This is a genomic window from Streptomyces sp. NPDC047515, from assembly GCF_040643055.1.
Lineage (GTDB): Bacteria > Actinomycetota > Actinomycetes > Streptomycetales > Streptomycetaceae > Streptomyces.
Genome location: NZ_JBEYTM010000003.1, coordinates 1 through 112,916 on the forward strand (window position 1 = coordinate 1; position 112,916 = coordinate 112,916).

Genomic DNA, 112,916 nt, shown 5'->3' on the forward strand with positions numbered 1-112,916 from the left:
ACATCGCGCCCCTCCAGGCGAGTTGAACGTGCCGGCCTCGGCGGTGGTGTCGTACGCGCGCATCCACGTTATACAGACCTGCCGCCCGCGAGCTGTCCGGCATTGCACCGGACCAGGCGGTGGCCGGACCTCTCATCAGCGTCTCCGACGGCACCTTCCGGGCCCGGTGACACCACCCCCCAGGTCATCCGTTCGACAGGGGGCAACAGTCATGCCGGGCCCGGAGGCCAGCGGCCCTCTTGCAGGACCGCGAAAAACATAACGGGGGTGGCCGCGGTGGTCATGGCGGGTGCCGTCCTGTGCTCGGTGACGCGGGGGCTGTTCGCCTCAGTTCACAAGCGTCGGCGGACGGTGTCCGGCAGGTTCGCGACGTCAACGCCGCCGGCCAGGGGTGATGTCGCGTTTCTGCTGGAAGAGGCGACGGGAAGGGGCGGCTGGGAGAGGCAACGGGAACGGCGACCGGAAACGGCGAAGGGCCGTCGCTCCCGAGCGGGGGAGTGACGGCCCTTCGCCGTGCGCCTGTGCGGCGCTTGTGAATCCGAGAACTCGACGGGGCGAACCCCGAGAGATCAGAAATCAGAGAACGCGGACCGCGCCCGACGGCGGGTCGTAGGACAGCGGACGCTGCACCACACCGGTGCTGGAGTTCTGCGCACCGACGAACTGGCCGCCGCCCACGTACACCCCGACGTGGTACGCGCTGCCCGCGCCGCCCCAGTACAGGATGTCGCCCGGCTGCAGGTTGCTCAGGGAGACCTGGGTGCCCGCGGTGGACTGGGCCTGCGAGACGCGCGGCAGGTCGACGCCGACCGAACGGAACGCGGCCTGGACGAGGCCGGAGCAGTCCCACGAGTTGGGGCCGGTGCCGCCGGACACGTACGCGTCGCCGACCTGGGCCTTCACGAAGGCGATGACGGACGCGGCGGAGCCGGTGGCGCTCGACGAGGAGGAGGAAGCGGTCGACGTCGAGGCCACGGCGGTGGAGCCGGAGGTCGCGCTGAGGGTCGTACGGACGGCGGAGCGGGAAGCGCGCTGGGCGGCGGCCTCCGCCTCGGCCTCTGCCTTGGCCTTGGCGGCGGCCTCCGCCTTCTTCTTGGCCTCTGCCTTGCGGACCGCCTCGGCTTTGGCCTTCTTGGCGGTCTTGGCCGCGGTGGCGGCTGCGGCGTCCTCCTGGGCCTGCGTCTGCAGGTCCTGGGCGACCTGCTGCGTGGCCTGGGCGGACGCGGCGACGGCGGTGGAGAGCCCAGCGGTGATGGTGGGCATCTCGATGGTCTGGGTCACCGGCTCGGCCTGGGCCGGACCGGCAGCGCCTGCGACCGCGATGGTGCTGAGGACGCCACCGGCAACTCCGGCCCGCAGCGCCGTCTTCGGCGCGTTTCGGCGGGGCTTCCGGTGGCTGGGTATGTGAGCGGTGTGGGACATGAGTACTAGCGCTATCAGGGCTCCGGGGCTCCCATCAAGAAACGTGTGTTGCGACACAGTTACGTCCGGAATCTGTGAATCCGCTTCCTGGCGGCCCTTATTGACGCCGTAACGGGCAAACCGGGCATGTTGGATCAGTGCTGTGATCACGGGCTTTCGGCAATACGCCCGAATTGCCCGCCGCTTACCATCCGCTCACACCGATGGCCAAGCCCGCTTTTATCGACGCCCGACGCGAGTGATGCAGGTCACTGGGTGACCGTGGCGTGGGGGTGCGTGTGCGCTCCGGGTTCGAGGGGCCGTCGGATTTCGGCCGTGGCCATTCATCCGGAAGATCGTGAATGCGTGCACACGTCCACTTCACTCCCCCGGAGCCCCTCGCCCGAGTGAGGCCAGAGTGGGGCAGACCCCCTTATCACTCCCGGGTGGTCCATTGCGAATTTGCCTCCACGGGTATCTGATTGTTAGTGCAACACCGCCTTGACCAGCACTAACAGCATTAGATGTCACGTCTCGTGACTGCTCGGCCGCTTTGCGTACGAAGATCACCGCTCAGGTGGCTTCGTGAGCCTTCGCCGGGTGGTGGAGATCACAAACTCGTTGTCGTACCCCGTGTCGCAGATCACAGGATGGCGGGCATAGGATGCGGGGCAGTCGGGCTTGTGAACTGCCTCACATGTGCACGATCTTGGTGGGGTGGCGAGCCGAATCGCCCGATGCGGTCCAACGGTCAAGGACGACTGGAAGGAGCGAGGAGCGTGAATGCCTACGCGCCCATCCTCGTGCTCGGCGCCCTCGGGGCAGGGTTTGCGATCTTCTCCGTGGTCATGGCCACGCTTATCGGCCCGAAGCGGTACAACCGAGCAAAGCTCGAAGCGTACGAGTGCGGTATCGAACCCACCCCCACTCCAGCCGGAGGCGGCCGCTTCCCCATCAAGTACTACCTGACGGCGATGCTCTTCATCGTCTTCGACATCGAGATCGTCTTCCTCTATCCCTGGGCGGTCACCTTCGACGCCCTGGGGATCTTCGGGCTCGTGGAGATGCTGCTCTTCGTGCTCACCGTCTTCGTCGCCTACGCGTATGTATGGCGTCGCGGCGGCCTGGAATGGGACTGAGGGGCTGAGGGGCACACCATGGGACTCGAAGAGAAGCTGCCCAGCGGCTTCGTGCTGACCACTGTCGAGCAGGCCGCCGGCTGGGTACGGAAGTCGTCCGTCTTCCCCGCCACCTTCGGCCTCGCCTGCTGCGCCATCGAGATGATGACGACCGGGGCCGGGCGCTACGACCTGGCCCGTTTCGGTATGGAGGTCTTCCGCGGATCGCCGCGGCAGGCGGATCTGATGATCGTGGCAGGACGGGTCAGCCAGAAGATGGCGCCCGTCCTGCGGCAGGTCTACGACCAGATGCCCAACCCCAAGTGGGTGATCTCCATGGGGGTTTGCGCATCATCGGGCGGGATGTTCAACAATTACGCCATTGTTCAGGGTGTTGATCACATTGTTCCTGTTGACATCTATTTGCCGGGCTGCCCGCCGCGGCCCGAGATGCTGCTGGACGCGATCCTCAAGCTCCACCAGAAGATCCAGACCTCCAAGCTCGGGGTCAACGCGGAGGAGGCCGCCCGCGAGGCGGAGGACGCGGCCCTCAAGGCACTGCCCCTGATCGAGATGAAGGGGTTGCTGCGGTGAGCGAGAACCGTCATCACGACGAGCAGAACAACAACGGTGTGCCCGTACCGCGGGACGAGACCGGTGAGGTCATCGGCGTACGCAAGGGCATGTTCGGCGCCAACAACGGCGGCGACACCTCCGGCTACGGCGGCCTCGTCCGCACGGTGACCCTGCCGGGCGCCACGTCCCGTCCGTACGGCGGCTGGTTCGACGAGGTCGCCGACGAGCTCGAAGGGGCCCTGGAGGAGCAGGACCTGCTACCTGCCAACGCCATCGAGAAGACCGTCGTCGACCGCGGCGAGGTCACCTTCCACATCGCCCGCGAGCACCTGGTCCGGGTCGCCCGCACCCTGCGCGACGACCCGGCGCTGCGCTTCGAGCTCTGTACGGGGGTGAGCGGCGTCCACTTCCTCGGCGACACGGGCCGCGAGCTGCACGCCGTCTACCACCTGCGCTCGATCACGCACGGCCGGCTGATCCGCCTGGAGGTGTCGGCCCCGGACAGCGATCCGCACATCCCGTCGCTCGTCGAGGTCTACCCGACCAACGACTGGCACGAGCGCGAGGCCTACGACTTCTTCGGGCTCGTCTTCGACGGGCATCCCGCCCTCACCCGGATCATGATGCCGGACGACTGGCAGGGCTTCCCGCAGCGCAAGGACTATCCGCTCGGCGGCATCGCCGTCGAGTACAAGGGCGCCCAGATCCCGGCTCCGGACCAGCGGAGGTCGTACTCCTGATGTCTACTTCCCATGCCCACCCCTCACCGGGTCCCTCCGGGACGCCCCTTTCGGATGCCCGCGACACGACCGAGGGGACCGTATACACCGTCACCGGCGGCGACTGGGACGAGGTCGTCGAGTCCGCGGTCAAGTCCGACGACGAGCGCATCATCGTCAACATGGGCCCCCAGCACCCGTCCACGCACGGGGTGCTGCGGCTGATCCTGGAGATCGACGGCGAGACCGTCACCGAGGCCCGCTGCGGCATCGGCTATCTCCACACCGGCATCGAGAAGAACCTCGAATTCCGGAACTGGACGCAGGGCACCACCTTCGTCACGCGCATGGACTACCTGACGCCGTTCTTCAACGAGGCGGCGTACTGCCTGGGCGTCGAGAAGCTGCTCGGCATCGAGGACCAGATCCCGGACCGGGCCACCGTCCTGCGCGTGCTCCTGATGGAGCTCAACCGGATCTCCTCGCACCTGGTGTGCATCGCCACCGGCGGCATGGAGCTCGGCGCCACCACGATCATGATCTACGGCTTCCGTGATCGTGAACTCGTCCTCGATCTCTTCGAGCTGATCACCGGGCTGCGGATGAACCACGCGTTCATCCGGCCCGGCGGACTCGCCCAGGACCTGCCGCCCGGCGCGGTCGACCAGCTCCGCGAGTTCGTGAAGACCATGAAGAAGAACCTGCCGGAGTACGACAAGCTCGCCACCGGCAATCCGATCTTCAAGGCGCGTATGCAGGACGTCGGCTATCTCGACCTGACCGGCTGCATGGCACTCGGTGCCACCGGCCCGATCCTGCGCGCCGCCGGACTCCCGCACGATCTGCGCAAGACGGACCCCTACTGCGGATACGAGAACTACGAGTTCGACGTCCCCACCGCCGACAGCTGCGACGCATACGGCCGCTTCCTCATCCGGCTGGAGGAGATGCGCCAGTCGCTGCGGATCATCGAGCAGTGCATCGACCGGCTCGCGCCCGGACCGGTGATGGTCGCCGACAAGAAGATCGCCTGGCCCGCGCAGCTCGCGCTCGGTCCGGACGGGCTCGGCAACTCGCTCGACCACATCAAGAAGATCATGGGCACCTCCATGGAGGCCCTGATCCACCACTTCAAGCTGGTGACCGAGGGCTTCCGGGTCCCGGCCGGACAGACGTACACCGCGGTCGAGTCGCCCAAGGGCGAGCTGGGCGTCCATGTCGTCTCGGACGGCGGCACCCGCCCCTACCGGGTCCACTTCCGCGATCCGTCCTTCACCAATCTGCAGGCCATGGCGGCGATGTGCGAGGGCGGCCAGGTCGCCGACGTCATCGTCGCCGTCGCGTCCATCGACCCCGTGATGGGAGGCGTCGACCGGTGACCGAAGCACGTCAGGAAGTCAGTCTGGGGATGCCGCAGCTCCCCGCCCCCGCCTACCCGGCCGAGGTGCGCGCCAGGCTCGAAGCGGACGCGAAGGAGGTGATCGCCCGCTACCCCGGCAGCCGCTCCGCCCTGCTGCCGCTGCTGCACCTGGTGCAGGCCGAGGAGGGCTATGTCTCCCGCACGGGCATGGCGTTCTGCGCCGAGCTGCTCGGCCTCACCACCGCCGAGGTCACCGCGGTCGCCACCTTCTACACGATGTACCGGCGCAAGCCGAGCGGCGAGTACCAGGTCGGTGTCTGCACCAACACCCTGTGCGCGGTGATGGGCGGCGACGCCATCTTCGACCGGCTCAAGGAGCACCTCGGCGTCGGCAACGACGAGACAACCGAGGACGGCAAGGTCACCCTCGAACACATCGAGTGCAACGCGGCCTGTGATTTCGCTCCCGTAGTGATGGTCAACTGGGAGTTCTTCGACAACCAGACGCCCGAGAGCGCGACACGCCTGGTCGACGACCTGATCGCCGGGCGCACCGTCGAACCCACCCGCGGCGCGCCCCTGTGCTCGTACAAGGACACGTCCCGGATCCTGGCCGGCTTCCCCGACGAGCGCCCCGGCGCCGTCGAGGCGTCCGGCGGCGCGGGCCCCGCCTCGCTGATCGGCCTCCGCCTCGCCAGGGGCGAGGAACCGCACCCGAGGGTCGTCGCCCCGCGGGGCGAGAGCCCGAGCGGCGACCAGACCCACGATCCGTCGCCGTCCGAGCACCTCAGCTCGCATGACGCACCGCAGCAGACCTCGGCCTCCGACCCGGAGCACCCGTCCGGCCCGACAGGCGAGGAGGGAGAGTGATGACGTTGGCGACCGAAATCAACGACAACGGGAACGGCAGCGGGGACAGCCCCGAGAAGCTGCTCGCCCCCGTCCTCTCCGCCTTCTGGGACGAACCGGAATCCTGGACCCTGGACACCTACCGGCGCCACGAGGGATACGAGGGGCTGCGCAAGGCCCTCGCCATGTCGCCGGACGACCTCATCGCGTACGTCAAGGACTCCGGTCTGCGCGGCCGCGGCGGCGCGGGCTTCCCCACCGGGATGAAGTGGCAGTTCATCCCGCAGGGCGACGGCAAACCGCACTACCTGGTCGTCAACGCCGACGAGTCGGAGCCCGGGACCTGCAAGGACATCCCGCTCCTCTTCGCCAACCCGCACTCCCTCATCGAGGGCATCGTGATCGCCTGCTACGCGATCCGTTCCTCGCACGCCTTCATCTATCTGCGCGGTGAAGTCGTCCCCGTGCTGCGGAGGTTGCACGAGGCCGTGCGCGAGGCGTACGAGGCGGGCTTCCTCGGGACGAACATCCTGGGCTCGGGGCTCGACCTGGAACTCACCGTGCACGCGGGCGCGGGCGCGTACATCTGTGGTGAGGAGACCGCACTCCTCGACTCGCTCGAAGGGCGACGCGGCCAGCCCCGGCTGCGGCCTCCCTTCCCCGCCGTCGCCGGTCTGTACGCCTGCCCCACCGTGGTGAACAACGTCGAATCCATCGCCTCGGTTCCCGCGATCCTGAACCGGGGCAAGGAGTGGTTCAAGTCGATGGGCAGCGAGAAGTCCCCGGGCTTCACGCTGTATTCGCTCAGCGGGCACGTCGCGAGCCCCGGCCAGTACGAGGCCCCGCTCGGCATCACGCTGCGCCAACTGCTCGACATGAGCGGCGGCATGCGCCCCGGCCACCGGCTGAAGTTCTGGACCCCGGGCGGCTCCTCGACCCCGATGTTCACCGACGAGCACCTCGACGTGCCGCTCGACTACGAGGGCGTCGGCGCCGCCGGTTCCATGCTCGGCACCAAGGCGCTCCAGTGCTTCGACGAGACGACCTGCGTCGTGCGGGCCGTCACCCGCTGGACCGAGTTCTACGCCCACGAGTCCTGCGGCAAGTGCACGCCGTGCCGCGAAGGCACGTACTGGCTGGTCCAGCTGCTCCGCGACATCGAGGCCGGCAAGGGGCAGATGGCCGACCTCGACAAGCTGAACGACATCGCCGACAACATCAACGGCAAGTCCTTCTGCGCCCTCGGCGACGGCGCCGCCTCGCCGATCTTCTCCTCGCTGAAGTACTTCCGCGAGGAGTACGAGCAGCACATCACGGGCCGGGGCTGCCCCTTCGATCCCGCCAGGTCGACCGCCTGGGCCGACGACAAGAACGCTCACCAGGGGGTGAACGCATGACAGTCACCACGAGTGCGCCCTCCGGGGGCGGCGAGGCGGCCGTTCCGCCCGAGGACCTCGTCACGCTGACGATCGACGGCATCGAGATCAGCGTGCCCAAGGGCACCCTGGTCATCCGGGCCGCCGAACTCCTCGGCATCGAGATCCCGCGCTTCTGCGACCACCCGCTCCTCGACCCGGTCGGCGCCTGCCGCCAGTGCATCGTCGAGGTCGAGGGCCAGCGCAAGCCGATGGCGTCCTGCACCATCACCTGCACCGACGGCATGGTGGTGCGGTCGCAGCTCACCTCGCCGGTCGCCGAGAAGGCGCAGAAGGGTGTGATGGAGCTGCTGCTCATCAACCACCCGCTGGACTGCCCGGTCTGCGACAAGGGCGGCGAGTGCCCGCTGCAGAACCAGGCGATGTCGCACGGCGGCGCCGACTCCCGCTTCGACGGCAAGAAGCGCACGTTCGAGAAGCCCGTCCCGCTCTCCACCCAGGTGCTCCTGGACCGTGAGCGGTGCGTGCTCTGCGCGCGCTGCACCCGGTTCTCCAACCAGGTGGCCGGTGACCCGATGATCGAGCTGCTGGAACGCGGCGCGCTCCAGCAGGTGGGTACGGGCGAGGGCGACCCGTTCGAGTCGTACTTCTCCGGGAACACCATCCAGATCTGCCCGGTCGGGGCGCTGACCTCGGCGGCGTACCGGTTCCGTGCCCGGCCCTTCGACCTGGTGTCGTCGCCGTCGGTGTGCGAGCACTGCGCGGGCGGCTGCGCGACCCGTACCGACCACCGGCGCGGCAAGGTCATGCGGCGGCTCGCCGCCAACGACCCCGAGGTCAACGAGGAGTGGGTCTGCGACAAGGGCCGCTTCGGCTTCCGCTACGCGCAGCAACGGGACCGGCTCACCACCCCGCTGGTACGCAACGCGGACGGTGTCCTGGAACCGGCGAGCTGGACCGAGGCGCTGGCCGCCGCGGCTGCCGGGCTCACCGCCGCACGCGGCAGGACGGGTGTCCTCACCGGCGGCCGGCTGACCGTCGAGGACGCGTACGCGTACAGCAAGTTCGCCCGGGTCGCGCTCGACACGAACGACGTCGACTTCCGGGCGCGGGCGCACAGCAGCGAGGAGGCCGACTTCCTGGCCGCCCGCGTGGCCGGACGGGGCCGGGACCTGGACGGCTCGGGTGTCACGTACACCTCGCTGGAGAAGGCCCCGACGGTGCTGCTGGTCGGGTTCGAGTCGGAGGAGGAGGCGCCCGGCGTCTTCCTGCGGCTGCGCAAGGCGAACCGCAAGCACGGACAGCGCACGTTCGCCGTCGCCTCGCACGCCACCCGAGGGCTGGTGAAGGCGGGCGGCACGCTGCTCCCCGCCGCCCCCGGTACCGAGACCGAGTGGCTGGACGCGATCGCGGGCGGCGTCGGACTCGACGGCGAGGGAGCCGTCGCGGCCGAGGCGCTGCGCGGCGAGGGCGCGGTGATCGTGGTCGGCGAGCGGCTGGCCGAGGTGCCGGGCGGGCTGACCGCCGCGGTGCGGACCGCCACCGCGACCGGGGCCGCGCTGGTGTGGATCCCGCGGCGGGCCGGTGAGCGCGGCGCGGTGGAGGCGGGCGCGCTTCCGTCGCTGCTGCCCGGCGGCCGGCCGGCGACCGACCCGCGGGCCAGGGACGAGGTGGCGGCCGTCTGGAACGTCGCCGAACTCCCGTCCCGCTTCGGCCGTGACACCGGCCAGATCGTGGAGGCCGCGGCCACCGGCGAACTGGGCGCGCTGCTCGTCGCCGGGGTCGAGCCCGTGGACCTGCCGAACCCGGCGCGGGCCCTGGCGGCCCTGGACCAGGTCGGTTTCCTGGTCTCGCTGGAGCTGCGGCCCAGCGAGGTGACGGAGCGGGCCGATGTGGTCCTCCCGGTCGCCGCGGTGGCCGAGAAGCCGGGCACCTTCCTCAACTGGGAGGGCAGGGCGCGGATGTTCGAGGCGGCGCTGAAGCCCGAGCAGATGACGCGGACGCTCGCGCCGGCCGATGCCCGGGTGCTGCACATGCTGGCCGACGCCATGGACATCCATTTCGCGCTGCCGGACCTGAAGTCCGTACGCCGTGAGCTGGACCGGCTCGGCGGCTGGGCCGGGGCGCACGTCACCGACCCGAACGAGTCGGCGCGACCGCTGCCCAGGCCCGGCGACGGGGAGGCGATCCTCGCGGGCCACCGGATGCTGCTCGACCTGGGCCGGCTCCAGGAGGGCGACGACGCGCTGGCCGGTACCCGGCACGCCTCGGTCGCCAGGCTCTCCGCCGTCACCGCGGCCGAGACGGGCGTGAAGGACGGCGATCTGCTGGCCGTCACCGGCCCGGCGGGCAGCGTCGAACTCCCGTTGAAGGTCACCGACATGCCGGACCGGGTGGTCTGGGTGCCGCTGAACTCCGTCGGGCGGGGCATCCCGGCCGACACCGGTGCCCGGCCCGGCGGCCTGGTCCGGATCGGCCCCGCCGCACCGGGCACTCCCGACGTCACACCGGAGGTGGGAGCGTGACTGCCTTCGCTCAACTGGCCGCGGCACCGCACCATGCCGTACTCGCCGCCGAGGATCTGTCGATGTTCGGCACCGACCCGTGGTGGCTCGTCGTCATCAAGGCGGTGTTCTGCTTCGCGTTCCTGATGGTGACCGTGCTCTTCTCCATCGTGTGGGAGCGCAAGGTCGTCGCCTGGATGCAGCTGCGCATCGGCCCCAACCGGCACGGCCCCTGGGGCATGCTCCAGTCGCTCGCCGACGGCATCAAGCTGATGCTGAAGGAAGACGTCGTCGTCAAGCGGGCCGACAAGGTCGTGTACGTGCTGGCGCCGATCGTCGCCGCCATTCCGGCGTTCATGGCGATCGCGGTGATCCCGTTCGGGCCGTCCGACGAGGTCTCGATCTTCGGGCACCGTACGGCGATGCAGCTCACCGACCTGCCCATCGCGATGCTCTACATCCTCGCGGTCGCCTCGGTCGGGATCTACGGCATCGTGCTGGCGGGCTGGTCGTCCGGATCGACGTACCCGCTCCTCGGCGGTCTGCGCTCCTGCGCCCAGATGATCAGTTACGAGATCGCGATGGGCGCCGCGTTCGCCTCGGTCTTCCTCTACTCCGGGTCGATGTCGACCTCGAAGATCGTGGAGGCGCAGCAGGACCGCTGGTTCATCCTGCTGCTGCCGGTCTCCTTCATCATCTACATCGTCACGATGGTCGGCGAGACCAACCGGGCCCCGTTCGACATGCCGGAGTCCGAGGGCGACCTGGTCGGCGGCTTCAACACCGAGTACTCGTCGATCAAGTTCGCGATGTTCATGCTCGCCGAGTACGTCAACATGGTCACCGTCTCCGCGGTCTCCGCGACCCTGTTCCTGGGCGGCTGGCGGGCCCCGTGGCCGATCAGCACCTTCTGGGAGGGCGCGAACCACGGCTGGTGGCCGATGCTCTGGTTCGTCATCAAGGTCCAGCTGCTGCTGTTCTTCTTCATCTGGCTGCGCGGCACGCTGCCCCGGGTCCGCTACGACCAGCTGATGAAGCTCGGCTGGAAGGTCCTGATCCCGGTCTCGCTGCTCTGGCTGATGCTGGTCGCGACGGTGCGGGCGCTGCGCAACGAGGGCTACGACTTCTCGAAGATCGTGCTGTACGTGGCCGGGGCCGTGATCGCGATCCTGCTGATCTCCTTCGTCGCCGACATGTTCCGCGACAAGAAGGGCCGGGCCGAGGCGGCGGACGCCGGACCGGAGCCGGCGTTCGACCCGATGGCGGGCGGATTCCCGGTGCCGCCACTGCCCGGACAGACCCTGCCGCCGGTGCCGCGCCGCAGACCGCGCGGCGAGCGGGAGCTCGTTGTCAGTGGCGGGTCGGATACTGAGAGTGACGGAAATTCGAGTGACGGAAAGGAGGCTGACGGTGTCTGAGTCATCAGAACCCTCGGAGGAGAAGTTCCAGAACCCCGTCGCCGGCTTCGGCGTGACCTTCAAGGCCATGTTCAAGAAGCGGTTGACCGAGCAGTATCCGGAAACGCAGAAGGTGACGGCGCCGCGCTTCCACGGCCGGCATCAGCTCAACCGTCACCCGGACGGTCTGGAGAAGTGCATCGGCTGTGAGCTGTGCGCCTGGGCCTGTCCGGCGGACGCGATCTACGTGGAGGGCGCGGACAACACCGACGAGGAGCGCTACTCCCCGGGTGAGCGCTACGGCCGCGTCTACCAGATCAACTACGCGCGCTGCATTCTCTGCGGGCTGTGCATCGAGGCGTGCCCGACCCGGGCGCTGACGATGACCAATGAGTTCGAGCTCGCCAACACCACCCGCGAGAGCCTGATCTACACCAAGGACGAGCTGCTCGCGGGCCTGGAGGAGGGCATGGTCGACACCCCGCACGCGATCTACCCCGGGATGGACGAGCAGGACTACTACCGGGGCCTGGTCACCGAGGCCGCCCCCGGTACGGAGCGTCAGACCGCGGTCTCCAAGGGCGAGAAGCCGTCGGACGGCGACCACGAGAGCAACGGCTCGGCGCAGGGGGTGGACGCATGACCGGCCTGGCCGCGGCGGCCTCCCAGACCTCGACCGGCGAGGCCGTCCAGTTCTGGGTGCTGGGCATCGTCGCCGTGCTCGGCGCGCTGTCCACCGTACTGATGAAAAAAGCCGTGCACAGCGCGCTGAGCCTCGCCGGGACCATGATCGTCCTGGCGGTGTTCTATCTGGCCAACGGCGCCTATTTCCTGGGCGTCGTCCAGATCGTCGTCTACACCGGCGCGATCATGATGCTGTTCCTCTTCGTGGTCATGCTCGTCGGCGTCACGGCGGCCGACTCCCTGAAGGAGACCCTCAAGGGTCAGCGCTGGCTGGCCGCGGGCTGCGGGATCGGCTTCGGTGTCCTGCTGATCGCGGGCATCGGCAACGCCTCGCTGAACAGCTTCAACGGGCTCGGCACCGCCAACGCCGAGCACGGCGGGAACATCGAGGGGCTGGCCAGCCTCATCTTCACCAAGTACGTCTTCGCCTTCGAGATCACCGGCGCCCTGCTGATCACGGCGACGGTCGGCGCGATGGTGCTCACCCACCGGGAGCGCACCGAACGGGCAAAGACCCAGCGGGAGATGTCCGAGGCGCGCGTACGCGGCAAGCAGCTGCCGCCCCTGCCCGCTCCCGGTGTCTACGCCCGGCACAACGCCGTGGACATCCCGGGTCTGCTCCCGGACGGCACGCCGGCCGGGCTCACGGTCATGCAGACACTGCGCAGCCGCGGGCAGATCCGCGACGTGTCGAAGGAGTCGCTGGACCAGCTCAAGGCGCTGGAGCAGCGCTCGGAGAAGCGGCTCGGCCGTGACAACGAAGACGAGGGGGCCGCCAAGTGAATCCGGTCAACTACCTCTATCTCGCCGCCCTGTTGTTCACCATCGGTGCGGCCGGGGTGCTGATCAGGCGGAACGCGATCGTGGTGTTCATGTGCGTGGAGCTGATGCTCAACGCCTGCAACCTCGCGTTCGTCACCTTTTCCCGGATGCACGGCAATCTCGACGGCCAGATCATCGCGTTCTTCACGATGGTCGTCGCCGCTGCCGAGGTCGTGGTCGGGCTCGCGATCATCGTGTCGGTGTTCCGTTCCCGCCACTCGGCCTCGGTCGACGACGCCAGCCTGATGAAGCTGTAAGGGGACGTTGAATCGTGGAGAACCTGATTGCGCTGCTCATCGCGGCGCCTCTGCTCGGAGCTGCGGTCCTGCTCTGCGGCGGCCGACGGCTGGACCGCGCCGGACACTGGGTCGGCACCCTGCTCGCCGCCGTGTCCTTCGTCATCGGTGTCGTGCTCTTCCTCGACATGCTGGGGAAGGGCGCGGAGGACCGGGCGCTGCACCAGAAGCTGTTCAGCTGGATCCCGGTCGAGGGCTTCCGGGCCGACGTGGCCTTCCAGCTCGACCAGTTGTCGATGACGTTCGTGCTGCTGATCACCGGTGTGGGCACCCTGATCCACATCTACTCGATCGGCTATATGGCGCACGACGAGCGCCGGCGCCGCTTCTTCGGCTATCTGAACCTGTTCCTCGCGGCGATGCTGATCCTGGTCATCGCGGACAACTACCTGCTGCTGTACGTCGGGTGGGAGGGCGTCGGCCTGGCGTCGTACCTGCTGATCGGCTTCTGGCAGCACAAGCCCAGCGCGGCCACGGCCGCCAAGAAGGCATTCCTGGTCAACCGGGTCGGCGACATGGGTCTGTCGATCGCGATCATGCTGATGTTCACCACCTTCGGCACGTTCGCCTTCGGTCCCGTCCTGGGGGCGACCGGTCAGACGAGCGAGGGCAAGCTGACGGCGATCGGCCTGCTGCTGCTGCTCGCGGCCTGCGGCAAGTCGGCCCAGGTGCCGCTGCAGTCCTGGCTCGGTGACGCGATGGAGGGCCCGACCCCGGTCTCGGCCCTCATCCACGCCGCGACCATGGTGACGGCGGGCGTCTACCTCATCGTCCGCTCCGGTGCGATCTTCAACGCGGCGCCGGACGCGCAGCTGGCCGTCGTGGTCGTCGGTGCGGTCACGCTGCTCTTCGGTGCGATCGTCGGTTGCGCGAAGGACGACATCAAGAAGGCCCTGGCCGGGTCGACGATGTCGCAGATCGGGTACATGATCCTGGCCGCCGGGCTCGGTCCGATCGGCTATGTCTTCGCGATCATGCACCTGGTGACGCACGGCTTCTTCAAGGCCGGGCTCTTCCTCGGCGCCGGTTCGGTCATGCACGGCATGAACGACGAGGTCGACATGCGGAAGTTCGGCGGCCTGCGGAAGTACATGCCGGTCACCTTCGTCACCTTCGGCCTCGGCTATCTGGCGATCATCGGCTTCCCCGGTCTGTCCGGCTTCTTCTCCAAGGACAAGATCATCGAGGCGGCCTTCGCCAAGGGCGGCACCGAGGGCTGGATCCTCGGCTCGGTGGCCCTGCTGGGCGCCGCGATCACCGCGTTCTACATGACGCGCGTGATGCTGCTGACGTTCTTCGGAGAGAAGCGCTGGCAGCCGGACGAGCAGGGGAACGAGCCGCATCCGCACGAGTCCCCGAAGTCGATGACCATCCCCATGATCATCCTGGCCTTCGGGTCCGTCTTCGCCGGAGGCCTCTTCTCCATCGGCGACCGCTTCCTGAAGTGGCTGGAGCCGGTCACCGGACACAGCCACGGACACGCCCCGGTCAGCGCAACGACCGTCACGGCCGCCACGATGGTGGTGCTCGTCGCCGGTGTCGCCATCGCCTGGGCGATGTACGGACGCAAGCCGGTTCCGGTGGTCGCCCCGCGCGGCTCGCTGCTCACCCGGGCGGCCCGTCGCGATCTCCTCCAGGACGACTTCAACCACGTGGTCCTGGTCCGCGGCGGCGAGCACCTCACCCGCTCCCTGGTGTATGTCGACCACACCCTGGTCGACGGCGTCGTCAACGGCACGGCCGCCTCGATGGGCGGGCTCTCCGGCCGGCTGCGCAAGCTGCAGAACGGCTACGCCCGCTCCTACGCGGTCTCGATGTTCGGCGGTACGGCGGTCCTCATCGCCGCGACCCTGCTGATGAGGGCGGTCTGATCACCATGTCCTTTCCTCTCCTGACGGCGACGGCGGCCCTCCCGGCGATCGGTGCGATCGCCACCGCCGCCGTCCCCGCCGCCCGGCGCACCGCGGCCAAATGGCTGGCACTGCTGTTCTCGCTGGCCACGCTCGTGCTGGCGGGCATCGCGCTCGCCAGGTTCGAGCCCGGCGGCGCCCGCTACCAGCTCACCGAATCGCACGCCTGGATCAAGGACTTCGGCGTCCGGTACGAACTGGGCGTGGACGGCATCGGGGTGGCGCTCATGGCGCTCACCGCCCTGCTGATCCCCTTTGTCATCCTGGCCGGCTGGCACGACGCCGACCCCCTGGAGACCGAGTCCTCGCGCTGGCGGCCGACCCAGGGCTTCTTCGCCCTGATCCTGATGGTCGAGGCGATGGTGATCCTCTCCTTCGAGGCCACCGACGTCTTCCTCTTCTACATCCTCTTCGAAGCCATGCTCATCCCGATGTACTTCCTCATCGGCGGCTTCGGGGACCGGGCCCACACCGGCAGCGACGAGAACGCGGCGGCCCAACGTTCGTACGCCGCCGTCAAGTTCCTCCTCTACAACCTGGTCGGCGGGCTCATCATGCTGGCCGCCGTGATCGGGCTGTACGTGGTCGCGGGGACGTTCTCGCTCTCCGAGATCGCCGAGGCACGGGCCAACGGCTCGCTCTCCATGGCGACCGGTACCGAGCGGTGGCTCTTCCTCGGGTTCTTCTTCGCCTTCGCGGTGAAGGCCCCGCTGTGGCCGCTGCACACCTGGCTGCCCAACGCCATGGGCGAGGCGACCTCTCCGGTCGCCGTGCTGATCACCGCGGTCGTCGACAAGGTCGGTACCTTCGCGATGCTCCGCTTCTGCCTCCAGCTCTTCCCGGAGGCCAGCAAGTGGGCGACGCCGGTGATCGTCGTCCTGGCGCTGATCAGCATCGTGTACGGGGCGCTGCTCGCCGTCGGCCAGCGCGACATCAAGCGACTGATCGCCTACGCCTCGATCTCGCACTTCGGCTTCATCATCCTCGGCATCTTCGCGATGACGAGCCAGGGCCAGTCGGGCGCCACGCTCTACATGGTCAACCACGGGATCTCGACCGCCGCGCTGATGCTGGTGGCGGGCTTCCTGATCACCCGGCGCGGTTCGCGGCTCATCGCCGACTACGGCGGGGTGCAGAAGGTGGCGCCCGTCCTGGCCGGCACCTTCCTGATCGGTGGTCTGGCCACCCTGTCGCTGCCCGGACTCGCCCCGTTCGTCAGTGAGTTCCTGGTCCTGGTCGGCGCGTTCAGCAGGTACCCGGCGGCGGGCATCGTCGCCACGACCGGCATCGTGCTCGCCGCGCTGTACGTCCTCGTCCTCTACCAGCGGACGATGACGGGCCCGGTGAAGGCCGAGGTCCAGGGCATGGCGGACCTCAAGGTCCGGGAGCTGGTGGTGGTTCTCCCGCTGATCGCGTTGCTGCTCTTCCTGGGTGTCTATCCGAAGCCGCTGACGGAGATCGTGAATCCGGCGGTGCAGCACACCATGTCGGACGTCCAGAAGAAGGACCCCCAGCCTGAGGTGGAGGCCGCCAAGTGAGCGCAACAGCTGTCCACAGCCTGTGGACGATGGTGGGCGGGGTGACATCGGCCGCCCCGGCCGAGAAGTTCAAGGCACCGGTCATCGAGTACGCCCAGCTGACCCCGGTGCTCATCGTGATCGGTGTCGCCGTCGTGGGCGTGCTCGTCGAGGCCTTCGTGCCGCGCCGCTCCCGCTACTACACGCAGGTCTTCCTGACGGTCGTCGCCCTCGCCGCCGCGTTCGCCGCGGTGGTCGGCCTGGCGGCCGGGGGGTACGGCACGACGAAGGCGCACATCGCCGCGATGGGCGCCCTCGCGATCGACGGCCCGACGCTGTTCCTGCAGGGCACCATCCTGCTGACCTCGCTGGTCGCCGTCTTCACCTTCGCCGAGCGGCGGCTCGACCCCGCCGCTCACGGCAACCGCGTCGACTCCTTCGCCGCACAGGCCGCATCGGTCCCCGGGAGCGACAGCGAGAAGGCAGCGGTCAAGGCCGGCTTCACCACCACCGAGGTCTTCCCGCTGGTCCTCTTCTCCGTGGCCGGCATGCTGGTCTTCCCGGCGGCCAACGACCTGCTGACGCTCTTCGTGGCCCTGGAGGTCTTCTCCCTCCCGCTCTACCTCCTGTGCGCCGTCGCCCGCCGCAAGCGGCTGATGTCGCAGGAGGCCGCGGTGAAGTACTTCCTGCTCGGTGCCTTCTCGTCGGCGTTCCTGCTCTTCGGGATCGCCCTGCTGTACGGCTACGCGGGCTCCGTCTCGTACGCCACCATCGCGAACGTGGTCGACGGCTCGGTCACCCGGATCGATCCGGCGCTCGCCGACACCATGGGCAATGACGTGCTGCTCCTGATCGGTGGCGCGATGATCCTGACCGGTCTGCTCTTCAAGGTCGGCGCCGTCCCGTTCCACATGTGGACCCCGGACGTCTACCAGGGCGCCCCGACCCCGGTCACCGGCTTCATGGCCGCGGCCACCAAGGTCGCCGCGTTCGGTGCGCTGCTGCGACTGCTGTACGTGGTGCTGCCGGGCCTCGCCTGGGACTGGCGCCCGGTCATGTGGGCCGTCGCCATCGTCACCATGCTGGGCGGTGCGATCGTCGCCATCACCCAGACCGACATCAAGCGGCTGCTCGCCTACTCCTCGATCGCCCATGCCGGCTTCATCCTCGCCGGTGTCATCGCGACCACCCCGGAGGGCATCTCGTCGGTCCTCTTCTACCTGGGTGCGTACTCCTTCGTGACGGTCGGCGCGTTCGCCGTCGTCACCCTGGTGCGCGACGCGGGCGGCGAGGCGACGCACCTGTCGAAGTGGGCCGGGCTCGGCCGGCGCTCGCCGCTGGTCGCCGCGGTCTTCGCGGTGTTCCTGCTGGCCTTCGCCGGCATCCCGCTCACCTCCGGGTTCTCGGGGAAGTTCGCCGTCTTCAAGGCGGCGGCGGACGGCGGCGCGGGCGGCCTGGTCGTGGTCGGTGTGATCTCCTCGGCGATCGCCGCGTTCTTCTACATCCGCGTCATCGTGCTGATGTTCTTCAGCGAGCCGAAGGCGGACGGCCCGACGGTCGCCGTCCCGTCCCCGCTCACGATGACGACGATCGCGGTCGGTGTCGCGGTCACGCTGGTGCTGGGCCTCGCCCCGCAGTACTTCCTGGACCTGGCCGGCCAGGCGGGAGTGTTCGTGAGGTAGCGCACACGCGCCCAGCCGGTACACCGCCACGACAACGCCGGACGGCCTTGAGAAGTCAAGCCCGTCCGGCGTTGTCGTAGGCGGCGCCTATCGTGGCAGGGGACGGTGGCAGACGGAACGGGACGGGACGCCCCGGGATCTCGGGGGACAGAGCGATGAGCGTGACGGGCGGGACCATGGATGTGACTGAGAGCGACGCGCGGCGGACGCTGCACCGGGTGTTCGGGTACGAGGCCTTCCGCGGCGAGCAGGAAGCGATCGTCGACCATGTGGTCGCGGGCGGCGACGCCGTCGTGCTCATGCCGACCGGTGGCGGAAAGTCCCTCTGCTACCAGATCCCGTCCCTGGTCAGAGGCGGTACGGGCATCGTCATCTCGCCCCTGATCGCCCTCATGCAGGATCAGGTGGACGCGTTGCGGGCGCTCGGTGTGCGGGCCGGCTTCATCAACTCCACGCAGGACTTCGACGAGCGCCGCTCGATGGAGGCCCAGTTCGTCGCCGGCGAGCTCGACCTCCTCTACCTCGCCCCGGAACGGCTCCGCCTGGACTCCACCCTCGGCCTGCTCTCCCGCGGCGAGATCTCCGTCTTCGCCATCGACGAGGCGCACTGCGTGGCCCAGTGGGGCCACGACTTCCGGCCGGACTATCTGGCGCTCTCCGTCCTCGGCGAGCGCTGGCCCGACGTACCGCGCATCGCCCTGACGGCCACCGCGACCAACGCCACGCACCAGGAGATCACCCAGCGTCTGGGCATGCCCGACGCGAAGCACTTCGTCGCCAGCTTCGACCGGCCCAACATCCAGTACCGGGTCGTGCCGAAGGCCGACCCGAAGAAGCAGCTGCTCTCCTTCCTCAAGGACGAGCACGCCGGGGACGCGGGCATCGTCTACTGCCTGTCGCGCAACTCGACGGAGAAGACCGCCGAATATCTCTGCCGCAACGGCATCGAGGCCGTCCCGTACCACGCCGGTCTGGACGCGGGCACGCGCGCCGCCCACCAGTCCCGCTTCCTGCGCGAGGAGGGCCTGGTCGTCGTCGCGACCATCGCGTTCGGCATGGGCATCGACAAGCCGGACGTACGCTTCGTCGCCCACCTGGACCTGCCGAAGTCGGTCGAGGGCTACTACCAGGAGACCGGCCGCGCCGGGCGTGACGGACTGCCGTCCACGGCCTGGATGGCGTACGGACTCCAGGACGTCGTCCAGCAGCGCAAGCTCATCCAGGGCGGCGAAGGCGACGAGGCGTTCCGCCGCCGCGCCGCCTCCCACCTCGACTCGATGCTGGCGCTGTGCGAGACGGTCCGGTGCCGCCGCGCCCAGCTCCTGACGTACTTCGGCCAGGAGCCCGGGGCGGCGGCCTGCGGCAACTGCGACACCTGCCTCACCCCGCCCGAGTCCTGGGACGGCACGGTGGTCGCGCAGAAGCTGCTGTCGACCGTGGTCCGGCTGAAGCGGGAGCGGGGGCAGAAGTTCGGTGCGGGCCAGATCATCGACATCCTGCTCGGCCGCAAGACGGCCAAGGTCATCCAGTTCGACCACGACCAGCTCTCGGTCTTCGGCATCGGTGAGGAGCTGTCCGAGGCCGAATGGCGCGGAGTGGTCAGGCAGTTGCTCGCCCAGGGGCTGATCGCGGTCGAGGGCGAGTACGGCACGCTGGTGCTGACCCAGGAGAGCGGCTCCGTCCTCGGCCGGGAGCGCGAGGTGCTGCTGCGCAAGGAGGCACCGAAGCCCGCGTCGCGCTCCACGAAGGGCGAACGCAAGGCGAAGTCCTCGGCGGCCGCCGCCGAGCTGGCGCCCGAGGCCGTCCCGGTCTTCGAAGCGCTGCGGGCCTGGCGCGGTGCGCAGGCGAAGGAGCAGGGCGTCCCGGCGTACGTCATCTTCCACGATGCGACGCTGCGCGAGATCGCCGCGGTGCGGCCGGACTCGGTGTCCACGCTGGGCGGCATCAGCGGCCTGGGCGAGAAGAAGCTGGCGACGTACGGGGAGGGGGTGCTGGAGGTGCTCGCGTCGTTCGGCGAGCCGACCCCTGCGGAACCGGCCCCCGCGGCCCCGGCGGCGCAGGCGCCCGCCCCGCGCCCGGCCGCACCGGTGACGGTCCCCGACCCGGACCCGGAGTTCGGCTGGGACGAGGAACCGCCCGAGTACGAGTAAGTGTCGGGGCCGGGCGGTGGCGGCGCCGGAGCTACTCCGGAGCCGCTGCCCGGCGGCGCGCGGTGATCGCGGTGAGGTCGAGATCGACCGGGAAGGGAATGGAGACCTTCATCCGCTCGTGGAAGATACCGGTGGAGGTGTAGGCACCGGTGGCCGGTTCCAGCTCGAAGACGTAGACCACCACTCGGCCGTCCTGGTTCTCCACCCGCCAGTAGTGGGGGATCCGCGCCCGCGCGTACTTCACGGGCTTGGTCTCGCGGTCCCGGGTCAGGGACTCGTCGGACACGACCTCGACCGCCAGCAGCACCGCCTCGGCGGGGAACCGTGTTTGCCGCAAACCCTCGACCGCGTCCGCCCGCACGACGACCACGTCGGGTTCGGGCCGGTTCTGCCAGTCGACATCGATGGTGAATTCGCGAAAGACTTCGAAGTCGAGCGGCGCGAGCGATTGCAGCTGCCACTTGAGATAGTCGATCGCGCGCTCGTGGAACACGGTCTGCGGACTCACGAAAACAAGGCTCCCGTCGATCAGCTCCGTGTGCGGAGGCAGATTCGGGAGTGTGTCCAGGTCATCGGCGGTCCAGCCGCCCACGGGGGGAACCGCCCACCGCGGCTCGGAGGCCTCGGGTTCGATGCTCATCAGTGCTCCCATGACGCAGAGTCTCGCGGGAGATTCCAGCGTATCCGCCGGGAACGGGGTGCGGCTCCCCCAAACGTGTGAACGACCCGCGCACTGCTGACCGTCGGGCGCCCCGGCCGGCGTCTGCCCTGGTCAGTTGACCACCGCCGGCCTCTGCCCCCCGCGTCCGCCGCCCTGGTCAGTCGTCCCCGCCTCCGCCGCCCCCCGCGCTTCCGCCGCTCCGGCCGGCCTTGTCCTGGCGTACGTTCCGGAGCACCGCACGGGCGGTCCACTCGTCGCGTACCAGATCGCGCATCGCCCAACGGCTCCGCAGGCCGCCCTGTGCCACCTCGTGCGAGAGACCGGTCGCCGAGACCAGCGCGGCCAGCGTGCGGCTGCGCCGGTCCGGGAAACCGGCCGCCTCGGCGGCCGCGAACCGTTCCCGGACCGCGGCCGACAGGGCCGGGTCCGCCGCCGGGTGGCGGTGGTAGGGGAGCAGACCGAGGAGCCGGTGGGTCTCCCTGCGCAGGACCGCGCGGCCCACCAGGTGCTCCAGGCACAGCTCCTCGACGTATCGGCCCGTCCGCCGGATCCACCCCTTCGCGCTGACGCCGCCCGCGAGCACGCCCCCGTCCGGGGCCGGCAGGCTCCCCAGGACCTGCGCGAGGAGCGGGTCCTGGGGAGCCTGCGGGCTGATCACCCGTATCCGGCCGAGCTGTTCGGCGATCCGGCCGTGGAGCTCCAGCTCCGCGAGGACCGCGCCCGCCACCCCGTACTCCAGGAAACGGTTTCGGCAGTACGGCTTGCCGCGCCGCGGGTCCAGGGCGAGCAGGAGCAGTTCCTCGGGGAGAGCAGGGTTCACGACGCGGGCACGATCCGTCCCGTGACCTCGCCGAGGCCGACCCGCGTGCCGTCCGGGCCCGGCGCCCAGGCCGTCATCGTCACCGTGTCGCCGTCCTCCAGGAACGTCCGCTTGCCGTCCGGGAGGTCCAGCGGGTCGCGGCCGTTCCAGGTCAGCTCCAGGAGGGAGCCGCGCTGTCCGGGCTCGGCGCCGCTGACCGTGCCCGAGCCGTACAGGTCGCCGGTGCGCAGCGACGCCCCGTTCACCGTCATCTGGGCCAGCATCTGGGCCGCCGTCCAGTACATGGTGGCGAACGGCGGCTCGGCGACCGGCTGTCCGTTGATGGCGACGGAGATCCGCAGGTCGAGCCCGCCGGCCTCCTCCTCGCCCGCGTCCTCCAGATAGGGGAGCAGCGGGAAGTCGCGGGCCACAGGCGCGATCCGGGCCGCCTCCAGGGCTTCGAGCGGTGTCACCCAGGCCGATACGGACGTGGCGAAGGACTTGCCGAGGAACGGGCCGAGCGGGACGTACTCCCAGGCCTGGATGTCCCGCGCCGACCAGTCGTTGAGCAGGCAGAGCCCGAAGACGTGCTCGCGGAAGTCGCCGAGCGGGACCGGACGGCCTTGTTCGGAGCCGACTCCGACGACGAAGCCGACCTCGGCCTCGATGTCGAGCTTGACGGACGGGCCGAAGACCGGGGCCGCGTCGGACGGTGCCTTGCGCTGGCCGCAGGGGCGCACCACGTCCGTGCCGGAGACGACGATGGTGCCGGACCTGCCGTGGTAGCCGATCGGGAGGTGCTTCCAGTTGGGCGTCAGCGCGTCACCGTTCGGCCGGAAGATCTTTCCGACGTTGGTGGCGTGGTGCTCGCTCGCGTAGAAGTCGACGTAGTCCGCGACCTTGTACGGCAGATGGAGCGTCACGGACTCGACCGGGTGCAGCAGCGGTTCGATGTCCGCGCGGTGTGCCGGGACCGTCACCCAGGCGGTCAGGGCCCGCCGGACGTCCCGCCAGGCGGTGCGGCCGGCGGCCAGCAGCGCGGTCAGGTCCGGCTGGGCGAGGAGCTGCGCGTAGGGCGAGCCGAGTGCGTGGGCCGCGGCTCCGGCGTCCAGTACGTGGTTGCCGATGCGGACGCCGACCCGGCGGTCCTCGGGGTGGTCGGGGGTGGAGAACACACCGTAGGGAAGGTTGTGCGGACCGTAGGGGTCGCCCTCGGCCAGATCGAGCGGGCTGCTCTGCTCGGGCATGTGTTGCTGCCTCGCTTTCCAGGTCGCTTGGGGGACACGTTACGTCGGTGTCGCCGCCCCGCGGGAGTGTCCCAACTGCTCCTGATGCCCGTAAAGTTCCGCCGTGCCCCCGGTGCGCGGGGGCACGGCGGTGGTTCATCCGGCCGTGCGCGGGATCCGCTTCTCCCAGGTCCGGTGGAAGACGACCTCGCCGCCGTCCTTGCACACCACCTCGTCGGACGTGATGAAGTCGGTGTCGTCCGCGCTGATCTCGGACCGGGTCTCGATCCGTACGTCCCACGCCATCTCCGGCCGGTGCAGCCGGATCGCCCAGTCGGAGCGGGTACGGGCGGAGAGCGGGTCGTTCTCCTGGATCGTGTAGGTCTCCAGGGCGTCCTCGGTGAATTCGAGGCCGTTGGGATAGACGCGGGTGCCGCCGTAGCGGGGGTCGACCTCCAGCCGCCATTCGCCCCTGGCGACATCGCGGACGACCAGGCGTTCGGGGCGCTGTGCGTCGAGCGTCACGGGGTGGACGACACCGAGCGGCTCCGACTGTTCCGGTTCCTCGAAACGGATCGCCGGGTCCTCGGTGTGCCGGCGGACCGGCAGTTCGAGGGAGCTGCCGTCGGCGTCCAGGGTGAAGCCGACCGAGCCCGCCTGCGGCCAGATCCACGGCCAGTACGAGGACGAGATCGCGAGCCTGATCCGGTGGCCGGGCGGGAAGGTGTGCCCGATGCCGTTGAGCTCGAAGGTCACGTCCTCGGTCGCGCCCACCAGCCAGTCGTCCGCGCGGTCGCGGCCGTGCCGGGCGGAGAGGTTGAGCGCCCCGCGGGTGACCAGTGTGGAGGAGCCGTCCGGTGCGACATCGCAGAGCCGGGCGATGGCCTGGCCACGTGCCACGTCCATCCGGATGCGCAGCTTCACCCGGGGGCGGCCCAGGATCTCGATCGGGGCGTCCTCGACCGGGAACTCGAACGAGACCGACTTGGCGTCCTCGTCGCGTTGGTCGGGCGGCAGGTCGGCGTCGTTGCCGAACGGGAAGAAGCGCCCGGCGTCCAGCCCGGTCTGCTGCGGCGAGTCGACGATCTGCGGACCGCCCTGGAGGGCGTACACGACGGGTGTGACGTTCGGGGACGGCCAGGCGGTGTCGCCGACCCAGCGTCCCGGCATCGTCTCGTAGAGCGTGGCGGGGCGGTGCGACTCGCTGATCCAGGACCGGAGCAGCGGCTCGGCCATGATGCCGGTGTCCTCGTCCTTCAGGTGCTGGTCCCACCAACGCAGCGTCTCCTGGAGGAAGCCGATCGCCGGACCGGGCGGCAGACCGCGGTCGGGGTACTGGTGCGACCAGGGGCCGATCAGCCCGCGGACCTTGTCCGGGGCGAGGTGCTCGACGAGCCGCAGGACCGTGTCGCGGTACGGGTCGTGCCAGCCGCCCACCGCGAGGACGTGTGCCTGGATCGCGGAGTAGTCCTCGCAGACACTGCCGTGCTTCCAGTAGTCGTCGCGGGTCTGATGCGCCAGCCAGGTGTGGATGAACGGTTCGACCGTCTCCAGCCGCTTCAGCCACATGTCCTTCCAGCCCTCGCCGACCTGCGCCGGGTCCGGCGGCCGGGAGACGAAGGCCAGCATGGTGGCCGCCCAGGCGTGCATGTCGACGCCGAGGACCGAGCCGCCCATGTAGTGGACGTCGTTGTCGTAGCGGTCGTCGGCCGAGCAGACGGTGACGATCGCCTTCAGCGGTTCGGGGGCCAGCGCCGCGATCTGGAGCGAGTTGAAGCCGCCCCAGGAGATGCCGAACATGCCGACGCGCCCGGAGCACCACTCCTGCTGGGCCAGCCAGTGGATGACGGCGACCCCGTCGGCCAGTTCCGTCGCGTCGTACTCGTCGCCCGGCAGGCCCTCGCTGTTGCCGTGTCCGCGTACGTCCACCCGGACGGAGGCGTAGCCGTGGCCCGCGTACCAGGGGTGGCGCTGCCAGTCGCGTGGCGCCGTCCAGTCGCTCAGCCGGTACGGCAGGTATTCGAGAAGCGCGGGGACGGGTTCGTCGGTGACGGGCCGCCAGATCCGGGCGTACAGCCGGGTGCCGTCCGGCAGCGGAATATAGACGTCCTCATGGGTGGTGTCATACGGAAACGTGGTGCGGATGTGCATGGCGGTACCTCAGTGGACGGGGTGCATGGTGCGTTTGAGCCAGGGGGCCGCGGCGATGACAGCCACACCGGCCACCACCGCGATCGCGCCATTGACACCGAAGTAGGCGGGGTTGGACACCTCGCCGTACAGCTTCACGACTTGGGCCTGGATGCCGTTGGCGAGAGCCAGCGACAGGAACCAGAGCGCCATCGTCTGGCTGGCGAACGCCTTGGGCGCGAGCTTGGTGGTCGCGGACATGCCGGAGGTCTCCAGCAGGATGTCGCCGAGACCGAGCAGCAGGTACGAGCCGACGATCCACCAGGCGGCCATCTTGAAGGTGTCGCCGGTGTGCCCGGAGGTCGGCAGCACCATCAGCAGGAAGGACAGTCCGCCGAGGATCACCCCGATCGCGATCTTGTTGGAGGCGTGCGGCTGACGCGGGCCCATCCGGGCCCAGACGGCGGCGACCACCGGGGCGAGCGCGACCTCGAAGGCGCCGAGCGCCGAGGCGTACCAGCTCGCCGGGAAGTGGAAGCCGAAGACCTCGGTACGGGCGTTGGTCGACGCGAGCAGCATCATCGTCGAGTACGCCTGGAAGAGGATGAAGTTGAAGACGACGGAGGCCAGGAACAGCACCACGTACGGGCGCAGCCTGCCGCGCTCCTCGCCGGTGACCCGCGGACTGCGGAACATCACCGCGAAGTACACGACCGGTGCGATCACCGACACCAGGGTGAGCAGGTCGACGAAGCGGCCCATGGTCAGCCAGCCTGCCAGCGCCAGCGCGGTGGCGACGGCGGCGACCACGACGGCGCCGATCACGATCAGCCGTACGGCACGGCGCATCGGGGCCGGTTCCAGCGCGAATTCGGCGCTGTGCTTTCGGCCGGCCAGGTGACGCCGGCCCAGTACGTACTGGATCAGGCCGAGGGTCATACCGAAGGCGGCGGCGGAGAAGCCCCAGTGCCAGCTCGCGTGGTCCCCGAGCCAGCCGGTGACGAGCGGGCCGAGGAACGCGCCGATGTTGATGCCCATGTAATAGAGCGCGAAGCCGGCGTCGCGGCGTTCGTCGGTGGTGCGGTAGAGCTTGCCGACCATGGTCGCCACATTGGGCTTGAGCAGACCGGTGCCGGCGCTGATCAGACCGAGGCCGGTCCATGTCATGGCGTCGCTGGGCACCGCCATGGCGTAATGCCCGCAGGCGATGAGAATTCCGCCGTACAGGACGGCGCGGTACGAGCCGAGGATCCGGTCGGCCAGCCAGCCGCCGGCCACGGAGACCAGGTAGACGAGGGTGCCGTAGGCGGCCGAGACGGACGCCGCGGTGCCCGGTTCCATGCCCATCCCGCCGCGGGCGACGGTGTCGGCGAAGTAGAGGACCAGGATCGCCTGCATGCCGAGGAACGAGAACCGTTCCCAGACCTCCAGGCCGGACAGGGTCATCAGGCCCCGTGGCTGGCCGAAAAAGGCATGGTCGTCGCTGGGCGGCTGAGTCGGTTCGGTGTCGGTGGCCGTGTGGGACAAAGGGAGAACTCCAGATCGTATGAGCTGATCCCGAACATACCGGCGGTGGCGGGAAGGCGCCCACGTTGATCCAAAGGGGACCGGATACGCTGACTTGAGTGATGACAGCGACACATCGACATTCCGTGTGATCGTCAGTAGACAGGAGATCCCCTCGTGACCGTCGTCGGGCCGTTCGGACTGAGCGTGCGGGACCACGCTCTTGAGGCCGATGTCCAGGCCGGTTTGGCTGCTGTCGAGTCGGGGCTGCTCGACGCCACCAAGAGCGGCGTGCCCTTCATCACGGAGGCCGCGCAGCATCTCGTACGCGCCGGGGGCAAGCGTTTCCGGCCGCTGCTGGCCATACTGGCCGCACAGTTCGGCGACCCGGACGCGCCGGGCGTCGTGCCCGCCGCCGTCGTGGTCGAGCTGACGCATCTCGCGACGCTCTACCACGACGACGTGATGGACGAGGCGGACGTGCGCCGTGGCGTCGACAGCGCCAACACCCGCTGGGGCAACTCGGTGGCCGTCCTGACCGGCGACTTCCTCTTCGCCCGCGCCTCGCACATACTGGCCGACCTCGGTCCGGAGGCCGTACGCATCCAGGCGGAGGCGTTCGAACGGCTGGTCACCGGCCAGATCCTGGAGACCGCGGGCCCGGGCGACGGGCGCGACCCGGTGGAGCACTACCTCGAAGTGATGCGCGGCAAGACCGGCTCGCTGGTCGCCGTGGCCTGCCGGTTCGGCGCGATGACGGCCGGCGCGGACGAGTCGGTCGTCGACATCCTCACCCAGTACGGGGAGCGGCTCGGCGTAGCCTTCCAGCTCGCCGACGACGTACTCGACATCGCCTCCGACTCCCACGAGTCCGGCAAGACCCCCGGCACCGACCTGCGCGAAGGCATCCCGACGCTCCCCGTGCTCCATCTGCGGGCCCAGGCCGCGGCCGACGGGAAGCCGGACGACCTGGAACTCGTCGAGCTGCTGGACGGCGACCTGAGCGACGATGCCCGGCACGCCGAGGCGCTGCGCAGGCTGCGCGCCCACCCGGCGCTGGAGCAGGCCCGACGGGACGCCGTCCGGTACGCGCAGGAGGCGCGCGCCACGCTGACGCCGCTGCCCGAGGGCTACGCGAAGGCCGCGCTGGAGGAGCTGTGCGACGCGGTGGTGCACCGCGCCGGCTGAGAGCCTGTCGGGTGGCCTCCGATCGGGCGGCCACGCCCCGGCATGCACTCCCCCAAGGCATTAAGGGGCAGGAGGGACCCCCTCCCGCGTTGCCGAAATGCCCTGGTGGCTCCATCCCCGAGCTCTCGGCTTCGTTCGAGCAGGGGAGACCCCGTCCGAGGACATCCCGGCGCCTTGGAATCGCACGCACCAGACCGCGTCCGCGTCCGCTGTCCGATCGAAGGCCACCCGACAGGCTCCGAGACCGTACGCGCGGTACCCCTACGGGACGGGGCAGGCCCGCCGCGGGGAGTGTCATACCGAAGAGGTAGGCGGAGTTGCTTCCCGGGGGTGACGCTTTCGCATCGCCGGTTTGGTCAGATGGAGGACATCCACTCCTGAGCAAATCGGGTGAGAATGGCGGCGCGGAGTGGACGAGTGCATCCGGACGGAAGCCGCCGACCACGGAGGTAGGGCACACATGGCACCGAACGACAGCGTTGAGACGAACGGCGGGACCAGGGGCACCGCCGTCGGCCGCCGGAAGGCGGCGCGCTACATCGTCCCGGTCGCGGTGGCGGGGGTGGCGGCCGCGACGATCGGGCTCGTCCCGGCGCTCGCGAGCACCGGTGACCCCGATCTGCCGGAGATCACCGCGCAGCAGCTCATCGAGAAGATCGCCGCTTCGGACACCCAGCAGTTCTCCGGCACGGTGAAGATCAGCACGGACCTCGGCATCCCGTCGCTCGGCGGTCTGGCCGGCTCCTTCGCCCAGGGCGGCAGCGGCGGCGACAAGGGCGATTCCGGTGCCGACCCGCAGAAGAAGATGACGGAGCTGGCGTCCGGCACGCACACCCTGCGGGTGGCCGCCGACGGCCCCGACAAGCAGCGGGTGTCGATCCTGGACAACGCGGCGGAGTACAGCCTGATCCGCAACGGCGACCAGGTCTGGGCGTACGACAGCAGCTCCAACGAGGCATACCACGCCACGGAGGACGGGAGCGGGACGAAGGCCGAGCACTCGGCCCCGGCCCCCGAGTCCGTGCCCACCACGCCGAAGGCCCTCGCCGAGCAGGTCCTGAAGGCCGCGGGCCCCACCACCTCGGTGACGGTCGACGGGACGGCGCGGGTCGCCGGACGTGACGCGTACAAGCTGCTCATCAAGCCCAGGCAGAGCGGCTCCACGATCGGCTCGGTCACGGTCGCGGTCGACGCGAAGAACGGTGTGCCGCTGAAGTTCACACTGCTTCCGAGCAGCGGTGGCAAGGCCGTCGTCGACGCCGGGTTCACCAAGGTCGACTTCGGGAAGCCGGCCGCCTCCTCGTTCACGTTCACCCCGCCCAAGGGCACCAAGGTGACCGAGGCCGACGACGCGCAGGCACAGCGGAAGACCGACGGGGGCAAAGGTCCGGGCATGTTCCCGGGCGCCGAGGGACTGGGTGCCGGGGGACTGGGCGCCGGGGACAAGGGCGGCAAGGACACGAAGGTCATCGGCGAGGGCTGGAACGCGATCGCCGAGATCAGGACCCCGGGCGGCACCGGTCTCCCCTCGAAGGCGTCGGGTGACGTACCGGCCGAGGCGCAGCAGTTCCTGGACGCGCTGGGCAACAAGGTCAGCGGCAAGTTCGGCTCCGGCACGGTCTTCAAGACCCGCCTGGTCAACGCGCTGATGACGGATGACGGCAAGGTGTACGTGGGCGCGGTCACGCCGGACACGCTGGTCAAGGCGGCGAACAACGCCGCCTGACTCAGGGGCGCACGACGTTTCCCGTCACTGTTCACCCGCCCCGCCGTACTCTCCGTACGGCGGGGCGGTCCGCGCTGAGCCGTGCTGACCGGCCCCGACTCGCCGGACCGGCCCTACTCGACCCTTGGGGAGTACGCATGACAGAGCCTGGGACCGCGATCGGGCCGAGGGCGGTGACCGAGTCCGTCGGGGCCGTTGTCGAGACGCGGGGCCTGACCAAGCGGTACCGCGGCGGCCAGCTCGCCGTGGACGGCCTGGACCTCGACGTTCCCGGCGGCAGCGTCTTCGGGTTCCTCGGGCCCAACGGCTCCGGGAAGACCACCACGATCCGGATGCTGATGGGCCTGATCGACCCCACGTCCGGCACCGCGCGGGTACTCGGCCACCCCATGCCGGGCGCGGCCCGCACCGTACTCCCGCAGGTGGGGGCGTTGATCGAGGGGCCCGCGCTGTACGGCTTCCTGAGCGGCCGGGACAATCTGCTGCGTTACGACTCGGCCGATCCGACGGCCGACCCGCGCACCCGCCGGGTCCGGGTCGCACAGGCCCTGGACCGGGTCGGGCTGGCCGCTGCGGCCGGCAAGAAGGCCAAGGCGTACTCGCTCGGAATGAAGCAGCGTCTCGGTCTCGCCGCCGCCCTGCTCCAGCCGCGCCACCTGCTCGTCCTGGACGAGCCGACCAACGGCCTGGACCCGCAGGGCATGCGCGAGATCCGCACGCTGGTGAGGGAGCTGGCGGCGGAGGGCACCACCGTCTTCCTCTCCTCCCACCTCCTCGACGAGATCGAGCAGGTCTGCACCCATGTCGCGGTGATGGCCAGGGGCCGACTGGTCACCCAGGGGCCGGTCGCGGATCTGGCGGCGGGTGCCCGCGGCCGGCTGGCCGTCACCACCCCGGACCCGGGCGATGCCGCCCGCGTCCTCAAGGAACGAGGCCTCACCGGCGTCACGGTCGACGGCGACCGGGTGAGCGCCGAGGCCCCGCCGGGCGATGTCGAACTCGCGGACCTCAGCTCGGCGCTGGTGCACGCCGGCGTACGCCTGAGGTCCTTCGGCATCGAACGGGCCTCGTTGGAGGACGCTTTCGTCGCACTCACCGGAGAGGGATTCGATGTCGCAGGCTGAAGTCTCACCCGTGGCGACGGACAGGACGCGCAATCCGCTGTGGACCTTCGGAATCCTTCGCTCCGAACTGACCACCACACTCCGCCGCTGGCGCACCCTCGCGCTGCTCGGGGTGCTGGCCGGCGTTCCCGTGCTCATCGGGATCGCGGTGAAGGTCGAGACGAACCACGGCTCCTCACCCGGACCGGGCGGCGGCGGGGGAGGCCCCGCGTTCCTCTCCCAGGTCACCAACAACGGTCTCTTCCTGGTCTTCGCGGCCCTCGCCGTGACGCTCCCGGTCTTCCTCCCGATGGCCGTCGGGGTCGTGGCGGGCGACTCGATCGCGGGCGAGGCCAACGCCGGAACCCTGCGTTATCTGCTGGTCGCGCCGGCCGGCCGGACCCGGCTGCTGCTGACGAAGTACGCCTCCGTCCTCGCGTTCTGCCTGGTCGCGACCCTGGTCGTGGCCCTCTCGGCGCTTGCCGTGGGGGCACTGCTCTTCCCCGTAGGCGAGGTCACCACCATCTCCGGGACCCGGATCGGCTTCGGTGAAGGGCTGCTGCGGGCCGGCCTGATCGCGGTGGTGGTCGCGGCGTCACTGGTCGGATTCGCGGCGATCGGCCTGTTCATCTCGACCCTCACCAGCAGCGGGATCGCGGCGATGGCCGCCACCGTCGGAATGCTGATCACCGTGCAGATCGTGGACACGATCCCGCAGCTGAGCGGCATCCACCCGTATCTCTTCCCGCACTACTGGATGTCCTACGCGGACCTGCTGCGCGACCCCGTCCACTGGGACGAGGTGGTCAAGAACCTGGGACTTCAGGGCTTGTACGCGGCGGTGTTCGGCTCGGCGGCCTGGGCCCGCTTCACGGTGAAGGACATCACCGCCTGACATCCGGCGGCATCGCCCTCGCGCCGTCGGCCGGGCGAGCCGTCCCCCGATCGGCTCGTCGCGGCACGAACGGCACGAACGGTGCGAACAGCAGGAACGATACGACACGGCACGTTCCGTTTCCGCCTCAGTATTGTTCGATTTCTGACGACGGACTGTCAACAAGGATTGCCTCAAACGCACCTATGCTCACCGAATGATCACATCGCCGAGTTCACTGCGCCGCAGCGAGAGATCACGAAGGGCGACCCTGGAAGCCGCCCTCGCGCTGTGCACGGAGAAGGGGTACGGCCGCGTCACCATCGAGGCCATCGCGGCCAGGGCGGGTGTCAGCAAGAAGACGATCTACCGCTGGTGGCCGTCGAAGAGTGCGGTGATGCTGGAGGCGTTCACCGACGCGCTGGTCGGCACGACGCCGTTCGTGGACACCGGCGACATCGCCGCCGACCTGCGGGCCAATGTGATGGGTGCGGTGAAGCTCCTCTCCACGCCGCCCTACGGCCCCGCGTACGCGGGGATCCTCTCGGAGGTCCACCATGACGACGCACTGGCGGAAATCGTTCGGACGAAGCTGATCGACCCCCGCTTCGAGGAGGCGGTCGACCGTCTGCGACGGGCCCAGGAGCAAGGCCGGATCCCGCCGGACGCCGACCTCCCGCTGGCGGTGGAGATGCTGTACGGCCCGGTGTACTACCGCCATGTGCTGCGCAAGCCGGTGCAGGACGAGGAGACGATCAGAGCGCTGGTCGATCATGTGCTGCGGGCGCTGGGGGCGTCACCGGAACCATGAGATCCGGCCAGACGGCATGGCAATGTCGGACGGGCGTGCGAGCATGCGCGGATGGGATCCTTCTACGACTACTTCAGCGCGCTTGATGACCTCACGGCCCTGACGGCGTTCGCGCCAGGCGTCGAAGCGGCCGGGTTTCCGATGGTCCCGGTCAAGGGGATCGAGCCGTATGTGCAGTTGGGCCAGGCCGAGAGCCTGCTGACCGGCATGCCGTACGCGGATGTCACCGCGCTCCCGCGTTTCAACCAGCTGCTCAGCTCTCCCGAGGACGAATCCAGCTGGCTGGTCACCCTCACGGACGAACTGCGCGACGCCCTCGCGTCCGCGAGGCCCGGACAGCTGGAAGCGGCGGCCGAACGCTGGTCGCGCATCGAGGAGTTCGGCGACGACTGCGAGCCGGGTCCACTGGCCGACTTCCTCAAGGAGCTGGCGACCCTGGCCGCGGAGGCCGGAGCCCGGCGCGAACCGCACCGGCTCTACTGCCTGATGTCCCTCTGACACCCGGCCGAACGCGTGCTCCCGGAGCGCGCCGGGTCCGGCCGGGGCGGCTTCCGGCTCGGTGAGGTCTGCCGCTCGGCGAGGCCCGCTCTCGGCGAGGCCTGCCGTTCAGCGGAAGACCCGCTCCAGCACCTCGGCGACCCCGTCGGCCTCGTTCGACGACGTCACCTCGTCCGCCGCGGCCCGGAGGTCCGGATGGGCGTCGGCCATCGCGACGCCGTGCCCGGCCGCGCGGAACATCGGCAGGTCGTTGGGCATGTCCCCGAAGGCGATCGCGCCGCGCGCGTCCACGCCCAGGAAATCGGCGGCCAGCGCGAGCCCGCTGCCCTTGTCGACGCCCAACGGCTGCAGCTCGACGGTCCCGGGGCCGGAGAGCGTGACGGAGGCGAGATCGCCGACCGCCGTACGGGCCGCCTCGGCCAGCGCGTCGTCGTCCAGCTCGGGGTGCCGGATGAGCACCTTGACGACGGGCGCGGACCACAACTCGTGCCGATGACGCGTCCGTTGGGCGGGCAGCGTGGGGTGGGGCATCAGATATCCCGGCTCGATCAGCGTCCGGCCCTCGACGCCGTCCTGGTCCACGGCCGCGAAAACGGGTCCCACCTGCGCCTCGATCTTGCCGAGCGCGCTGTCGGCCGCCTCCCGGTCGAGGGTGATCGCGTGCACCAGGCGCCCGGTCCCGGCGTCGTACAGCTGGGTGCCCTGCCCGCAGATCGCGGGCCCCCGGTAGCCCAGCCCGGCGAGGAGTTCCCGTATGCCGGGCACGGGCCGTCCGGTGACCACGAGGTGCCGCGCCCCGGCTCGGGCGACCAGGGCGAGCGCGGCGCGGGTGCGAGGGCTCACTGTGTCGTCGCGGCGCAGCAGGGTGCCGTCCAGGTCCGTGGCGACGAGGGCGTACGCGGGCGGTATGGGCATGGATCAAGCCTAAGGTCGGCCCGGTGCGCACACGTCCGCGTTGACAGGCGACGGCCGACTGCGCGTAATGAAAACGGTGTCGCGTGACGCCGGCCAAAGAGCAGTGGGCCGGCCGGTGATCGGGCGAACACTCTTCATCCAAGGGGTCCGTGATGAGTTCCAGCTCCGCACCCTGCATCTGACGCAGCGACAGTACGGCTGCCGCACGTCGTCGTCGGCCGTCATGTCCTCCCGCGCTGCGCACCCTCACACGTGCTGTCCGCCGCGTGCCGTCCGCCGCGCGCCCCGCGCCGTCCGCAACCGGCGCGCGGACGCGCACCACGATCACCCGTTCCCGCAGATCACCGCGGCTCCGGCCGCACCTGCGAACCATGGAGACACAGACCTGTATGCCCACATCCTTCAATCAATCGGTCATCGAGGAGTTCCGCGCCAACGGAGGAAAGGTCGGTGGCCCCTTCGAAGGCGGCGACCTCCTCCTGCTGACGACCACGGGCGCGAGGTCGGGGAAGGAGGCCACCACCCCTCTCGGCTACGTCCGGCACGGCGGTTCACTGCTGATCGTCGGCTCCAACCTCGGTGCCCCGCCCCACCCCGACTGGTACCACAACCTGCTCGCCCACCCCGTGGTACGGGTGGAGCTCGGCACCCGTACCTTCCAGGCCCTCGCGGTCCCCGCGGAGGGGGCCCGGCGCGAGGAACTGTTCGCGCACGCGGTGAGGGCGGCGCCCGGATACGGCGACTACCAGGCCCGGACCGCCCGGCCCCTGCCGGTCGTGGTCCTGGAACGCGCCGAGCCCGACGGCTGGGAGGGCCCGCGTGAGGTCAACTCTCTTGCCGACAAGGTCATGGAGGTCCACACCTGGCTGCGGGGCCAGTTGCGTCAGGTGAAGGCGGACGCCGACGCCCGCTTCCGTGCGCGCGCGGCCCACCGGGGCCCCGGCGAACCACCGCCCCCGAGCCTGGGTCTCCAGATCCGGCAGCGCTGCCTGGCCTTCTGCCAGGCCCTGGAGTTCCACCACGCCAGCGAGGACGCGCACCTGTTCCCCGGAATCGCTCGCTACCACCCCCACTTGACCGACACCTTCGCCCGGCTCGCCGACGAACACCGCACGGTCGCTCGCATCCAGGGCGAGTTGGTGGCGTTGCTGGCGGACATCGGCATCAAGGATTCCGAGCGCTTCCACGCGGAGCTGGACAGGATGTCCACGGAGCTGAACGCGCATCTGGATTACGAGGAGGAGCAGATCGTCCCCCTGTTGGCGGAGGTCCCATGGCCTCCGGGCCCTCCGGTTCCTCCGGGTGCACCAGCTCCTGACGCTTCTTGAACCGAACCGAATCTGAATGGCTGAAAGGTTGTGCCGTGCGAGTGAGAGTCAAGGATTTCGATCACCTGGTGCTCAATGTGCGGGATGTCGAGCGCTCCCTGGAGTTCTACTGCGGCCCGCTCGGCCTGGAGTCGATCAGGGTCGACGAGTGGCGGGCCGGTGAGTTCCCGTTCCCGTCGGTGCGGGTCAGCCCGAGCATGATCATCGATTTGCTGGGCCGGCCGCGCTCCGAATCGAACGTCGATCACATCTGCCTGGTCGTCGAACCGTTGGACTGGCAGCAGGTCATCGACTCGGGCATCTTCACCGTGCTGGAGGGCCCGGTCAGCCGCTCCGGCGCCCGGGGCGAGGCGCAGTCGCTGTACGTCCGGGACCCGGACGGCAACACCGTGGAGCTGCGCTGGTATCCCCAGGACGTGGTGGAGGACTGACCCGGCCGGTCCGGGTCCGGGAGGGGTCCTGCCGCTCACCTCGGAGGTGGGCGGCAGGACCCCGGCGGACACGCGCGCCACCGCGCGGCCCTGTTGGAGCGGTCATGGGCCAGGGCTCGCCGCGGCGGCCGACGCACCCGGACGCGCCGGGGAATTCCGCGGCGTCAGCGCCGTCCGACGCTATTGCACACAGAACTCGTTGCCCTCGGGATCGGCGAGCACCGTCCACGTACCCCCGGGCTGATCGACCTCGTGGAGCGCCGTCGCGCCCAGTGCCTCCAGCCGTTTCACCTCGGCCTCGCGCCGCCCCGGGCCCGCGTGCACATCCAGGTGGAGACGGTTCTTCGTGGTCTTGGCCTCCGGTACGCGCTGGAACAGCAGCCGCCGTCCGAGGCCCACCCCGCTCTCCTCCTCGTACGGGTCGCCCGGGTGCCGCACCGCCAGGAGATCGCGCCAGGCCCGGCGGCCGTCGACCAGGACGGTCGCCTCTTCCGGCGCCGCCCCGAGGCCGAGCACCCGCTCGATCAGTGTGCTGTTGTCCTCGACCAGGTAGCCGAGGGCCTCGGCCCAGAAGGCGGCCTGGGCGTGCGGGTCGGACGCGTCGATGACGAGCTTCCAGTGCAGAGTCATGGAAACCGTTTATAGTGGTTACATGACCGAGTCGGCAATGGGCACGCCGGGACTGATCCTCCGTACCCGGGAGGGCCGCCCCTATCGCTTCGATCCCGGCGCGCTGTGCCTGGAGTTGCTGCCCACCGGCGGGTACGCGTCGGACGCGGCGGACGAGGTGGTGCGCACTCGGTACGCCGCGTACGAGGTGCTGCACACCCCCGCCGACCTGGTGCGATGGGCGGGCGAGAGCCGGCTGCCGGACGGCCTGTCCGTCTCGGTGAGTACGGCGGAGCTGCGCCGCGCGCACGAGCTGCGCGGCGCCCTCTGGAATCTGGCCGCCGCCCGCGCGCACGGCCGCCCGCTCGCGCCGGCCGACCTCGCCACGGTGAACGCCGTGGCGGCCGAGCCCCCGCTCGTTCCCCGTATCGCTTCCGATTCCGGCACCTTCGCCTGGGCCCCGGATGCCACGGGGACGGCCCTGCTGTCGACCGTCGCCCGCGATGCGGTGGAGCTCTTCACTGGCCCCTACGCCAACCGTATCCGCGAATGCGGCTCTGACAGCTGCAAGTTGCTCTTTGTCGACACCTCACGACCGGGCAGGCGGCGGTGGTGCGCGATGGAGCGTTGCGGAAATCTCCACAAGGTGCGGGCCCACCGTGCCCGGCACACCCCGACCGACCGAACCGAGGAGCCATGATGCCGGCGGAGTCGACAGGGCTGAGCTAGGACGTGGGACGGACGATCGGTGTCTTCCGGACGCATCCCTAACCGTCGCAGGCCAACGGCGAGACGCGACGGCTCCCGCCGCGCGTGCGGCGTCGATGCCACGTCGCCCGCTGTTGCCGGGCCGTCGGGTGCGTCCGCTGGACGGTTCGGCGGGAAATTCACGTTCTTATACACAATAAATATATTTAATTCCCCGCCTCTCGGTAAAATTCTCGAAGATTTTTTGCTTGCCACCCCGAATTGGGATCTGTATTTTGATCTTCATCGGGCCTTTGATCGAAACTTGTCCAAGGCGCTCGCTTTCTGGATTTTTTCGTGAGGAGAACTCTGTGAATCGGGCACTTCGATCTGCTGTAGTCGTCGCTACGGCACTGGCGTCACTCGGCATGGGTACTGCTGCGTGGGCAGGAACTACTTCGACGAGTCTCAGCAATGGCACGCTCTCATTCGAATCGACCAATGGCCGCAGCGTCAGTGGGAACTCCAGCCTCTTCTATTCTTACGTCAGTTTCAAGAAGACTGGCGGCAGTGCTATTTCCGCTAAGTTCCTTGTGGATGTCGGCAGTAAGGAGTATGTGTCCCCCGTGTACTCCGTATCGTCCGGTCGGACGAAGTCGCACAACTTCGGGGGGAACCCGGTGCCCAGTTCCTGCCGTTCCGTCGGTGGAATGGATGTTGCAGGACAGGGATACTTCTGGACCCCGGCGCTCAACCCTTGTTGATAGGTGAGTGAATGCGCTCGGGGTGGATTTTTCTGCCCCGAGCGCATTGTTATTTGTCACTTGTGCGACAGCAGAGAAGGCATCAATGATTGAAGCGTCGATCGGCGCCCTTGACGGACTCATTCCGATATTTGTCCTGGTGGCGATTGTCTTCACGATTCCGGTACTGCTGTGGGCCAAGGCGAAGAAGCTTCCCATGGTTCCTTCAGTACTGTGGTCCATTTCCCTGGCCGGGGCGTTGGTTGTGACCCTGACGCCGGGGGGAGGTGGCTTCGTGGAGAACCATCCGGTTTGCTATATCGGGCCCTCTGCGCAGGGAGTTCTCTCCACAGTGCCGGGGCAGCTCAACGTCGCCCTTTTCGTTCCTGTCAGCCTCTTCGCGGTCGTGGCCTTCCGGAAGCCGATACTTGCTCTGGCCGGTGGCGCCATCCTGACCTGCGGCGTAGAGCTCTTGCAGGCAGTCCTTCCGCTGGGAAGGTCGTGCAGCTACAGCGACATCGCAGCCAATGCGATGGGTGTGGTGGCGGGAGTCCTTCTCGGCACGGGCTGGGTCTGGTGGCGGAGTCGTCGACCGCCCATCACGCGACGGGATTCCTGGCAAGCCGCCGGCCTTCTGGGAATCGGGGGATCGGCGATGGGGGCGATGTTCCTCTTCGTCGTCACCCCGGCATACGGAGGGCAGGAAGCAGTCGGCGCGACGGCTGCGCAAGGTGCATGGGCCCGGCAGGTTGCCGCAGAGATATACGGTGACTCCGTCGACGTGATCCAGGTGCAGGCCCGCGAGGCGATTCCAGGCTTTCCCGGAAGAGTGGATGTGACGACCGCCAAGGGCAGCCTGACACTCCTGTGGCCCGACAAGAAAATTCAAACGATGTTTGCGAACGACAACAAGGACGATGGTGGATCCTTGACTCGATCGCAGGTTGAAGCCACCGGTCTGAGGTTTGCCCAGAAATGGTTTCCCGGGGAGGTCAAGGGCAGCGACTCGACCCTTGAGCGTCTGGGGGGCGGAGAGGGTCCGTACATCCTGAGCTATCGGCGATACGCCAACGGCGTCATGATGCCGATGCGGCTGGACATCACCGTTTCGTCGGCCGGCCGTGTCATGGCGATCAACGCTCGCTCGGTCCCCGATCCTCATCTGCCCGAGCCGAAGCTCGACAAGTCCGCAGCCAAGCGGCGAGCCGAAGAGCTTTCTGGTATCAAGGCGAGCGACGACGCATTCGTCATCGCGCAGGAACTCTCCGGCACGTGGGTGCCGGTCTGGATCGTGAACCTTATTCGTGATGGTGAAACCGAACCTTCGGGTGCGGTTGTGTACTTGGACGCTGTCACGGGCATGGAAGTACAGCGACAGGAATAACTCAGCTCTGCGGTGTTCGGTCGTCGGGTTCGATGAAGTGGTCGAACTCGCCGGCCTGGACGCCCTTGGTGAAGGCGTCCCATTTGGTCTGGGTGGTCGTGACGATGTTGGCGGGGTCGCCGGTCTCGCGGAGGTAGACGAGTTCGTCCGGTCCGAAGGCGATCTCGATCCAGGGGCCGGGGCCCTCCTCACCCTCGGGGGCGGCGCGGACCCAGGTGAGGTCGGTGGGGATGTCAGCCATGGAGAGTGTCCTTCTTGACGGCGTGGAGGAGCGCGGCCAGGGCGGCGGTGCGGGTATGAAGTATCGCGCCGTTGGGGTCGCCGGATTCGATGAGCGCTATTGCTCCGGTCCGTGCGGCGGCTATGTGCACGCAGGCTTCGCCCTGCGCGCAGTAGGACGACTTCTGCCAGGCGTAGGCGGACATCTCGGTTCCCTTCACAGGCTCTTGGCGATCTCGTGGATGAGTTCTCGGGATTTTTCGATACCCAGTGCCGCATTGTCGAGTCGTGCGAGTAGCAGACGGTACTGCGCCAACTGGGCCTCGGCGTCGATGAACACGGGCCCGTGCGACTGGTCGAGCTGCGCGGTATCGAGGGCGGGCACCGGGCCGCGCACGTAGTACACCGACTGCCCCGAGCCCGGGTAGTGCGTGACCTCGAAGGGGATCACGCGGATGGTCGCGTGGGAATGTTCGCTCATATTGAGCAAGTGCCGGAGCTGGCCTCGGGCGGTGTCCGGACCGCCGAACCTCATCCGCAGAGCGGCCTCGTGGATGACGGCCTCGTACGGGACCGGGTCCGTCCGGTAGAGCACTTCCTGCCGCTTGACGCGATAGGAGACGCGGTGCTCGATCTCCGGTGGGGACATCTCGGGAACGGCCTGCCGGTAGATCTCCCGGGCGTGATCAATGGTCTGGAGCAGACCGGGGATATGGATGCTGTGTGCCGCGTGCAGACCGGTGCCATGGTGCTCGATCTCGGCCAGGTCCAGCAGTCCGGGCGGCAGGATTTCCCGGTACTCCTCCCACCAGCCCCGATTGCGGTCACCTGTCATGGCGGCCAGAGCATCGATCAGTGCCTGATCGGTGCAGGAGTACGTGCGGGCCGCCGCCCGTACCCGATCTGCGCTCACGCCGAAACGTGCCACCTCCATGTTGCTCAGCTGGCCCGGACTCGTGCCCAGGAGGCCCGCTGCCTGAGTGGTGGTCATTCCGGCACGTTCCCGCAGTTTGCGCAGTTCGGCGCCGAGCCGGATGCGGCGCGCGGTAGGGGCGGCTCTGCCTGCCATCTCGAAGTCTCCCCTGAAATCGGCTGAGTTGGACTGTCACTCACACGAGTGGGTTGGTGCCAGGATTCCGGTCGAATGATGAAAGTAATCCTTGCGGCAGCTTAATCTCTCGCTCAGGCCACCCGCCCGGAAGTACCCCGTTCGACGGAGCGGTCTCGTCACTGGGCAACCCGATGCGTACCCTCCAACTCTCCTCCGTGATCGGAGACTTCCATGGTCAGTGCCACGGTATCGCCGCCCTGGGCGTACACCCTTCAACTTCCGCAGGATCCCCGTGCACCCGGTGTGGCCCGTACGACCCTTCGCACCATCCTGCGCGTGCACGGCATGCGCGAACTCACCGAGATCACCGAGCTGTTGGCGAGTGAGCGGGTCGCCAACGCGTATCTGCACTCTTCGGGGGCGTACTGCCTGCGGCTGCGCGATGTCGGGCGCAGCCGTATCCGGCTGAGCGTCTGGGACACCAATCCGCACATCCCCGCCCCGTTCCGGTGGAGTGCCGAGGCCTCGGCGGAGCTGGCCGAGCGGGGGCGGGGGTTGTACCTCGTGACCCTCTATGCGGAGAGCTGGGGTGCGTACCCCATGCGTGGCGGGCTGCCGGAGCAGGGCGGGAAGCTGCTCTGGGTGGAGTGCGCGGCAAAGGGGGAGGGGTAGGCGTTTAGAGGGCGAGCGACCCGTCGGATCGCTCGCCCTGGGCGATCACGCCGGGGACTCCGGCTCGGTCAGGAGGCCGTGGACCACGGGCCGGGGAAGCGCTGCTGCGGGTACGCCTCAACGACGTGGACGGGTCGCAGGGAGGTGGGGCCGGACGGGTGGGCCCGGTCCGCGCCGACGTCCGCGTGGCCCGTGGGCGAGGCGCCGAAGACCAGGAACGACAGCGTGGACAGGGCGGCGGTGGCGGTGCGCAGGAGCACGCGGGAGTTCCCGCACGCGCGCGTGAATCGGCTCATAGCATGTCAGGAAAATATGAGCGCACGACAGTTGCGGGATTGCCCGGCGCGACGCGCTCAGAGCCGCCTGAATGGCGTACCGCTCAGGTGGTCCATGTAGGTGCCGACAGCCCGGCTGTCCGCCGCCGGTGAGATCAGGGCCACGTGATTGTCCGGGCGGACCAGGACGAGGATGTCGGTACCCGGCTCGATGCCGTACGCCGTACGGGCGTGGCCCGCCTCGTCGGCCAGATCGGCGGGGCCGCCCGCGCCCACCTCGTACGCCCGCACCGCGTCGCCGTACGCCGCTTCCGTCGCCCGCAGCGCGTCCGCCGTGCCCTGGCCGAAGCCCAGCAGGGTGAAATGCGGTCCGGCGAACGCTTCGAAGAGGCGGGTCGGTGCGCCCGTTACGGCGTCGCGGCAGGGGGCGTCCGGGGCGCGGTCGCCCGCTCGCAGACGGGGGGTGGAGCCCGTGGGGGAGAGCGAGCTCCAGCGGTAGCCACGCGTCAGGCCCGTGGTCTCGGCGGTGCCCCCCGCGTCCAGGCCGCCGCCCGGCTGCTTGATCGCTTCGAGGGTGGCCCGCAGCCGCTCGGAGGTGATGTTCAGCGTCCAGGAGGCCACGGGCAGTCGCTCCTCCTCGTACGTGTCCAGCAGCCCCGGATCCGACTGGCCGGTGACGACCCGGGCGAGCTTCCAGCCCAGGTTGAACGCGTCCTGGATCCCGGTGTTCATGCCCAGTCCGCCCGCGACGGAGTGCACATGCGCGGCGTCCCCGGCCAGCAGGACGCGGCCCACCCGGTAGCGGTCGGCCATGCGCTCGTTGACCCGGTACGTGGACAGCAGGTCGGCCCGCGTCAGATGGCTGCCCGGCAGTCCGGTGTGCCGGGCGAAGAGCCGGCGGAAGCTCTCCAGCGAGGGCGGTACGGGGGCTCCCGCCCGGTCCCGCTCCGGCCCGGCCTGGAACCACCAGCCCGACCGCGTACCCGGGATCGGGCACAGCAGCACGGCACCGTCCTCGTCGAACCACTGGTGCCAGTAGTCGCGGTCGAGGCCGTCCGCCTCCACGTCCCCGCAGACCATCATCTGCTCCTCGGTCGTCTTCCCCTCGAACGGGATGCCGAGCAGCTTGCGTACCGGGCTGTGACCGCCGTCGCACCCCACCACGTACCGTGCCGCGAGGCTCCGGCCGTCGGCGAGCGTGACGGTCACCGAGTCGGGTCCTGCCGCCAACCCGGTTGCTTCCGCGTCGAGTTCCACGTGTACGCCGTACTCCGCCAGGCGGTCCCGCAGGATCTCCTCCAGCCGCCACTGGGCGATCAGCCACCCCCGGTCGTACGGGGCGTCCGGCGTCGGGTGCGACGCCTCGAACGGGTCGGTGTCGGTGATCGGCAGCCCGTTGCGGTACTTCCGCATGGGCAGCGGCGCCGAGCCCGCCGCCAGAACTCTGTCCACGATCCCGAGGTCCTCCAGGACCTCCAGGGAACGGGGATTGGGGCCCTTGGCCCGCGAGCTGCGCGGAAACTCGGGGGACTTGTCGATGATCCGTACGGCGACGGAACGCCGGGCCAGATCGCAGGCCAGGGTCAGGCCGGTGGGGCCCGAGCCGACGATCAGCGCGTCGGTGATGGGCGCGGGGGCAGGGGTGGGCATGCGGGCTCCTCGGTCGTGGTCCGTGGACGCCCAGAGAATCGTAACTGAGTTAAAAAAGCAACCTGGTAACTAAAGTTGCCGCGTCCGCGGCCTCGCGGATGTCGTACGGGACGCGCGCCTTCGCGTGCGCTGCTGATCTTCGCTGGTCACCGCGCTGGGGTTGTGGCCGACGAGGACGAAGCGGCGCCCCCGGCCGACGGCGCCGACGGCGCCGACGGCGCCGGCTGCGCCGCAAGGGCCTGCGCCTGCGCCCTCGTCCGCCGCACCGTCCGGAACGCGTCCCAGGTCAGCAGGGTGAGCGCCAGCCACACCAGGGCGAACCCGGCCCACCGCTCCGGCGGCATCTCCTCGTGGAAGTACAGGATGCCGAGGACGAACTGGAAGACCGGTGCCAGGTACTGCAGCAGCCCCAGCGTGGAGAGCGGTACCCGGATCGCCGCCTGCCCGAACAGGACGAGCGGCGTGGCCGTGACGACCCCCGTCGCGGCCAGCAGCGCCGCGTGGCCGAGGCCCTCGGAGCCGAACGTCGAATCGCCCTGGGCGCCCAGCCACAGCAGATAGCCGAGCGCGGGCACGAACAGCACGGCGGTCTCGGCGGTGAGCGACTCCAGGCCGCCCATGTTGACCTTCTTCTTCACCAGGCCGTACGTCGCGAAGGAGAACGCCAGGGTCAGCGAGATCCACGGCGGCTGTCCGTAACCGATGGCCAGCACGAGCACCGCCGCGACGCCGGTGCCGACCGCCACCCACTGCGCGGGGCGCAGCCGTTCACCGAGGAGCAGGACGCCCATCGCGATGGTGACCAGCGGATTGATGAAGTAGCCGAGTGAGGCCTCGACGACGTGCCCGTTGTTCACGGACCAGATGTACAGACCCCAGTTGACCGTGATCACGGCCGCCGCGACCGATATCAGGCCGAGCTTCCTCGGTTGCCGTATCAGCTCGCCGATCCAGGACCAGCGGCGCAGCGCCAGCAGCGCGATGCCGACGACCCCGAGGGACCAGACCATGCGGTGGGCAAGGATCTCGATCGCGCCGGCGGGCTTCAGCAGCGGCCAGAACAGGGGGACGATGCCCCACAGGCCGTATGCGCCGATACCGGACAGCAGTCCGGCCCGTTGGTCGGTCGTCCCCTTCACGGACCCTCCCGGCATGTCTGTGTCAGCTGCTCCGCGTCGACCGATCCGTCGACTGCACGACGGTAGCGCCGGAAGGGTCTCATGTCATAGTCGTATCGTCATACGGTCATGACATGAGACCCCTGGGGTGCGGGAGGGGGGAGAGGCGGAGTTACGCCGTGGCCGCCGTCCCGGCCACCGCCGCGGCCACCGTCTCGGCGAGCGGTGTCGTCGGGCGGCCGATCAGCCGGGCCAGGTCGCCGCTCGTCCCGGCGAGCAGCCCGCGCTCGATCGCCGCGTCCACATCGACGAGGATCGCCGCGAAACCCTCGGGCACGCCGGCGCCGACCAGGATCTCCTGGTGGACGGCGGCCGGGACGTTCTTGTGGACGATCTCCTTGCCGGTGGCCCGGGCGACCTCCGCCGCGTACTCGGCGAACGACCAGGCGACATCGCCGCTCAGCTCGTAGACCGCGCCGATGTGGCCCTCGCCGGTCAGTACGGCGGCCGCCGCAGCGGCGTAGTCGGCGCGGGTGGCGGAGGCGACCCGGCCGTCGCCCGCGTTGGCGACGACGGCGCCGTGCGCCAGGACGGGGGCGAGGTTGGCGGTGTAGTTCTCGGTGTACCAGCCGTTGCGCAGGAAGGTGTGCGGCAGTCCGGAGTCCAGGATCAGCTGCTCGGTGACCTTGTGCTCGGCGGCCAGCTGGAAGTCGGCGTCGGGGCCGCCCAGTATGCCGGTGTACGCGAGCTGGGCGACGCCCGCCGCCTTGGCCGCGTCGATGACGGCGGTGTGCTGCGGCACGCGCCGGCCGACCTCGCTGCCGGAGATGAGCAGGACGCGGTCACCGGCCCGGAAGACGTCCTTGAGGGACTCCGGACGGTCGTAGTCGGCAACGCGGAGCTCGACGCCGCGGGCTGAGAGCGGGGCGGCCTTCTCCTCGTCGCGGACGGCGGCGGCGATCTCGTTCGCGGGCACGGTGGTGAGCAACTGGTCGACGACGAGACGGCCGAGCTCTCCGGTGGCTCCGGTGACAACGATGCTCATGGGGGGTTTCTCCTCTTTGGCGGCACTGGTCCTTGTTCAGGCCGATGTCACTCACTCTACGGAGTGCACTTTCCAATCGAAAGTACCCACTTTGAAGTAAGGTACTGGCATGAGCGTGAGCGACTTGAACGGGAAGCCCGATGTGAACCAGCGGATGTGCCCCTCCCGGCTGGTGCTCGAACATGTCACCAGCCGCTGGGGCGTCCTGGTCCTCGCCGCCCTGCTGGAACGCTCGTACCGCTTCAGCGAGCTGCGCCGCGAGGTCGGCGGTGTCAGCGAGAAGATGCTGGCCCAGACCCTCCAGACGCTGGAGCGCGACGGCTTCGTGCACCGGGACGCGAAACCGGTGATCCCGCCGCGGGTGGACTACTCGCTCACCGAGCTCGGCCGGGAGGCCGCCGAGCAGGTGTGGGCGCTGGCCCGCTGGACGGAGCGCCGCCTGGACGCCGTGCATGCGGCGCGCGAGACGTACGACGCGCGGAAGGCGCACGACGTGTAGGGCCACCCGGAAGCAGCGGGGAGGCAGCGGTCAGTCCGGCTGAGGCGCTCGCCCCTCCTCCAGCGCCCGCAGCGCCCGCGAGACGTCGAACGGCAGGATCGTCACCGCCACGTGCGGCAGCGGCGCCAGCGTCTTCGCCATCTGCTCGCCCGTGCCCCGGTGCAGCAGCTTCCCGAGCACGTTGCGGTACGTACGCCGGGGGACCAGCACCGTCAGCCAGGTGTTCCCGTCCTCCGTGGTGCGGACCGCCAGCTGCCGCATCGCCTTGCGCAGCCGCCGGTCCGGGCACGCCACCAGCTCCAGGGACACGGTCGTGGCGGCCGTCGACTCCCACCGCGCGGCCAGCCGTCTGCCGTACGCCTCGTCGATCGCGAAGTGCACCGCCCGGATCTCGTCCGGACGCAGCTCATGGGCGTACCGCAGGGCCTTCAGCGTCGCCAGGTCGAGCGACTCGACGAGCACGAAGACCAGATGGCGGCGGGCCCGGGCACGGTCGGCGCCCGGAGCATGGATGCTCTGCAGCGCGGCCGCCTCGCGCCGGTACTCGCGGTTGATCCGCGTCAGTGCCCAGACCCCGAGCGGGAAGACCACCACGACCAGCCAGGCACCCTCGGTGAACTTGGTGACCGCGAAGATCAGCACGATGGCGGCCGAGATGAACGCGGTGAGCCCGTTGACCGCGATCTTCAGCCGACGGTGCGGCTCCCGGCGCCGCAGGTGGTACGCGGTGAGACCGGCCCCGGCCATGGTGAACGCGGTGAACACGCCGATCGCGTACAGCGCCACCAGCCTGTCCACGCTGGCGCCGGTCGCCAGGAGCAGCGCCAGCGAGACGACGGTCAGCGAGATGATGCCGTTGGAGAACGCCAGCCGGTGCCCGCGCCGGGTCAGCACGCGCGGCAGGAACCGGTCCTCGGCGACGAAACTGGCGAGGTACGGGAAGCCGGTGAACGGGGTGTTGGCGCCGGTGTAGAGGATCAGCGCGGTCGCCAGCTGTACGAAGACGAGCCCGGCCGTACCGGCCGGCCCGCTGCCGAACGCGAGGTGGGCCTCCTGCGCGATCACGGTGGGGGTGCCGTCCTCGTACGGCACCGCGTGGGTGAAGTGCGCCAGCGTGGACACGCCCAGCACGAGGGTGCCGAGCACCGCGCTCATGGCGATGAGGGTGCGGCGGGCATTGCGGCCCTGGGGTTCACGCAACGTGGAGATGCCGTTGGAGATCGCTTCGAGCCCGGTGAGGGACGAGCCGCCGTTGGCGAACGAGCGCAGCACGATGAAGAGCGAGGCGCCGTAGAGCCAGCCGTTGCCCGGGGTGCCGAGCGGCACGACCCCGGCGGCGTGCAGATCGGCGTGCGGCAGCTCGCCGAAGATCCCGCGCAGCGCGGCGACGAGGAGGACGAGGCCGATGGCGGCCATGAAGAGGTAGGCGGGCAGCGCGAAGGCCCGGCCCGCCTCGCGGACCCCGCGCAGATTCCCGTACGCGAGCAGCACGATGACGGCTACGGAGACCGGTAGCTGGAGATGGTCCAGGCCGGTGAAGCTGTTGCCGATCAGATGGGCGAGCGAGATCAGCGCGTTGGTGCCGGCCGAGACCTGCACGGCGACGGTGACGATGTAGTCGACCAGCAGCGCCACGGCGGCGATCTGCGCGATGTTCGGCCCGAAGTTCTCCCGGGCGACGACGTACGAACCGCCGGCCCGGGTGTAGATCATCACGACATCGCTGTAGCAGAGCGTCACGAGCAGCAGCACCAGCAGGATCGCACCGGTCACCGGCAGGAGCAGCGTGAAGGCGGCGACACCGACGACGGGTACCAGGACCCGGAGCATCTCCTCGGAGCCGTACGCGGTCGAACTGATGCAGTCGGAGGCGAGCACCCCGAGCGCCGTCCGGTTGTTGAGCTTCTCCTGGCTGATGCGCTCGGTGGTGAGCGCTCTGCCGAGCAGACGCCGCTTGATGCGGTACGCGGGGCGGTCCAGGGTCATGGCCACATGGTGCGCGGTGGCCGGTCGCACCCCTGGTCGCAAACGCCGGACGGGCCGAAATTCAGCCCGTCCGGCGAGGCGGCGCACCCCTGCGGGGGCCCGTCAGCCGACGACCGTCCAGTTGTCGTTGCCCGCGAGCAGTGCGGCCAGGTCGCCCTTGCCGTTCTGTTCGACGGCGGTGTCGAGCTGTTCGGCCATCTGTGCGTCGTAGACCGGCCGGTCGATGCTGCGCAGCACCCCGATGGGGGTCTGGTGCAGGGTGTCGGGATCGGCGAGCCGGGACAGCGCGAAGGCCGTGGTGGGGCTGGCGGCGTGGGCGTCGTGGACGAGGACCTGCGACCGGTTCTCCTCGGTGACCGTGACGACCTTGAGGTCCCCGGTGGCCGGGTCGCGGACCACGCCCTTGGTGTCGTCCGTGCCGAACAGGATCGGCCGGCCGTGCTCCAGTCGGATGACGGCGTTCTGTGCCTGGTCCTTGTCCTTGAGGATCTCGAAGGCGCCGTCGTTGAAGATGTTGCAGTTCTGGTAGATCTCCACCAGCGCCGTGCCCGGGTGGTCGGCCGCCGCGCGCAGCACGCTCGTGAGGTGCTTGCGGTCGGAGTCGATGGTGCGGGCGACGAAGGACGCCTCCGCGCCGATGGCCAGGGACACCGGGTTGAAAGGGGCGTCGAGCGAGCCCATCGGCGTCGACTTGGTGATCTTGCCGATCTCGGAGGTGGGGGAGTACTGGCCCTTGGTGAGTCCGTAGATCCGGTTGTTGAAGAGCAGGATCTTGAGGTTCACGTTGCGGCGCAGCGCGTGGATGAGGTGGTTGCCGCCGATGGACAGCGCGTCGCCGTCGCCCGTGACGACCCAGACCGACAGGTCGCGGCGGGAGGAGGCGAGGCCGGTGGCGATGGCCGGGGCGCGGCCATGGATCGAGTGCATCCCGTAGGTGTTCATGTAGTACGGGAAGCGGGAGCTGCAGCCGATGCCGGAGACGAAGACGATGTTCTCCTTCGCCAGTCCGAGCTCGGGCATGAAGCCCTGTACGGCGGCGAGGACCGCGTAGTCACCGCAGCCGGGGCACCAGCGCACCTCCTGGTCGGACTTGAAGTCCTTCATGGACTGCTTGGCCTCGGCCTTGGGCACCAGTTGGAGAAGTTCGTTGGTGTCAGGCATCGATGGCCTCCTTGAGAGCCGTCGCAAGCTGTTCGGCCTTGAACGGCATACCGTTGACCTGGTTGTAACTGTGCGCGTCGACGAGGTACTTGGCCCGGACGAGCGTGGCGAGCTGGCCCAGGTTCATCTCCGGCACGACCACCTTGTCGTAACGCTTCAGCACCTCGCCGAGATTCCTCGGGAAGGGGTTGAGGTTGCGCAGGTGGGCCTGGGCGATGGGGTGTCCGGCGGCGCGCAGCCGGCGCACGGCGGCGGTGATGGGGCCGTAGGTCGAGCCCCAGCCCAGCACGAGCGTCCGCGCGTCGGCCGGGTCGTCGACGTCGAGGTCGGGGACCTCGATGCGGTCGATCTTGGCCTGGCGGGTGCGGACCATGAAGTCGTGGTTGGCGGGGTCGTAGGAGATGTTGCCGCTGCCGTCCTGCTTCTCGATGCCGCCGATGCGGTGTTCGAGGCCGGGGGTGCCGGGGATCGCCCACGGGCGGGCCAGGGTCTGCGGGTCGCGCTTGTACGGCCAGAACACCTCGGTGCCGTCGGCCAGTTCGTGGTTCGGGCCGGTGGCGAACCGGACGCGCAGGTCGGGGAGTTCGTCGATCTCGGGGATCTTCCACGGCTCGGAGCCGTTGGCGAGGTAGCCGTCGGAGAGCAGGAAGACCGGGGTGCGGTAGGTCAGCGCGATCCGGGCGGCGTCGAGCGCGGCGTCGAAGCAGTCCGCCGGGGTCTTCGGGGCGACGATCGGGACCGGGGCCTCGCCGTTGCGCCCGTACATCGCCTGGAGCAGGTCGGCCTGCTCGGTCTTGGTGGGCAGGCCGGTGGACGGGCCGCCGCGCTGGATGTCGATGACGATCAGCGGCAGTTCGAGGGAGACGGCGAGCCCGATGGTCTCCGACTTCAGGGCCACACCCGGCCCGGAGGTCGTCGTCACCGCGAGGGACCCGCCGAACGCGGCGCCCAGCGCGGCACCGATGCCCGCGATCTCGTCCTCGGCCTGGAAGGTGCGTACACCGAAGTTCTTGTGCTTGCTGAGCTCGTGCAGGATGTCGGAGGCCGGGGTGATCGGGTACGAGCCCAGGTAGAGCGGCAGATCCGCCTGCCGGCCTGCGGCGATCAGACCGTAGGACAGCGCCAGGTTCCCGGAGATGTTGCGGTACGTGCCGGTCGGGAAGGCCTGCGAGGCCGGCGCCACCTCGTAGCTGACCGCGAAGTCCTCGGTCGTCTCCCCGAAGTTCCACCCGGCCCGGAACGCGGCCACGTTCGCCTCGGCGATCTGCGGCTTCTTCGCGAACTTGGCGCGAAGAAACGCCTCGGTTCCCTCGGTCGGCCGGTGGTACATCCAGGAGAGCAGCCCGAGCGCGAACATGTTCTTCGAGCGCTCGGCCTCCTTGCGGGAGAGCCCGAACTCCTTCAGCGCCTCGATCGTCAGCGTGGTCAGCGGCACCGGATGGACGTTGTACGCCTCCAGCGAGCCGTCCTCCAGCGGGCTGGTCTCGTAGCCGACCTTCGCCATCGGACGCTTGGTGAACTCATCGGTGTTGACGATGATTTCGGCGCCGCGCGGCACGTCGCCGAGGTTCGCCCTGAGGGCGGCCGGGTTCATTGCGACCAGGACGTTCGGGGCGTCGCCCGGCGTCAGGATGTCGTGATCGGCGAAATGCAGCTGGAACGAGGAAACCCCCGGCAGGGTGCCTGCTGGGGCGCGGATCTCGGCGGGGAAGTTCGGCAGCGTGGAAAGATCGTTCCCGAAGGAAGCGGTCTCCGAGGTGAAACGGTCACCCGTGAGCTGCATACCGTCTCCGGAGTCACCCGCGAAACGGATGATCACCCGGTCCAGACGGCGGATCTCCTTCTCGCCGGCGCCCGCGTGACCGGGGCGGGGGGCACGCTGTCCCCCGACGAGCGCCTCGCTGGCCTCATCGGCCTGTTCGGCTGGGCTACTGACCTGGCTGGTCACTGAACTGGACCTCCCTCGGGGCGGCGGCTCGGGACCCGCCGGCCCGCCGGCGGTCCCAAGGCCCACCCTACGTCGGTAAGGGTCGCCTTCCCTGGACCGATCATATGGTGGACGTCGTTTTGAGACGCGATTTGATGGTGATTTGTCATGTTTCGCAAGCCCCCCGGCCGTTCGACGAAGACGCTGTGCACTCATTCTTTGGTTCTAGGACCCCCGGGCCGCTCTCCGAATCCGGGGCCCAGGTCACCGCGGCGGCCGACGCCGGCCCCCGCGGTGACCTCGGTGATTCGCGCGCCCCTCAGTAGGTATCTGACAGGGTGTCAGCTCTTCAGGAGTTCAGGTAGGTCAACACCGCCAGCACCCGGCGGTGATCCCCGTCACTGGGCGACAGGCCCAGCTTCAGGAAGATATTGCTGACGTGCTTCTCCACGGCGCCGTCGCTCACCACCAGCTGCCTGGCCACCGCGGAGTTCGTCCGCCCCTCCGCCATCAGGCCGAGCACCTCGCGCTCGCGCGGTGTCAGCCCGGCCAGGACGTCCTGCTTACGGCTCCGGCCCAGCAGCTGCGCCACCACCTCCGGGTCCAGCGCCGTGCCGCCCTGCGCCACCCGGACCACGGCGTCCACGAACTCCCGGACCTCGGCGACCCGGTCCTTCAGCAGATACCCCACCCCCCGGGTGGATCCGGCCAGCAGCTCGGTCGCGTACTGCTCCTCGACGTACTGCGAAAGGACCAGCACCCCGATCCCCGGATAGTCCTTGCGCAGCCGCACGGCCGCCCGCACGCCCTCGTCGGTGTGGGTCGGCGGCATCCGCACGTCGGCGACCACCACATCGGGCAGCGCGTCCTGTCCGGCGAGATCGCGCACCGTCTTGATCAGTGCCTCGGCGTCTCCCACCCCGGCGACGACGTCATGCCCGAGATCGGTCAGCAGTCGGGTGAGCCCCTCCCGGAGCAGTACCGAATCCTCGGCGATGACTACCCGCACCCTGTCCTCCACCATGACGCTGTTTCCCCCACTGTTCGTTGGTTCTGCCCGTACGGCTTCCAGCATCCCAGTATCGGCAGTGCCGTGTCCCCGGCCGCCGTACGAGCTCGGAATCGAGCCGGTGGGCGGCCGGGGACCGGGGGTGGTGAAAGGGGTCGTGACCTGGGGGTTTCCCGTCACGGCGCCATGGGTGTGCGCTCAGCCGCGCCACGGCAACTCGGCCGTGATCCGCGTCGGGCCGCCCGGCGGCGAATCCACGACGAGGACGCCGTCCACCGCTTCCAGCCGCTCGGTCAGCCCGGCCAGTCCGCTCCCGGACGACACATCGGCGCCGCCGCGCCCGTTGTCGACGACCTGGACCAGCAGCCGGTCCGTGGTCCGCCACACATCGACCGACGCATGGGTCGCGTGGGCGTGCTTGCTCACGTTCTGCAGCAGCTCCGAGACCGTGAAGTACGCGATGCCCTCGATGGCCTGGGCGGGCCGGGAGGCCAGGTCCACCTCGACCGTCACGGGGACGGTGCAGCGGGAGGCGATGGCGGAGAGCGCGGCGTCGAGTCCTCGGTCGGTGAGGACGGCGGGGTGGATGCCGCGGGCGAGGTCGCGGAGTTCCTGGAGGGCGACCTTGACCTCGCCGTGGGCCTCGTCGACCATGCGGGCGGCGGCCTCGGGGTCGTCGGTCAGTTTCTCCTTCGCCAGGCCCAGGTCCATGGCGAGGGCGACGAGGCGGGCCTGTGCGCCGTCGTGCAGGTCGCGCTCGATGCGGCGCAGGTCGGCGGCGGCCGTGTCGACGACCACCCCGCGGTCCGACTCCAGCTCCGAGACGCGCGTCGCCAGCCGGGACGGCCCGAGCAGCCCGGCCACCATCAGCCGGTCCACGCCCGCCAGACCACGGATGATCCACGGAGTGACGAGGACGAGTACCAGGCCGCAGACACTGGTCGCGACCAGATCGAAGGAGGAGTCCAGGTAGACCTGATGGGTGCTGTCGCCGTACAGCTGGATGCCGTCGATCCCCACGTACGACGGGAAGACCCACTGCCACAGCGGGTAGGTGAGAGTGGCCCACCCGCACGTCCAGAGCGTCAGCGAGACGGTGAAGGCGAAGACCGCCCACGGGAAGTGCAGCAGCGTGTAGAGCAGGTGTCGCCAGGAGGCCCCGCTCCCCAGAACCGCGCCCACCCAGGACATCAGGCCGCTGGTCTTGCCGCGCACCGGCGCCGGGGCCGCCACGTCCAGCTTCAGCAGCCCACGCGCCCGTGCCCGCTCCAGTGCGCCGAACCCCCGACACATGACCAGCGTGCCGGCCAGGATCGGGATGCCGAGAAAGGTGATCAGCATCCCGGTGCCCAGGGCGGTCAGGGTGATCGAGAGGCAGAACAGCACCGAGCTGATCGGCAGGCTCAGCAGGAGATAGCCGAACTCGCGCCACGTCCTGCCCTCGAAAGGAGCGCGCAGCGCGGCCGGGAAGAAGTGCTTCTCCGGGGGATGGTCCCCGAAACCGGCTCCGGACCGCTGGTGGTCCCGAGTGTCCGGTCCATATGCCGTCGCCATGGGTGCTGTCCGTTTCTTCTCGGCGGTCCGCGATGCGGTCGGGGGTTTGGGCTTCGGGTTCCCCGGGGCCCGGAATCCGGCACTCCGGGGTCCGGAATTCCGGGGCGGCGGCCGACGCCCCGGTGATTCGGGGCTCCGGCCGCTCCATCAAGGATGCTGGGCCGCGGGCCGGCGCACCATGAGGGCGGTATCCCTCTTCGACCGGGGGTTTTCCCCACCTGCCGAGGTCGGCCGGGGAGCACCCGCCCCGGAGAGCTTGCCGGATCGGGCGGGATCGTGCCGGGCCGGGTCGGGTCCGGGGCGGGAACGTGCCGGTCGGTCCGGGGCGGGATTCGGCCGGTCCGCACGGGATCGGCTCGGCCCGAGGCGGGGTGGGGTGGGCCGAGGCGGGCTCGGCCCGAGGCGGGGTGGCCCGAGGCGGGGTCGGCCCGAGGCGGGGCCGGGTCGGAGCGGGGGCCGGGTCGGGCCTTACGAGCGCTTGGCCGCCCGGGTGCGGTTCGGCTCCTTCTCCGCCTCCCGGTCCCGCCAGGGCAGTTCCGCGGTGACCGTAGTGGGCCCGCCGACCGGCGAGTCGAGGACGAACAGCCCGTCGACGGCACCCAGTCGTTCGGCCAGCCCGGCCATGCCCGTACCGCCGTCCATCCGGGCCCCGCCCCGCCCGTCGTCGGTGGCCTGGATCAGCAGCCGGTCGGCCGACCGCCACACCTCGACGGACGCCGAGCGGGCGGCGCTGTGCTTGCTCACGTTCTGCAGCAGCTCCGAGACCGTGAAGTACGCGATGCCCTCGATGGCCTGGGCGGGCCGGGAGACCAGATCCACCCCCACCGTCACGGGGACGGTGCAGCGGGAGGCGATGGCGGAGAGCGCGGCGTCTAGTCCTCGGTCGGTGAGGACGGCGGGATGGATGCCGCGGGCGAGGTCGCGGAGTTCCTGGAGGGCGACCTTGACCTCGCCGTGGGCCTCGTCGACCATGCGGGCGGCGGCCTCGGGGTCGTCGGTCAGTTTCTCCTTCGCCAGGCCCAGGCCCATGGCGAGGGCGACGAGGCGGGCCTGTGCGCCGTCGTGCAGGTCGCGCTCGATGCGGCGCAGGTCGGCGGCGGCCGTGTCGACGACCACCCCGCGGTCCGACTCCAGCTCGGCGATCCTGCGCTCCAGCTCGTCGGAGGGCGACAGCAGCCCGCGCGCCATCGCCCGGTCGGCATTGGCGAGGAACCGCGCGACAAAGGGGAGCACCGGCCACAGCAGGAAGAGGCTCACCAGCCCCACGACGAACGTGAGTACGCCCCAGGGCAGCCGGATGAAGGAGTACAGCACCGCCCGCCAGCCCACCGGGTCCATCAGGCTCGACCACAGCCAGGGAAAGAAGCCCTGCTCGCGGCGGGACAGAACCGTCGGGCTCGGCTCGTCGATCCACACCCCGAGCATCGCCCGCGCCCGGCCCCGCTCGGCCCGGCCGATCAGCCGGGCTCCCTGCAGTCCGGCGGCGAGCAGAGGGAGACCGATCACCGTGACCGCAAGCCCCACCCCGACGGCGATCACGAACGCTGTGTAAACAAACCCGGCCACGGCCATGGGGAGGTTGGCCAGGAGATAGCCGATCTCCTTCCATGTCCACCGATCGAGGGCGAAGCGGGCGGGCGGTGGCCGGTCGTTGTCGGGCACCGGGGGGCTCATGGTCATGGGCCCCAGCCTGCCCGGCGACGCCCGCGCGTGCCATGGGGCTCGTGGGTGGCGTGAAGTAGGGATAACCCCACCTGTTGTCCGATGCGGCTGCTTACCCTCCCTTTAACAGGGCCTAGACTCCCGTGCGTACAGATCGTCGAACAGGTTTGAGGGAGCGAGGGGCGGACGTGGCGGACCTGCCGGAATCGACCGTTCTCGCGTCGGACTACTTCCACGGCTATTCAGTGGTCGGACTGCTCGCCGTGATCGGCGTGTTGTTCGTCGCGGTGGCCTTCGGGGCCGGCCGACTGCTGCGCCCCGTGGTTCCCACGCCGGAGAAACTCCTGACGTACGAGTGCGGCGTGGACCCGGTGGGTGAAGGATGGGCACATACCCAGGTCCGTTATTACGTCTATGCCTTCCTGTACGTGATCTTCGCCGTCGACTCGATCTTCCTGTTTCCGTGGGCGACCGTATTCGCCGCGCCCGGATACGGGGCGACGACTCTGGTGGAAATGTTCATCTTCCTCGGTTTCCTGGCCGTAGGACTGCTCTACGCATGGAAGAAGGGCGTCCTCGAATGGACGTGACGAGCCCGCCGCCCCCCGAGCACCGCCCCGCAACGCGATCGGGGACGGAGCCGGCGCCCGGGGCGAGGCCCGAACCGCAGCCCGCGACGGCGCCCGAACCGCAGCCCGCTCCGACGTTCCTGCCGGAGCCCAAGCGGCTCGGCGTCCTGTCGCGCCTGGCCCCCGAGCCGATGAAGGTGGTCCTGAACTGGGGCCGCCGCTACAGCCTGTGGGTCTTCAACTTCGGGCTCGCCTGCTGCGCCATCGAATTCATCGCCGCCTCCATGGCCCGGCACGACTTCATCCGGCTCGGTGTGATCCCCTTCGCGCCCGGTCCGCGCCAGGCCGACCTCATGATCGTTTCCGGCACGGTGACGGACAAGATGGCCCCGGCCGTGAAGCGGCTGTACGAGCAGATGCCCGAGCCCAAGTACGTCATCTCCTTCGGCGCCTGCTCCAACTGCGGCGGCCCGTACTGGGACTCGTACTCCGTGACGAAGGGCGTCGACCAGATCATTCCGGTCGATGTCTACGTACCCGGCTGCCCGCCCCGGCCCGAGGCGCTCCTCCAGGGCATCCTCAAGCTTCAGGAGAAGATCGCCCGCGAGTCGCTGGGCGAGCGGTACACGACCGGCGGCGGCCGTCCCTCCACCGCCGCACTGCGCAGCGGACTGGTGGCCGCCCCGCCGACACCGGGGGAGGACCGCACATGACCGACGCCCCTGCCGTCGACGCCTACGACCGTCTCCCGGATGCCGCAGCCGAGCTCTTCGGCGAAGAGGCGACGGCCGAGTACGCGTACGACCTGCTGACCGTCGACGTACCGGCCGCCTCCTGGATCGCCGCCCTCGAAACGGCCCGCGACGCGCTGGGCTGCACCTACTTCGACTGGCTGAGCGCGGTCGACGAGCCGGGCACGGGCTTCCGCGTCTGCGCGCACGTCGCCGCCCTGGCCGAGGGCAGGGTCCGCCGGCTCCTGATCCGTACGACCGTCGCTCACGACGCGGCGGTCCTTCCCACCGCCATCGACGTCTACGCCGGCGCCGCCTGGCACGAGCGCGAGACACACGAGATGTTCGGCATCGGCTTCGAGGGCCACCCGCATCTGGTGCCGCTGCTGCTGCCGGAGGGGTTCGAGGGCCACCCGCTGCGCAAGGACTTCGTGCTGGCGGCACGCGTCGCGAAGGCCTGGCCGGGCGCGAAGGAGCCGGGCGAGTCCGAGCACGGCGGCCCGAAGCGGCGCACGATGCTGCCGCCCGGCGTCCCGGACCCGAACGAATGGGGCCCCCTGAAGGGCCAGCTCCCGCCCGCCCCGTCCCGCCCGGCCCGTACCCCGCGCGCGGCGGGTGACCGCCCGGTGCGCCGCGCCCGCAGCGTGAGCGAGGGCTCGGCGAGCCGGCAGCCGGAGCCGACAGCGCCGACGGCCGGGGCCACGCCTCCCGCGACTCCGCGTCGCACCCGGAGCGCGTCCCAGGGCTCGGCGAGCCAGCAGCGCGATCCGGCGAAGCCGGCCACGACCGCACCGGCCACAACTGCATCGGCCACGGCTGCACCGGCAGCATCCGCACCGGCCGCATCCGCACCGGCCACGGCTGCACCGGCAGCATCCGCACCGGCCGCATCCGCACCGGCCACGACTGCCCCGGCAGCATCCGCACCGGCCGCATCCGGGACGACACCGACGGGATCGACCTCGGGCAGCACAGCCCAGGCCCAGGACCAGGCGGCCCAGGACCAGGCAGGTCCGGGCGGGTCGGCCCAGGAGCCGTCGCGGAAGAAACCGGCGCCGAGACCAGGAAACAGCGACGCCCCCTGGCACCACGCCCGCCCGGCCTACGCCGCCACCCCCGAGCCCGAACCGTCCCCCACCGACGGATCCGAGCCCGAACCGTCCCCCACCGACGCCCCTGAACCCGAACCGTCCTCCACGGGTGCCCGCGACGAGGCGGCCCCCGACCAGCCCACCATCCCGGCCCCGGATCCAGCGTCCGAGCTGAACCCCGACCGTCCTGCCGGAGGCGATGACGCGTGAACGACGTACTCGACGTCGCCCTCCGGCTCGTCATCGTCTTTGCCGTGTTCATGGTCCTCCCGCTCGTCGTGGGGCAGACCGAGCACAAGGTGATGGCCCATATGCAGGGCCGTCTGGGACCCATGTACGCGGGCGGCTTCCACGGCTGGGCCCAGCTCGTCGCGGACGGCGTGAAGTTCGCGCAGAAGGAAGACATCGTCCCGGCCGAGGCCGACCGCCGCATCTTCCAGCTCGCACCGGCCGTCGCCCTGCTTCCGTACCTCCTCGTGCTCGTCGCCATCCCGATCGGCCCCGGCGAGGGCGCGGTCGGACAGGTCGTCGACGCGGGCATCTTCTTCGTGCTCGCCGTGATGGGCGTCGGAGTGCTGGGCTCGCTGATGGCGGGCTGGGCCTCGGCCAACAAGTTCTCCCTCCTCGGGGGCCTCCGTACCGCCGCCCAACTGCTCGCCTACGAACTGCCGATGCTGCTCGCCGCCGCGTCCGTGGCCATGGCCGCCGGCACCGTCTCCCTCCCAGGCATCCTCAACGCGTTCCAGTGGTGGTGGCTGCCCTGGCAGATCGTCGGCGCCCTGGTCTTCTTCGTGGCCGGGCTCGCCGAGCTGCAGCGCCCGCCGTTCGACATGCCGGTCGCCGACTCGGAGATCATCTTCGGTGCGTACACCGAGTACACCGGCCTGCGCTTCGCGCTGTTCCTGCTGGCCGAGTATGCGGGCATCGTCGTCCTGAGCGGACTGACCGCCGTCCTCTTCCTCGGCGGCTGGCACGGCCCGTTCGGCGCCGACGGCCTCGGCTGGGTCTGGACGCTCCTCAAGACCGCGGTCCTCGCCTTCGTCGTCATCTGGCTGCGCGTGAGCTATCCCCGGCTCCGTGAGGACCAGCTGCAGAAGCTCGCCTGGACCACGCTCATCCCGCTCGCTCTCGCGCAGATCGCGCTCACCGGCATCGTGAAGGTGGCGATCAACTGATGGCTGAGCCGCTTCCGACCTCCCGGCCTCGCATCCCCGGCTCCGGCCTGGCCAAGGGCCTGGCCGTCACTCTGCGGACGATGACGAGGAAATCGGTCACCGCGCAGTACCCGGACGTCCAGCCCGAGCTCCCGCCCCGCTCCCGCGGAGTCATCGCCCTGTTCGAGGAGAACTGCACGGTCTGCATGCTCTGCGCCCGTGAATGCCCGGACTGGTGCATCTACATCGACTCCCACAAGGAGACGGTGCCCGCCGCCACTCCGGGCGGCCGTGAGCGCAGCCGCAACGTCCTCGACCGTTTCGCGATCGACTTCTCGCTCTGCATGTACTGCGGTATCTGTATCGAGGTGTGTCCCTTCGACGCACTGTTCTGGTCGCCGGAGTTCGAGTACGCGGAGACGGACATCCTCGAACTCACCCATGAGCGCGACAAGCTCCGCGAGTGGATGTGGACGGTGCCGGAACCGCCCGCGCTCGACCCGGGCGCCGAGGAACCGAAGGAGATCGCCGCTGCCCGCAAGACGGCGGAGAAGCTCGAAGCCCAGCGGCTCAAGGAAGCCGAACAGGCACAGCAGGCGCAGGAAGCCCAGCAGTGCCAGCAGGTCCCGACGGAAGAAGAGGGGGAGGAGTGACACTCGCAGCCGCCGCGGCCGAATCCGCCCACTCCGGCTTCCTCTCACCGACCGGCATCGAGATCGCTTTCGTCCTCGTCGGCATCGCCACCCTCGGCGCGGCCCTCGTCACCGTCACGACCAGGCAGCTGGTGCACGCCGCCCTCTGGCTGGTCGTGGCGCTCGGTGGTCTCGCCGTCGAGTACCTCCTGCTCACCGCGGAGTTCATCGCCTGGGTGCAGGTACTGATCTATGTCGGTTCCGTGGTCGTCCTCCTGCTCTTCGGACTGATGCTCACCAGGGCCCCCATCGGCCGCTCCCCGGACGCCGACTCGGGCAACCGCTGGGCGGCCCTCGGCGTGGCGGCGGCCGCAGCCGGCACGCTCGTCTGGGTCGTCGTCGATGCCTTCCGCACCACCTGGATCGACCTGGACGGACCGGCCCAGGGCTCGACCGAGGCAACCGGCTCCTTCCTCTTCCGGCACTGGGTGCTGCCGTTCGAAGCACTCTCCGTGCTGCTGCTCGCCGCCCTCGTCGGCGCGATCGTCCTGTCCCGCAAGCGCGGTAAGGAGCAGAGCTGATGCACCTCGCCTATCCCGCCGTGCTCGCCGCCCTCCTCTTCTGCACCGGGCTGTACGGAGTGCTCGCCCGCCGCAACGCGATCCTGGTCCTGATGTCCGTCGAGCTGATGCTCAACGCCGTCAACCTCAACCTGGTCGCCTTCGACGTCTGGCTCCGCGACACCCTCCACTCCGGCCAGGCCCTCACGCTGTTCACCATCGCCATCGCGGCGGCGGAGACCGGCATCGGCCTGGCGATCGTTCTCGCCGTTTACCGCAACCGCGGCAGCTCCGACGTCGACCGCCTCCGCGACACCGCCGAGACCGACGCCGCCGAATCCCTCCCCGGCGACGAGACCATCGGCACCGAAGACCAGGCCACTGCTGCGGCAGGGAAGGCAAAGAAGGCAGAGGCCACCGCGTGACCACCACGACCCTCGCCGTCCTCGTCCCCCTCCTTCCGTTCCTGGGCGCCGCGGCCGGTCTCCTTCTCGGACGCCGCGCGCCCGGCTATGTACGCCCGCTGGCCGTACTGCCCACGCTCACCGCCTTCGTGCTCACTGCCGTCATCGCCTCCCGCCAGGGCGGCGGACCGGCCATCGACGCGGCCACCCGGCTCACCCCCACCGGCTCGGTCCCCATCGACCTCGCCCTGCACCTCGACGGCTTCGCCGTTCTCGTCGCCGTCCTGGTGGGGCTCGTCGCGACCTGCGTGCAGATCTACTCGACCGCCTATCTGCGCGACGATCCCCGCTACCCCTCGTACGCGGCCCTCGTCTCCCTCTTCACCTCCGCGATGCTGCTCGTCGTCTACTCCGGCGACCTGATGGTGCTGCTGGTCGGCTGGGAGATCATGGGCATCTGCTCGTACTTCCTCGTCGGCCACTACTGGGAGACGGCCGAAGCCCGCGCGGCCTCCCTGAAGGCCTTCCTGGTCACCAAGCTCGGCGACGTCCCCTTCCTGATCGGTCTGTTCGCGCTCGCCGCCGACGCCGGCTCGTTCCGCATCACGCGCATCCTGGGCGCCGTCGCCAACGGCGGCCTGGACCACCCCACGCTCATCGCCCTGCTGCTCCTCGCGGGCGTCGCCGGCAAGTCCGCCCAGTTCCCCCTGCACACCTGGCTGCCCGACGCGATGGCCGGCCCCACCCCCGTCTCCGCGCTGATCCACGCCGCGACGATGGTCGCCGCCGGTATCTACTTCGTGGCCCGGCTCCTGCCCGTCTTCGCCCAGTCCGGCGCGGCCCTCGTCGTCCTCGCCGTGATGGCGGCGATCACGATGATCGGCTCGGGACTCGCCGCCCTCGCCCAGGACGACATCAAGCGCGTCCTCGCGTACTCGACGATCGGCCAGCTCGGCTACATGTCCGGCGCGCTGGCCGTCGGCGACCGCGGCGCCGCCGTCTTCCACCTCCTGTCCCACGGTGCGTTCAAGGCCGTCCTCTTCCTTGCTGCGGGCGTCGTCATCCACGCCGCCGGGACGAACTCGCTGGCCGCCATGTCCCGCATGGGCGGCCTGGCGAAGCGCATCCCGGACGCCTGCTGGACGATGACCGTCGCCCTGCTCGCGCTCGCCGCCATCCCGCCGTTCGCCGGCTTCTTCTCCAAGGAAGCCGTCCTCGTCGCCGCCGAGCACACCGCGCTCGGGGACCGGCACGTCGCCCCGGCCGCCGCCGGCTGGACCGTTCTCGCCGCCGGACTGCTCGCCGCCGTCCTCACCGCCGCCTACGCCACCCGTCTCTGGCTCCTCGCCTTCCGGGGCCGCGGCGCCGAAGCCCCCGACCACGGCAGGCAGCCCGTTGCGATGACCGCCGTCCTCTGGGTCCTCGCCGTCCCCACCATCGCCTTCGGGCTGACCGTCGGAGCGATCACCCACTGGTTCGACGGGCACAGCCTCAGCCCGTCCCTGACCACCGCCGTCCTCTCCACGGGCGTCGGACTCGTCGGCGGCCTCGTCACGTACGGCGCCTGGCGCCACACCTCGGCGCTCGCCGCCCGCACCGCGGCGGGCATGGTCGTCGCTCACCCCGAAGCCGAACCCGCCCTCGTCGAAGCCCAGGCGATGACCGCCCACACAGCCGCCTACGGCGCGGACGGGGAGGTCCCCGACCCGGCCGACCCCGGCCGCCTGCTGCTCGGTCCGCTGCACCGTCACGCCGCCGCCGGCTTCCACCTCGACGCCTTGTACACGACGCTGTTCGTCCGCCCCGTCGAAGCCGCGGCGAGTCTCGTCAGCTTCCTGGACCGCGAGGTCATCGACACCTACGTACGCGGCTCCGGCACCGGCGCACGCTGGCTCGGCACCGCCGTCCGCCGCGCCCAGACCGGCAATGTGCAGACCTATCTCAGCGCACTCCTCGCCGGTTCCCTGGTCCTGGCGGTCGCCGCCGTCGTCTTCGCCACCATCAACGCCGGGTCGTGAGCCGTGATCGATATCAGCGCATCCGTGATGCAGTTCCTTCTCGCGTTCATCGTGGTCGTCCCCCTCATCGGCGCCGTGGCCGCGCTCCTGCCGGCCCCGCCCGGACTGAAGGGATCCAGCCCCGACCAGGCCGTGCTCCGGCACGGCGTGACCGTCACCGGCGCGATCCTCCTCGCCGTGATCGTGCTGGCCGCCGGCTTCGACCACGACCATCCGTCGAAGATGCAGGCCACCACCGACATCAGCTGGATCCCGGCGCTCGACGTCCGCATCCATCTCGGCATCGACGGCATCTCGCTCCCCCTTCTCGTACTGACCGCGCTGCTGACCTTCCTCTGCGCGCTCTACAGCTACTTCAAGATGCCCGCGGGCCCCTCCCCGAAGGCCTTCGTCGCACTCGTCCTCGTCCTGGAGTCCGGCACCCTCGCGACCTTCGCCGTCCTCGATCTGCTGCTGTTCTTCCTGGCGTTCGAGATGGTGCTCATCCCCATGTACTTCCTCATCGCCCGCTGGGGCGGCGCTGCGAGGCAGGCCGCCGCCTGGAAGTTCATCCTCTACACACTGCTCGGCTCGGTGATCATGCTGCTGGGCCTGCTCCTCATCGGACTGAAGAGCGGCACCTTCGACATGGTGGCACTCGCCACTGACAACGGCCGGGGGCTCACCTCGTCCGTGCAGGTCATCGCCGTTCTGGCGATCGGTGTCGGGCTCGCCGTGAAGACCCCGATGTGGCCGCTGCACAGCTGGCTCCCGGACGCCCACACCGCCGCTCCGACCGTCGGCTCGGTCCTGCTGGCGGGCGTCCTGCTGAAGATGGGTACATACGGATTCGTCCGCATTCTGCTGCCCATCGCCCCGGACGGGATGCACACCTTCGCGCCCTACCTCGCCGCCTTCGCGGTCGTCGGCATCGTCTACGGATCGCTCGCCTGCCTCGCACTGGTCCGGCCGGGCTCCAAGGGCGATCTCAAGCGCCTGATCGCTTACTCCTCCGTCGGACACATGGGCTTCGTGCTCCTCGGCATCGCGAGCATGACCCCCACCGGAGTCAACGGCGCGCTCTTCGCCAACATCGCCCACGGCCTCATCACCGGCCTGCTGTTCTTCCTGGTGGGCGCGGTCAAGGACCGGTACGGCACCGCCGACCTCGACACCCTCTCCGGTGCCACCGGGGCCGCGCTCTACGGCCGCGCGCCCCGCCTCGGCGGCCTCCTCGCCTTCGCCGCCGTCGCCTCCCTGGGCCTGCCCGGCCTCGCCGGATTCTGGGGCGAGATGCTCGCCCTGTTCGGCTCGTTCGACCCGGCCGAGGGGCTCAGCCGCCCCGCCTTCCTCACCTTCATGTCGATCGCCGCGTTCGGCACCCTGCTGACCGCCGCGTACATGCTCCTGGTCGTGCGCCGGGTCTGCATGGGCGAGAAGCGCGAGGAAACGCACCGGATCGCCGACATCCAGAGCTACGAATTCGCCGCCTGGAGCCCGCTCGTCGCCCTCACCGTCCTCGCCGGCCTGTGGCCCGCCGTCCTCCTCGGCCTCACCGACCCCGCCGTGCAGAAGCTCCTCGCAGGAGGCAAGTCGTGACCACAGCCGTCGTCCCCCCGGGCGTCGTCACCGCAGCGGCCGAGAACACCACCAGCCTCGTCCAGTCCGTCGACTGGCTCGCCATCGCGCCCCCGGTCGTGGTCGCCGCTGCCGCCCTGATCGTCCTGGTCGCCGACCTCTTCCTGCCCGAGGAGCGCAAGCCGCTCCTCGGCTGGGTCACCATGGCCGGACTCGTCGCCGCACTCGCCTTCCTCGTCCCGCTGCGCGACGGAGACCACTCCACCTTCTGCCTGACCGCCGCGACCACCGGCACCGGTGGCGCCGGGGCCTGCAGCTACACCGCCGACCACTTCGCCCTCGTCATCCAGGCCCTGGTGCTCGGCGGCGCCCTGCTGACCGCCCTGCTCTCCCTCGGCGACACACGCAGGCTCCCCGCGGGCGAGTTCTGGTTCCTCCTGCTGTCCTCGGCGTCGGGCGCGGCGCTCCTGCCCGCCGCCCGCGACCTCGCCACCCTCGTCGTGGCCCTCGAAGTCGCCTCGCTGCCCGCCTTCGCCCTGGTCGGCATCAAGCGCGGCGACCGGCGGTCCTCCGAAGCCGCACTGAAGTTCTTCCTCTCCTCCGTCGTCGCGACCGCCGTCATGCTGCTCGGCGTCAGCTTCGTGTACGCGACCACCGGCACACTGCACCTCACGGAGCTCGCGACCCGGCTCGATGACGTGCCGGGGCAGCTCGACACGCTCGCCCAGGCGGGCGTCGTGCTCACCCTGGTCGGCTTCGCCTTCAAGACGGCCGCCGCGCCCTTCCACTTCTGGGTGCCCGACACCTACGTCGGCGCCCCCCTGCCGGTCGCCGCCTACCTCTCGGTCGTCGGGAAGGCGGTCGGCTTCTCCGGCCTCATCCTCGTCACCGTGATCGCGTTCCCGGCATACGCCGACGTCTGGGGACCGGCCCTCGCCGTCCTCGCCGCGCTCACCATGACGATCGGCAACGCGGCCGCCCTGCGTCAGAACGCCACCCGCGTCCGCAGCGCCGTACGCCTGCTCGCCTGGTCGTCCGTCGCCCAGGCCGGCTACCTCTTGGTGCCGATCGCCGCCGCCGCGTACTCCAGTGACGAACACATCGGCTCCACCGTCGCGTACGCGCTCATGTACGCCGTCGTGAACCTCGGCGCCTTCGCCGTCGCCGCGCTCGTCGCCCGTACGAGCCCGGGGAACCGGCTCTCCGACTACCGCGGCCTGTACGCCACCCGCCCCCTCGCCGCTCTCGCGATGGCCTTCTTCCTGCTCTGCCTGGCCGGCCTGCCGCCCGGCATCGTCGGCCTCTTCGCCAAGGTCACGGTCTTCTCCGCGGCCGTCGACGCGGGACTCGGCTGGCTCGCCGTCGTCATGGCCGTCAACGTCGTGATCGCGCTCTACTACTACCTGCAGTGGACCGCCGCGCTCTTCCGTTCCCCGGAGGAGGTCCCGGAGAAGGGGGCCGTACCTGTGGCGGAAGGCGGACCGGCGGGCACCACCGTCCGCGCCGGACACCATGTCCCGGCCCACCTCACCGCCGCGATCGCCCTCACCGCCGTCGTCGGTGTGCTGCTCTCCGGCGCCCCGCAGACGGTCCTCAGGTTCGCCGCCGTCAATCTTTTCTGACGTTCTCAAGATCGGTTTGCCCGGGACTGCCCGCACAGGGCAAGGTCATGCCCGCACATCCCCACACGCACCCATTTCCAGAGGAGCAAGAGCAGTGCTGAACGGGTTCAAGGACTTCATCCTGCGCGGAAACGTCATCTCCATGGCCATCGGGCTGGCCGTCGGAGCCGCGTTCACCGCAGTCGTCACCGGATTCAGCACCGCCTTCATCACCCCGCTGATCGGGCTCGCCACCGGTTCCGTCGGCGACTTCAGCTCGGCGGAGTTCTCGGTCGAGGGCGCCATCTTCCCGTACGGGAAGTTCCTGGCCGCCGCCATCGCCTTTCTGATCACTGCGGCGGTGCTCTACTTCGGCGTCGTCGTTCCCATGACGAAGGTCCAGAACCGCTTCTCCAAGGCGGACGAGAAGGTCGACATCAAGGCCGCCCTGCGCGACTGCCCCCGCTGCTTCACGGAGATCCCGGCCATCGCCTCGCGCTGCGCCCACTGCACCAGTGAGATCAAGCCGGACCCCGAGGCCCTCGCACTCGCCGGCCTCCCCGCCCAGCGCTGAACCACCGGGCACGGACCGTCACGCGCACGGCCCCTCCACCCGTACGGCCCAGAGCCTGATCCGGCCACACATGCCGGACAGGCCCTGTCCCACGGCAGCACGCACAAGGGAACTAGCTCTCCTCGCCTGGCGTTGACCTGTACGGGAGGCTCCACTGGGGGAGTGGAGACCACCAAGCAAAGGGTCCCCCTGCCGCACCACTTGGAGGGCGTACCGTGCACCGCCGGCACAACGGGCTGAAAACCGCCGTACTCCTCGGGGGACTGTCCGCACTCATCATCGTCATCGGAAGCTTCTTCGGACGTACGGGCCTGATCGTCGCGCTCCTTGTAGCCATCGGCACCAACGCCTACGCGTACTGGAACAGCGACAAGCTGGCGCTCAGGGCCATGCGGTCCCGCCCCGTCAGCGAATTCGAGGCGCCACAGCTCTATCGCATGGTCCGCGAGCTCTCGACAGCGGCCCGCCAGCCCATGCCCCGGCTCTACATCTCCCCGACGCAGGCCCCCAACGCCTTCGCCACCGGCCGCAACCCGCGCAACGCGGCGGTGTGCTGTACCGAGGGCATCCTGCAGATCCTGGACGAGCGGGAGCTGCGCGGAGTCATCGGGCACGAGCTGAGTCATGTCTACAACCGCGACATCCTGATCTCGTCCGTCGCCGGAGCGCTCGCCTCCGTCGTCATGTTCCTGGTCAACTTCGCCTGGCTGATCCCGGTGGGCCGGTCCAACGACGACGAGGGTCCCGGCATCCTGGGCATGCTGCTGATCATGATCCTCGGACCACTGGCCGCGTCCGTCATCCAGTTGGCCGTGAGCCGCTCCCGCGAATACGAGGCGGACGCCTCCGGAGCCCAGCTGACCGGTGACCCACTGGCTCTCGCCAGCGCCCTGCGGAAGCTCGACGCCGGCACGAAACAGCTCCCGCTGCCCCCGGAGCCGAGGATCGAGACCGCGAGCCACATGATGATTGCGAACCCCTTCCGCCCCGGCCAGGGCATGTCCAAGATGTTCTCGACACACCCGCCGATGGCGGAGCGCATCGCCCGACTGGAACAGATGGCAGGTCATCGCCCGTGAAGACAATCCTGAACGTCATATGGCTGGTCCTGTGCGGCTTCTGGATGTTCCTCGGCTACATGGCCGCGGGCCTTCTGCTGTGCATCACGATCATCGGCATCCCGTTCGGCCTCGCGGCCTTCCGCATCGGCATCTACGCCCTGTGGCCCTTCGGCTACACCGTCGTCGACCGCCGGGACGCGGGCGCGCCCTCCTGCGTGGGCAATGTCCTGTGGCTGATCCTCGCCGGCTGGTGGCTCGTCCTCGGCCACATCACCACCGGCATCGCACTGTGCATCACGATCATCGGCATCCCGCTCGGCATCGCCAACTTCAAGATGATTCCCGTCTCCCTGATGCCCTTCGGCAAGGAGATCGTCCGGACGGACCAGCAATTCGCCGGCTGGTAGGACGCCGGTGTCCGTCGACGGGGGCGGGAGGCACCGACGGGAGAACGGCCAGGACGGACCCCGCGCCGGTACGGACGCCGCGAGCGCCGTCGGGAACCGCCGGCGCGCCGCCCGGAGCCGCACGCACCGGCGGCCCCGGCCGATTGTCAGTGCCGTCGTCCACCATGAACCCATGACCGACACCGAGCAGTTGCCGGCGGCCGCGGAGAAGACCGCGCGCACCACCCCGCGCTGGGAGAAGTATCCCCTTCCGGCGCCCCTGTCCACCGAGGCCGTCACGTGTGCCGAAGCCGCCCTGGGGTTCACACTGCCGCCTCTGCTCACCGCGCTGTACACCCGGATCGCCAACGGGGGCTTCGGGCCGGAGTACGGTCTGATGCCGCTGATCGGCGACCGGGCCCCGGACGGGGAGGAGTCCGCCGTCGCGCAGTACCTCGCCCGCCGCCGAGCCGCGGCCGAGGGGGACGGCTGGCCGTGGCCGGAGGGCGTCCTGCCGATATGCAGCCTGGGATGCGGGATGTATTCCTGCGTGGACTGCCGCAGCGAACGCACCACGGTGCTGCTCTTCGAGCCGAACGCCGACGAGCCGGAGCACGCCTGGTACGTGGATCAGCCCGATCTCGCCCAGTGGCTGCGCGGCTGGCTGGACGGCACCGCGTGGTACTGCGAGGAGTCCGAGGACGAAGGGGCGGAGATGGCGCCCTGGCCGGATTTCAGCGCCCGCGTATGACCTGCGGGCGAGCGGGGCACGTTTCGGCCGCCGACCGCGACCGCCCGTTCGCAACCGTCCGACCGGCAGGAACGTCTTGGATTCCAAAACCGAGTGACGGGTAGGTTCGCACGCATGAGCATTATTGGTTGGATCATTCTCGGACTGCTTGCCGGCGCCATCGCCAAGGTCCTGCTCCCGGGCCGCGACCCGGGCGGCCTGGTCGGCACCACCCTCATCGGGATCATCGGTGCCTTCCTCGGCGGCTGGATATCCTCGCGCTTCCTCGACCGCCCCATCTCCAACGACTTCTACGACACGGCCACCTGGGTCGCGGCCGTCGGCGGTTCGCTGGTCCTGCTGATCCTCTACCGGCTGCTCTTCGGGAACTCCCGCGAACGCCGCTGACCTCCGTCAGCGCCCGGGAGCAGTCAACCCGGTCTGGCGCAGGGTCAGATTGAGCCGGCCGCGACTCAACCCCGTCGCCGGATCGGCCGTCCCGGGGCAGACCTTCGGCACACCGTGGAACGCGAAGCGTGAAGGTCCACCGAAGACGAACAGGTCGCCGGAGGCCAACTCCACGTCCGTGTAGGGCCTTCCGCGGTTCTCGGTGTTCCCGAAGCGGAAGACGCACGTGTCGCCGACGCTGAGCGACACCACCGGAGCGCCGGACCGCTCCTCCTTGTCCTGGTGCATGCCCATCCGTGCCGCGCCGTCATAGAAGTTGATGAGGGCGGTGTCCGGCGCGTACGTCCGCGCCGGGCCTTCGTCCCCGTACGCCTCCCGCAGGGCCTCCCGCCCCAACTCCGCGAGCCACTCGGGCAGTGCGGCGACCCGCGCCCCGTTCACATCGTCAGCCGTACGTGAATACCGGTACGGCTGCCAGTGCCACCCCAGACAGACCGTCTGTACGGACATCACCCCGCCACCCGGCAGCACGGTGTGCCGCAGCGGCACGGGCCCCCGCGCCCACTCCCGGCAGGCCGCCACCAACTCCCTCTGGCGCGCCGGCGACAGCCACTCGGGCACATGCACGGCCCCCGGCGCGACGACGGCCCGCGGCCTCGGAAACAGCCCGGACATGTCAGCGCACCGCCAGGGCGCCTTCCAGCCCAAGAAGCTGTTCCTTGCGCTCCACGCCACCCGCGTAACCCCGCAAGGTCCCGTCCGCGCCGATCACCCGATGGCACGGCCGTACGACCAGCAGCGGATTGCGCCCGATCGCCGTCCCCACAGCACGTACGCCCGCCCCCGGCGTACCGATCCGTTCGGCGATCTGTCCGTACGACACGGTCTCCCCGTACGGGACGGTGTCCAGGGCAGCCCAGACACGTCGCTGGAAATCGGTGCCGACGCCGTCCGCGCAGACGATGTCGAAACGGGTCAGCCGCCCCTCGAAGTACTCCCGGAGCTGTGCGGCGATCCCGGCGAAGGCCTCCGGCGCGTGAACCCATCCGTCCTGGACGACCGCGGCGCTTTTCTGGCCGGGCAGCGAGAGCGAGGCGAGGGCGACCCCTCCGGCCGCGCCAGGGGCTTCCTCGCCGACCAGCAGCAGTTCACCCAACGGGCTGTCGACCGTTGCGTACATGGTCATGACTCGTCCCTCTCCTTGCCCGTCATGGCCGGAAATCGACAGGATCGTCGTCCGGTACGGACAAGTCTGCGTCCCCCGCTCCGACGCGACCGGCGGTATTCGGACATCGCGTCCGAGTGCGGGGCGGAGCGGCGCATCCCGCTTCGCGCCACCCCGCGCCCGAAAGACGCGCGAGCTGCCGAAGACCTACCGGTAGTTCACGAACTGCACGGCGAAGTCGAAGTCCTTGCCCTTCAGCAGCGCCTGCACGGCCTGCAGGTCGTCCCGGCTCTTCGAGCTGACCCGGAGCTCGTCGCCCTGGACCTGCGCCTTGACGCCCTTCGGTCCCTCGTCGCGGATGGTCTTCGCCACCTTCTTGGCGTTCTCCTGGGAGATGCCTTCCTCGATCGTGGCGAAGATCTTGTACTCCTTGCCGGACAGCTGCGGCTCGCCCGCGTCCAGCGACTTCAGCGAGATGCCGCGCTTGATCAGCTTGGACTGGAAGATGTCGAGGATCGCCTTGACCCGCTCCTCGCCGTTGGCCTCCATGAGGATCTTCTCGCCGGACCAGGAGATCGAGGCGCCGGTGCCCTTGAAGTCGTAACGCTGCGAGATCTCCTTGGCGGCCTGGTTGAGGGCGTTGTCGACCTCCTGCCGCTCGACCTTCGAGACGATGTCGAAACTGGAGTCGGCCATGACGTGTGGCTCCTTGTATCGGGGGTGCTGGGAACGGGGTGCATACGGGCGGCGGCGGGCCTGCCGGCCCCGCCGATCAAAGCCTAAGGGCTGTCCCATGATCCCCGGCGGGTGCGCGACGGCAGCCGCGACAGCTCGTCGCGTCGCCGTGGCGCCCGAATGCGCCCGGTACGAGGGCGCCTCTGCGCCGTGCGATCCACGCCGCCGACGCCGCGCGCAGGTCCACCAGGGAATACCGGACACTCCCCGGTCACCCGCGCCCGATCGGGCCGCTGATCAATCCAGTGGCGGAGCACCCCTGGGCATCGGGTATCGTTTACGTCGTTGCCAAGGAGCACCGCCGAAAAGTGGTTCTCATGGCAGCAATCCCTGGCGGTGTGCCCGAGTGGCCAAAGGGAGCAGACTGTAAATCTGCCGGCTCAGCCTACCCAGGTTCGAACCCTGGCGCCGCCACATGGTAAGGCCCCTGTCCTCGGACAGGGGCCTTCTTTGTTTCTGCCGCAAGGGTCGTTTCTGCTGCGAGGGTCGTGAACATGGAACCTGTGCTGGTCAGCGCCTGTCTGCACGGCGTGCCCTGTCGCTTCGACGGCCGTGCCAAGGCCTCTGCCGCCGTGGCCGACGCCCTCGGGGACCGGCACCCCGTCGTCTTCTGCCCGGAGGTCGCCGCCGGACTGCCCACCCCTCGTCGCCCCGCCGAGATCGTCGGCGGCGACGGCCACGACGTCCTCGACGGGCGCGCCCGCGTCATCGACGACGCCGGGCACGACGTCACGGAGGAGTTCGTGGACGGCGCCGGACGCGCGCTGGAGGCCGCCCGGCGGGCCGGCTGCACCGAGGCGCTGCTGATGGCCCGCAGCCCGTCCTGCGGGCGCGGCAAGGTCCATGACGGCACGTTCACGGGCGAGCTCCGCGAGGGCGACGGCGTCACCGCCGCTCTGCTGGAGCGCCACGGCATCACGGTCCGCCCGGCGCCGGGCGGCTGAACCGGAGGAACGGGCCGCCGGCCGGGACCGGGCATCCGGCCGTCGGACAGCCGGATCGGCGGCTCAGTTCCCCGCCACGTCCTTCACCGCGACCGCCACCGGCACACTCCCCGAGATGAGCTCCAGCGTGAGGCCCGCCGTCGCCGGGGTCTCCAGCAGTTCCACCAGCGCCGCCGCCACGTCGTCGCGCGGCACCGGCCCGCGGCCCGCCGAGGCGGTCAGGAGGACCATGCCCGTGCCCGCGTCGTTCGTCAGCATCCCGGGGCGCAGGATCGTCCAGTCGAGTGCGGTCCTGGAGCGCACGTACGCGTCCGCGGCGCCCTTCGCCCGCAGGTACGCGTCGAAGACCTCGTCCCCGGGGTGGTCGGGATCGGCGCCCATCGACGAGACCACGACGTAGCGCCGTACGCCCGCCCGTTCCGCCGCGTCCGCGAACAGCACGGCCGCGCCGCGATCCACCGTCTCCTTGCGCGCCGAGCCGCTGTTCGGGCCCGCACCGGCCGCGAAGACCGCCGCGTAGGCGCCGCGCAGCACCTCCGCCACCTCCTCGACGGAAGCGGATTCGAGATCCAGGACGACCGGTTCGGCGCCCGCCGCCCGGACGTCCCCGCTCTGTTCCGGATTACGGATGACACCGACGGCCTCGTAGCCGCCCGCAGCGAGCAGCCGCTCCAGCCGAAGCGCGATCTGACCATGTCCACCTGCGATGACAATGCGCATGCTCCCGACCGTACGCCGCCACGGGCCGCCGTGCTCAGGGCCCGCCGCAGGGACCGGAATCCGGCCGGCCCTGGCGCGGCAGGCCGAGGGCGACGACGGTCTCCGAGTCGCAGTACTCGCGCACCGCGCTCGTCCGCGCCACCACCCGGCCGCGGTGCACCACGACCCGGCTGTAGGCGAGCGACAGCGCCCCCGAGAGCTGCTCCCCGCGCACGGCGAGGAGCTCGGCCGGAAAGCCCGCCTCGACCCGGACCTCGGGCAGCCCCATCGCCCTCCTGGCGGCCGATGACACCGCCTCGTAGGCCTCGTCGGCGCGCATCCCGCTCTGTGAGGCCAGCAGGTAGGCGGCCTCCAGCGGATCCCCGCGGCCCACCGGGTTCGCGACGTCCCGCAGCGCCCCGCTGCCCGCCGCGACCCGTACGCCGGCCGCGCGCAGCAGCCGTACGGGCGCGGCGCCCCGGCCCTCCACCCCGCCGCAGCCGCCCTGGGGGAGGCAGATCACCGTCACCCCGGCCGCGGCGAGCTGGTCGGCGGCTCGGGCCGAGGACTGCGAAGGGAGCAGGGAGAGGCCGGCGCACGGACCGATGGAGACGCCCGGCCGCAGTCCGCCGGACATGGCGGCCAGTCGGCCGAGCCGGGCCGGATCGTCACCGTCCGTGTGCAGATCGACGGGGCAGCCCTGTTCGGCGGCGATCTCCAGGACGGCTTCCACGTACCCCGCCGGGTCCGGATCGAGGTCGGGGCAGCCGCCGACCGCACCGGCCCCCATCTTCACCGCCTCACGCAGCATGGCGAGATTGTCGGCGCCCGCGATGCCGGTGAGCAGCCGGGGCACGGCGACCGGGGTCAGCTCGGCCAGTCCGCGCAGCGAGTCGCGTGCCCGCAGTACGGCTTCCAGGGAGGCGAGGCCCTGGACGGAGCCGATCCGTACGTGCGCGCGCAGCGCGGTGGCGCCGTGGCCGAGCTGCAGCAGGGCGGCCTCGGTGGCGCGGCGCTGGATGTCCTGGGGGCGGTGCGACACGGGGCCCGGGGTGTCGGGGCCCGAACCGCCGGCGGTGAGCGCGGTGTCGCTGTGGGCGTGCGGTTCGGCGGGCGCGGGAAGCAGCAGGTGGCCGCGCAGGTCCACTCGCGGGCCGGGGGCGGTCAGGCTGCCCGCGGTGCCGACGGCTTCGATGCGTCCGCCACCGAGCCGTACGTCCACGACGCGTCCGTCGGTGAGACGGGCGCCGCAGAGCACCAGGGTGCCGGTCTCGGCGGTGTCGGGGCTGCTGGTCGCCTCGGCCGCGTCGGCGGTGTGGTCGTCCGGCTGCCACGGCTGGCTGTCGGGCATCGCGCTCCTGGGAAGGGGTACAAGATCACGCAGAGTGAGACGAGCCTAGGGGCGTGTTCGGCCTGGTTCGAGGAGGAGCGAAATAGTCGTACCGGTGTGGCCCCCGAGAGGGACCCGGGACACGGTTGTGCTGCTGGGGCGGCGGTGGCGCACGTGGTTGCCGAGGCGCTGCTCAAGTGGCTGATGGGCGGGCCGGAAAGGGGTCGATCAAGGGATCGGCCGGGTGCCGGTCACGGTCGCCGGACGGGGCTGCGAAACGGATTTGGGCGATCGGCGACCAACCGTGTAATGTCTTCATCGCTCGCCCCAATAGCTCAGTCGGTAGAGCGTCTCCATGGTAAGGAGAAGGTCTGCGGTTCGATTCCGCATTGGGGCTCTGGTGATCGGGAAACCCCGCTTCGGCGGGGAGACTCGTCATCAAAGCGGTGTAGCTCAGTCGGTAGAGCAAGCGGCTCATAATCGCTGTGTCACCGGTTCAAGTCCGGTCACCGCTACTTACGGTAGCCGATTGTGGGGTCGGTCCTTCGATCGGCTACTCTTTTTTGCGTTCATCCGTCCATCCGTCCGTCCAAGGAGCACTCACGTGGCTGCCACCGACGTCCGCCCGAAGATCACGCTGGCCTGCGTGGAGTGCAAGGAGCGGAACTACATCACCAAGAAGAACCGGCGCAACAACCCGGACCGTCTTGAGATGAAGAAGCACTGCCCGCGCTGCAACTCGCACACGGCGCACCGAGAAACGCGCTGAAAAAGGCTCGTACACGAGGCCGTCCCCACAGGGGGCGGCCTCGTGTCGTTGTATGGGGCTGTCCTTCGGTCTTTTCATCTTTCATCAGGAGGTAGCGAGCTCATGGCGCTCGACCATTCCTTCGTGGGGCGGACCTACCCGCCCACGCCGCCGTACGAGGTCGGCCGGGAGAAGATTCGCGAGTTCGCCGAGGCGGTGGGCGACACCAATCCGGTGTACGTCGACCCCGAGGCAGCCAAGGCGCTCGGCCACAGCGATGTGATCGCCCCGCCGACGTTCGTGTTCTCGATCACCTTCAAGGCCGCGGGGCAGGTGGTGCAGGACCCGCAGCTGGGTCTGGACTACAGCCGCGTGGTGCACGGCGACCAGAAGTTCGCCTACGTGCGTCCCGTTCGGGCGGGGGACCGGCTGACGGTCACCTCGACGATCGAGGACGTCAAATCCATGGCCGGCAACGACATCCTGGACATCCGTGGCGAGGTCCACGACGAGTCCGGTGAGCATGTCGTGACCGCGTGGACGAAGCTGGTGGCGCGCGCCGCCGAGGAGGCGTGATGACGGCGAAGGTCGCTTACGAGTCGGTCGAGGTCGGTACGGAGCTGCCGGCGCGGTCCTTCCCGGTCACCCGGGCGACGCTGGTGCAGTACGCGGGCGCTTCCGGTGACTTCAACCCGATCCACTGGAACGAGAAGTTCGCCCGCGAGGTCGGATTGCCGGACGTGATCGCGCACGGCATGTTCACCATGGCCGAGGCGATCCGGGTGGTCACGGACTGGGCCGGCGATCCGGGTGCGGTCGTCGAGTACGGGGTTCGCTTCACCAAGCCGGTCGTCGTCCCGAACGACGACGAGGGCGCCCTGATCGAGGTCGGGGGCAAGGTGGCCGCCCTGCTGGACGACAAGCGAGTGCGGGTGGATCTGACGGTCATGAGCGAGGGCAAGAAGGTGCTGGGCATGTCCCGCGCCGTGGTGCAGCTCGGCTGAGCCGCCGAATGTGGCGTAAGGGGCACCGTCCATGGGGCGGTGCCCCTTACGCATGTGCCTGTCGCGGCTGAGATCCCGCGTCGACAAAGTTGGTGATTGAGCACTAACTCCATGGCATGGCAAGGATGAGTGCAGATGAGCGGCGCGAGAGCGTCGTCCGTGCGGCGATCACCGAGTTCGCCCGCGGCGGATACAACGCCACCTCCACCGAGGCGATCGCCAAGCAGGTGGGGGTCTCGCAGCCGTACCTCTTCCGCCTCTTCCCCAACAAGCAGGCCATGTTCCTCGCCGCCGCCGAGCGCTGTCTCGTGGACACCCGGAAGGTCTACTCCGAGGCGGCCGAGGCCCCGACGCCTCGTACGTCTCTCAGCTGCCCGGCCTGATGGTCGGTAGCGTCGGCATGGCTCTGTACTTCGCACCCGCCGCCAGCCTCGTGATGTCCAGTGTCCGCCCCGCCGAGCAGGGCATCGCCTCCGGCGCCAACAACGCCCTGCGCGAGGTCGGCGGAGCCCTCGGGGTCGCCGTGCTCGCCACGGTCTTCTCCTCGCGGGGCGGTCACGACTCGGCGCGGTCCTTCACGGACGGGACCGTTCCGGCGGTGTGGATCGGTGCCGGCGCGGTGGTGCTGGCCGCCCTCGTCGCCCTGCTGATACCGGGCCGCCGCAACGCCCCGGCCCCGGAGCCCGAGGCGGCCGACGAGCGTGTCCCCGTAGCCGCCTGAGCCACGGTCGCGTGTGTACGGTCCGTGGCCCCGCCGCTCGGGCGGGGCCACGGACCGTACTCTTGTCCCCGTGCAGGAACTCCACGACGCCCCCCTCGCCCCCCTGACCACCTTCCGGCTCGGCGGCCCCGCCGCCCGCCTCCTCACGGCGACGACCGACGCCGAGGTGATCGAAGCAGTGCGCGAGGCCGACGACAGCGGCACCCCGCTCCTCGTCATCGGCGGCGGCAGCAATCTGGTCATCGGCGACAAGGGCTTCGACGGTACGGCTCTGCGCATCGCGACCAAGGGCTTCGCCCTGGCCGGCACGACGCTGGAACTGGCCGCCGGAGAAGTCTGGACGGACGCCGTGGCGCGTACCGTCGAAGCCGGTCTCGCGGGCATCGAGTGTCTGGCCGGAATTCCGGGATCCGCGGGTGCGACGCCGATCCAGAACGTCGGCGCCTACGGCCAGGAAGTGTCCTCCACGATCACCGAGGTCGTCGCCTACGACCGTTGCACTCGGGAAACGGTCACCGTTCCGAACAACGAGTGCGCGTTCTCGTATCGGCACAGTCGCTTCAAGGCCGAACCCGACCGTTTCGTGGTGCTGCGTGTCCGCTTCGAACTGGAAGAGGCAGGCGGCCTGTCCGCGCCCCTGAAGTACCCCGAAACGGCCCGTGTCATGGGCGTCGAACAGGGTGAGCGCGTCCCCCTCGCGGCCGCCCGTGAAACGGTGCTCAGGCTCCGCGCCGGCAAGGGCATGGTGCTGGACCCCGAGGACCACGACTCCTGGTCGGCCGGCTCCTTCTTCACCAATCCGATCCTGGAGCAGGCGGAGTACGAGACGTTCCTCGCTCGCGCCAAGCACCGGCTCGGACCCGAGGTGACGCCCCCCGCCTTTCCCGCGGACCGGGGGCGCATCAAGACCTCCGCGGCCTGGCTCATCGACAAGGCCGGTTTCACCAAGGGATACGGCACCGGTCCGGCCCGTATCTCCACCAAGCACACCCTCGCGCTCACCAACCGCGGCGGCGCGACCACCGAGGACCTGCTCGCGCTCGCCCGCGAGGTCGTCGCCGGGGTCCACGAGGCATTCGGCGTCACGCTCGTCAACGAACCCGTGACGGTCGGCGTGAGCCTTTAGAAGGCCTCTCGTTCGGATCATGCCCGGCTCGCGTGCCCCGGCCCGGCACCTCGCCGCGGTGTCGCCTCACCCGAGTGCGTCCGACACGAGGACGATCCCCGGCCTTGCGGCATACCGCACCGCATGCCGCGAGCTCCCCGGCCGGCCTTCCCGCCACCGCACTGGAACGGCACGCCGCTCAGTACGCCACGCCCACGCCCTGCTTCACCGCGTCCGGATCATCGATCAGCGCCAGCATCGCGTGCGCCACATCGGCCCGCGAGATGGTCCGGCCGCTGCGCGGACTGCCGCCGACGACGGTCCGGTACTTCCCCGTCAGAGGCCCGTCGGTGAGCCTCGGCGGCCGTACGGACGTCCAGTCCGTCGTGCTCCGGGCCAGCGCGGCCTCCATCAGCGTCAGGTCTTCGTAGACCTCCTTGAGGATCGCCCCGACCACCTTGCGGACCAGTCGGTCCGGCAGCGGGTCGTCGGCGGGCCGCGGCCCGACCGGGGCGGCGCTGACCACGACCAGCCGCCGCGTTCCCTCGGCCTCCATAGCCCGCAGCACCGTCCCGGTCAGCCGTTCCGCGACGCCGTCGGCCCTCCGGCCGCGCGAACCGAGCCCGGAGAGCACCGCGTCCCGGCCCGCGACCGCATCGCGCAGTGCCTCCGGATCGTCGATGCGCGCCGCCGTGTGGACCTGTACGTCGGAGAGCGGGACGGGCAGTCGCGCCGGATCGCGCACCACCGCTGTCACCTCGTGCCCCGCCGCCACCGCCTGGCGGACGATCTCCTGACCGACGCCGCCCGTCGCGCCGAACACTGTGATCCTCATTGCGCACCCTCCTGGGGTGGGTAAGTATTCACTCACCCACTAGGGTTAGTGGATACTCACCACCTCGTCAAGTTTCACTGGAGTCCACATGGAGCAGAAGCCGGCCCGCGTCCGCATCGTCGACGCCGCCCATCAGCTGATGCTCACCATCGGCCTGGCGCGCGCCACCACCAAGGAGATCGCCAGAGCCGCCGGCTGTTCGGAGGCCGCGCTCTACAAGCACTTCCCGAGCAAGGAGGAGTTGTTCGTGGCCGTGCTCAAGGAACGGCTGCCCAGGCTCACCCCGCTGCTGAAGCGGCTCATCGCGAGCCCTGGGGCGGGGGAGCGGACCGTCGAGCAGAACCTCACCGAGATCGCCCGCCAGGCGGCCCTCTTCTACGAGCAGAGCTTCCCGATCGCCGCCTCGCTGTACGCCGAGCCCACACTCAAGGAACGCCACAACGCGGCGATGAGGGAGCTGGGCACCGGCCCACACATGCCCATACGTGGCCTGGACGCGTATCTGCGCTCCGAGCAGGCCGCCGGACGGGTACGAGCCGACGCGGACACGTACGCGGCCGCCTCGCTGCTCCTGGGGGCCTGCGCGCAGCGGGCGTTCGCATACGAGGCCACGGAGGCCGGAGCGCCACCGCAGTCCCTCGACGACTTCGCCGCGTCCGTGGCCGGGGTGCTGATGCGAGGGGTCGGAGTGTAGACCGGGCCGGGCCGGACGCCGCGAGCCGGTGAACCTGTCCGGTCACAGCACTAGCTGTATTCACCCGCCGGCTTCGACAGCCAGTCGTCGATGTTCGTCAGGAGCTCCTTCCGGACCGCGGCCGGGGCCGCGGAGCCCCGCACCGACTGCCGGGCCAGTTCCGCCAGCTCCTCGTCCGTGAACGCGTGGTGGCGTCGTACGAGCTCGTACTGCGCGGCCAGCCGGGAGCCGAAGAGCAGTGGGTCGTCAGCGCCGAGGGCCATCGGCACCCCGGCCTCGAACAGTGTGCGCAGGGGTACGTCTGCGGGCTTCTCGTAGACGCCCAGCGCCACGTTCGACGCCGGGCACACCTCGCAGGTCACCCCGCGCTCCGCCAGCCTGCGCAGCAGCCGCGGGTCCTCGGCGGCCCGTACGCCGTGCCCGATCCGGGCCGCGTCGAGATCGTCCAGACAGTCCCGCACGCTCGAAGGGCCGGCCAGCTCGCCGCCGTGCGGGGCCGCCAACAGACCGCCGTCGCGGGCGATGGCGAAGGCCCGGTCGAAGTCCCGGGCCATCCCGCGCCGCTCGTCGTTGGAGAGCCCGAATCCGACCACCCCCCGGTCCCCGTACCGCACGGCGAGCCGGGCCAGCGTCCGGGCGTCCAGCGGATGCTTCATCCGGTTCGCCGCGATCACCACCCGGATCGGCAGACCGGTCTCGCGCGACGCGCCGTCCACCGCGTCCAGGATGATCTCGATCGCTGGGATCAGCCCGCCGAGCAGCGGGGCGTACGAAGTGGGGTCGACCTGGATCTCCAGCCAGCCCGAGCCGTCCGCGACGTCCTCCTGGGCCGTCTCGCGCACGAGCCGCTGGATGTCCTCGGCGGACCTCAGGCACGACCGGGCGATGTCGTAGAGCCGCTGGAAGCGGAACCACCCGCGTTCGTCCGTGGCCCGCAGCCTGGGCGGCTCGCCGCCGGTCAGGGCCTCCGGCAGATGCACGCCGTACTTGTCGGCGAGTTCGAGCAGGGTCGTGGGCCGCATCGACCCGGTGAAATGCAGGTGCAGGTGGGCCTTGGGCAACAGCCGTACATCACGCTCCATCCCAAGATCCTGCCGTACGCGTGGGGTCCAGCGGTAGCCGCTTTCCCCATCGGGTTGACCACCGAACAGGAAAGCGACCCCCCGGCCGGAGCCGGGGGGTCGCCCACTGGATTCGGGACGCGTCAGGCCTTGGCCTCGCCCAGCAGCTTCTGGAGCCGCGAGACGCCCTCGACGAGGTCGTCGTCGCCCAGGGCGTACGAGAGCCGCAGGTAGCCCGGCGTGCCGAAGGCCTCGCCCGGCACGACCGCGACCTCGGCCTCGTCCAGGATCAGCGCCGCCAGCTCGACCGAAGTGGCCGGGCGCTTGCCGCGGATCTCCTTGCCGAGCAGCTCCTTCACCGAGGGGTACGCGTAGAATGCGCCCTCGGGCTCCGGGCACAGCACGCCGTCGATCTCGTTGAGCATCCGGACGATGGTCTGTCGGCGCCGGTCGAACGCGGTACGCATCTCGGCGACCGCGTCCAGGCTGCCGGAGACGGCGGCCAGCGCGGCGACCTGGGCGACGTTGGAGACGTTGGACGTGGCGTGCGACTGCAGGTTGGTCGCGGCCTTGACGACGTCCTTCGGGCCGACGATCCAGCCCACCCGCCAGCCGGTCATCGCGTACGTCTTGGCGACGCCGTTGACCACGATGCACTTGTCGCGCAGCTCGGGCACGATCGCGGGCAGCGAGGTGAACTTCGCGTCGCCGTACACGAGGTGCTCGTAGATCTCGTCGGTCAGCACCCACAGGCCGTGCTCGACGGCCCAGCGGCCGATCGCCTCGGCGTCCGCCTCGCTGTACACGGCACCGGTCGGGTTCGACGGGGAGACGAACAGGACGACCTTCGTGCGCTCGGTGCGCGCGGCCTCCAGCTGCTCGACGGAGACCCGGTAACCGGTGGTCTCGTCGGCCACGACCTCCACCGGGACACCGCCGGCCAGCCGGATCGACTCGGGGTAGGTGGTCCAGTACGGAGCCGGGACGATGACCTCGTCGCCCGGGTCGAGGATCGCGGCGAACGCCTCGTAGATGGCCTGCTTGCCGCCGTTCGTCACCAGGATCTGGGAGGCGTCGACCTCGTAGCCGGAGTCGCGCAGCGTCTTCTCCGCGATGGCGGCCTTGAGCTCCGGGAGCCCTCCCGCCGGGGTGTAGCGGTGGTACTTGGGGTTGCGGCAGGCCTCGACCGCGGCCTCGACGATGTAGCCGGGGGTCGGGAAGTCGGGCTCACCGGCACCGAAACCGATCACCGGACGGCCGGCGGCCTTGAGAGCCTTGGCCTTGGCGTCGACGGCGAGAGTGGCGGACTCGGAGATGGCACCGATGCGGGCGGAGACCCGGCGCTCGGACGGAGAAGTTGCAGCGCTCATGACCCCCATGGTCCCAGACCGTGATCCCTGGCGGCACGGGGGTTTCAGGGACCGGACAGGACTCGGACACCATGCGGACAACATGCGACCAGGAGCGGTCGGGAGCTATCTGTTCGACGCCGGGCCGCTGAACACGTACACTCACCTGTCGTTGGCCTTCACCCGCCGCACCGTTCTCGCACCCGGAGCATTCGGGAAGATGCGGTAGGTTGGTGAAAACCACAAAGGGTCGTAGCTCAATTGGTAGAGCACTGGTCTCCAAAACCAGCGGTTGGGGGTTCAAGTCCCTCCGGCCCTGCTACACACTCCTTCGCCAGGATGTGTGCGCATGTACGTACTTCAATGCACCGCCGTGCGGCTCCACCGGGCGCGGCACGGCCATGACCCGGAATCAGGTGAGTAGCGTGACGGACGCCGTGGGCTCCATCGACATGCCTGATGCCGAGGATGAAGTACCTGAGTCGAAGAAGAAGACCCGGAAGGGCGGCAAGCGCGGAAAGAAGGGCCCTCTGGGCCGCCTCGCGCTCTTCTACCGCCAAATTGTCGCCGAGCTGCGCAAGGTCGTCTGGCCGACGCGCAACCAGCTGACGACGTACACCTCGGTGGTGATTGTCTTCGTCGTCGTCATGATTGGTCTGGTGACCGTGATTGACTTCGGATTCCAGCGGGTCGTCAAGTACGTCTTCGGCTGATCCCGCGGAGGGCGCCTCATGGGCGCCCCTTTCGCATGTTCCACCCATTTGTATCCAGGAAGAAGCAGCCACCGTGTCTGACCCGAACCTGAACGACGCCGTCGAGCCGACGGCGGGCGCCTTCGAGTCCGCCGAGGACGAGCTCGACATCGTCGAGGCGGCGGACGCCGAGGAGCCGGACCAGGCCGAAGCTGCCGACGCCGCCGCAGGTGAGCCCGCCGAGCAGGCCGCCATGCACACCGAGGACGAGGACGAGGCCGCCGAGGCCGACGCCGGTTCCGAGAGCGACGACGACGAGGCCGACGAGGAAGCCGGAGAAGAGGCCGAGCCGGCCGCCCCGGTGGACGCCGTCGCCGCTCTGCGCGAGGAGCTCCGCGGCCTCCCCGGCGAGTGGTACGTCATCCACACGTACGCCGGCTACGAGAAGCGCGTGAAGGCCAACCTTGAGCAGCGCGCCGTCTCGCTCAACGTCGAGGAGTTCATCTACCAGGCCGAAGTGCCCGAGGAAGAGATCGTCCAGATCAAGAACGGCGAGCGCAAGAACGTCCGCCAGAACAAGCTCCCGGGGTACGTCCTGGTGCGCATGGATCTGACGAACGAGTCCTGGGGCGTCGTCCGCAACACCCCCGGTGTCACCGGCTTCGTGGGCAACGCCTACGACCCGTACCCGCTGACCCTGGACGAGATCGTCAAGATGCTCGCCCCGGAGGCCGAGGAGAAGGCCGCCCGCGAGGCAGCCGAGGCCGAGGGCAAGCCGGTTCCGTCCCGCAAGGTCGAGGTGCAGGTGCTCGACTTCGAGGTGGGCGACTCGGTCACCGTCACCGACGGCCCGTTCGCGACGCTGCAGGCGACGATCAACGAGATCAACGCCGACTCGAAGAAGGTCAAGGGTCTCGTCGAGATCTTCGGCCGCGAGACCCCGGTCGAGCTCAGCTTCGACCAGATCCAGAAGAACTAGCGGCTTCCCGCCAGTTTTCGGACACACGCCTACCGAGCAGGTCAGACCGGCTGCGAAGCCCGTCTGACCTGCTTGGTTTTTGGTCGCGCAGCTATACCCGTTATCGTTGTGCGGTATGCCTCCATCCGGATGACCGGAAGGCGGCGAAACACTCTCACTAGGACCCGGAGAGAGCAATGCCTCCCAAGAAGAAGAAGGTCACGGGGCTTATCAAGCTCCAGATCAACGCCGGTGCGGCCAACCCGGCCCCGCCGGTCGGCCCCGCGCTCGGCCAGCACGGCGTCAACATCATGGAGTTCTGCAAGGCCTACAACGCCGCGACCGAGTCGCAGCGTGGCATGGTCGTGCCGGTGGAGATCACGGTCTACGAGGACCGTTCCTTCACCTTCGTCACCAAGACTCCGCCGGCCGCGAAGCTGATCCTCAAGGCCGCGGGCGTGGAGAAGGGCTCCGGCGAGCCCCACAAGACCAAGGTCGCCAAGCTGACGGCCGCCCAGGTCCGTGAGATCGCCACGACGAAGCTCCCCGACCTGAACGCCAACGACCTCGACGCCGCGTCGAAGATCATCGCTGGCACCGCCCGTTCCATGGGCATCACGGTCGAAGGCTGATTCAGCCCCTCACGTCCTCAGTGGTAGGGCCAAGCGCTGGCCCGCACCACGACTCCACACCCTGAAACCACAGGAGTAGAAGTGAAGCGCAGCAAGAACCTCCGGGCTGCGGACGCCAAGATCGACCGGGAGCGCCTCTACGCCCCGCTCGAGGCCGTCCGTCTCGCCAAGGAGACCGCGACCACCAAGTTCGACGGCACTGTCGAGGTCGCCTTCCGTCTGGGTGTCGACCCTCGCAAGGCCGACCAGATGGTCCGTGGCACCGTGAACCTCCCGCACGGCACCGGCAAGACCGCCCGGGTCCTGGTCTTCGCGACCGGTGACCGTGCTGCGGCCGCGGAAGCCGCGGGCGCCGACATCGTCGGCGCCGACGAGCTCATCGACGAGGTGGCGAAGGGCCGTCTGGACTTCGACGCCGTCGTCGCGACCCCGGACCTCATGGGCAAGGTCGGCCGCCTCGGCCGCGTGCTCGGTCCGCGTGGTCTGATGCCGAACCCGAAGACCGGTACGGTCACCCCCGATGTCGTGAAGGCTGTCAACGACATCAAGGGCGGCAAGATCGAGTTCCGCGTCGACAAGCACTCGAACCTGCACTTCATCATCGGCAAGGTCTCCTTCGACGAGACGAAGCTGGTCGAGAACTACGCCGCGGCGCTGGAGGAAGTCCTCCGTCTGAAGCCGTCCGCCGCCAAGGGCCGCTACATCAAGAAGGCCGCACTGGCCACCACGATGGGCCCTGGCATCCCGCTGGACGCCAACCGCACCCGTAACCTCCTCGTCGAGGAGGACCCGGCCGCCGTCTGAGCCTTCGCGCTCGGCATCCGGCCGCGTCACGTGTGACATGGACGGGCCCCGCAACCTTTCGAGGTGCGGGGCCCGTCCTCGTCTTCGTACGGAACCGATGGCTGTGTCGGAGCTGTGCGTTAGCGTGAGGAACCGACTGAGCCGAACGAGGGGTGGAAGCTGACATGAGGACCAGTACCGTGCGACGCGTGTGTCTGTCGGTGGCAGCGGCAGCGGCGCTTACGTCGGTCGCGGCCTGCGGGGGGTCGGACAGCGGCAAGAGCGACAGCCGCGGCGGCGGCGTCGTGAAGGCCGACCCGATAGCCGCGTTGCGTGATGTGCAGACGAAGACCGGCGGGGAGAAGTCGGCGAAGGTCGAGGGCACCACCCGGATGGGCACCACCATGTCCATGAAGCAGACCGGCACCATCGACTGGACCGACGGTCTCACCGGCGCCATGGAGATCACGTACACCGGCGGCAGCGCGGCGGACGTCATGAAGCAGAACGGTGGCACGGGCACCCTGCAGGCCCGCTATTTCAAGGACGGCTACGTCGTCAACATGGGCGACGCGTTCGCCAGGCAGGCCGGTGGCAAGCACTGGATCAGCTATGGCTACGCCGACCTCGCCAAGATCGCGGGCGCCTCCGGCGAGGCGATGAAGCAGCAGATGCAGAACACCACCCCCGACCAGGGCGTGAAGTCCCTGCTGGCCTCCGGTGACGTGACGAAGGTCGGCCAGGAGGACGTGCGCGGGGTCTCCGCCACGCACTATTCCGGCACCGTCGACGTCGCCGGCCTGACCGCGAAGAACTCCGCGCTCGACGCCGACCAGATCGCCCAGCTGAAGAAGCAGCTGAGCGACGTCGGGATCACCACGGAGACGGTCGACATCTGGGTCGACGAGAACAATCTGCTGGTCAAGAAGACCGAGCGAGGCCAGATGAAGACCGGTGAGCTCAGTTCGACCGTGTACTACAGCGACTACGGCACGAAGGTCTCGGTCGAGAAGCCCCCGGCCGGTGACACGGTCGACTTCACGGATCTCATGAAGCAGCAGGAGAGCGGCGCGGGAGCATCCTGAGCCGCCGCTCCGACGGCTCTACGCGCCCGCGGACAGGCGCGACGAACGGCCCCGCACCTCGGAAGAGGAAGGTGCGGGGCCCGTTCGTTGTGTCTGCCACGTTTATTGACTGCGCGCTGTCAGTGCCGGCCGATATGGTCATGGGACTTGACTAACATTTTGGCGTCCCGTGGGGGGATCATGCGTTCGAGATACCGAAGGACCGCTGTTGCTGTTCTGGCCGGAGTGCTGCTGTGCGGAACGGCGGCGTGTACGGGAGAGAAGAGCGGCCCGGCCGCTGTCGGTGAAACCGGCGAGCGGGCGGGGCAGAAGCCGGTCGAGGTGACACCTGCCGCGGCCGTGCGGAAGGCCGCCGACAACAGCCGCCGGATCACGTCGCTCACGTACCGGATGAGCGGCGAGGTACAGGGGCAGACCATGGAGGGGACCGCGGCGATGTCCATGAAGCCGCCGGCCATGCAGATGCACATGAAGGGCGGTTCCGCGGGGGAGACCGGCGAGGTCGAACTGCGGCTCACCGGCGATGCCATGTACATCAACGGTGGCGCGGAAGCGGCCGCCGAGATGGACGGCAAGTCCTGGCTCAAGCTGGACATGGCCGAGCTCAAGAAGTCCACGGGGCAGGACCCGCTGGGTGGTCTGTCCAGTCAGGCCGACCGCAATCCCGCGGAGGAGTCCGCCTCGATGAGCGCCGCCAGGGACCTCAAGAAGGTCGGGCCGGCCACCGTGGACGGCGTCCGGACGACGCACTACACCGGCACGGTCACTCTGGCCGACATGCGTGCGTCCCTCGCGGACGAGGGCGCGGAGACCCGCGAGCGACGTACACAGGTACTGAAGAATTACGAGGACATGGGCATCGAGAAGCTCTCGATGGACATGTGGATCGACGGCAGCGACCACACCAAGCAGTTGCGCACCCGGTCCACGACCGACAAGGGCCGGCTCGACCTGACCATCACGTTCGTGGACTTCAACAAGCCGGTCACGGTCAAGGCCCCGCCGGCCTCCGAGACCATGGACCTGGCCGAGATGATGAAGGGGGCCGACGGCGGAGCCTGAGCCCTCGTACGACCCGGACGCGTCGTCCGCTTCCTGACGGATTTGCTCGACGCCACCCCGGTCGCGTAGCCTCCTACAGAAGCCAAAGACCGCTGGTCGTTGCTGTGCTCTCGCAAGAGGGAACAGCGACCGAAGGATCCGTTGAGTACGGGCGACCTGCGCAGGTGACTGTGGAAAGCTCCCGGACCTCGTTCGGTCGAGCTACGCCCTGGCGCCTGCGCCGGGGCGTTTCGTCTTTCCCGGTCCCTTCTGAGCGGTCCTCATCACCCGGAAGGAGGCCGACGCTCATGGCAAGGCCCGACAAGGCTGCCGCGGTAGCCGAGCTGACGGACCAGTTCCGCAGCTCGAACGCCGCTGTGCTGACCGAGTACCGGGGTCTCACCGTGGCGCAGCTCAAGACGCTGCGTCGTTCGCTCGGTGAGAACGCCCAGTACGCCGTGGTGAAGAACACGCTGACCAAGATTGCGGCCAACGAGGCCGGGATCACTTCGCTGGACGACCAGTTCACTGGTCCGACGGCGGTTGCCTTCATCACCGGTGACCCGGTGGAGTCGGCGAAGGGTCTTCGTGACTTCGCCAAGGACAACCCCAACCTCATCATCAAGGGCGGTGTCCTTGACGGTAAGGCACTGACCGCGGATGAGATCAAGAAGCTCGCGGACCTCGAGTCCCGCGAGGTTCTGCTCGCCAAGCTGGCGGGCGCCATGAAGGGCAAGCAGACTCAGGCTGCTCAGGTCTTCCAGGCGCTCCCGTCGAAGTTCGTCCGCACCGCGGAGGCGCTTCGTGCCAAGCAGGCCGAGCAGGGCGGTGCCGAGTAATTCGGCTCGCGCAATGATCGCCGCCCCTTAGGGCGACGGTCGCAGCGGGCCGAACGTACGCCCGCCTACATGTAACTCCGGCACCTGCCGAATTAGTGGAAGGACGCCATCATGGCGAAGCTGTCCCAGGACGACCTGCTCGCGCAGTTCGAAGAGATGACCCTCATCGAGCTCTCCGAGTTCGTGAAGGCCTTCGAGGAGAAGTTCGACGTCACCGCCGCCGCTGCGGTCGCCGTTGCCGCCCCGGGTGCCCCCGGTGCCGCCGCTGAGGCCGTCGAGGAGCAGGACGAGTTCGACGTCATCCTCACCGGCGCCGGTGAGAAGAAGATCCAGGTCATCAAGGTCGTGCGTGAGCTGACCTCGCTGGGTCTGAAGGAGGCCAAGGACCTCGTCGACGGCACCCCGAAGCCGGTCCTCGAGAAGGTCGCCAAGGAGGCCGCCGAGAAGGCTGCCGAGTCCCTCAAGGCCGCCGGCGCTTCCGTCGAGGTCAAGTGACTCAAGGAGTCCGCTGACTCCTCCTGACTGCCCGTGCCGCACGGTACGGACGTCAAACGACGAAGGGCGATCACCCATCCGGGTGGTCGCCCTTCGGCGTACCCGCGGCGGCTGCCTTGCTCTTCCCGCAGCGACGAGTATGGTGATCATCGCCGTTGCCTCGCGGGGCCGGCCGGCAGGCGCCGAGAGGTGGCCGGGTGAGGACCTCGGGGCGTTCGTCCCGGCAGGGGGGCCTTGACGAACCGCACGCGGCGCGCAATTCTCAGGACGCGTCGTCACATCGATCCGAATCCGAGGCATGGATCGGGGGCGAAGCGGGCAGTAAAGAAGAGCGCACCGTGCGCAAGGGCTAGTCATAGGTGTTGAGAACAGCTGTTGAGAGCTACGTGGGTCTCTGAGAACCCCGACTGGACATCAGTGTGCCGTTTGGCTACACTGACCCTTTGCGCTGCCTGTTAGCTGCCTCCTGCCCGTCACCAGAGGCATGCCCACGCTTGAGCATCGATGACCGAACGTCTCTGACCTGGGATTTCTGTCTCCGTGTCCAGCTTGGGACCGGTACGCGCGTAGTGAGTCCGAGCCCTCGGAAGGACCCCCTCTTGGCCGCCTCGCGCAACGCCTCGACCGCGAATACGAACAACGGTGCCAGCACCGCCCCGCTGCGCATCTCCTTTGCAAAGATCAAGGAGCCCCTCGAGGTTCCGAACCTCCTCGCGCTGCAGACCGAGAGCTTTGACTGGCTCCTCGGCAATGCCGCCTGGAAGGCTCGCGTCGAGGCTGCTCTGGACAGTGGACAAGACGTCCCCACCAAGTCCGGCCTGGAGGAAATCTTCGAGGAGATTTCACCGATCGAGGACTTCTCCGGGTCGATGTCGCTTACGTTCCGCGACCACCGCTTCGAGCCCCCGAAGAACTCGATCGACGAGTGCAAGGAGCGCGACTTCACGTTCGCCGCCCCGCTCTTCGTCACGGCCGAGTTCACCAACAATGAGACCGGTGAGATCAAGTCTCAGACGGTCTTCATGGGCGACTTCCCGCTCATGACGAACAAGGGCACCTTCGTCATCAACGGCACCGAGCGTGTCGTGGTGTCGCAGCTCGTCCGTTCGCCCGGTGTCTACTTCGACTCCTCCATCGACAAGACGTCCGACAAGGACATCTTCTCCGCCAAGATCATCCCGTCCCGGGGTGCCTGGCTGGAGATGGAGATCGACAAGCGCGACATGGTCGGTGTGCGCATCGACCGCAAGCGCAAGCAGTCCGTGACCGTTCTGCTCAAGGCTCTCGGTTGGACGACCGAGCAGATCCTGGAGGAGTTCGGCGAGTACGAGTCCATGCGCGCCACCCTGGAGAAGGACCACACCCAGGGCCAGGACGACGCGCTGCTCGACATCTACCGCAAGCTGCGTCCGGGCGAGCCGCCCACGCGCGAGGCCGCCCAGACGCTGCTGGAGAACCTCTACTTCAACCCGAAGCGTTACGACCTCGCGAAGGTCGGCCGCTACAAGGTGAACAAGAAGCTCGGCGCGAACGAGCCGCTGGACGCCGGGGTGCTCACCACCGACGACGTCATCGCCACCATCAAGTACCTGGTGAAGCTGCACGCCGGGGAGACCGAGACGGTCGGCGAGTCCGGTCGCTCGATCATGGTCGAGACCGACGACATCGACCACTTCGGCAACCGTCGTATCCGTAACGTCGGCGAGCTGATCCAGAACCAGGTCCGTACGGGTCTCGCCCGTATGGAGCGCGTCGTGCGCGAGCGCATGACCACTCAGGACGTCGAGGCGATCACGCCCCAGACCCTGATCAACATCCGGCCGGTCGTCGCCTCCATCAAGGAGTTCTTCGGCACCAGCCAGCTGTCCCAGTTCATGGACCAGAACAACCCGCTGTCGGGCCTGACGCACAAGCGTCGTCTCAACGCGCTGGGCCCGGGTGGTCTCTCCCGTGAGCGGGCCGGCTTCGAGGTCCGTGACGTGCACCCGTCGCACTACGGCCGCATGTGCCCGATCGAGACGCCCGAAGGCCCGAACATCGGTCTGATCGGTTCGCTGGCTTCGTACGGCCGCATCAACGCGTTCGGCTTCATCGAGACGCCGTACCGCAAGGTCGTCGAGGGCCAGGTCACCGACGAGGTCGACTACCTGACCGCCGACGAGGAGGACCGCTTCGTCATCGCGCAGGCCAACGCGCCGCTGACCGACGAGCTCCGGTTCGCCGAGTCCCGCGTGCTGGTCCGCCGCCGTGGTGGCGAGGTCGACTACGTGCCCGGCACGGACGTCGACTACATGGACGTCTCGCCGCGCCAGATGGTGTCCGTCGCCACCGCGATGATCCCGTTCCTGGAGCACGACGACGCCAACCGTGCCCTCATGGGCGCGAACATGATGCGTCAGGCGGTGCCGCTGATCAAGTCCGAGGCGCCGCTGGTCGGCACCGGCATGGAGTACCGCTGCGCCACCGACGCCGGTGACGTGCTCAAGGCCGAGAAGGACGGTGTGGTCCAGGAGGTCTCCGCGGACTACATCACCGTGACCAACGACGACGGCACGTACACCACGTACCGCATCGCCAAGTTCATGCGCTCCAACCAGGGCACCTCGGTCAACCAGAAGGTCGTCGTCTCCGAGGGCGACCGGGTCGTCGCGGACCAGGTCCTCGCCGACGGTCCGGCCACCGAGAACGGTGAGATGGCCCTCGGCAAGAACCTGCTCGTGGCGTTCATGCCGTGGGAGGGTCACAACTACGAGGACGCGATCATCCTGTCGCAGCGCCTCGTGCAGGACGACGTCCTCTCCTCGATCCACATCGAGGAGCACGAGGTCGACGCCCGTGACACCAAGCTCGGCCCCGAGGAGATCACCCGGGACATCCCGAACGTCTCCGAAGAGGTCCTCGCCGACCTCGACGAGCGCGGCATCATCCGTATCGGTGCCGAGGTCGTCGCCGGTGACATCCTCGTCGGCAAGGTCACGCCCAAGGGTGAGACCGAGCTGACCCCCGAGGAGCGCCTGCTCCGCGCGATCTTCGGTGAGAAGGCGCGCGAGGTGCGCGACACCTCGCTGAAGGTGCCGCACGGTGAGATCGGCAAGGTCATCGGCGTCCGCGTCTTCGACCGCGAAGAGGGCGACGAGCTGCCGCCGGGCGTGAACCAGCTGGTCCGCGTCTACGTCGCGCAGAAGCGCAAGATCACCGACGGTGACAAGCTCGCCGGCCGTCACGGCAACAAGGGCGTCATCTCGAAGATCCTCCCGATCGAGGACATGCCGTTCCTGGAGGACGGCACCCCGGTCGACATCATCCTCAACCCGCTGGGTGTTCCGTCCCGAATGAACCCGGGACAGGTCCTGGAGATCCACCTCGGCTGGCTCGCCAGCCGCGGCTGGGACGTCTCCGGCCTCGGTGACGAGTGGGCCAAGCGCCTGCAGGCCATCGGCGCCGACCAGGTCGCCCCCGGCACCAACGTCGCCACCCCCGTCTTCGACGGTGCGCGCGAGGACGAGATCTCCGGTCTCTTCGAGGCCACGATCCCGAACCGCGACGGCGACCGGCTGGTGCAGCCCTCCGGCAAGGCCCAGCTGTTCGACGGCCGCTCCGGCGAGCCGTTCCCGGAGCCGGTCTCGGTCGGGTACATGTACATCCTCAAGCTGCACCACCTGGTCGACGACAAGCTCCACGCGCGCTCGACCGGCCCGTACTCCATGATCACGCAGCAGCCGCTGGGTGGTAAGGCTCAGTTCGGTGGTCAGCGCTTCGGTGAGATGGAGGTGTGGGCCCTTGAGGCTTACGGCGCCGCATACGCCCTCCAGGAGCTCCTGACGATCAAGTCCGACGACGTGACCGGCCGCGTCAAGGTCTACGAGGCCATCGTCAAGGGCGAGAACATCCCCGAGCCGGGCATCCCTGAGTCCTTCAAGGTGCTCATCAAGGAAATGCAGTCGCTCTGCCTCAACGTGGAGGTGCTGTCCTCGGACGGCATGTCCATCGAGATGCGCGACACGGACGAGGACGTCTTCCGCGCAGCGGAGGAGCTCGGTATCGACCTGTCCCGGCGCGAGCCGAGCAGCGTCGAAGAGGTCTGACGGGTTGGCCGGCCGGATCCCCGTGATCCGGCCGGCTCTCCCCGGACCCGTTCAGACCATTGCTGAAGTGCCCCATTTTCTCGCGTGACGCGAGGGGGCTCGAACCCCCGAAAGAGGGATTGACGACAAGTGCTCGACGTCAACTTCTTCGACGAGCTGCGGATCGGCCTTGCCACCGCGGACGACATCCGGACCTGGTCGCACGGCGAAGTGAAGAAGCCGGAGACCATCAACTACCGCACGCTCAAGCCCGAAAAGGACGGACTCTTCTGCGAGAAGATCTTCGGTCCGACCCGGGACTGGGAGTGCTACTGCGGCAAGTACAAGCGTGTCCGCTTCAAGGGCATCATCTGTGAGCGCTGTGGCGTCGAGGTCACGCGCGCCAAGGTGCGCCGTGAGCGCATGGGCCACATCGAGCTTGCCGCTCCCGTCACCCACATCTGGTACTTCAAGGGTGTCCCGTCGCGTCTGGGCTACCTGCTCGACCTCGCGCCGAAGGACCTTGAGAAGGTCATCTACTTCGCCGCGTACATGATCACGTTCGTGGACGAGGAGCGCCGCACGCGCGACCTGCCCTCGCTGGAGGCGCACGTCTCCGTCGAGCGTCAGCAGATCGAGAACCGCCGCGACGCCGACCTGGAGGCCCGCGCCAAGAAGCTCGAGACCGACCTGGCCGAGCTGGAGGCCGAGGGTGCCAAGGCCGACGTGCGCCGCAAGGTGCGCGAGGGTGCCGAGCGTGAGATGAAGCAGCTGCGCGACCGCGCGCAGCGCGAGATCGACCGCCTCGACGAGGTGTGGAGCCGCTTCAAGAACCTCAAGGTCCAGGACCTGGAGGGCGACGAGCTGCTCTACCGCGAGCTGCGTGACCGCTTCGGCACGTACTTCGACGGCTGCATGGGTGCCGCCGCTCTGCAGAAGCGCCTGGAGTCGTTCGACCTCGACGAGGAGGCCGAGCGCCTCCGCGAGATCATCCGTACCGGCAAGGGCCAGAAGAAGACCCGTGCGCTCAAGCGCCTCAAGGTCGTCTCCGCGTTCCTGCAGACCAGCAACAAGCCCAAGGGCATGGTGCTCGACTGCGTGCCGGTCATCCCGCCGGACCTGCGTCCGATGGTGCAGTTGGACGGTGGCCGCTTCGCGACCTCCGACCTGAACGACCTGTATCGCCGTGTGATCAACCGCAACAACCGCCTCAAGCGTCTTCTCGACCTCGGTGCCCCCGAGATCATCGTGAACAACGAGAAGCGGATGCTGCAGGAGGCCGTCGACGCGCTGTTCGACAACGGCCGCCGCGGTCGCCCAGTCACCGGTCCCGGCAACCGCCCGCTCAAGTCCCTCAGCGACATGCTGAAGGGCAAGCAGGGTCGATTCCGCCAGAACCTTCTCGGTAAGCGTGTGGACTACTCCGCGCGTTCCGTGATCGTCGTCGGCCCGCAGCTCAAGCTGCACCAGTGCGGTCTGCCGAAGGCCATGGCGCTGGAGCTCTTCAAGCCGTTCGTGATGAAGCGCCTGGTCGACCTGAACCACGCGCAGAACATCAAGTCGGCCAAGCGCATGGTCGAGCGCGGCCGCACCGTGGTGTACGACGTCCTCGAAGAGGTCATCGCCGAGCACCCGGTGCTGCTGAACCGTGCACCGACCCTGCACCGCCTCGGCATCCAGGCCTTCGAGCCGCAGCTGGTCGAGGGCAAGGCCATCCAGATCCACCCGCTCGTCTGCACCGCGTTCAACGCGGACTTCGACGGTGACCAGATGGCCGTGCACCTGCCGCTCTCCGCGGAGGCGCAGGCCGAGGCCCGCATCCTGATGCTGTCCTCGAACAACATCCTGAAGCCGGCCGACGGTCGTCCCGTCACCATGCCGACCCAGGACATGGTGCTGGGCCTGTTCTTCCTCACCACGGACGAGGAGGAGCGCAAGGTCGTCGGCCAGGGCCGTTCCTTCGGTTCCACGGCCGAGGCGATCATGGCCTTCGACGCCCGGGAGCTGTCGCTCCAGGCGAAGGTCGACATCCGCTTCCCGGTGGGCACCATCCCGCCGCGCGGCTGGGTGCCGCCGGTCGCCGAGGAGGGCGAGCAGGAGTACCAGCAGGGCGACACGTTCCGGCTGCGTACGTCCCTGGGCCGCGCGCTCTTCAACGAGCTGCTGCCCGAGGACTACCCGTTCGTCGACTACTCAGTCGGCAAGAAGCAGCTCTCCGAGATCGTCAACGACCTCGCCGAGCGCTACCCCAAGGTCATCGTGGCGGCGACGCTCGACAACCTGAAGGCGGCGGGCTTCTACTGGGCGACCCGTTCCGGTGTCACCGTGGCCATCTCCGACGTCGTGGTCCCCGAGGCCAAGAAGGCGATCGTCGCCGGCTACGAGGCGCAGGACGAGAAGGTCCAGAAGCAGTACGAGCGCGGTCTGATCACCAAGGACGAGCGCACGCAGGAACTCATCGCGATCTGGACCAAGGCGACCAACGAGGTCGCCGAGGCGATGAACGCGAACTTCCCCAAGACGAACCCCATCTTCATGATGGTTGACTCGGGTGCCCGAGGAAACATGATGCAGATGCGTCAGATCGCCGGTATGCGTGGTCTGGTGTCCAACGCCAAGAACGAGACGATCCCGCGTCCCATCAAGGCGTCCTTCCGTGAGGGCCTCACCGTTCTGGAGTACTTCATCTCCACGCACGGTGCCCGTAAGGGTCTGGCGGACACCGCCCTGCGTACCGCCGACTCGGGTTACCTGACCCGTCGTCTGGTGGACGTCTCGCAGGACGTGATCATTCGCGAGGAGGACTGCGGCACCGACCGCGGCCTGAAGCTGAAGATCGCCGTCAAGGGTGCGGACGGCGTGCTCCGCAAGACGGAGGACGTCGAGACCTCGGTCTACGCCCGCATGCTCGCCGAGGACGTCGTCGTCGACGGCAAGGTCATCGCGCCTGCCAACGTCGACCTCGGTGACGTCCTGATCGACGCCCTGGTGGGCGCCGGCGTCGAGGAGGTCAAGACCCGTTCGGTCCTGACCTGTGAGTCCGCGGTCGGCACCTGTGCCTTCTGCTACGGACGCTCGCTCGCCACCGGCAAGCTGGTCGACATCGGTGAGGCGGTCGGCATCATCGCCGCCCAGTCCATCGGTGAGCCCGGTACCCAGCTGACGATGCGTACCTTCCACACCGGTGGTGTGGCCGGTGACGACATCACCCAGGGTCTGCCCCGAGTCGTCGAGCTCTTCGAAGCCCGTACGCCCAAGGGTGTCGCCCCGATCTCGGAGGCGGCCGGCCGCGTCCGTATCGAGGAGACCGAGAAGACCAAGAAGCTCGTTGTCACCCCGGACGACGGCAGCGAGGAGACGGCGTTCCCGATCTCGAAGCGTGCCCGTCTGCTGGTGGGCGAGGGCGACCACGTCGAGGTGGGCCAGAAGCTCACCGTGGGTGCCACCAACCCGCACGACGTGCTGCGCATCCTCGGCCAGCGCGCGGTCCAGGTCCACCTGGTCGGCGAGGTCCAGAAGGTCTACAACTCGCAGGGTGTGTCGATCCACGACAAGCACATCGAGATCATCATCCGGCAGATGCTGCGCCGTGTGACGATCATCGAGTCCGGCGACGCGGAGCTGCTGCCGGGCGAGCTCGTCGAGCGCTCGAAGTTCGAGACCGAGAACCGTCGTGTGGTCACCGAGGGCGGTCACCCCGCCTCCGGCCGTCCGCAGCTGATGGGTATCACCAAGGCCTCGCTCGCCACCGAGTCGTGGCTGTCGGCGGCGTCCTTCCAGGAGACGACCAGGGTTCTGACCGACGCGGCGATCAACGCCAAGTCGGACTCCCTGATCGGCCTCAAGGAGAACGTCATCATCGGTAAGCTCATCCCGGCCGGTACGGGCCTGTCCCGCTACCGCAACATCCGGGTCGAGCCGACCGAGGAGGCCAAGGCCGCGATGTACTCGGCCGTCGGCTACGACGACATCGACTACTCGCCGTTCGGTACGGGCTCCGGCCAGGCCGTTCCGCTGGAGGACTACGACTACGGTCCGTACAACCAGTAAGCGAGTCGCCTGAACCGGAGGGCGGCCATCCCGTATGCACGGGGTGGTCGCCCTCCGGCGTGTGCAGGCAGGCGTAAAGTCGATCCCGTCACGCAGGGGTGACGGAGCATGGGGGATTTCGACCGTCCGGGGGAGATGCTTGTGTCGTATCCGTCAAGGCAGCCCGACCGGCTGTCCGCGCAGAGCCCGTCGATGCTGGCCTCGCACGCGGAGCGCGAGCGCGCTGTCGATGTGCTGCGGGCCGGATTCGCGGAGGGGCGTCTTGAGAGCGACGAGTTGGAGAAGCGGGTTGCGCGGGCCCACGCGGCCCGTACGGTGGGGGAGTTGACCCTTCTCGTCGGAGACCTGCCGCAGGGTCCCGCGTTCGCCCAGCCCGCACCCGCCGGGTATTCCGGCGCCGCGGTGCCGGCGACTTTTCTGTCCGCGCCGCAGCCCAGGACGAACGGCAAGGCCAAGGGTGCGCTGATGTTCGGCGTACTGGCTCCGGTGACCTTGGTCACGGGCGTGCCCGCGGTGGTTCTCGGGCACATGGCGCGCAAGGAGATACGCCGCGGCGACGAGCAGGGGGACGGCCTGGCGGTCGCCGGGCTCGTGCTGGGCTGGGTGTCGATCGTCGGCTGGGCGTTGCTCCTGGCAGGGTTCGTCGCAGCGGTGCTCGTCACACGCTGAGGTCGCCGACGCACGGCGTGTCGGCGTGGACAGGATTTGTTTTGACCGGAGTCGACGAGGTAGGTACGCTCAGACCTTGTGCCTGGGGTGTGCCTGGGCTCGTGTGCGTGTCTTCAACCGCATGACGAGTCCGTCAACGGCCACCGCAATCTGCACCCCCTCCTGCCTTGCGGCAGGAGCCTGCAGTATTCGACACACCCGACCGCGTGGGTCGGTGACGTTCCAGGTTAGTTTCACGAACGGCACACAGAAACCGGAGAAGTAGTGCCTACGATCCAGCAGCTGGTCCGGAAGGGCCGGCAGGACAAGGTCGAGAAGAACAAGACGCCCGCACTCGAGGGTTCGCCCCAGCGTCGTGGCGTCTGCACGCGTGTGTTCACGACCACCCCGAAGAAGCCGAACTCGGCACTCCGTAAGGTCGCGCGTGTGCGTCTGACCTCCGGTATCGAGGTCACGGCCTACATCCCGGGTGAGGGGCACAACCTGCAGGAGCACTCCATCGTGCTCGTGCGTGGTGGCCGTGTGAAGGACCTGCCGGGTGTTCGTTACAAGATCATCCGCGGCTCCCTTGACACCCAGGGTGTCAAGAACCGCAAGCAGGCCCGCAGCCGCTACGGCGCCAAGAAGGAGAAGTAAGAATGCCTCGTAAGGGCCCCGCCCCGAAGCGCCCGGTCATCATCGACCCGGTCTACGGTTCTCCTCTTGTCACCTCGCTGATCAACAAGATCCTGCTCAACGGCAAGCGCTCCACCGCCGAGCGGATCGTGTACGGCGCCATGGAAGGCCTCCGCGAGAAGACCGGCAACGACCCGGTCATCACGCTGAAGCGCGCGCTTGAGAACGTCAAGCCCTCGCTCGAGGTCAAGTCCCGCCGTGTCGGTGGCGCCACCTACCAGGTGCCGATCGAGGTCAAGCCCGGTCGCGCCTCCACCCTCGCGCTGCGCTGGCTCGTGGGTTACTCCCGCGCCCGCCGCGAGAAGACCATGACCGAGCGCCTCATGAACGAGCTGCTCGACGCCTCCAACGGTCTTGGCGCTGCCGTCAAGAAGCGTGAGGACACCCACAAGATGGCCGAGTCCAACAAGGCCTTCGCGCACTACCGCTGGTAGTCGCTACCCACATCGAGACCGAGAGAAGATTGAGCCTTATGGCCACCACTTCGCTTGACCTGGCCAAGGTCCGCAACATCGGGATCATGGCCCACATCGACGCGGGCAAGACGACCACCACCGAGCGGATCCTCTTCTACACCGGCGTTTCGTACAAGATCGGTGAAGTCCACGACGGCGCTGCCACGATGGACTGGATGGAGCAGGAGCAGGAGCGCGGCATCACGATCACGTCTGCCGCGACGACCTGCCACTGGCCGCTCAATGATGTTGACCACACCATCAACATCATCGACACCCCGGGTCACGTCGACTTCACCGTCGAGGTGGAGCGTTCGCTCCGCGTCCTCGACGGCGCCGTCACCGTGTTCGACGGTGTGGCGGGCGTCGAGCCGCAGTCCGAGACCGTCTGGCGTCAGGCGGACCGCTACGGCGTGCCGCGTATCTGCTTCGTCAACAAGCTCGACCGCACCGGTGCCGACTTCTTCCGCTGCGTCACCATGATCACGGACCGCCTCGGCGCGACCCCGATCGTGATGCAGCTCCCCATCGGTGCCGAGGCCGACTTCACCGGCGTCGTCGACCTCGTGACGATGAAGGCGTTCGTCTACCCCGCCGAGGCGACCAAGGGCGAGGCGTACGACATCGTCGACATCCCGGCCAACCTGGTCGAGGCTGCCGACGAATGGCGCGCCAAGCTCCTCGAGGCCGCCGCGGAGAACGACGAGACGCTCATGGAGCTCTACCTGGAGGGCGAAGAGCCTTCCGCGGAGCAGCTCTACGAGGGCATCCGTCGCATCACCATCAACTCGGGCAAGGGCGGCGAGACGACCGTCACCCCCGTGTTCTGCGGCACCGCGTTCAAGAACAAGGGCGTCCAGCCCCTGCTCGACGCCGTCGTGCGCTACCTCCCCTCCCCTCTGGACGTCGAGGCCATCGAGGGCCACAGCGTCAAGGACCCGGAGGAGGTCGTCAAGCGCAAGCCGTCCGAGGACGAGCCGCTCGCGGCCCTCGCGTTCAAGATCATGAGCGACCCGCACCTCGGCAAGCTCACCTTCGTCCGGGTCTACTCGGGTCGCCTGGAGTCCGGCACCGCGGTTCTGAACTCCGTCAAGGGCAAGAAGGAGCGCATCGGCAAGATCTACCGCATGCACGCGAACAAGCGTGAGGAGATCGAGTCGGTGGGCGCGGGCGACATCATCGCCGTCATGGGCCTGAAGCAGACCACCACCGGTGAGACGCTGTGCGACGACAAGAACCCGGTGATCCTGGAGTCCATGGACTTCCCGGCGCCGGTCATCCAGGTCGCCATCGAGCCCAAGTCCAAGGGTGACCAGGAGAAGCTGGGTGTCGCCATCCAGCGGCTCTCGGAGGAGGACCCCTCCTTCCAGGTCCACTCGGACGAGGAGACCGGCCAGACCATCATCGGTGGTATGGGCGAGCTCCACCTCGAGGTGCTCGTCGACCGCATGAAGCGCGAGTTCCGCGTCGAGGCCAACGTCGGCAAGCCCCAGGTCGCGTACCGCGAGACGATCCGCAAGGCCGTCGAGCGCATCGACTACACCCACAAGAAGCAGACCGGTGGTACCGGTCAGTTCGCCAAGGTGCAGATCGCGATCGAGCCCATCGAGAGCGGCGAGACCTCGTACGAGTTCGTCAACAAGGTCACCGGTGGCCGCATCCCCCGTGAGTACATCCCCTCGGTGGACGCGGGTGCTCAGGAAGCCATGCAGTTCGGCATCCTGGCCGGCTACGAGATGGTGGGCGTCCGCGTCATCCTTCTCGACGGTGGCTACCACGAGGTCGACTCCTCCGAGCTGGCGTTCAAGATCGCCGGTTCGCAGGCGTTCAAGGAGGGTGCCCGCAAGGCGTCCCCCGTGCTCCTTGAGCCGATGATGGCCATCGAGGTGACCACGCCCGAGGACTACATGGGCGATGTCATCGGTGACATCAACTCCCGCCGTGGCCAGATCCAGGCCATGGAGGAGCGCAGCGGCGCTCGCGTCGTGAAGGGCCTCGTGCCCCTTTCGGAGATGTTCGGCTACGTCGGAGACCTCCGCAGCAAGACCTCGGGTCGCGCAAGCTACTCGATGCAGTTCGACTCCTACGCCGAGGTTCCGCGGAACGTCGCCGAGGAGATCATCGCGAAGGCCAAGGGCGAGTAACTCTCCCGAGCTCACGCTTTAGGCTTGTCACCGGAGTCTGGTGGGGCATTCGTCGCAGAGCGCAAGCAATGTGGTGAATGCCCCCCGGCCCCGGCATCCCAGCAAAGATCACCTGGCGCCGATGAAGCAAGGCGTACAGAACCACTCCACAGGAGGACCCAGTGGCGAAGGCGAAGTTCGAGCGGACTAAGCCGCACGTCAACATCGGCACCATCGGTCACATCGACCACGGTAAGACGACCCTCACGGCCGCCATTACCAAGGTGCTGCACGACGCGTACCCGGACCTGAACGAGGCCTCGGCCTTCGACCAGATCGACAAGGCTCCCGAGGAGCGCCAGCGCGGTATCACCATCTCGATCGCGCACGTCGAGTACCAGACGGAGTCGCGTCACTACGCGCACGTCGACTGCCCGGGTCACGCCGACTACATCAAGAACATGATCACGGGTGCGGCGCAGATGGACGGCGCCATCCTCGTGGTCGCCGCCACCGACGGCCCGATGCCGCAGACCAAGGAGCACGTGCTCCTGGCCCGCCAGGTCGGCGTTCCGTACATCGTCGTCGCCCTGAACAAGGCCGACATGGTGGACGACGAGGAGATCCTGGAGCTCGTCGAGCTCGAGGTCCGTGAGCTCCTCTCCGAGTACGAGTTCCCGGGCGACGACGTTCCGGTCGTCAAGGTCTCGGCGCTCAAGGCCCTTGAGGGCGACAAGGAGTGGGGCCAGTCCGTCCTCGACCTGATGAAGGCCGTCGACGAGGCGATCCCGCAGCCCGAGCGTGACGTCGACAAGCCGTTCCTGATGCCGATCGAGGACGTCTTCACGATCACCGGTCGTGGCACCGTCGTCACCGGTCGTATCGAGCGTGGTGTCCTGAAGGTCAACGAGACCGTCGACATCGTCGGTATCAAGACCGAGAAGACCACCACCACGGTCACCGGCATCGAGATGTTCCGCAAGCTGCTCGACGAGGGCCAGGCCGGTGAGAACGTCGGTCTGCTCCTCCGTGGCATCAAGCGCGAGGACGTCGAGCGCGGCCAGGTCATCATCAAGCCCGGTTCGGTCACGCCGCACACCGAGTTCGAGGCCCAGGCCTACATCCTGTCGAAGGACGAGGGTGGCCGTCACACCCCGTTCTTCAACAACTACCGCCCGCAGTTCTACTTCCGTACCACGGACGTGACGGGCGTTGTGACCCTTCCCGAGGGCACCGAGATGGTCATGCCGGGCGACAACACCGTCATGAACGTCGCGCTGATCCAGCCGGTCGCCATGGAAGAGGGCCTGAAGTTCGCCATCCGTGAGGGTGGCCGGACCGTGGGCGCCGGCCAGGTCACCAAGATCGTCAAGTAATCACCTGACTGTCTGACCTGGTTGCTCCGCACAGAGCACCAAGAAGGGCCCCTGCCCACCGCGCAAGTGGTGGACCGGGGCCCTTCGGCATGTGTCCGACGTCACGCGGGCCCGCGTCGGCCCACGGTGTCGCGTTGAGGTGCGAGGCCCCGCGGCGTCTGCGGGTGTCGGATTCGGACCGTGGTGCGGCTGCCGCTCGGCAGTGGCAGCCGGACCAGCAGACGAAAGTGTCCCGGTGACGGCCGCTCGGCGGTCGCGGTTCCGCCGAGCGCGGCGGCGCGGGCGGCGAGGGAGAGGTGGTTGCGGACGGTGCGAACGGAGAGGAACAGTTCGGCCGCCGTCTCGGCGGCGCCCATGCCCTGGGCGGCCAGGCGGAGGATCTCGGTCTCGCGCGGGGTGAGCGGGGAGGCGCCGGCGCTGCGCTCCTCGGCGAGCAGACCGGAGTCGTAGACCGTGCCGCCCGCCGCCACCGTGCGGATCGCGGCCACCACTTGCCTGGCCGAGGCCGACTTCAGCAGGTAACCGGCTGCGCCCGCTTCCCGGGCTGCTCGCAGGTGTCCTGGCCGGTCGAGCACGGTCAGGACGAGCGTGCGGCACGAAGTCAGCCGTTCGGTGAGTTCACGGGCGGTGGTGACGCCGTCCTGACCGGGCATGGCCACGTCCAGCACCGCCGCATCGGGCCGGGTGGCCAGAGCGGCCGGGAACACCTCGTCGCCGTGGGCGGCCTGGGCCACGACGTCGATGCCGGGCTCGCGCCCCAGCACGGCGACGAGTCCCTCCCGTACGACCGTCATGTCCTCGGCGATCAGCGCCTTGATCGTGATCAAAGGATGTCAGCCGCGGTCCTTCGGCATGCGCCCACCTGAGTCGTCAGGCCTGCTGGGGGCGCCAGAGCCAGGGGTGGGCGTCGACCCCCAGCGCCACCACCGTCGGCCGCCCGCCCTTTCCGACGTGCAGCGCGGGGCCGTCCAGCGCCACGGGGCCGCGCTGTCGTACGAAGAGCTCTCCGTCGCTACGGACCTGGATCAGGCCCTTCTCGGTGCGGCCGAGGAGTACCGCGCGTTGCGACGACCCGCCGGCGGTGATCGGCCCGTACCCGTCGAAGCCCACCCGGTCCTCGATCAGCCGCCCGTACCCGTCGATGCCGGTCTCCGCCGCCGTCTCCCCGGTCCGTACGGTCGTCAGAGCCGCCTTCGCCGCCGCGCGGTAGTACAGCTCGACGCCCCCGTCCGCCCCGGGCAGCGCGGCCGGGCCGTCGCCGGGCACCGGCACCCCGCTGATCTGGGTGCGCGCGGTGACCTCGTCCCTGGGCGTGTCCTGCGTCCAGTGGTGCACCGCGAAACGGCCCGCCGCGAACACATGGACACACCCCGCGTCGTCCACCACGGCACTCAGCCCGTCCTGGATCTCGCCGCCACCCGTGTCCCGCCATCCGCTCCACCGGCCGGCCGTGTCCCGTACCCGCGTACTGAGGCCCTTCTCCGCGTTCCGTACGAAGAGGTGGACCCGTCCGTCGGGGGCGGTGATCGCGACCGGGACGCCGATCCGGCGCCCGGTCTCCGCATTCGGCTCGGGGTTGCCCAGCCCCTGCCAGGCATGGAAGTCGCCGCCCGGGGAGAGCTGTTCCAGTACGACGATCTCGCGTTCGTTGTCCCCGCCGTGTCCGCTGAGCGCGGCGAACCACAGCCCGAAGAGCAACTGCCGCCCGTCCGGCAGGGGCGCGCCGCCCAGGATCGGTGCGAGCGGGCCGCCGCCGAGGTCGTCCGGTGTGCCCCACATCCCGCTGCCCGGCGCGCTCTCGCGCCAGCGCACCGCCCGCAGCCCCAGCACCCCGTACGCGACGAGCCGGCCGTCCGGGTGGGTGGCGACGACGGGCCGTGGGCCCGGGTAGCGGTAGTGGGTGGCCCGCACCCAGCCCTTCCGGTTGGTCAGCGGTCGGTTGCCGCCCACGTTGTAGTCCCCGCAGCCCGCCGGGTTGCCGCACCGCCAGTCGGCCGCGCCCCCGTACGGCACCAGGTGCGAAGCCTTCTCGGCCAGCACGGCGGGCGGCAGGTTCTTGGGCCAGTGCCGGTTGTAGTAGCCGCGGAACGCCGTGGTGGCGAAGCTCGGCACCTTGCCGCCCACGGCGGTGGTCCGGGCCACCCACCGGATCAGCGCCGTCCAGGTGAACAACGCCGCCGCGGTGTGGTCGGGGTGGTCGGAGTAGCCCTTCTGCTCGCTGTCCCGTCGCCGGACGAGCTCGCTGCTGTGCTGGATGTCGGGGTCCGGGTCCATGGTGTGCACGATGCTCGGCCGATAGTGGTCGAACAGCCCGTCCAGGACATCGACGAGTTCGTCGTAGGTGTACGAACCCGCCTTCTGGAGCGGTGAGGCGTCGGCTACGACGGTGGGCAGGACGAGCCGTCGGTCCTGCCAGAGACTGGGCAGCCCGAGGCGCCCGTACGAGGTGTGCATGGCGGTGTTGATGAAAATCAGCTCGACCCTGTGGCCGCCGTTTCCGAGGCTGTTGATCTCGGCGTGATGGTTGCCGCGGAGATCGATGACGGACTTCTGCCACTTCGTGAACCTGTCGAGGCCGAGCAGTGTCGCGTACGCCTGGCGGAGCCCCTGGTGACGTGAGGAGGAGTACGCCGCCTTGTCGGGGGCGGGCCGTGGCCGGCCGGGGACGCGGTTGACGCCGGTGTCCTCGCCCGCGGTCAGATAGACGCAGACCAGCGGTGTCCCGGCGTCGAGCGCCTGCTGGGTGTCCGGGTTCATGAAGTACAGGTCGTCGTCCGGGTGGGCGAGGACCTGCATCATCAGGGCCGGGTGCGGGGTGCTGATCGGCAGGCCGGGCAGCGGGTCGGCGGTGGGGCTGCGGCGGCGGGGCGGTGCGGGCGCGATGCAGGCGGCGAGGGCGGTCAGGCTCATCGCACCGGCGGCCGTCAGCAGGGTGCGCCGCGACAGCCCCGTACGGGATGTGCGCAACGCAGATCGATCCGTCACACCGTGCTCCGTCCACTTCCCCCGCAGCGGGCGACTGTGCGGCCCTGCGCCGCGTGCCGATTCCTTGCGGGCGGCGGAGGGGGGCGAGCCGCTGCCGCGGGGGGATAGACGGAGAATCCGGAGGGCGGGTTGCCTGGGCTTCTGCGGGTGTGGGCCGGACGGCGCGGCACCGGATGACGCCGCGCCCCTTGATCAGTACGCCGGGGTGCGCACCATGAACACGTCGATCGGGTCCTGGCGCTCCTCGGTGAAGCCGTGCCGCTCGTAGAGCGCGCGGGCAGCGCTGCCCTGCAGCACGTCCAGGCGTACGGTCATGCCTTCCTCGTCGGCCCGCGCGAGCAGCGAGCGCAGCACGCCGGTGCCGATGCCGCGTCCCTGGAGGGCGGGGGAGAGATAGAAGTTCTCCAGCCACAGCCCGCCCTCGACCGGCCGCAGGGTGACGCAGCCCGCGAACACACCGTCCACGAGGATGACGGAGGTGTGCTCCGGCGCGTACCCGTCCCGAAGCCGCTGCCGTACGCGGTGTTCGTCGTAGCGCCCGAGCCGCTCCAGGTCGGGACGCATCACGGTGGCCCGCAGCTCGGCCATGACCTCGACGTCCTCGGGCTCGGCGGGGCGCAGGGCCCAGGCCTCGGTGGTGCTCGTGTTCACGTGGGGATTCTCGCAGTCCGGCTGTCGTCGGTCTTCGTCACCGCAGTTCCGGCGCGGCCGCCACACCGGCCCGGCGCAGCCCCGCTTCCGGGATGCCGCGCAGCAGCCGGGCGCCGATCTCCGCGAGCCGGGTCTCGTCCGGCGGGGTGCGGCCCAGGCCGATGGCGTACTGGACGAGGGAGGCGTCGGCGGCGACCGGGCGGGGCCAGGCGTGGGCGTCCGGGGAGCCCGCTTCCGCGAGGGCGGCGAGCAGGGCCGGCAGCCGGCCCCGGAGGCGTCCCTCGTCGGGGCCGGGCGGTACGGAGACGATCGCCCAGGCGGCGTGCCGCAGGCGCAGCGGCGGCGGGGCGCAGAGCAGGGCGTGCGGTACGGGCCCGGTGTCGGCGGCGGACTCCAGGATCTCCCAGGCGTCAAAGAGTTCCTCGGCGACGAGATCGCGGCCCGCGGGGGAGACCTGCGAGGTGCAGGAGCGGACGGGGGCGGTCGGGGTCAGCACGGTGAGAGGGGACGCGTCCGGCGGCGTGGGACCGGAGCCGACCGGCCGGCTCCAGTCCCACGCGGCCCAGGTCGCGAAGAAGTGCCGGAGCAGGGGGAGCGGCTGCAGATCCCCGGCCTCGTGGGCGGTACGGGCCGCCAGCACGGTCCACGCCAGGCCCGGCAGTCCGCCGCACGGGGCGGAGTCCAGGCCGCGCGCCCGCGCCCATCCCTTCACCTCGCGGGCGAGCCGGGTGAACGCGTCCCGGTGCGGGTCCGCCGTCGCGAGCACCGCGTCCGCGTCGCTCACCGCGCCGAGCGCCGTCGCCGCGGCCTCGCCCAGTTCGGCGCGGCGGGCGGCCGCCTCGACGGGGGGAGAGGCTGCCCGTCGCGGCCGTCACCAGGTCCACCCGGAGCCCGGCGAGGCCGAAGCGCAGTCCGGGTACGCGGGCTCCGGTCACCTCGCGCAGGCCGACGGCGTCCGGCAGGGCGGCGTTCAGCCGCTCCCGTGCCCCCGAAAGATCCCCGTCCCCGGGCAGCGCCGCGACCAGGTCCACATCGGCGCCGGGCAGCGCACAGCCCATCCGTCGTGAACCGACCAGGTGGACGCGCGCCTCCGGCAGGGCGGCGGCCACCCGGCGTACGAGATCCGCCGCCGCGGCGCCGTCGTCCGCCTCCGCCCCGGTCAGCTCCGCCCGCACCCCGAAGTGGTCCGATATGTACAGCCCTTCGGCGTCGGCACGTCGCCCAGCAGCACCGCCGAAACGGGCCGCAGCCGCTCAGAGCCTGTCGGGCGGCCTCTGATCGGGCGGCCACGCCCTGGCACGCACTCCCCCAAGGCCTTAAGGGCCAGGGGGACCCCCTCCCGCGTTGTCGAAATGTCCTAGTAGCTCCATCCCCGAGCTCTCAGCTTCGTTCGAGCAGGGGAGACCCCATCCGAGGACATCCCGGCGCCTTGGAATCGCACGCACCAGATCGCGTCCGCTGTCCGATCGAAGGCCGCCCGACAGGCTCTCAGAGCGGAGCAGCACCCGGTCCAGCCGGGACACCCGTCCGGTCAGGGAGGAGACGGCCGCCAGCGGGTTGACGGACGGATCGAAGGTCGGCGTCCGGTCGTCGGCGCCGTGCACCCGGCTCCAGACATCGGGCATTCCCAGCCGCTGCTGTGGCGTGTCCCCGCCGTCGTTGAAGTCGCCGAGCAGCGTCACATCGCCCTCGATGGCGGCCAACCCCGTTGCCAGATCGGCCAGTTCGGCGTCGCGCCGGGCCGCGCCGTTCGCCGAGTGGTCGCTGCTGAGATGGGTGACCGCGACCGTGACGGGCCCCTCCGCGCTCTCCACGACCACGGCGGCGACCGCCTTGTGCGGGCCGAGAACGTGCAGGCCCGCCTCCCGCACGGGGAGTCTGCTGAGCAGCAGCAGACCGCAGTCGGCGGCATCCCGGCCGGCCGGATCGGCCCAGAAGGTGTAGCTCCCGCGGACCCAGGGCGCGGACAGCAGCAGAGCGACCAGGGCGGGCTCGGCCTCCTGCAGGGCGATGACGTCGGCGTCCGCCGCATGCAGGGCGTCGAGGAGGAGCGGCCGGCGCCGGGCGGTGTCGATGCGGTCGCCGTCGTAGCGGTCCCAGAGGGTGTTCCAGGTCAGCAGCGTCAGGGGAGCGGGCGGCGCGGATGCCGGGATGCCCTCGGGCACGGGCGCCCAGGCGTCCTTCGGCGCGGAGAACGCGTGCGGCGTGCGGGAAGTGAAGTACGGGGACGGCAGCCGGCGCGGGGCGCGTACCCGCCCGGCGTCCGTCGCGTCGATCCGGTCCACACCCGAGGGCCGGTCCCACACCACCTCGCCGTCCGCCTCGAAGAACAGCACCCGGTGCCAGGGAATCTCCCCGCCGGGCGTGAACCGGTGCAGCGGCATCCGTTCCGGCCCCGCCCCGCGCTGCGCCACGCCCATCACGAAGCGCGCCGGGTCGAACCGGGCGTCCCAGCGGACCCGGTGGTAGATCTCCTCGCTGGTACGCATCTACGCCCGGTCCTCCACGGTTCCGCTCGCGCCGATGTACCAGGTGCGGTGCGCCTGGCCGGGATACGGGGGTACGAACCGGCGCAGCTGCGAGGTCAGCACCTGAGGGGGCACCGGGTGGGTGCGGCGTGCGTTGCGGCGCAGGAGCTCCGCCCCGTCGACCAGGGCCACGGCGTGGGTCAGCAGCGCGTCCCTGCGCCGGGCGACGGCGTGTACCAGGGAATCCCCCGGCGCCGTGCCCGCGGCGGCGGCCAGTGCCGCCGCGTCGACGGGCGCCCCGGAGCGTACGGCCCACAGGGCGGCGGCCGGACCGAGTCCGTTCTCCACGACGGAGGCGTGCATCCAGTGCGTATCGGTCCGCACATGGCCGGGCCGCACCCACTTCGCCACCCGGCGCCCGAACTCCGGCGCGTTGAGCCCGTCCACGGGCCTGACGACGTACCCCTCCTGCCGCCCGGTGTCCGGCCTCAGCGCACGCAGCGCCTTCTCGGCACGCGCGTCGAACACCCCCCCGCCACAGCACCGGCGGCACCGGAATCCCCAGCTCGCGCAGGAACACCACGGTCCGGTCCCAGTCGAGACAGCGCTCCGCGTCCCACACGGAGAAGCCGTAGAAGTAGCTCTCCAGGTTTCCGTACGGGATCGAGTGGAGCGCGAACATGTTCTCCCCGCACACCCGCAGGCCCTCGGGGATCCGGGCGCCGATCCGGCCCTGGAGCGCCTTCACCCAGCCCCGTGAGGGGTGGTGGGCGGAATCGAGGGAGCGGGCGTGCAGGCCTCGGCGTAGAGGGTGGTGTTCTCGCCGTCCAGCTTCTCGGTGACGACGACCTCGCGGCCCGTCAGCCCGGAGAGATCCGCGATCCGTACGTCGTCCGAGGCGGCCCCCGGGGACCAGGGCAGATGAGGGGTGCGTGGATAGTGCGTACGCATGATCGATGCCCCTGGTGACGACGGCGTGCCCGGCCGGTCACTGTAGGGGCGGGGGCGTACGGCACTCGACCGAATTACGACGGGCGCCGCCCGGCACTGCTCCCCCTGCGCTCCCGCGTTTGACCGAGCGAGCGCGCGGGGTAAGATCCTCAGCCCGATTGGCCAGGGTCACACCCCGTATGGCACACTGACCAGGTTGCTCGGTTGAGTGTCAATGCTGCGCGCCTCCCGCCGGGAGGACCGGAAGCGAGTCCCACAGTACTCGTCGACCCCCTGCGGGTCGGACGTACGGGAATCTTCCGGGAAGCGTCAGTGGGGCACAGGCCAGGCACCCGGTGGGTGTTCCGCCCCCGACAGCTCTTGATTGAGCACAGCGCGGTCCTCGGGCCCGCACCCCCTTGGTTGGGAAATCCTTCGGGAGATCTGCGTAGAGGGGATGCGACACGCCCGACCGCGTGGGTCGGAGACGGAGTCGTCAGAGCCCTCGGGTTCCAGAGCGTTATGAGAGACAGGACTACTAGTAGCCATGGCGGGACAGAAGATCCGCATCCGGCTCAAGGCCTACGACCACGAGGTCATCGACTCCTCGGCGAAGAAGATCGTCGAGACGGTGACCCGCACTGGTGCGTCGGTCGCGGGCCCGGTGCCGCTGCCCACTGAGAAGAACGTGTACTGCGTCATCAAGTCGCCGCACAAGTACAAGGACTCGCGCGAGCACTTCGAGATGCGGACGCACAAGCGCCTCATCGACATCCTCGACCCCACGCCGAAGACGGTTGACTCGCTGATGCGTCTCGACCTGCCGGCGGGCGTCGACATCGAGATCAAGCTCTGAGGTGACGCGCGAGATGGCTAAGAACATTAAGGGCGTTCTGGGCGAGAAGCTCGGCATGACCCAGGTCTGGGACGAGAACAACCGGGTCGTCCCGGTGACCGTCGTCAAGGCCGGGCCCTGCGTCGTCACCCAGGTCCGCACCAACGACAGCGACGGCTACGAGGCAGTCCAGATCGCCTTCGGCGAGATCGACCCCCGCAAGGTGAACAAGCCCCTCAAGGGTCACTTCGCCAAGGCCGACGTGACCCCGCGCCGCCACCTGGTGGAGCTCCGCACCCCTGACGCCAGCGAGTACACGCTGGGCCAGGAGGTCACTGCCGAGGTGTTCGAGTCCGGCGTCAAGGTCGACGTCACGGGCAAGAGCAAGGGCAAGGGCTTCGCCGGTGTGATGAAGCGTCACAACTTCAAGGGTGGCAAGGCGTCCCACGGTGCCCACCGTGTGCACCGCATGCCCGGCTCCATCGGTGGCTGTGCCACCCCCGGCCGTGTCTTCAAGGGCATGCGCATGGCGGGTCGCATGGGCAACGAGCGTGTCACCACCCAGAACCTGACCATCCACGCGGTTGACGCGGAGAAGGGTCTGCTCCTCATCAAGGGCGCAGTCCCCGGTCCGAACGGCGGCCTCGTCCTGGTCCGTACCGCGGCCAAGGGGGCTTGAGGTAATGAGCACCATTGACATCCTTTCGCCGGCAGGCGACAAGGCCGGTACCGTCGAGCTCCCCGCGGAGATCTTCGACGCCAAGACCAGCGTTCCGCTGATCCACCAGGTCGTTGTCGCACAGCTGGCCGCTGCCCGTCAGGGCACGCACAAGACCAAGACCCGCGGCGAAGTCCGTGGCGGTGGCCGCAAGCCGTACCGCCAGAAGGGCACCGGCCGCGCGCGCCAGGGTTCGACCCGTGCGCCGCAGTTCGTCGGCGGTGGCGTCGTCCACGGCCCGCAGCCGCGTGACTACTCGCAGCGGACCCCGAAGAAGATGAAGGCCGCCGCCCTGCGCGGTGCCCTCTCGGACCGGGCCCGTCACTCCCGCATCCACGTCGTCACCGGCGTGGTCGAGGGTGCCGTCTCCACCAAGGCCGCCAAGACGCTGTTCGGCAAGATCTCGGAGCGCAAGAACCTGCTCCTGGTCGTCGACCGCGCCGACGAGGCCGCGTGGCTGTCCGCCCGCAACCTGCCCCAGGTGCACATCCTGGAGCCGGGCCAGCTGAACACGTACGACGTGATCGTCTCTGACGACGTGGTCTTCACCCAGGCCGCCTTCGAGTCCTTCGTGTCTGGCCCCCAGACCGCTGAGACCGAAGGGAGCGACGCCTGATGAGTGAGGCGACCGTTACCAGCAAGACCTACTCGGACCCGCGCGACGTTCTTGTCAAGCCGGTCGTTTCCGAGAAGAGCTACGCGCTGCTCGACGAGAACAAGTACACGTTCATCGTCGCGCCCGGCTCCAACAAGACCCAGATCAAGCAGGCCGTGGAAGCGGTCTTCTCGGTCAAGGTCACCGGGGTCAACACGATCAACCGGCAGGGTAAGCGCAAGCGCACCAAGACCGGTTTCGGCAAGCGCGCTGACACCAAGCGCGCCATCGTGACCCTCGCCGAGGGCGACCGTATCGACATCTTCGGCGGTCCGACCGCCTAAGGGCGGTCTGGATCGTCCGGAATCGGACGAGGACTGAGAAATGGGTATCCGCAAGTACAAGCCGACGACCCCGGGCCGTCGTGGCTCCAGCGTCGCCGACTTTGTCGAGATCACGCGGTCCACGCCGGAGAAGTCGCTGGTCCGCCCGCTGCACAGCAAGGGCGGCCGTAACAACGCCGGTCGTGTGACCGTTCGCCACCAGGGCGGTGGCCACAAGCGCGCCTACCGAGTGATCGACTTCCGTCGTCACGACAAGGACGGCGTGCCGGCCAAGGTCGCGCACATCGAGTACGACCCCAACCGCACCGCGCGCATCGCGCTCCTGCACTACGCGGACGGCGAGAAGCGCTACATCATCGCGCCGCGTGGCCTGACGCAGGGCGACCGTGTCGAGAACGGCCCGGCCGCCGACATCAAGCCCGGCAACAACCTGGCGCTGCGCAACATCCCGGTCGGTACGACCATCCACGCCATCGAGCTGCGGCCCGGCGGCGGCGCGAAGTTCGCCCGTTCCGCGGGTGCCTCCGTGCAGCTGCTGGCGAAGGAGGGCACCATGGCCCACCTTCGTATGCCGTCGGGTGAGATCCGCCTGGTCGACGCCCGCTGCCGCGCCACGATCGGCGAGGTCGGCAACGCCGAGCAGTCGAACATCAACTGGGGCAAGGCCGGCCGCATGCGCTGGAAGGGCGTCCGCCCGACCGTCCGCGGTGTCGCGATGAACCCGGTTGACCACCCGCACGGTGGTGGTGAGGGCAAGACCTCCGGTGGTCGCCACCCGGTCTCGCCGTGGGGTCAGAAGGAGGGTCGTACTCGCTCGCCGAAGAAGGCATCGAGCAAGTACATCGTCCGCCGCCGCAAGACGAACAAGAAGCGCTAGGAGCGGGTTTAGATGCCGCGCAGTCTCAAGAAGGGGCCCTTCGTCGACGGCCACCTCATCAAGAAGGTGGACGTACAGAACGAGGCCGGCACCAAGAACGTCATCAAGACCTGGTCCCGTCGCTCGATGATCGTCCCGGCCATGCTGGGTCACACCATCGCGGTGCACAACGGCAAGATCCACGTCCCGGTGTTCGTCACCGAGTCGATGGTCGGCCACAAGCTCGGCGAGTTCTCGCCGACTCGCACCTTCCGCGGCCACGTCAAGGACGACCGGAAGTCGAAGCGCCGCTAACGCGGGGTGACTGACTATGACTTACACCGAAGGGACAACCATGGAAGCCAGGGCCCAGGCGCGGTACATCCGCGTCACGCCCATGAAGGCCCGCCGCGTGGTGGACCTCATCCGTGGCATGGATGCCACGGAGGCTCAGGCGGTCCTGCGTTTCGCCCCGCAGGCCGCGAGCGTGCCGGTTGGCAAGGTGCTGGACAGCGCCATCGCCAACGCCGCACACAACTACGACCACACCGACGCCTCTTCGCTGGTCATCAGCGAGGCGTACGTGGACGAGGGCCCGACCCTGAAGCGGTTCCGTCCGCGTGCTCAGGGCCGTGCCTACCGGATCCGTAAGCGGACCAGCCACATCACCGTGGTCGTCAGCAGCAAGGAAGGAACCCGGTAATGGGCCAGAAGGTAAACCCGCACGGGTTCCGGCTCGGCATTACCACGGACTTCAAGTCCCGTTGGTACGCCGACAAGCTGTACAAGGACTACGTCAAGGAAGACGTCGCCATTCGTCGCATGATGACGAAGGGCATGGAGCGGGCCGGCATCTCGAAGGTCGAGATCGAGCGCACCCGCGACCGCGTCCGCGTTGACATCCACACCGCCCGCCCGGGCATCGTCATCGGTCGCCGCGGCGCCGAGGCCGACCGCATCCGTGGCGAGCTGGAGAAGCTGACCGGCAAGCAGGTCCAGCTGAACATCCTCGAGGTCAAGAACCCCGAGGTCGACGCTCAGCTGGTGGCCCAGGCCGTCGCCGAGCAGCTCTCCTCCCGCGTCTCCTTCCGTCGTGCCATGCGCAAGAGCATGCAGAGCTCGATGAAGGCCGGCGCCAAGGGCATCAAGATCCAGTGCGGTGGCCGCCTCGGCGGTGCCGAGATGTCCCGTTCGGAGTTCTACCGCGAGGGCCGTGTGCCCCTGCACACGCTCCGCGCGAACGTCGACTACGGCTTCTTCGAGGCCAAGACGACCTTCGGCCGCATCGGCGTGAAGGTCTGGATCTACAAGGGCGACGTCAAGAACATCGCCGAGGTCCGCGCCGAGAACGCCGCTGCCCGCGCCGGCAACCGCCCGGCCCGTGGCGGCGCTGACCGCCCGGCCGGCCGTGGTGGCCGTGGTGGCGAGCGTGGCGGTCGCGGTCGCAAGCCGCAGCAGCAGTCGGCTCCGGCTGCCGAGGCCCCCAAGGCCGAGGCTCCCGCCGCTGCCGCTCCGGCTGCTGAGAGCACCGGAACGGAGGCCTGACCGAAATGCTGATCCCCCGTAGGGTCAAGCACCGCAAGCAGCACCACCCGAAGCGCAGCGGTATGTCCAAGGGTGGCACGCAGGTTGCGTTCGGCGAGTACGGCATCCAGGCGCTGACCCCGGCGTACGTGACGAACCGTCAGATCGAGGCAGCTCGTATCGCGATGACCCGTCACATCAAGCGTGGCGGCAAGGTCTGGATCAACATCTACCCGGACCGTCCCCTGACGAAGAAGCCGGCCGAGACCCGCATGGGTTCCGGTAAGGGTTCTCCCGAGTGGTGGATCGCGAACGTCAAGCCGGGTCGGGTGATGTTCGAGCTGTCCTACCCGAACGAGAAGATTGCTCGTGAGGCGCTCACCCGCGCTGCTCACAAGC

General features: G+C 69.2%; 104 protein-coding genes, 4 tRNA genes and 4 pseudogenes (1 of these 112 running past the window's edge). 78 read left to right on the plus strand and 34 right to left on the minus strand.

The genetic code is table 11. The annotated features are described in order from the left end of the window. Positions 1–576 precede the first annotated feature (576 nt). Positions 577–1,422 carry a C40 family peptidase gene (locus ABZ826_RS02805; protein WP_361441177.1) on the minus strand — a complete coding sequence of 282 codons (846 nt, stop codon included), beginning with the start codon at positions 1,420–1,422 and terminating at the stop codon, positions 577–579. Positions 1,423–2,180: 758 nt separating this feature from the next. On the opposite strand from ABZ826_RS02805, the gene ABZ826_RS02810 reads away from it, so the two are divergent. From ABZ826_RS02810 to recQ, 15 genes are all read left to right on the plus strand, one after another. After that, entirely contained in the window at positions 2,181–2,540 is a 360-nt protein-coding gene (locus ABZ826_RS02810) for an NADH-quinone oxidoreductase subunit A (protein WP_003992243.1), read from the plus strand. Positions 2,541–2,558: 18 nt separating this feature from the next. Beyond that, on the plus strand, positions 2,559–3,113 hold the full coding sequence (locus ABZ826_RS02815) for an NADH-quinone oxidoreductase subunit B family protein (RefSeq protein WP_361441180.1): 555 nt from the start codon (positions 2,559–2,561) through the stop codon (positions 3,111–3,113). After that, entirely contained in the window at positions 3,110–3,835 is a 726-nt protein-coding gene (locus tag ABZ826_RS02820) for an NADH-quinone oxidoreductase subunit C (RefSeq protein ID WP_361441183.1), read from the plus strand. The genes ABZ826_RS02815 and ABZ826_RS02820 overlap by 4 nt, the downstream gene beginning before the upstream one ends. Beyond that, positions 3,835–5,193, plus strand: a complete 1,359-nt coding sequence (locus tag ABZ826_RS02825) for an NADH-quinone oxidoreductase subunit D (RefSeq protein WP_361441186.1) — start codon at positions 3,835–3,837, stop codon at positions 5,191–5,193. The genes ABZ826_RS02820 and ABZ826_RS02825 overlap by 1 nt, the downstream gene beginning before the upstream one ends. 29 nt (positions 5,194–5,222) lie before the next feature. Continuing rightward, positions 5,223–6,044, plus strand: a complete 822-nt coding sequence (gene nuoE, locus ABZ826_RS02830) for an NADH-quinone oxidoreductase subunit NuoE (protein WP_361441801.1) — start codon at positions 5,223–5,225, stop codon at positions 6,042–6,044. Then, positions 6,044–7,420: an NADH-quinone oxidoreductase subunit NuoF gene (nuoF, locus tag ABZ826_RS02835; protein ID WP_361441189.1), complete on the plus strand. Its 1,377-nt coding sequence runs from the start codon at positions 6,044–6,046 to the stop codon at positions 7,418–7,420. The genes nuoE and nuoF overlap by 1 nt, the downstream gene beginning before the upstream one ends. Beyond that, entirely contained in the window at positions 7,417–9,924 is a 2,508-nt protein-coding gene (locus ABZ826_RS02840) for an NADH-quinone oxidoreductase subunit G (protein ID WP_361441192.1), read from the plus strand. The genes nuoF and ABZ826_RS02840 overlap by 4 nt, the downstream gene beginning before the upstream one ends. Further along, entirely contained in the window at positions 9,921–11,321 is a 1,401-nt protein-coding gene (gene nuoH, locus ABZ826_RS02845; RefSeq protein ID WP_361441195.1) for an NADH-quinone oxidoreductase subunit NuoH, read from the plus strand. Before ABZ826_RS02840 ends, nuoH begins: the two co-directional genes overlap by 4 nt. After that, positions 11,314–11,943 (plus strand): NADH-quinone oxidoreductase subunit NuoI, encoded by a 630-nt coding sequence (gene nuoI, locus ABZ826_RS02850; protein WP_361441198.1) that lies wholly within the window; start codon positions 11,314–11,316, stop codon positions 11,941–11,943. The genes nuoH and nuoI overlap by 8 nt, the downstream gene beginning before the upstream one ends. Next, complete coding sequence (locus ABZ826_RS02855) at positions 11,940–12,767, plus strand: NADH-quinone oxidoreductase subunit J (RefSeq protein ID WP_361441201.1); 828 nt, start codon at positions 11,940–11,942, stop codon at positions 12,765–12,767. Before nuoI ends, ABZ826_RS02855 begins: the two co-directional genes overlap by 4 nt. Beyond that, the gene (gene nuoK, locus ABZ826_RS02860; protein WP_093543641.1) at positions 12,764–13,063 is read left to right on the plus strand and encodes an NADH-quinone oxidoreductase subunit NuoK; all 300 of its coding nucleotides are present in this window, start codon (positions 12,764–12,766) and stop codon (positions 13,061–13,063) included. Before ABZ826_RS02855 ends, nuoK (ABZ826_RS02860) begins: the two co-directional genes overlap by 4 nt. 14 nt (positions 13,064–13,077) lie before the next feature. Beyond that, complete coding sequence (gene nuoL / locus ABZ826_RS02865) at positions 13,078–14,973, plus strand: NADH-quinone oxidoreductase subunit L (RefSeq protein ID WP_361441204.1); 1,896 nt, start codon at positions 13,078–13,080, stop codon at positions 14,971–14,973. Positions 14,974–14,978: 5 nt separating this feature from the next. Continuing rightward, a complete protein-coding gene (locus ABZ826_RS02870; RefSeq protein ID WP_361441207.1) occupies positions 14,979–16,550 on the plus strand; it encodes an NADH-quinone oxidoreductase subunit M in 1,572 nt (523 codons plus the stop codon). Further along, the gene (gene nuoN, locus ABZ826_RS02875; RefSeq protein WP_361441210.1) at positions 16,547–18,211 is read left to right on the plus strand and encodes an NADH-quinone oxidoreductase subunit NuoN; all 1,665 of its coding nucleotides are present in this window, start codon (positions 16,547–16,549) and stop codon (positions 18,209–18,211) included. The genes ABZ826_RS02870 and nuoN overlap by 4 nt, the downstream gene beginning before the upstream one ends. A 155-nt stretch (positions 18,212–18,366) precedes the next feature. Beyond that, the gene (recQ, locus tag ABZ826_RS02880) at positions 18,367–20,361 is read left to right on the plus strand and encodes a DNA helicase RecQ (RefSeq protein ID WP_361441213.1); all 1,995 of its coding nucleotides are present in this window, start codon (positions 18,367–18,369) and stop codon (positions 20,359–20,361) included. A gap of 31 nt (positions 20,362–20,392) precedes the next feature. Here the strand turns inward: recQ and ABZ826_RS02885 are convergent, their stop codons facing one another. From ABZ826_RS02885 to ABZ826_RS02905, 5 genes are all read right to left on the minus strand, one after another. Next, on the minus strand, positions 20,393–21,001 hold the full coding sequence (locus ABZ826_RS02885; protein WP_361441216.1) for a Uma2 family endonuclease: 609 nt from the start codon (positions 20,999–21,001) through the stop codon (positions 20,393–20,395). Positions 21,002–21,179: 178 nt separating this feature from the next. After that, positions 21,180–21,842, minus strand: coding sequence for a GPP34 family phosphoprotein (locus tag ABZ826_RS02890; RefSeq protein ID WP_361441219.1), 663 nt, complete (start codon positions 21,840–21,842; stop codon positions 21,180–21,182). Next, positions 21,839–23,068 (minus strand): fumarylacetoacetase, encoded by a 1,230-nt coding sequence (gene fahA, locus ABZ826_RS02895; protein WP_361441222.1) that lies wholly within the window; start codon positions 23,066–23,068, stop codon positions 21,839–21,841. The genes ABZ826_RS02890 and fahA overlap by 4 nt, the downstream gene beginning before the upstream one ends. A gap of 135 nt (positions 23,069–23,203) precedes the next feature. Beyond that, a complete protein-coding gene (locus ABZ826_RS02900; RefSeq protein WP_361441225.1) occupies positions 23,204–25,198 on the minus strand; it encodes a CocE/NonD family hydrolase in 1,995 nt (664 codons plus the stop codon). 9 nt (positions 25,199–25,207) lie between these two features. Continuing rightward, the gene (locus tag ABZ826_RS02905) at positions 25,208–26,704 is read right to left on the minus strand and encodes a peptide MFS transporter (protein WP_361441228.1); all 1,497 of its coding nucleotides are present in this window, start codon (positions 26,702–26,704) and stop codon (positions 25,208–25,210) included. Positions 26,705–26,860: 156 nt separating this feature from the next. Between ABZ826_RS02905 and ABZ826_RS02910 the strand changes: the two genes are divergently transcribed. From ABZ826_RS02910 to ABZ826_RS02935, 6 genes are all read left to right on the plus strand, one after another. Then, the gene (locus ABZ826_RS02910) at positions 26,861–27,871 is read left to right on the plus strand and encodes a polyprenyl synthetase family protein (protein ID WP_361441231.1); all 1,011 of its coding nucleotides are present in this window, start codon (positions 26,861–26,863) and stop codon (positions 27,869–27,871) included. Positions 27,872–28,331: 460 nt separating this feature from the next. After that, a complete protein-coding gene (locus ABZ826_RS02915; RefSeq protein ID WP_361441234.1) occupies positions 28,332–29,597 on the plus strand; it encodes a DUF2092 domain-containing protein in 1,266 nt (421 codons plus the stop codon). Between the two features lie 137 nt (positions 29,598–29,734). Beyond that, positions 29,735–30,721 (plus strand): ABC transporter ATP-binding protein, encoded by a 987-nt coding sequence (locus ABZ826_RS02920; RefSeq protein WP_361441237.1) that lies wholly within the window; start codon positions 29,735–29,737, stop codon positions 30,719–30,721. After that, positions 30,708–31,595 carry an ABC transporter permease gene (locus tag ABZ826_RS02925; protein WP_361441240.1) on the plus strand — a complete coding sequence of 296 codons (888 nt, stop codon included), beginning with the start codon at positions 30,708–30,710 and terminating at the stop codon, positions 31,593–31,595. Before ABZ826_RS02920 ends, ABZ826_RS02925 begins: the two co-directional genes overlap by 14 nt. A gap of 196 nt (positions 31,596–31,791) precedes the next feature. Continuing rightward, positions 31,792–32,385, plus strand: coding sequence for a TetR/AcrR family transcriptional regulator (locus ABZ826_RS02930; RefSeq protein WP_361441243.1), 594 nt, complete (start codon positions 31,792–31,794; stop codon positions 32,383–32,385). 51 nt (positions 32,386–32,436) lie between these two features. Then, on the plus strand, positions 32,437–32,883 hold the full coding sequence (locus tag ABZ826_RS02935) for a hypothetical protein (protein WP_361441246.1): 447 nt from the start codon (positions 32,437–32,439) through the stop codon (positions 32,881–32,883). Positions 32,884–32,991: 108 nt separating this feature from the next. Here the strand turns inward: ABZ826_RS02935 and ABZ826_RS02940 are convergent, their stop codons facing one another. Continuing rightward, positions 32,992–33,798 carry an HAD family hydrolase gene (locus ABZ826_RS02940; RefSeq protein WP_361441249.1) on the minus strand — a complete coding sequence of 269 codons (807 nt, stop codon included), beginning with the start codon at positions 33,796–33,798 and terminating at the stop codon, positions 32,992–32,994. A 389-nt stretch (positions 33,799–34,187) separates the two neighbouring features. Here ABZ826_RS02940 and ABZ826_RS02945 point away from each other — a divergent pair, with 389 nt between their 5' ends. Both ABZ826_RS02945 and ABZ826_RS02950 read left to right on the plus strand, forming a co-directional pair. Next, complete coding sequence (locus tag ABZ826_RS02945) at positions 34,188–35,126, plus strand: nitroreductase/quinone reductase family protein (RefSeq protein WP_361441252.1); 939 nt, start codon at positions 34,188–34,190, stop codon at positions 35,124–35,126. Positions 35,127–35,167: 41 nt separating this feature from the next. Then, positions 35,168–35,557, plus strand: coding sequence for a VOC family protein (locus tag ABZ826_RS02950; RefSeq protein WP_361441255.1), 390 nt, complete (start codon positions 35,168–35,170; stop codon positions 35,555–35,557). 180 nt (positions 35,558–35,737) lie between these two features. On the opposite strand, the gene ABZ826_RS02955 is transcribed toward ABZ826_RS02950, so the two are convergent. Further along, on the minus strand, positions 35,738–36,187 hold the full coding sequence (locus ABZ826_RS02955; RefSeq protein WP_361441258.1) for a VOC family protein: 450 nt from the start codon (positions 36,185–36,187) through the stop codon (positions 35,738–35,740). Positions 36,188–36,209: 22 nt separating this feature from the next. On the opposite strand from ABZ826_RS02955, the gene ABZ826_RS02960 reads away from it, so the two are divergent. Next, positions 36,210–36,866, plus strand: coding sequence for an ABATE domain-containing protein (locus ABZ826_RS02960; protein ID WP_361441261.1), 657 nt, complete (start codon positions 36,210–36,212; stop codon positions 36,864–36,866). Positions 36,867–37,624: 758 nt separating this feature from the next. After that, positions 37,625–38,980, plus strand: coding sequence for a VanZ family protein (locus ABZ826_RS02965; RefSeq protein WP_361441264.1), 1,356 nt, complete (start codon positions 37,625–37,627; stop codon positions 38,978–38,980). A gap of 1 nt (position 38,981) precedes the next feature. Here ABZ826_RS02965 and ABZ826_RS02970 read toward each other — a convergent pair whose 3' ends face one another. The 3 genes from ABZ826_RS02970 to ABZ826_RS02980 are packed head-to-tail and all read right to left on the minus strand — an operon-like array spanning position 38,982 to position 40,268. Next, positions 38,982–39,221 (minus strand): DUF397 domain-containing protein, encoded by a 240-nt coding sequence (locus ABZ826_RS02970; RefSeq protein WP_361441267.1) that lies wholly within the window; start codon positions 39,219–39,221, stop codon positions 38,982–38,984. Then, positions 39,214–39,405, minus strand: a complete 192-nt coding sequence (locus ABZ826_RS02975; RefSeq protein ID WP_361441270.1) for a DUF397 domain-containing protein — start codon at positions 39,403–39,405, stop codon at positions 39,214–39,216. The genes ABZ826_RS02970 and ABZ826_RS02975 overlap by 8 nt, the downstream gene beginning before the upstream one ends. An 11-nt stretch (positions 39,406–39,416) precedes the next feature. Further along, positions 39,417–40,268: a helix-turn-helix transcriptional regulator gene (locus ABZ826_RS02980; protein WP_361441273.1), complete on the minus strand. Its 852-nt coding sequence runs from the start codon at positions 40,266–40,268 to the stop codon at positions 39,417–39,419. Positions 40,269–40,481: 213 nt separating this feature from the next. On the opposite strand from ABZ826_RS02980, the gene ABZ826_RS02985 reads away from it, so the two are divergent. Next, complete coding sequence (locus tag ABZ826_RS02985) at positions 40,482–40,922, plus strand: ATP-binding protein (RefSeq protein ID WP_361441276.1); 441 nt, start codon at positions 40,482–40,484, stop codon at positions 40,920–40,922. Positions 40,923–40,990: 68 nt separating this feature from the next. On the opposite strand, the gene ABZ826_RS02990 is transcribed toward ABZ826_RS02985, so the two are convergent. The 4 genes from ABZ826_RS02990 to ABZ826_RS03005 form a co-directional block, all read right to left on the minus strand. After that, positions 40,991–41,218: a hypothetical protein gene (locus ABZ826_RS02990; RefSeq protein ID WP_361441279.1), complete on the minus strand. Its 228-nt coding sequence runs from the start codon at positions 41,216–41,218 to the stop codon at positions 40,991–40,993. Between the two features lie 57 nt (positions 41,219–41,275). Beyond that, entirely contained in the window at positions 41,276–42,847 is a 1,572-nt protein-coding gene (locus ABZ826_RS02995; RefSeq protein WP_361441282.1) for an FAD-dependent monooxygenase, read from the minus strand. Between the two features lie 146 nt (positions 42,848–42,993). Beyond that, complete coding sequence (rarD, locus tag ABZ826_RS03000) at positions 42,994–43,986, minus strand: EamA family transporter RarD (RefSeq protein ID WP_361441285.1); 993 nt, start codon at positions 43,984–43,986, stop codon at positions 42,994–42,996. A gap of 151 nt (positions 43,987–44,137) precedes the next feature. Next, on the minus strand, positions 44,138–45,010 hold the full coding sequence (locus ABZ826_RS03005; RefSeq protein WP_361441288.1) for an SDR family oxidoreductase: 873 nt from the start codon (positions 45,008–45,010) through the stop codon (positions 44,138–44,140). Positions 45,011–45,119: 109 nt separating this feature from the next. Here ABZ826_RS03005 and ABZ826_RS03010 point away from each other — a divergent pair, with 109 nt between their 5' ends. Then, the gene (locus ABZ826_RS03010; RefSeq protein ID WP_361441290.1) at positions 45,120–45,509 is read left to right on the plus strand and encodes a helix-turn-helix domain-containing protein; all 390 of its coding nucleotides are present in this window, start codon (positions 45,120–45,122) and stop codon (positions 45,507–45,509) included. Positions 45,510–45,539: 30 nt separating this feature from the next. Here ABZ826_RS03010 and ABZ826_RS03015 read toward each other — a convergent pair whose 3' ends face one another. The 6 genes from ABZ826_RS03015 to ABZ826_RS03040 form a co-directional block, all read right to left on the minus strand. Then, entirely contained in the window at positions 45,540–47,495 is a 1,956-nt protein-coding gene (locus tag ABZ826_RS03015; RefSeq protein WP_361441293.1) for an APC family permease, read from the minus strand. Positions 47,496–47,597: 102 nt separating this feature from the next. After that, positions 47,598–48,656: a 2-oxoacid:ferredoxin oxidoreductase subunit beta gene (locus ABZ826_RS03020; RefSeq protein WP_361441296.1), complete on the minus strand. Its 1,059-nt coding sequence runs from the start codon at positions 48,654–48,656 to the stop codon at positions 47,598–47,600. Further along, positions 48,649–50,604: a 2-oxoacid:acceptor oxidoreductase subunit alpha gene (locus ABZ826_RS03025; RefSeq protein WP_361441299.1), complete on the minus strand. Its 1,956-nt coding sequence runs from the start codon at positions 50,602–50,604 to the stop codon at positions 48,649–48,651. Before ABZ826_RS03025 ends, ABZ826_RS03020 begins: the two co-directional genes overlap by 8 nt. A 328-nt stretch (positions 50,605–50,932) precedes the next feature. After that, positions 50,933–51,607 carry a response regulator transcription factor gene (locus tag ABZ826_RS03030; RefSeq protein WP_361441302.1) on the minus strand — a complete coding sequence of 225 codons (675 nt, stop codon included), beginning with the start codon at positions 51,605–51,607 and terminating at the stop codon, positions 50,933–50,935. 183 nt (positions 51,608–51,790) lie between these two features. Continuing rightward, entirely contained in the window at positions 51,791–53,146 is a 1,356-nt protein-coding gene (locus ABZ826_RS03035) for a sensor domain-containing protein (RefSeq protein WP_361441305.1), read from the minus strand. 468 nt (positions 53,147–53,614) lie between these two features. After that, entirely contained in the window at positions 53,615–54,826 is a 1,212-nt protein-coding gene (locus ABZ826_RS03040; protein WP_361441308.1) for a sensor domain-containing protein, read from the minus strand. A gap of 170 nt (positions 54,827–54,996) precedes the next feature. Between ABZ826_RS03040 and ABZ826_RS03045 the strand changes: the two genes are divergently transcribed. The 15 genes from ABZ826_RS03045 to ABZ826_RS03115 all read left to right on the plus strand — a co-directional run bounded on the left by ABZ826_RS03045 (position 54,997) and on the right by ABZ826_RS03115 (position 68,284). Next, positions 54,997–55,398 (plus strand): NADH-quinone oxidoreductase subunit A, encoded by a 402-nt coding sequence (locus ABZ826_RS03045; protein WP_189544080.1) that lies wholly within the window; start codon positions 54,997–54,999, stop codon positions 55,396–55,398. Beyond that, positions 55,389–56,090: an NADH-quinone oxidoreductase subunit NuoB gene (gene nuoB / locus ABZ826_RS03050; RefSeq protein WP_361441311.1), complete on the plus strand. Its 702-nt coding sequence runs from the start codon at positions 55,389–55,391 to the stop codon at positions 56,088–56,090. Before ABZ826_RS03045 ends, nuoB begins: the two co-directional genes overlap by 10 nt. After that, positions 56,087–57,409: an NADH-quinone oxidoreductase subunit C gene (locus tag ABZ826_RS03055; RefSeq protein ID WP_361441314.1), complete on the plus strand. Its 1,323-nt coding sequence runs from the start codon at positions 56,087–56,089 to the stop codon at positions 57,407–57,409. Before nuoB ends, ABZ826_RS03055 begins: the two co-directional genes overlap by 4 nt. Beyond that, positions 57,406–58,374, plus strand: coding sequence for a complex I subunit 1 family protein (locus tag ABZ826_RS03060; RefSeq protein ID WP_361441317.1), 969 nt, complete (start codon positions 57,406–57,408; stop codon positions 58,372–58,374). The genes ABZ826_RS03055 and ABZ826_RS03060 overlap by 4 nt, the downstream gene beginning before the upstream one ends. Continuing rightward, positions 58,374–59,006: an NADH-quinone oxidoreductase subunit I gene (locus ABZ826_RS03065; RefSeq protein WP_361441320.1), complete on the plus strand. Its 633-nt coding sequence runs from the start codon at positions 58,374–58,376 to the stop codon at positions 59,004–59,006. Before ABZ826_RS03060 ends, ABZ826_RS03065 begins: the two co-directional genes overlap by 1 nt. Further along, complete coding sequence (locus tag ABZ826_RS03070; protein WP_361441322.1) at positions 59,003–59,566, plus strand: NADH-quinone oxidoreductase subunit J; 564 nt, start codon at positions 59,003–59,005, stop codon at positions 59,564–59,566. The genes ABZ826_RS03065 and ABZ826_RS03070 overlap by 4 nt, the downstream gene beginning before the upstream one ends. Further along, a complete protein-coding gene (gene nuoK, locus ABZ826_RS03075) occupies positions 59,566–59,970 on the plus strand; it encodes an NADH-quinone oxidoreductase subunit NuoK (RefSeq protein ID WP_361441325.1) in 405 nt (134 codons plus the stop codon). The genes ABZ826_RS03070 and nuoK (ABZ826_RS03075) overlap by 1 nt, the downstream gene beginning before the upstream one ends. Continuing rightward, a complete protein-coding gene (locus tag ABZ826_RS03080) occupies positions 59,967–61,967 on the plus strand; it encodes an NADH-quinone oxidoreductase subunit L (RefSeq protein ID WP_361441328.1) in 2,001 nt (666 codons plus the stop codon). The genes nuoK (ABZ826_RS03075) and ABZ826_RS03080 overlap by 4 nt, the downstream gene beginning before the upstream one ends. A 27-nt stretch (positions 61,968–61,994) precedes the next feature. Continuing rightward, complete coding sequence (locus ABZ826_RS03085) at positions 61,995–63,545, plus strand: NADH-quinone oxidoreductase subunit M (RefSeq protein WP_361441804.1); 1,551 nt, start codon at positions 61,995–61,997, stop codon at positions 63,543–63,545. After that, positions 63,542–65,146 carry an NADH-quinone oxidoreductase subunit N gene (locus ABZ826_RS03090; protein WP_361441330.1) on the plus strand — a complete coding sequence of 535 codons (1,605 nt, stop codon included), beginning with the start codon at positions 63,542–63,544 and terminating at the stop codon, positions 65,144–65,146. Before ABZ826_RS03085 ends, ABZ826_RS03090 begins: the two co-directional genes overlap by 4 nt. A gap of 94 nt (positions 65,147–65,240) precedes the next feature. Then, a complete protein-coding gene (locus tag ABZ826_RS03095) occupies positions 65,241–65,699 on the plus strand; it encodes an MscL family protein (protein ID WP_361441333.1) in 459 nt (152 codons plus the stop codon). Positions 65,700–65,914: 215 nt separating this feature from the next. Next, a complete protein-coding gene (gene htpX, locus ABZ826_RS03100; protein WP_361441336.1) occupies positions 65,915–66,778 on the plus strand; it encodes a zinc metalloprotease HtpX in 864 nt (287 codons plus the stop codon). Next, positions 66,775–67,167: a YccF domain-containing protein gene (locus tag ABZ826_RS03105; protein WP_361441339.1), complete on the plus strand. Its 393-nt coding sequence runs from the start codon at positions 66,775–66,777 to the stop codon at positions 67,165–67,167. Before htpX ends, ABZ826_RS03105 begins: the two co-directional genes overlap by 4 nt. Before the next feature lie 172 nt (positions 67,168–67,339). Beyond that, positions 67,340–67,897 (plus strand): SMI1/KNR4 family protein, encoded by a 558-nt coding sequence (locus ABZ826_RS03110; protein WP_361441342.1) that lies wholly within the window; start codon positions 67,340–67,342, stop codon positions 67,895–67,897. A gap of 114 nt (positions 67,898–68,011) precedes the next feature. Then, complete coding sequence (locus ABZ826_RS03115) at positions 68,012–68,284, plus strand: GlsB/YeaQ/YmgE family stress response membrane protein (RefSeq protein ID WP_327273538.1); 273 nt, start codon at positions 68,012–68,014, stop codon at positions 68,282–68,284. 6 nt (positions 68,285–68,290) lie between these two features. Here ABZ826_RS03115 and ABZ826_RS03120 read toward each other — a convergent pair whose 3' ends face one another. The 3 genes from ABZ826_RS03120 to ABZ826_RS03130 form a co-directional block, all read right to left on the minus strand. Beyond that, entirely contained in the window at positions 68,291–68,959 is a 669-nt protein-coding gene (locus tag ABZ826_RS03120) for an alpha-ketoglutarate-dependent dioxygenase AlkB (RefSeq protein WP_361441346.1), read from the minus strand. Position 68,960: 1 nt separating this feature from the next. Continuing rightward, positions 68,961–69,470: a methylated-DNA--[protein]-cysteine S-methyltransferase gene (locus ABZ826_RS03125; RefSeq protein WP_361441349.1), complete on the minus strand. Its 510-nt coding sequence runs from the start codon at positions 69,468–69,470 to the stop codon at positions 68,961–68,963. 186 nt (positions 69,471–69,656) lie between these two features. After that, positions 69,657–70,145 carry a YajQ family cyclic di-GMP-binding protein gene (locus ABZ826_RS03130; protein ID WP_361441352.1) on the minus strand — a complete coding sequence of 163 codons (489 nt, stop codon included), beginning with the start codon at positions 70,143–70,145 and terminating at the stop codon, positions 69,657–69,659. A gap of 371 nt (positions 70,146–70,516) precedes the next feature. Here ABZ826_RS03130 and ABZ826_RS03135 point away from each other — a divergent pair. Next, positions 70,517–70,598, plus strand: a tRNA-Tyr gene (locus ABZ826_RS03135). An 80-nt stretch (positions 70,599–70,678) separates the two neighbouring features. Next, the gene (locus ABZ826_RS03140; RefSeq protein ID WP_361441355.1) at positions 70,679–71,128 is read left to right on the plus strand and encodes a DUF523 domain-containing protein; all 450 of its coding nucleotides are present in this window, start codon (positions 70,679–70,681) and stop codon (positions 71,126–71,128) included. Positions 71,129–71,191: 63 nt separating this feature from the next. Here the strand turns inward: ABZ826_RS03140 and ABZ826_RS03145 are convergent, their stop codons facing one another. Together ABZ826_RS03145 and ABZ826_RS03150 are read right to left on the minus strand one after the other, a co-directional pair. Then, positions 71,192–71,848 (minus strand): SDR family oxidoreductase, encoded by a 657-nt coding sequence (locus ABZ826_RS03145; protein ID WP_361441358.1) that lies wholly within the window; start codon positions 71,846–71,848, stop codon positions 71,192–71,194. A gap of 34 nt (positions 71,849–71,882) precedes the next feature. Continuing rightward, positions 71,883–73,178, minus strand: coding sequence for an amidohydrolase family protein (locus ABZ826_RS03150; protein WP_361441361.1), 1,296 nt, complete (start codon positions 73,176–73,178; stop codon positions 71,883–71,885). A 303-nt stretch (positions 73,179–73,481) separates the two neighbouring features. Here ABZ826_RS03150 and ABZ826_RS03155 point away from each other — a divergent pair. The 8 genes and pseudogenes from ABZ826_RS03155 (at position 73,482) to ABZ826_RS03190 (ending at position 76,756) form a co-directional block, all read left to right on the plus strand. Beyond that, positions 73,482–73,554: transfer RNA gene (locus tag ABZ826_RS03155), tRNA-Thr, on the plus strand. Positions 73,555–73,599: 45 nt separating this feature from the next. Then, a tRNA-Met gene (locus ABZ826_RS03160) sits at positions 73,600–73,672 on the plus strand. An 89-nt stretch (positions 73,673–73,761) separates the two neighbouring features. Then, positions 73,762–73,926 (plus strand): 50S ribosomal protein L33, encoded by a 165-nt coding sequence (gene rpmG, locus ABZ826_RS03165; RefSeq protein ID WP_003956487.1) that lies wholly within the window; start codon positions 73,762–73,764, stop codon positions 73,924–73,926. 102 nt (positions 73,927–74,028) lie between these two features. Next, a complete protein-coding gene (locus tag ABZ826_RS03170) occupies positions 74,029–74,481 on the plus strand; it encodes a MaoC family dehydratase N-terminal domain-containing protein (RefSeq protein ID WP_361441364.1) in 453 nt (150 codons plus the stop codon). Continuing rightward, on the plus strand, positions 74,481–74,909 hold the full coding sequence (locus tag ABZ826_RS03175; RefSeq protein WP_351085030.1) for a MaoC family dehydratase: 429 nt from the start codon (positions 74,481–74,483) through the stop codon (positions 74,907–74,909). The genes ABZ826_RS03170 and ABZ826_RS03175 overlap by 1 nt, the downstream gene beginning before the upstream one ends. Before the next feature lie 125 nt (positions 74,910–75,034). Beyond that, positions 75,035–75,253: pseudogene (locus tag ABZ826_RS03180) on the plus strand (helix-turn-helix domain-containing protein); the annotation flags it as partial. Positions 75,254–75,255: 2 nt separating this feature from the next. After that, positions 75,256–75,630, plus strand: a pseudogene (locus ABZ826_RS03185) (MFS transporter); the annotation flags it as partial. Positions 75,631–75,700: 70 nt separating this feature from the next. Next, on the plus strand, positions 75,701–76,756 hold the full coding sequence (locus ABZ826_RS03190) for a UDP-N-acetylmuramate dehydrogenase (RefSeq protein ID WP_361441367.1): 1,056 nt from the start codon (positions 75,701–75,703) through the stop codon (positions 76,754–76,756). A 178-nt stretch (positions 76,757–76,934) separates the two neighbouring features. Here the strand turns inward: ABZ826_RS03190 and ABZ826_RS03195 are convergent, their stop codons facing one another. Beyond that, positions 76,935–77,570 carry an NAD(P)H-binding protein gene (locus tag ABZ826_RS03195; protein ID WP_361441370.1) on the minus strand — a complete coding sequence of 212 codons (636 nt, stop codon included), beginning with the start codon at positions 77,568–77,570 and terminating at the stop codon, positions 76,935–76,937. Between the two features lie 88 nt (positions 77,571–77,658). On the opposite strand from ABZ826_RS03195, the gene ABZ826_RS03200 reads away from it, so the two are divergent. Beyond that, positions 77,659–78,264 (plus strand): helix-turn-helix domain-containing protein, encoded by a 606-nt coding sequence (locus ABZ826_RS03200; RefSeq protein ID WP_361441373.1) that lies wholly within the window; start codon positions 77,659–77,661, stop codon positions 78,262–78,264. Positions 78,265–78,314: 50 nt separating this feature from the next. Here the strand turns inward: ABZ826_RS03200 and ABZ826_RS03205 are convergent, their stop codons facing one another. Together ABZ826_RS03205 and ABZ826_RS03210 are read right to left on the minus strand one after the other, a co-directional pair. Continuing rightward, on the minus strand, positions 78,315–79,346 hold the full coding sequence (locus tag ABZ826_RS03205; protein ID WP_361441376.1) for an adenosine deaminase: 1,032 nt from the start codon (positions 79,344–79,346) through the stop codon (positions 78,315–78,317). 122 nt (positions 79,347–79,468) lie between these two features. Then, positions 79,469–80,695 carry a pyridoxal phosphate-dependent aminotransferase gene (locus ABZ826_RS03210; RefSeq protein ID WP_351078066.1) on the minus strand — a complete coding sequence of 409 codons (1,227 nt, stop codon included), beginning with the start codon at positions 80,693–80,695 and terminating at the stop codon, positions 79,469–79,471. 225 nt (positions 80,696–80,920) lie between these two features. Between ABZ826_RS03210 and ABZ826_RS03215 the strand changes: the two genes are divergently transcribed. The 16 genes from ABZ826_RS03215 (at position 80,921) to tuf (ending at position 100,611) form a co-directional block, all read left to right on the plus strand. Next, positions 80,921–80,993, plus strand: a tRNA-Trp gene (locus tag ABZ826_RS03215). Between the two features lie 106 nt (positions 80,994–81,099). After that, positions 81,100–81,387 (plus strand): preprotein translocase subunit SecE, encoded by a 288-nt coding sequence (gene secE, locus ABZ826_RS03220; RefSeq protein WP_361441381.1) that lies wholly within the window; start codon positions 81,100–81,102, stop codon positions 81,385–81,387. Between the two features lie 73 nt (positions 81,388–81,460). After that, positions 81,461–82,345, plus strand: a complete 885-nt coding sequence (nusG, locus tag ABZ826_RS03225; RefSeq protein ID WP_361441384.1) for a transcription termination/antitermination protein NusG — start codon at positions 81,461–81,463, stop codon at positions 82,343–82,345. Between the two features lie 176 nt (positions 82,346–82,521). Further along, positions 82,522–82,956 (plus strand): 50S ribosomal protein L11, encoded by a 435-nt coding sequence (gene rplK / locus ABZ826_RS03230; protein ID WP_006126872.1) that lies wholly within the window; start codon positions 82,522–82,524, stop codon positions 82,954–82,956. Between the two features lie 81 nt (positions 82,957–83,037). Then, the gene (rplA, locus tag ABZ826_RS03235) at positions 83,038–83,760 is read left to right on the plus strand and encodes a 50S ribosomal protein L1 (protein WP_361441388.1); all 723 of its coding nucleotides are present in this window, start codon (positions 83,038–83,040) and stop codon (positions 83,758–83,760) included. Between the two features lie 164 nt (positions 83,761–83,924). Then, positions 83,925–84,824, plus strand: coding sequence for a hypothetical protein (locus tag ABZ826_RS03240; protein ID WP_361441391.1), 900 nt, complete (start codon positions 83,925–83,927; stop codon positions 84,822–84,824). Positions 84,825–85,004: 180 nt separating this feature from the next. Continuing rightward, on the plus strand, positions 85,005–85,886 hold the full coding sequence (locus tag ABZ826_RS03245; protein ID WP_361441394.1) for a DUF1396 domain-containing protein: 882 nt from the start codon (positions 85,005–85,007) through the stop codon (positions 85,884–85,886). 287 nt (positions 85,887–86,173) lie between these two features. Beyond that, a complete protein-coding gene (gene rplJ, locus ABZ826_RS03250; RefSeq protein WP_266358738.1) occupies positions 86,174–86,704 on the plus strand; it encodes a 50S ribosomal protein L10 in 531 nt (176 codons plus the stop codon). 111 nt (positions 86,705–86,815) lie between these two features. Then, positions 86,816–87,199, plus strand: coding sequence for a 50S ribosomal protein L7/L12 (rplL, locus tag ABZ826_RS03255; protein WP_093897231.1), 384 nt, complete (start codon positions 86,816–86,818; stop codon positions 87,197–87,199). Positions 87,200–87,798: 599 nt separating this feature from the next. After that, complete coding sequence (rpoB, locus tag ABZ826_RS03260; RefSeq protein ID WP_361441398.1) at positions 87,799–91,284, plus strand: DNA-directed RNA polymerase subunit beta; 3,486 nt, start codon at positions 87,799–87,801, stop codon at positions 91,282–91,284. A gap of 129 nt (positions 91,285–91,413) precedes the next feature. Next, on the plus strand, positions 91,414–95,313 hold the full coding sequence (locus ABZ826_RS03265; RefSeq protein WP_361441401.1) for a DNA-directed RNA polymerase subunit beta': 3,900 nt from the start codon (positions 91,414–91,416) through the stop codon (positions 95,311–95,313). Positions 95,314–95,448: 135 nt separating this feature from the next. Beyond that, positions 95,449–95,982: a DUF1707 and DUF4190 domain-containing protein gene (locus ABZ826_RS03270; protein WP_361441807.1), complete on the plus strand. Its 534-nt coding sequence runs from the start codon at positions 95,449–95,451 to the stop codon at positions 95,980–95,982. A gap of 264 nt (positions 95,983–96,246) precedes the next feature. Continuing rightward, positions 96,247–96,618 carry a 30S ribosomal protein S12 gene (gene rpsL / locus ABZ826_RS03275; RefSeq protein ID WP_003948652.1) on the plus strand — a complete coding sequence of 124 codons (372 nt, stop codon included), beginning with the start codon at positions 96,247–96,249 and terminating at the stop codon, positions 96,616–96,618. 2 nt (positions 96,619–96,620) lie between these two features. Continuing rightward, the gene (rpsG, locus tag ABZ826_RS03280; protein ID WP_093897234.1) at positions 96,621–97,091 is read left to right on the plus strand and encodes a 30S ribosomal protein S7; all 471 of its coding nucleotides are present in this window, start codon (positions 96,621–96,623) and stop codon (positions 97,089–97,091) included. Positions 97,092–97,129: 38 nt separating this feature from the next. Continuing rightward, the gene (fusA, locus tag ABZ826_RS03285; RefSeq protein ID WP_361441405.1) at positions 97,130–99,256 is read left to right on the plus strand and encodes an elongation factor G; all 2,127 of its coding nucleotides are present in this window, start codon (positions 97,130–97,132) and stop codon (positions 99,254–99,256) included. A 161-nt stretch (positions 99,257–99,417) separates the two neighbouring features. Next, positions 99,418–100,611 carry an elongation factor Tu gene (gene tuf / locus ABZ826_RS03290; RefSeq protein ID WP_351078042.1) on the plus strand — a complete coding sequence of 398 codons (1,194 nt, stop codon included), beginning with the start codon at positions 99,418–99,420 and terminating at the stop codon, positions 100,609–100,611. A 101-nt stretch (positions 100,612–100,712) separates the two neighbouring features. Here the strand turns inward: tuf and ABZ826_RS03295 are convergent, their stop codons facing one another. From ABZ826_RS03295 to ABZ826_RS03315, 5 genes and pseudogenes are all read right to left on the minus strand, one after another. Next, the gene (locus ABZ826_RS03295; RefSeq protein WP_361441408.1) at positions 100,713–101,438 is read right to left on the minus strand and encodes a response regulator transcription factor; all 726 of its coding nucleotides are present in this window, start codon (positions 101,436–101,438) and stop codon (positions 100,713–100,715) included. Positions 101,439–101,481: 43 nt separating this feature from the next. After that, the gene (locus tag ABZ826_RS03300; protein WP_361441810.1) at positions 101,482–103,521 is read right to left on the minus strand and encodes a PIG-L family deacetylase; all 2,040 of its coding nucleotides are present in this window, start codon (positions 103,519–103,521) and stop codon (positions 101,482–101,484) included. A gap of 267 nt (positions 103,522–103,788) precedes the next feature. After that, positions 103,789–104,247, minus strand: a complete 459-nt coding sequence (locus ABZ826_RS03305; RefSeq protein ID WP_361441411.1) for a GNAT family N-acetyltransferase — start codon at positions 104,245–104,247, stop codon at positions 103,789–103,791. A gap of 37 nt (positions 104,248–104,284) precedes the next feature. Further along, a pseudogene (locus ABZ826_RS03310) lies at positions 104,285–106,736 on the minus strand (poly(A) polymerase). Then, positions 106,737–107,666: pseudogene (locus tag ABZ826_RS03315) on the minus strand (RNA ligase family protein). A 526-nt stretch (positions 107,667–108,192) separates the two neighbouring features. Here ABZ826_RS03315 and rpsJ point away from each other — a divergent pair. The 9 genes in view from rpsJ to rplP are tightly spaced (at most 40 nt apart) and all read left to right on the plus strand, a layout consistent with a single transcriptional unit that may run on beyond the window. Then, a complete protein-coding gene (gene rpsJ / locus ABZ826_RS03320) occupies positions 108,193–108,501 on the plus strand; it encodes a 30S ribosomal protein S10 (protein ID WP_003948644.1) in 309 nt (102 codons plus the stop codon). Between the two features lie 13 nt (positions 108,502–108,514). Next, entirely contained in the window at positions 108,515–109,159 is a 645-nt protein-coding gene (gene rplC / locus ABZ826_RS03325) for a 50S ribosomal protein L3 (RefSeq protein WP_093897290.1), read from the plus strand. A 4-nt stretch (positions 109,160–109,163) separates the two neighbouring features. Then, complete coding sequence (gene rplD, locus ABZ826_RS03330) at positions 109,164–109,814, plus strand: 50S ribosomal protein L4 (RefSeq protein ID WP_361441415.1); 651 nt, start codon at positions 109,164–109,166, stop codon at positions 109,812–109,814. Next, entirely contained in the window at positions 109,814–110,137 is a 324-nt protein-coding gene (gene rplW, locus ABZ826_RS03335) for a 50S ribosomal protein L23 (RefSeq protein WP_093897250.1), read from the plus strand. Before rplD ends, rplW begins: the two co-directional genes overlap by 1 nt. A gap of 40 nt (positions 110,138–110,177) precedes the next feature. Beyond that, complete coding sequence (rplB, locus tag ABZ826_RS03340; RefSeq protein ID WP_093773282.1) at positions 110,178–111,014, plus strand: 50S ribosomal protein L2; 837 nt, start codon at positions 110,178–110,180, stop codon at positions 111,012–111,014. 12 nt (positions 111,015–111,026) lie between these two features. Beyond that, positions 111,027–111,308 (plus strand): 30S ribosomal protein S19, encoded by a 282-nt coding sequence (gene rpsS / locus ABZ826_RS03345; protein ID WP_003966956.1) that lies wholly within the window; start codon positions 111,027–111,029, stop codon positions 111,306–111,308. A 40-nt stretch (positions 111,309–111,348) separates the two neighbouring features. Further along, positions 111,349–111,696 (plus strand): 50S ribosomal protein L22, encoded by a 348-nt coding sequence (rplV, locus tag ABZ826_RS03350; protein WP_004571827.1) that lies wholly within the window; start codon positions 111,349–111,351, stop codon positions 111,694–111,696. Next, on the plus strand, positions 111,696–112,538 hold the full coding sequence (gene rpsC, locus ABZ826_RS03355) for a 30S ribosomal protein S3 (protein WP_093540760.1): 843 nt from the start codon (positions 111,696–111,698) through the stop codon (positions 112,536–112,538). The genes rplV and rpsC overlap by 1 nt, the downstream gene beginning before the upstream one ends. A gap of 5 nt (positions 112,539–112,543) precedes the next feature. After that, a protein-coding gene (rplP, locus tag ABZ826_RS03360) for a 50S ribosomal protein L16 (RefSeq protein ID WP_014047785.1) crosses the window boundary here: on the plus strand, positions 112,544–112,916 show its 5' portion. 47 nt of this gene lie beyond the right edge of the window; 373 of the gene's 420 nt are visible here — the first part of the coding sequence; the start codon lies at positions 112,544–112,546; its stop codon lies beyond the right edge, outside the window.

Excerpts from the sequence above, each read along its gene's own strand:
- ABZ826_RS02805 (WP_361441177.1), bottom strand. The coding sequence starts at position 1,422 with ATGTCCCACACCGCTCACATACCCAGCCACCGGAAGCCCCGCCGAAAC.
- ABZ826_RS02815 (WP_361441180.1), top strand. The coding sequence starts at position 2,559 with ATGGGACTCGAAGAGAAGCTGCCCAGCGGCTTCGTGCTGACCACTGTC.
- ABZ826_RS02825 (WP_361441186.1), top strand. The coding sequence starts at position 3,835 with ATGTCTACTTCCCATGCCCACCCCTCACCGGGTCCCTCCGGGACGCCC.
- nuoE (WP_361441801.1), top strand. The coding sequence starts at position 5,223 with ATGCCGCAGCTCCCCGCCCCCGCCTACCCGGCCGAGGTGCGCGCCAGG.
- nuoF (WP_361441189.1), top strand. The coding sequence starts at position 6,044 with ATGACGTTGGCGACCGAAATCAACGACAACGGGAACGGCAGCGGGGAC.
- ABZ826_RS02840 (WP_361441192.1), top strand. The coding sequence starts at position 7,417 with ATGACAGTCACCACGAGTGCGCCCTCCGGGGGCGGCGAGGCGGCCGTT.
- ABZ826_RS02855 (WP_361441201.1), top strand. The coding sequence starts at position 11,940 with ATGACCGGCCTGGCCGCGGCGGCCTCCCAGACCTCGACCGGCGAGGCC.
- ABZ826_RS02870 (WP_361441207.1), top strand. The coding sequence starts at position 14,979 with ATGTCCTTTCCTCTCCTGACGGCGACGGCGGCCCTCCCGGCGATCGGT.
- recQ (WP_361441213.1), top strand. The coding sequence starts at position 18,367 with ATGAGCGTGACGGGCGGGACCATGGATGTGACTGAGAGCGACGCGCGG.
- ABZ826_RS02885 (WP_361441216.1), bottom strand. The coding sequence starts at position 21,001 with ATGAGCATCGAACCCGAGGCCTCCGAGCCGCGGTGGGCGGTTCCCCCC.
- fahA (WP_361441222.1), bottom strand. The coding sequence starts at position 23,068 with ATGCCCGAGCAGAGCAGCCCGCTCGATCTGGCCGAGGGCGACCCCTAC.
- ABZ826_RS02900 (WP_361441225.1), bottom strand. The coding sequence starts at position 25,198 with ATGCACATCCGCACCACGTTTCCGTATGACACCACCCATGAGGACGTC.
- ABZ826_RS02915 (WP_361441234.1), top strand. The coding sequence starts at position 28,332 with ATGGCACCGAACGACAGCGTTGAGACGAACGGCGGGACCAGGGGCACC.
- ABZ826_RS02920 (WP_361441237.1), top strand. The coding sequence starts at position 29,735 with ATGACAGAGCCTGGGACCGCGATCGGGCCGAGGGCGGTGACCGAGTCC.
- ABZ826_RS02925 (WP_361441240.1), top strand. The coding sequence starts at position 30,708 with ATGTCGCAGGCTGAAGTCTCACCCGTGGCGACGGACAGGACGCGCAAT.
- ABZ826_RS02930 (WP_361441243.1), top strand. The coding sequence starts at position 31,792 with ATGATCACATCGCCGAGTTCACTGCGCCGCAGCGAGAGATCACGAAGG.
- ABZ826_RS02935 (WP_361441246.1), top strand. The coding sequence starts at position 32,437 with ATGGGATCCTTCTACGACTACTTCAGCGCGCTTGATGACCTCACGGCC.
- ABZ826_RS02940 (WP_361441249.1), bottom strand. The coding sequence starts at position 33,798 with ATGCCCATACCGCCCGCGTACGCCCTCGTCGCCACGGACCTGGACGGC.
- ABZ826_RS02945 (WP_361441252.1), top strand. The coding sequence starts at position 34,188 with ATGCCCACATCCTTCAATCAATCGGTCATCGAGGAGTTCCGCGCCAAC.
- ABZ826_RS02955 (WP_361441258.1), bottom strand. The coding sequence starts at position 36,187 with ATGACTCTGCACTGGAAGCTCGTCATCGACGCGTCCGACCCGCACGCC.
- ABZ826_RS02960 (WP_361441261.1), top strand. The coding sequence starts at position 36,210 with ATGACCGAGTCGGCAATGGGCACGCCGGGACTGATCCTCCGTACCCGG.
- ABZ826_RS02970 (WP_361441267.1), bottom strand. The coding sequence starts at position 39,221 with ATGGCTGACATCCCCACCGACCTCACCTGGGTCCGCGCCGCCCCCGAG.
- ABZ826_RS02975 (WP_361441270.1), bottom strand. The coding sequence starts at position 39,405 with ATGTCCGCCTACGCCTGGCAGAAGTCGTCCTACTGCGCGCAGGGCGAA.
- ABZ826_RS02980 (WP_361441273.1), bottom strand. The coding sequence starts at position 40,268 with ATGGCAGGCAGAGCCGCCCCTACCGCGCGCCGCATCCGGCTCGGCGCC.
- ABZ826_RS02985 (WP_361441276.1), top strand. The coding sequence starts at position 40,482 with ATGGTCAGTGCCACGGTATCGCCGCCCTGGGCGTACACCCTTCAACTT.
- ABZ826_RS02990 (WP_361441279.1), bottom strand. The coding sequence starts at position 41,218 with ATGAGCCGATTCACGCGCGCGTGCGGGAACTCCCGCGTGCTCCTGCGC.
- ABZ826_RS02995 (WP_361441282.1), bottom strand. The coding sequence starts at position 42,847 with ATGCCCACCCCTGCCCCCGCGCCCATCACCGACGCGCTGATCGTCGGC.
- ABZ826_RS03005 (WP_361441288.1), bottom strand. The coding sequence starts at position 45,010 with ATGAGCATCGTTGTCACCGGAGCCACCGGAGAGCTCGGCCGTCTCGTC.
- ABZ826_RS03010 (WP_361441290.1), top strand. The coding sequence starts at position 45,120 with ATGAGCGTGAGCGACTTGAACGGGAAGCCCGATGTGAACCAGCGGATG.
- ABZ826_RS03015 (WP_361441293.1), bottom strand. The coding sequence starts at position 47,495 with ATGACCCTGGACCGCCCCGCGTACCGCATCAAGCGGCGTCTGCTCGGC.
- ABZ826_RS03020 (WP_361441296.1), bottom strand. The coding sequence starts at position 48,656 with ATGCCTGACACCAACGAACTTCTCCAACTGGTGCCCAAGGCCGAGGCC.
- ABZ826_RS03030 (WP_361441302.1), bottom strand. The coding sequence starts at position 51,607 with ATGGTGGAGGACAGGGTGCGGGTAGTCATCGCCGAGGATTCGGTACTG.
- ABZ826_RS03035 (WP_361441305.1), bottom strand. The coding sequence starts at position 53,146 with ATGGCGACGGCATATGGACCGGACACTCGGGACCACCAGCGGTCCGGA.
- ABZ826_RS03040 (WP_361441308.1), bottom strand. The coding sequence starts at position 54,826 with ATGACCATGAGCCCCCCGGTGCCCGACAACGACCGGCCACCGCCCGCC.
- nuoB (WP_361441311.1), top strand. The coding sequence starts at position 55,389 with ATGGACGTGACGAGCCCGCCGCCCCCCGAGCACCGCCCCGCAACGCGA.
- ABZ826_RS03055 (WP_361441314.1), top strand. The coding sequence starts at position 56,087 with ATGACCGACGCCCCTGCCGTCGACGCCTACGACCGTCTCCCGGATGCC.
- ABZ826_RS03065 (WP_361441320.1), top strand. The coding sequence starts at position 58,374 with ATGGCTGAGCCGCTTCCGACCTCCCGGCCTCGCATCCCCGGCTCCGGC.
- nuoK (WP_361441325.1), top strand. The coding sequence starts at position 59,566 with ATGCACCTCGCCTATCCCGCCGTGCTCGCCGCCCTCCTCTTCTGCACC.
- ABZ826_RS03085 (WP_361441804.1), top strand. The coding sequence starts at position 61,995 with ATGCAGTTCCTTCTCGCGTTCATCGTGGTCGTCCCCCTCATCGGCGCC.
- ABZ826_RS03110 (WP_361441342.1), top strand. The coding sequence starts at position 67,340 with ATGACCGACACCGAGCAGTTGCCGGCGGCCGCGGAGAAGACCGCGCGC.
- ABZ826_RS03115 (WP_327273538.1), top strand. The coding sequence starts at position 68,012 with ATGAGCATTATTGGTTGGATCATTCTCGGACTGCTTGCCGGCGCCATC.
- ABZ826_RS03120 (WP_361441346.1), bottom strand. The coding sequence starts at position 68,959 with ATGTCCGGGCTGTTTCCGAGGCCGCGGGCCGTCGTCGCGCCGGGGGCC.
- ABZ826_RS03125 (WP_361441349.1), bottom strand. The coding sequence starts at position 69,470 with ATGACCATGTACGCAACGGTCGACAGCCCGTTGGGTGAACTGCTGCTG.
- ABZ826_RS03130 (WP_361441352.1), bottom strand. The coding sequence starts at position 70,145 with ATGGCCGACTCCAGTTTCGACATCGTCTCGAAGGTCGAGCGGCAGGAG.
- ABZ826_RS03140 (WP_361441355.1), top strand. The coding sequence starts at position 70,679 with ATGGAACCTGTGCTGGTCAGCGCCTGTCTGCACGGCGTGCCCTGTCGC.
- ABZ826_RS03145 (WP_361441358.1), bottom strand. The coding sequence starts at position 71,848 with ATGCGCATTGTCATCGCAGGTGGACATGGTCAGATCGCGCTTCGGCTG.
- ABZ826_RS03150 (WP_361441361.1), bottom strand. The coding sequence starts at position 73,178 with ATGCCCGACAGCCAGCCGTGGCAGCCGGACGACCACACCGCCGACGCG.
- ABZ826_RS03170 (WP_361441364.1), top strand. The coding sequence starts at position 74,029 with ATGGCGCTCGACCATTCCTTCGTGGGGCGGACCTACCCGCCCACGCCG.
- ABZ826_RS03175 (WP_351085030.1), top strand. The coding sequence starts at position 74,481 with ATGACGGCGAAGGTCGCTTACGAGTCGGTCGAGGTCGGTACGGAGCTG.
- ABZ826_RS03195 (WP_361441370.1), bottom strand. The coding sequence starts at position 77,570 with ATGAGGATCACAGTGTTCGGCGCGACGGGCGGCGTCGGTCAGGAGATC.
- ABZ826_RS03200 (WP_361441373.1), top strand. The coding sequence starts at position 77,659 with ATGGAGCAGAAGCCGGCCCGCGTCCGCATCGTCGACGCCGCCCATCAG.
- ABZ826_RS03205 (WP_361441376.1), bottom strand. The coding sequence starts at position 79,346 with ATGGAGCGTGATGTACGGCTGTTGCCCAAGGCCCACCTGCACCTGCAT.
- ABZ826_RS03210 (WP_351078066.1), bottom strand. The coding sequence starts at position 80,695 with ATGAGCGCTGCAACTTCTCCGTCCGAGCGCCGGGTCTCCGCCCGCATC.
- rplK (WP_006126872.1), top strand. The coding sequence starts at position 82,522 with ATGCCTCCCAAGAAGAAGAAGGTCACGGGGCTTATCAAGCTCCAGATC.
- ABZ826_RS03240 (WP_361441391.1), top strand. The coding sequence starts at position 83,925 with ATGAGGACCAGTACCGTGCGACGCGTGTGTCTGTCGGTGGCAGCGGCA.
- ABZ826_RS03245 (WP_361441394.1), top strand. The coding sequence starts at position 85,005 with ATGCGTTCGAGATACCGAAGGACCGCTGTTGCTGTTCTGGCCGGAGTG.
- rplJ (WP_266358738.1), top strand. The coding sequence starts at position 86,174 with ATGGCAAGGCCCGACAAGGCTGCCGCGGTAGCCGAGCTGACGGACCAG.
- rplL (WP_093897231.1), top strand. The coding sequence starts at position 86,816 with ATGGCGAAGCTGTCCCAGGACGACCTGCTCGCGCAGTTCGAAGAGATG.
- ABZ826_RS03270 (WP_361441807.1), top strand. The coding sequence starts at position 95,449 with ATGCTTGTGTCGTATCCGTCAAGGCAGCCCGACCGGCTGTCCGCGCAG.
- rpsG (WP_093897234.1), top strand. The coding sequence starts at position 96,621 with ATGCCTCGTAAGGGCCCCGCCCCGAAGCGCCCGGTCATCATCGACCCG.
- fusA (WP_361441405.1), top strand. The coding sequence starts at position 97,130 with ATGGCCACCACTTCGCTTGACCTGGCCAAGGTCCGCAACATCGGGATC.
- ABZ826_RS03300 (WP_361441810.1), bottom strand. The coding sequence starts at position 103,521 with ATGAGCCTGACCGCCCTCGCCGCCTGCATCGCGCCCGCACCGCCCCGC.
- rpsJ (WP_003948644.1), top strand. The coding sequence starts at position 108,193 with ATGGCGGGACAGAAGATCCGCATCCGGCTCAAGGCCTACGACCACGAG.
- rplC (WP_093897290.1), top strand. The coding sequence starts at position 108,515 with ATGGCTAAGAACATTAAGGGCGTTCTGGGCGAGAAGCTCGGCATGACC.
- rplD (WP_361441415.1), top strand. The coding sequence starts at position 109,164 with ATGAGCACCATTGACATCCTTTCGCCGGCAGGCGACAAGGCCGGTACC.
- rplW (WP_093897250.1), top strand. The coding sequence starts at position 109,814 with ATGAGTGAGGCGACCGTTACCAGCAAGACCTACTCGGACCCGCGCGAC.
- rplB (WP_093773282.1), top strand. The coding sequence starts at position 110,178 with ATGGGTATCCGCAAGTACAAGCCGACGACCCCGGGCCGTCGTGGCTCC.
- rpsS (WP_003966956.1), top strand. The coding sequence starts at position 111,027 with ATGCCGCGCAGTCTCAAGAAGGGGCCCTTCGTCGACGGCCACCTCATC.
- rplV (WP_004571827.1), top strand. The coding sequence starts at position 111,349 with ATGGAAGCCAGGGCCCAGGCGCGGTACATCCGCGTCACGCCCATGAAG.
- rpsC (WP_093540760.1), top strand. The coding sequence starts at position 111,696 with ATGGGCCAGAAGGTAAACCCGCACGGGTTCCGGCTCGGCATTACCACG.